Annotated in this window: 103 protein-coding genes and 4 pseudogenes (2 of these 107 only partly in view); 57 read left to right on the top strand and 50 right to left on the bottom strand. The window is 69.5% G+C overall.

Going from position 1 to position 113,533, the window contains the following annotated elements; translation table 11 throughout:
- From G6N56_RS19310 to G6N56_RS19280, 7 genes are all read right to left on the bottom strand, one after another.
- Positions 1-835 carry the 5' portion of a PPE family protein gene (locus tag G6N56_RS19310; protein ID WP_085254622.1) on the bottom strand. 686 nt of this gene lie to the left of the window's left edge, so the window shows 835 of its 1,521 coding nt (coding positions 1-835); the start codon lies at positions 833-835; its stop codon lies beyond the left edge, outside the window.
- A 2-nt stretch (positions 836-837) separates the two neighbouring features.
- Complete coding sequence (locus G6N56_RS19305) at positions 838-1,146, bottom strand: PE family protein (protein ID WP_085254623.1); 309 nt, start codon at positions 1,144-1,146, stop codon at positions 838-840.
- A complete protein-coding gene (gene eccCa / locus G6N56_RS19300) occupies positions 1,143-5,120 on the bottom strand; it encodes a type VII secretion protein EccCa (RefSeq protein ID WP_085254624.1) in 3,978 nt (1,325 codons plus the stop codon). The genes G6N56_RS19305 and eccCa overlap by 4 nt, the downstream gene beginning before the upstream one ends.
- Entirely contained in the window at positions 5,117-6,742 is a 1,626-nt protein-coding gene (gene eccB, locus G6N56_RS19295; RefSeq protein WP_085254625.1) for a type VII secretion protein EccB, read from the bottom strand. Before eccB ends, eccCa begins: the two co-directional genes overlap by 4 nt.
- Positions 6,739-8,592, bottom strand: coding sequence for a type VII secretion AAA-ATPase EccA (gene eccA / locus G6N56_RS19290; protein ID WP_085254626.1), 1,854 nt, complete (start codon positions 8,590-8,592; stop codon positions 6,739-6,741). Before eccA ends, eccB begins: the two co-directional genes overlap by 4 nt.
- A 188-nt stretch (positions 8,593-8,780) precedes the next feature.
- On the bottom strand, positions 8,781-10,286 hold the full coding sequence (locus G6N56_RS19285) for a PPE domain-containing protein (RefSeq protein WP_085254627.1): 1,506 nt from the start codon (positions 10,284-10,286) through the stop codon (positions 8,781-8,783).
- Positions 10,287-10,420: 134 nt separating this feature from the next.
- Complete coding sequence (locus G6N56_RS19280) at positions 10,421-11,329, bottom strand: class I SAM-dependent methyltransferase (RefSeq protein WP_085254628.1); 909 nt, start codon at positions 11,327-11,329, stop codon at positions 10,421-10,423.
- A gap of 308 nt (positions 11,330-11,637) precedes the next feature.
- On the opposite strand from G6N56_RS19280, the gene G6N56_RS19275 reads away from it, so the two are divergent.
- The 4 genes from G6N56_RS19275 to G6N56_RS19260 all read left to right on the top strand — a co-directional run bounded on the left by G6N56_RS19275 (position 11,638) and on the right by G6N56_RS19260 (position 14,585).
- Positions 11,638-12,426 carry a metal ABC transporter solute-binding protein, Zn/Mn family gene (locus G6N56_RS19275; protein WP_324616552.1) on the top strand — a complete coding sequence of 263 codons (789 nt, stop codon included), beginning with the start codon at positions 11,638-11,640 and terminating at the stop codon, positions 12,424-12,426.
- A complete protein-coding gene (locus tag G6N56_RS19270; protein WP_085254629.1) occupies positions 12,413-13,204 on the top strand; it encodes a metal ABC transporter ATP-binding protein in 792 nt (263 codons plus the stop codon). The genes G6N56_RS19275 and G6N56_RS19270 overlap by 14 nt, the downstream gene beginning before the upstream one ends.
- Before the next feature lie 62 nt (positions 13,205-13,266).
- Positions 13,267-14,130, top strand: a complete 864-nt coding sequence (locus G6N56_RS19265) for a metal ABC transporter permease (RefSeq protein WP_180150581.1) — start codon at positions 13,267-13,269, stop codon at positions 14,128-14,130.
- Between the two features lie 92 nt (positions 14,131-14,222).
- Positions 14,223-14,585 (top strand): Fur family transcriptional regulator, encoded by a 363-nt coding sequence (locus G6N56_RS19260; protein WP_324616553.1) that lies wholly within the window; start codon positions 14,223-14,225, stop codon positions 14,583-14,585.
- Positions 14,586-14,840: 255 nt separating this feature from the next.
- Here G6N56_RS19260 and G6N56_RS19255 read toward each other — a convergent pair whose 3' ends face one another.
- Both G6N56_RS19255 and mrf read right to left on the bottom strand, forming a co-directional pair.
- Positions 14,841-15,095 (bottom strand): type B 50S ribosomal protein L31, encoded by a 255-nt coding sequence (locus G6N56_RS19255; protein ID WP_085254631.1) that lies wholly within the window; start codon positions 15,093-15,095, stop codon positions 14,841-14,843.
- Positions 15,095-16,294, bottom strand: coding sequence for a ribosome hibernation factor-recruiting GTPase MRF (gene mrf, locus G6N56_RS19250; protein ID WP_085254632.1), 1,200 nt, complete (start codon positions 16,292-16,294; stop codon positions 15,095-15,097). Before mrf ends, G6N56_RS19255 begins: the two co-directional genes overlap by 1 nt.
- Positions 16,295-16,401: 107 nt before the next feature.
- On the opposite strand from mrf, the gene rpmB reads away from it, so the two are divergent.
- The 5 genes and pseudogenes from rpmB (at position 16,402) to G6N56_RS19225 (ending at position 17,797) form a co-directional block, all read left to right on the top strand.
- Positions 16,402-16,638 carry a 50S ribosomal protein L28 gene (gene rpmB / locus G6N56_RS19245; protein ID WP_085254633.1) on the top strand — a complete coding sequence of 79 codons (237 nt, stop codon included), beginning with the start codon at positions 16,402-16,404 and terminating at the stop codon, positions 16,636-16,638.
- Positions 16,638-16,802 (top strand): 50S ribosomal protein L33, encoded by a 165-nt coding sequence (rpmG, locus tag G6N56_RS19240; protein ID WP_085254634.1) that lies wholly within the window; start codon positions 16,638-16,640, stop codon positions 16,800-16,802. Before rpmB ends, rpmG begins: the two co-directional genes overlap by 1 nt.
- Before the next feature lie 2 nt (positions 16,803-16,804).
- Entirely contained in the window at positions 16,805-17,110 is a 306-nt protein-coding gene (gene rpsN, locus G6N56_RS19235) for a 30S ribosomal protein S14 (RefSeq protein ID WP_085254635.1), read from the top strand.
- 12 nt (positions 17,111-17,122) lie between these two features.
- Positions 17,123-17,367 (top strand): annotated as a pseudogene (gene rpsR, locus G6N56_RS19230) (30S ribosomal protein S18); the annotation flags it as partial.
- A 40-nt stretch (positions 17,368-17,407) separates the two neighbouring features.
- Positions 17,408-17,797: a hypothetical protein gene (locus G6N56_RS19225; RefSeq protein WP_085254637.1), complete on the top strand. Its 390-nt coding sequence runs from the start codon at positions 17,408-17,410 to the stop codon at positions 17,795-17,797.
- Between the two features lie 8 nt (positions 17,798-17,805).
- Here the strand turns inward: G6N56_RS19225 and G6N56_RS19220 are convergent, their stop codons facing one another.
- The 3 genes from G6N56_RS19220 to G6N56_RS19210 form a co-directional block, all read right to left on the bottom strand.
- Positions 17,806-18,531, bottom strand: coding sequence for a TIGR03943 family putative permease subunit (locus tag G6N56_RS19220; RefSeq protein WP_085254638.1), 726 nt, complete (start codon positions 18,529-18,531; stop codon positions 17,806-17,808).
- Positions 18,531-19,514 (bottom strand): permease, encoded by a 984-nt coding sequence (locus G6N56_RS19215; protein WP_085254639.1) that lies wholly within the window; start codon positions 19,512-19,514, stop codon positions 18,531-18,533. Before G6N56_RS19215 ends, G6N56_RS19220 begins: the two co-directional genes overlap by 1 nt.
- Before the next feature lie 133 nt (positions 19,515-19,647).
- Positions 19,648-21,402 (bottom strand): PPE family protein, encoded by a 1,755-nt coding sequence (locus G6N56_RS19210; RefSeq protein ID WP_085254640.1) that lies wholly within the window; start codon positions 21,400-21,402, stop codon positions 19,648-19,650.
- A gap of 113 nt (positions 21,403-21,515) precedes the next feature.
- Between G6N56_RS19210 and cmtR the strand changes: the two genes are divergently transcribed.
- Both cmtR and G6N56_RS19200 read left to right on the top strand, forming a co-directional pair.
- The gene (gene cmtR / locus G6N56_RS19205; protein ID WP_085254641.1) at positions 21,516-21,827 is read left to right on the top strand and encodes a Cd(II)/Pb(II)-sensing metalloregulatory transcriptional regulator CmtR; all 312 of its coding nucleotides are present in this window, start codon (positions 21,516-21,518) and stop codon (positions 21,825-21,827) included.
- Positions 21,828-21,915: 88 nt separating this feature from the next.
- A complete protein-coding gene (locus G6N56_RS19200; RefSeq protein ID WP_232069362.1) occupies positions 21,916-22,473 on the top strand; it encodes a cation efflux transmembrane domain-containing protein in 558 nt (185 codons plus the stop codon).
- Positions 22,474-22,482: 9 nt separating this feature from the next.
- Here G6N56_RS19200 and G6N56_RS19195 read toward each other — a convergent pair whose 3' ends face one another.
- Positions 22,483-23,388 carry an oxygenase MpaB family protein gene (locus tag G6N56_RS19195; protein WP_408632632.1) on the bottom strand — a complete coding sequence of 302 codons (906 nt, stop codon included), beginning with the start codon at positions 23,386-23,388 and terminating at the stop codon, positions 22,483-22,485.
- 77 nt (positions 23,389-23,465) lie between these two features.
- Here G6N56_RS19195 and G6N56_RS19190 point away from each other — a divergent pair, with 77 nt between their 5' ends.
- Complete coding sequence (locus G6N56_RS19190) at positions 23,466-24,167, top strand: TetR/AcrR family transcriptional regulator (RefSeq protein WP_085254644.1); 702 nt, start codon at positions 23,466-23,468, stop codon at positions 24,165-24,167.
- Here G6N56_RS19190 and G6N56_RS19185 read toward each other — a convergent pair.
- Genes G6N56_RS19185 through G6N56_RS19175 form a run of 3 tightly spaced genes read right to left on the bottom strand, consistent with a single transcriptional unit; the run spans position 24,103 to position 25,813 of the window.
- Positions 24,103-24,648 carry a hypothetical protein gene (locus G6N56_RS19185; RefSeq protein WP_085254683.1) on the bottom strand — a complete coding sequence of 182 codons (546 nt, stop codon included), beginning with the start codon at positions 24,646-24,648 and terminating at the stop codon, positions 24,103-24,105. The genes G6N56_RS19190 and G6N56_RS19185 overlap by 65 nt on opposite strands.
- A 35-nt stretch (positions 24,649-24,683) precedes the next feature.
- Positions 24,684-25,232 (bottom strand): hypothetical protein, encoded by a 549-nt coding sequence (locus G6N56_RS19180; RefSeq protein ID WP_085254645.1) that lies wholly within the window; start codon positions 25,230-25,232, stop codon positions 24,684-24,686.
- Positions 25,229-25,813, bottom strand: coding sequence for a VOC family protein (locus G6N56_RS19175; protein WP_085254646.1), 585 nt, complete (start codon positions 25,811-25,813; stop codon positions 25,229-25,231). Before G6N56_RS19175 ends, G6N56_RS19180 begins: the two co-directional genes overlap by 4 nt.
- A 92-nt stretch (positions 25,814-25,905) precedes the next feature.
- Between G6N56_RS19175 and G6N56_RS19170 the strand changes: the two are divergent.
- The 4 genes and pseudogenes from G6N56_RS19170 (at position 25,906) to G6N56_RS19155 (ending at position 31,022) form a co-directional block, all read left to right on the top strand.
- Positions 25,906-26,506 (top strand): annotated as a pseudogene (locus G6N56_RS19170) (TetR/AcrR family transcriptional regulator).
- A 35-nt stretch (positions 26,507-26,541) separates the two neighbouring features.
- Positions 26,542-27,675, top strand: a complete 1,134-nt coding sequence (locus G6N56_RS19165; protein WP_085254647.1) for an alpha/beta hydrolase — start codon at positions 26,542-26,544, stop codon at positions 27,673-27,675.
- A gap of 102 nt (positions 27,676-27,777) precedes the next feature.
- The gene (locus G6N56_RS19160; protein WP_085254648.1) at positions 27,778-28,761 is read left to right on the top strand and encodes a 2-hydroxyacid dehydrogenase; all 984 of its coding nucleotides are present in this window, start codon (positions 27,778-27,780) and stop codon (positions 28,759-28,761) included.
- A 50-nt stretch (positions 28,762-28,811) separates the two neighbouring features.
- Positions 28,812-31,022 carry an acyl-CoA dehydrogenase family protein gene (locus G6N56_RS19155; protein WP_085254649.1) on the top strand — a complete coding sequence of 737 codons (2,211 nt, stop codon included), beginning with the start codon at positions 28,812-28,814 and terminating at the stop codon, positions 31,020-31,022.
- A gap of 74 nt (positions 31,023-31,096) precedes the next feature.
- Here the strand turns inward: G6N56_RS19155 and G6N56_RS28570 are convergent, their stop codons facing one another.
- Complete coding sequence (locus G6N56_RS28570; RefSeq protein ID WP_180150365.1) at positions 31,097-31,438, bottom strand: hypothetical protein; 342 nt, start codon at positions 31,436-31,438, stop codon at positions 31,097-31,099.
- A 500-nt stretch (positions 31,439-31,938) separates the two neighbouring features.
- On the opposite strand from G6N56_RS28570, the gene G6N56_RS19145 reads away from it, so the two are divergent.
- Entirely contained in the window at positions 31,939-32,301 is a 363-nt protein-coding gene (locus tag G6N56_RS19145) for an ATPase (protein WP_085254685.1), read from the top strand.
- A 13-nt stretch (positions 32,302-32,314) separates the two neighbouring features.
- Here the strand turns inward: G6N56_RS19145 and fadD2 are convergent, their stop codons facing one another.
- Complete coding sequence (gene fadD2, locus G6N56_RS19140; RefSeq protein WP_085254650.1) at positions 32,315-33,994, bottom strand: long-chain-fatty-acid--CoA ligase FadD2; 1,680 nt, start codon at positions 33,992-33,994, stop codon at positions 32,315-32,317.
- A gap of 59 nt (positions 33,995-34,053) precedes the next feature.
- On the opposite strand from fadD2, the gene G6N56_RS19135 reads away from it, so the two are divergent.
- Positions 34,054-35,292, top strand: a complete 1,239-nt coding sequence (locus tag G6N56_RS19135; protein WP_085254651.1) for a DNA polymerase domain-containing protein — start codon at positions 34,054-34,056, stop codon at positions 35,290-35,292.
- 110 nt (positions 35,293-35,402) lie between these two features.
- On the opposite strand, the gene G6N56_RS19130 is transcribed toward G6N56_RS19135, so the two are convergent.
- Positions 35,403-36,794, bottom strand: a complete 1,392-nt coding sequence (locus G6N56_RS19130; protein WP_085254652.1) for a NarK family nitrate/nitrite MFS transporter — start codon at positions 36,792-36,794, stop codon at positions 35,403-35,405.
- Positions 36,795-36,959: 165 nt separating this feature from the next.
- Between G6N56_RS19130 and G6N56_RS19125 the strand changes: the two genes are divergently transcribed.
- The 9 genes from G6N56_RS19125 (at position 36,960) to G6N56_RS19085 (ending at position 45,192) form a co-directional block, all read left to right on the top strand.
- Positions 36,960-37,544 (top strand): acyl-CoA-like ligand-binding transcription factor, encoded by a 585-nt coding sequence (locus G6N56_RS19125; RefSeq protein ID WP_085254686.1) that lies wholly within the window; start codon positions 36,960-36,962, stop codon positions 37,542-37,544.
- Positions 37,545-37,600: 56 nt separating this feature from the next.
- Entirely contained in the window at positions 37,601-38,605 is a 1,005-nt protein-coding gene (locus G6N56_RS19120; RefSeq protein ID WP_085254653.1) for an ABC transporter substrate-binding protein, read from the top strand.
- A gap of 101 nt (positions 38,606-38,706) precedes the next feature.
- Entirely contained in the window at positions 38,707-39,369 is a 663-nt protein-coding gene (locus G6N56_RS19115; protein ID WP_085254654.1) for a 5-oxoprolinase subunit B family protein, read from the top strand.
- 29 nt (positions 39,370-39,398) lie between these two features.
- A complete protein-coding gene (locus tag G6N56_RS19110) occupies positions 39,399-40,316 on the top strand; it encodes a 5-oxoprolinase/urea amidolyase family protein (RefSeq protein ID WP_142280496.1) in 918 nt (305 codons plus the stop codon).
- 10 nt (positions 40,317-40,326) lie between these two features.
- On the top strand, positions 40,327-40,872 hold the full coding sequence (locus G6N56_RS19105; protein ID WP_169717517.1) for a GNAT family N-acetyltransferase: 546 nt from the start codon (positions 40,327-40,329) through the stop codon (positions 40,870-40,872).
- 415 nt (positions 40,873-41,287) lie between these two features.
- The gene (locus G6N56_RS19100; protein WP_142280493.1) at positions 41,288-42,685 is read left to right on the top strand and encodes a nitrate/nitrite transporter; all 1,398 of its coding nucleotides are present in this window, start codon (positions 41,288-41,290) and stop codon (positions 42,683-42,685) included.
- 77 nt (positions 42,686-42,762) lie between these two features.
- On the top strand, positions 42,763-43,920 hold the full coding sequence (locus G6N56_RS19095; protein ID WP_085254657.1) for a uroporphyrinogen-III synthase: 1,158 nt from the start codon (positions 42,763-42,765) through the stop codon (positions 43,918-43,920).
- A complete protein-coding gene (locus tag G6N56_RS19090) occupies positions 43,911-44,711 on the top strand; it encodes a sirohydrochlorin chelatase (protein ID WP_085254658.1) in 801 nt (266 codons plus the stop codon). The genes G6N56_RS19095 and G6N56_RS19090 overlap by 10 nt, the downstream gene beginning before the upstream one ends.
- 31 nt (positions 44,712-44,742) lie before the next feature.
- A complete protein-coding gene (locus G6N56_RS19085) occupies positions 44,743-45,192 on the top strand; it encodes a TetR/AcrR family transcriptional regulator (RefSeq protein WP_085254659.1) in 450 nt (149 codons plus the stop codon).
- Here the strand turns inward: G6N56_RS19085 and nirD are convergent.
- Positions 45,189-45,545 carry a nitrite reductase small subunit NirD gene (nirD, locus tag G6N56_RS19080; RefSeq protein ID WP_085254660.1) on the bottom strand — a complete coding sequence of 119 codons (357 nt, stop codon included), beginning with the start codon at positions 45,543-45,545 and terminating at the stop codon, positions 45,189-45,191. The two genes, G6N56_RS19085 and nirD, sit on opposite strands and share 4 nt — an antisense overlap.
- On the bottom strand, positions 45,542-48,124 hold the full coding sequence (gene nirB, locus G6N56_RS19075) for a nitrite reductase large subunit NirB (protein ID WP_085254661.1): 2,583 nt from the start codon (positions 48,122-48,124) through the stop codon (positions 45,542-45,544). Before nirB (G6N56_RS19075) ends, nirD begins: the two co-directional genes overlap by 4 nt.
- Positions 48,125-48,339: 215 nt before the next feature.
- On the opposite strand from nirB (G6N56_RS19075), the gene G6N56_RS19070 reads away from it, so the two are divergent.
- A complete protein-coding gene (locus tag G6N56_RS19070) occupies positions 48,340-48,801 on the top strand; it encodes an Hsp20/alpha crystallin family protein (RefSeq protein ID WP_085254662.1) in 462 nt (153 codons plus the stop codon).
- Between the two features lie 165 nt (positions 48,802-48,966).
- On the opposite strand, the pseudogene G6N56_RS19065 reads toward G6N56_RS19070, so the two are convergent.
- Positions 48,967-49,220: pseudogene (locus G6N56_RS19065) on the bottom strand (isocitrate lyase/phosphoenolpyruvate mutase family protein); the annotation flags it as partial.
- Positions 49,221-49,331: 111 nt separating this feature from the next.
- Between G6N56_RS19065 and G6N56_RS19060 the strand changes: the two are divergent.
- From G6N56_RS19060 to G6N56_RS28470, 5 genes are all read left to right on the top strand, one after another.
- Positions 49,332-49,628, top strand: a complete 297-nt coding sequence (locus tag G6N56_RS19060) for an Rv0250c family protein (RefSeq protein ID WP_085254663.1) — start codon at positions 49,332-49,334, stop codon at positions 49,626-49,628.
- Between the two features lie 88 nt (positions 49,629-49,716).
- The gene (locus G6N56_RS19055; RefSeq protein ID WP_085254664.1) at positions 49,717-50,544 is read left to right on the top strand and encodes a succinate dehydrogenase subunit SdhC; all 828 of its coding nucleotides are present in this window, start codon (positions 49,717-49,719) and stop codon (positions 50,542-50,544) included.
- 45 nt (positions 50,545-50,589) lie between these two features.
- Positions 50,590-52,506 carry a fumarate reductase/succinate dehydrogenase flavoprotein subunit gene (locus G6N56_RS19050; protein WP_085254665.1) on the top strand — a complete coding sequence of 639 codons (1,917 nt, stop codon included), beginning with the start codon at positions 50,590-50,592 and terminating at the stop codon, positions 52,504-52,506.
- Positions 52,506-53,252, top strand: coding sequence for a succinate dehydrogenase/fumarate reductase iron-sulfur subunit (locus G6N56_RS19045; protein WP_085254666.1), 747 nt, complete (start codon positions 52,506-52,508; stop codon positions 53,250-53,252). Before G6N56_RS19050 ends, G6N56_RS19045 begins: the two co-directional genes overlap by 1 nt.
- 69 nt (positions 53,253-53,321) lie before the next feature.
- A complete protein-coding gene (locus G6N56_RS28470; RefSeq protein ID WP_169717518.1) occupies positions 53,322-53,477 on the top strand; it encodes a hypothetical protein in 156 nt (51 codons plus the stop codon).
- A gap of 16 nt (positions 53,478-53,493) precedes the next feature.
- Here G6N56_RS28470 and G6N56_RS19040 read toward each other — a convergent pair whose 3' ends face one another.
- Positions 53,494-53,982 carry a flavin reductase family protein gene (locus tag G6N56_RS19040; protein ID WP_085254667.1) on the bottom strand — a complete coding sequence of 163 codons (489 nt, stop codon included), beginning with the start codon at positions 53,980-53,982 and terminating at the stop codon, positions 53,494-53,496.
- A gap of 6 nt (positions 53,983-53,988) precedes the next feature.
- Complete coding sequence (locus G6N56_RS19035; RefSeq protein ID WP_085254668.1) at positions 53,989-55,020, bottom strand: isopenicillin N synthase family dioxygenase; 1,032 nt, start codon at positions 55,018-55,020, stop codon at positions 53,989-53,991.
- Between the two features lie 190 nt (positions 55,021-55,210).
- Between G6N56_RS19035 and G6N56_RS19030 the strand changes: the two genes are divergently transcribed.
- Positions 55,211-57,046 (top strand): acyl-CoA dehydrogenase, encoded by a 1,836-nt coding sequence (locus G6N56_RS19030; RefSeq protein ID WP_085254669.1) that lies wholly within the window; start codon positions 55,211-55,213, stop codon positions 57,044-57,046.
- A 351-nt stretch (positions 57,047-57,397) separates the two neighbouring features.
- On the opposite strand, the gene G6N56_RS19025 is transcribed toward G6N56_RS19030, so the two are convergent.
- On the bottom strand, positions 57,398-58,717 hold the full coding sequence (locus tag G6N56_RS19025; RefSeq protein ID WP_085254670.1) for an acetyl-CoA C-acetyltransferase: 1,320 nt from the start codon (positions 58,715-58,717) through the stop codon (positions 57,398-57,400).
- A 162-nt stretch (positions 58,718-58,879) separates the two neighbouring features.
- On the opposite strand from G6N56_RS19025, the gene G6N56_RS19020 reads away from it, so the two are divergent.
- Together G6N56_RS19020 and G6N56_RS19015 are read left to right on the top strand one after the other, a co-directional pair.
- Entirely contained in the window at positions 58,880-60,256 is a 1,377-nt protein-coding gene (locus tag G6N56_RS19020) for a 3-oxoacyl-ACP reductase (protein WP_085254671.1), read from the top strand.
- Between the two features lie 16 nt (positions 60,257-60,272).
- Positions 60,273-61,118 (top strand): MaoC/PaaZ C-terminal domain-containing protein, encoded by an 846-nt coding sequence (locus G6N56_RS19015; protein ID WP_085254672.1) that lies wholly within the window; start codon positions 60,273-60,275, stop codon positions 61,116-61,118.
- A 6-nt stretch (positions 61,119-61,124) separates the two neighbouring features.
- Here the strand turns inward: G6N56_RS19015 and G6N56_RS19010 are convergent, their stop codons facing one another.
- From G6N56_RS19010 to G6N56_RS19000, 3 genes are all read right to left on the bottom strand, one after another.
- Positions 61,125-62,378 (bottom strand): chloride channel protein, encoded by a 1,254-nt coding sequence (locus G6N56_RS19010; protein WP_408632631.1) that lies wholly within the window; start codon positions 62,376-62,378, stop codon positions 61,125-61,127.
- 16 nt (positions 62,379-62,394) lie between these two features.
- Positions 62,395-63,045, bottom strand: a complete 651-nt coding sequence (locus G6N56_RS19005) for a TetR/AcrR family transcriptional regulator (RefSeq protein WP_085254674.1) — start codon at positions 63,043-63,045, stop codon at positions 62,395-62,397.
- A 97-nt stretch (positions 63,046-63,142) separates the two neighbouring features.
- Entirely contained in the window at positions 63,143-64,294 is a 1,152-nt protein-coding gene (locus G6N56_RS19000; protein WP_085254675.1) for a glycoside hydrolase family 3 N-terminal domain-containing protein, read from the bottom strand.
- Positions 64,295-64,425: 131 nt separating this feature from the next.
- On the opposite strand from G6N56_RS19000, the gene G6N56_RS18995 reads away from it, so the two are divergent.
- The 4 genes from G6N56_RS18995 (at position 64,426) to G6N56_RS18980 (ending at position 70,765) form a co-directional block, all read left to right on the top strand.
- The gene (locus tag G6N56_RS18995) at positions 64,426-64,677 is read left to right on the top strand and encodes a DUF2613 domain-containing protein (protein ID WP_085254676.1); all 252 of its coding nucleotides are present in this window, start codon (positions 64,426-64,428) and stop codon (positions 64,675-64,677) included.
- A 108-nt stretch (positions 64,678-64,785) separates the two neighbouring features.
- A complete protein-coding gene (locus G6N56_RS18990; RefSeq protein WP_003874046.1) occupies positions 64,786-64,959 on the top strand; it encodes a DUF2613 domain-containing protein in 174 nt (57 codons plus the stop codon).
- Positions 64,960-65,071: 112 nt separating this feature from the next.
- Entirely contained in the window at positions 65,072-69,256 is a 4,185-nt protein-coding gene (locus tag G6N56_RS18985; protein WP_142280494.1) for an alpha-(1->3)-arabinofuranosyltransferase, read from the top strand.
- A 69-nt stretch (positions 69,257-69,325) separates the two neighbouring features.
- On the top strand, positions 69,326-70,765 hold the full coding sequence (locus G6N56_RS18980) for a lipase maturation factor family protein (protein ID WP_085254678.1): 1,440 nt from the start codon (positions 69,326-69,328) through the stop codon (positions 70,763-70,765).
- Here G6N56_RS18980 and G6N56_RS18975 read toward each other — a convergent pair.
- The 3 genes from G6N56_RS18975 to G6N56_RS18965 all read right to left on the bottom strand — a co-directional run bounded on the left by G6N56_RS18975 (position 70,762) and on the right by G6N56_RS18965 (position 74,355).
- The gene (locus tag G6N56_RS18975) at positions 70,762-71,322 is read right to left on the bottom strand and encodes a hypothetical protein (protein ID WP_085254679.1); all 561 of its coding nucleotides are present in this window, start codon (positions 71,320-71,322) and stop codon (positions 70,762-70,764) included. The two genes, G6N56_RS18980 and G6N56_RS18975, sit on opposite strands and share 4 nt — an antisense overlap.
- Before the next feature lie 30 nt (positions 71,323-71,352).
- Positions 71,353-72,546 (bottom strand): 13E12 repeat family protein, encoded by a 1,194-nt coding sequence (locus G6N56_RS18970; RefSeq protein WP_163645142.1) that lies wholly within the window; start codon positions 72,544-72,546, stop codon positions 71,353-71,355.
- Between the two features lie 162 nt (positions 72,547-72,708).
- Entirely contained in the window at positions 72,709-74,355 is a 1,647-nt protein-coding gene (locus G6N56_RS18965) for an acetolactate synthase large subunit (RefSeq protein ID WP_085257814.1), read from the bottom strand.
- 190 nt (positions 74,356-74,545) lie between these two features.
- Here G6N56_RS18965 and G6N56_RS18960 point away from each other — a divergent pair, with 190 nt between their 5' ends.
- On the top strand, positions 74,546-75,964 hold the full coding sequence (locus tag G6N56_RS18960) for an NADP-dependent succinic semialdehyde dehydrogenase (protein WP_085257813.1): 1,419 nt from the start codon (positions 74,546-74,548) through the stop codon (positions 75,962-75,964).
- 12 nt (positions 75,965-75,976) lie between these two features.
- Here G6N56_RS18960 and G6N56_RS18955 read toward each other — a convergent pair whose 3' ends face one another.
- The gene (locus G6N56_RS18955; RefSeq protein ID WP_085257812.1) at positions 75,977-76,618 is read right to left on the bottom strand and encodes a TetR/AcrR family transcriptional regulator; all 642 of its coding nucleotides are present in this window, start codon (positions 76,616-76,618) and stop codon (positions 75,977-75,979) included.
- 86 nt (positions 76,619-76,704) lie between these two features.
- Between G6N56_RS18955 and G6N56_RS18950 the strand changes: the two genes are divergently transcribed.
- Positions 76,705-77,859 carry an alpha/beta hydrolase family protein gene (locus tag G6N56_RS18950; protein ID WP_085257811.1) on the top strand — a complete coding sequence of 385 codons (1,155 nt, stop codon included), beginning with the start codon at positions 76,705-76,707 and terminating at the stop codon, positions 77,857-77,859.
- Positions 77,860-77,880: 21 nt separating this feature from the next.
- On the opposite strand, the gene G6N56_RS18945 is transcribed toward G6N56_RS18950, so the two are convergent.
- The 3 genes from G6N56_RS18945 to G6N56_RS18935 form a co-directional block, all read right to left on the bottom strand.
- Positions 77,881-78,822 (bottom strand): R2-like ligand-binding oxidase, encoded by a 942-nt coding sequence (locus tag G6N56_RS18945; protein ID WP_085257810.1) that lies wholly within the window; start codon positions 78,820-78,822, stop codon positions 77,881-77,883.
- On the bottom strand, positions 78,819-79,502 hold the full coding sequence (locus tag G6N56_RS18940; RefSeq protein ID WP_085257809.1) for a TetR/AcrR family transcriptional regulator: 684 nt from the start codon (positions 79,500-79,502) through the stop codon (positions 78,819-78,821). Before G6N56_RS18940 ends, G6N56_RS18945 begins: the two co-directional genes overlap by 4 nt.
- 88 nt (positions 79,503-79,590) lie before the next feature.
- Positions 79,591-81,288: an acyl-CoA dehydrogenase family protein gene (locus tag G6N56_RS18935; protein ID WP_085257808.1), complete on the bottom strand. Its 1,698-nt coding sequence runs from the start codon at positions 81,286-81,288 to the stop codon at positions 79,591-79,593.
- A 117-nt stretch (positions 81,289-81,405) separates the two neighbouring features.
- Between G6N56_RS18935 and G6N56_RS18930 the strand changes: the two genes are divergently transcribed.
- The 8 genes from G6N56_RS18930 (at position 81,406) to G6N56_RS29520 (ending at position 89,249) form a co-directional block, all read left to right on the top strand.
- A complete protein-coding gene (locus tag G6N56_RS18930; RefSeq protein ID WP_085257807.1) occupies positions 81,406-82,383 on the top strand; it encodes a phosphotriesterase family protein in 978 nt (325 codons plus the stop codon).
- Positions 82,384-82,552: 169 nt separating this feature from the next.
- A complete protein-coding gene (locus tag G6N56_RS18925; protein WP_085257806.1) occupies positions 82,553-83,746 on the top strand; it encodes a DUF4878 domain-containing protein in 1,194 nt (397 codons plus the stop codon).
- Positions 83,747-83,772: 26 nt separating this feature from the next.
- Positions 83,773-84,777: an AAA family ATPase gene (locus tag G6N56_RS18920; protein WP_085257805.1), complete on the top strand. Its 1,005-nt coding sequence runs from the start codon at positions 83,773-83,775 to the stop codon at positions 84,775-84,777.
- Between the two features lie 6 nt (positions 84,778-84,783).
- Entirely contained in the window at positions 84,784-85,656 is an 873-nt protein-coding gene (locus G6N56_RS18915; RefSeq protein WP_085257804.1) for a DUF58 domain-containing protein, read from the top strand.
- Positions 85,646-86,119, top strand: coding sequence for a hypothetical protein (locus tag G6N56_RS18910; protein ID WP_085257803.1), 474 nt, complete (start codon positions 85,646-85,648; stop codon positions 86,117-86,119). The genes G6N56_RS18915 and G6N56_RS18910 overlap by 11 nt, the downstream gene beginning before the upstream one ends.
- A complete protein-coding gene (locus G6N56_RS18905; protein ID WP_085257802.1) occupies positions 86,110-87,198 on the top strand; it encodes a hypothetical protein in 1,089 nt (362 codons plus the stop codon). Before G6N56_RS18910 ends, G6N56_RS18905 begins: the two co-directional genes overlap by 10 nt.
- The gene (locus tag G6N56_RS18900; protein WP_085257801.1) at positions 87,195-88,256 is read left to right on the top strand and encodes a vWA domain-containing protein; all 1,062 of its coding nucleotides are present in this window, start codon (positions 87,195-87,197) and stop codon (positions 88,254-88,256) included. The genes G6N56_RS18905 and G6N56_RS18900 overlap by 4 nt, the downstream gene beginning before the upstream one ends.
- Entirely contained in the window at positions 88,257-89,249 is a 993-nt protein-coding gene (locus G6N56_RS29520) for a hypothetical protein (protein WP_163645141.1), read from the top strand.
- Positions 89,250-89,261: 12 nt separating this feature from the next.
- On the opposite strand, the gene G6N56_RS18890 is transcribed toward G6N56_RS29520, so the two are convergent.
- The gene (locus G6N56_RS18890) at positions 89,262-90,410 is read right to left on the bottom strand and encodes an acyltransferase family protein (protein ID WP_085258067.1); all 1,149 of its coding nucleotides are present in this window, start codon (positions 90,408-90,410) and stop codon (positions 89,262-89,264) included.
- Positions 90,411-90,632: 222 nt separating this feature from the next.
- Between G6N56_RS18890 and G6N56_RS18885 the strand changes: the two genes are divergently transcribed.
- Together G6N56_RS18885 and G6N56_RS18880 are read left to right on the top strand one after the other, a co-directional pair.
- Positions 90,633-91,913 carry a cell envelope lipid trafficking protein PgfA gene (locus G6N56_RS18885; protein ID WP_142280811.1) on the top strand — a complete coding sequence of 427 codons (1,281 nt, stop codon included), beginning with the start codon at positions 90,633-90,635 and terminating at the stop codon, positions 91,911-91,913.
- 16 nt (positions 91,914-91,929) lie between these two features.
- Positions 91,930-93,643: pseudogene (locus G6N56_RS18880) on the top strand (hypothetical protein); the annotation flags it as partial.
- Here G6N56_RS18880 and G6N56_RS18875 read toward each other — a convergent pair.
- Positions 93,617-94,771 carry a glycosyltransferase family 4 protein gene (locus tag G6N56_RS18875; RefSeq protein WP_085258058.1) on the bottom strand — a complete coding sequence of 385 codons (1,155 nt, stop codon included), beginning with the start codon at positions 94,769-94,771 and terminating at the stop codon, positions 93,617-93,619. The pseudogene G6N56_RS18880 and the gene G6N56_RS18875 sit on opposite strands and share 27 nt — an antisense overlap.
- A 44-nt stretch (positions 94,772-94,815) precedes the next feature.
- Between G6N56_RS18875 and G6N56_RS18870 the strand changes: the two genes are divergently transcribed.
- The 4 genes from G6N56_RS18870 (at position 94,816) to G6N56_RS18860 (ending at position 98,302) form a co-directional block, all read left to right on the top strand.
- Positions 94,816-95,601: a class I SAM-dependent methyltransferase gene (locus tag G6N56_RS18870; RefSeq protein WP_085258066.1), complete on the top strand. Its 786-nt coding sequence runs from the start codon at positions 94,816-94,818 to the stop codon at positions 95,599-95,601.
- 92 nt (positions 95,602-95,693) lie between these two features.
- Entirely contained in the window at positions 95,694-97,166 is a 1,473-nt protein-coding gene (locus tag G6N56_RS18865) for an aldehyde dehydrogenase (protein WP_085258057.1), read from the top strand.
- Between the two features lie 348 nt (positions 97,167-97,514).
- Positions 97,515-97,646, top strand: a complete 132-nt coding sequence (locus tag G6N56_RS29515) for a hypothetical protein (protein WP_264020237.1) — start codon at positions 97,515-97,517, stop codon at positions 97,644-97,646.
- Between the two features lie 89 nt (positions 97,647-97,735).
- Positions 97,736-98,302, top strand: coding sequence for a TetR/AcrR family transcriptional regulator (locus G6N56_RS18860; protein WP_085258056.1), 567 nt, complete (start codon positions 97,736-97,738; stop codon positions 98,300-98,302).
- A 12-nt stretch (positions 98,303-98,314) separates the two neighbouring features.
- On the opposite strand, the gene G6N56_RS18855 is transcribed toward G6N56_RS18860, so the two are convergent.
- From G6N56_RS18855 to G6N56_RS18800, 13 genes are all read right to left on the bottom strand, one after another.
- Complete coding sequence (locus G6N56_RS18855; RefSeq protein ID WP_085258055.1) at positions 98,315-98,611, bottom strand: hypothetical protein; 297 nt, start codon at positions 98,609-98,611, stop codon at positions 98,315-98,317.
- The gene (locus G6N56_RS18850; RefSeq protein WP_085258054.1) at positions 98,608-100,122 is read right to left on the bottom strand and encodes a class I adenylate-forming enzyme family protein; all 1,515 of its coding nucleotides are present in this window, start codon (positions 100,120-100,122) and stop codon (positions 98,608-98,610) included. The genes G6N56_RS18855 and G6N56_RS18850 overlap by 4 nt, the downstream gene beginning before the upstream one ends.
- Positions 100,123-100,189: 67 nt before the next feature.
- Positions 100,190-100,975 (bottom strand): crotonase/enoyl-CoA hydratase family protein, encoded by a 786-nt coding sequence (locus G6N56_RS18845; RefSeq protein ID WP_408632630.1) that lies wholly within the window; start codon positions 100,973-100,975, stop codon positions 100,190-100,192.
- A gap of 102 nt (positions 100,976-101,077) precedes the next feature.
- Positions 101,078-102,487: a WS/DGAT/MGAT family O-acyltransferase gene (locus tag G6N56_RS18840; protein ID WP_085258052.1), complete on the bottom strand. Its 1,410-nt coding sequence runs from the start codon at positions 102,485-102,487 to the stop codon at positions 101,078-101,080.
- A 44-nt stretch (positions 102,488-102,531) separates the two neighbouring features.
- The gene (locus G6N56_RS18835) at positions 102,532-103,713 is read right to left on the bottom strand and encodes an alpha/beta hydrolase (protein WP_085258051.1); all 1,182 of its coding nucleotides are present in this window, start codon (positions 103,711-103,713) and stop codon (positions 102,532-102,534) included.
- A gap of 19 nt (positions 103,714-103,732) precedes the next feature.
- The gene (locus G6N56_RS18830; protein WP_085258050.1) at positions 103,733-104,299 is read right to left on the bottom strand and encodes a hypothetical protein; all 567 of its coding nucleotides are present in this window, start codon (positions 104,297-104,299) and stop codon (positions 103,733-103,735) included.
- Between the two features lies 1 nt (position 104,300).
- Positions 104,301-105,614, bottom strand: coding sequence for a molybdopterin-dependent oxidoreductase (locus tag G6N56_RS18825; RefSeq protein ID WP_085258049.1), 1,314 nt, complete (start codon positions 105,612-105,614; stop codon positions 104,301-104,303).
- Positions 105,614-106,273 (bottom strand): class I SAM-dependent methyltransferase, encoded by a 660-nt coding sequence (locus tag G6N56_RS18820; RefSeq protein WP_085258048.1) that lies wholly within the window; start codon positions 106,271-106,273, stop codon positions 105,614-105,616. The genes G6N56_RS18825 and G6N56_RS18820 overlap by 1 nt, the downstream gene beginning before the upstream one ends.
- A 157-nt stretch (positions 106,274-106,430) precedes the next feature.
- Positions 106,431-106,757, bottom strand: coding sequence for a Rieske (2Fe-2S) protein (locus tag G6N56_RS18815; protein WP_085258047.1), 327 nt, complete (start codon positions 106,755-106,757; stop codon positions 106,431-106,433).
- Positions 106,754-109,279: a nitrite reductase large subunit NirB gene (nirB, locus tag G6N56_RS18810; protein ID WP_264020236.1), complete on the bottom strand. Its 2,526-nt coding sequence runs from the start codon at positions 109,277-109,279 to the stop codon at positions 106,754-106,756. Before nirB (G6N56_RS18810) ends, G6N56_RS18815 begins: the two co-directional genes overlap by 4 nt.
- Positions 109,280-109,281: 2 nt before the next feature.
- Positions 109,282-109,635 (bottom strand): molybdopterin oxidoreductase, encoded by a 354-nt coding sequence (locus tag G6N56_RS28465; protein WP_169717551.1) that lies wholly within the window; start codon positions 109,633-109,635, stop codon positions 109,282-109,284.
- Complete coding sequence (locus G6N56_RS18805; RefSeq protein WP_169717550.1) at positions 109,628-111,745, bottom strand: molybdopterin oxidoreductase family protein; 2,118 nt, start codon at positions 111,743-111,745, stop codon at positions 109,628-109,630. Before G6N56_RS18805 ends, G6N56_RS28465 begins: the two co-directional genes overlap by 8 nt.
- Positions 111,746-111,899: 154 nt before the next feature.
- A complete protein-coding gene (locus G6N56_RS18800; protein ID WP_085258064.1) occupies positions 111,900-112,667 on the bottom strand; it encodes an alpha/beta fold hydrolase in 768 nt (255 codons plus the stop codon).
- Positions 112,668-112,880: 213 nt separating this feature from the next.
- On the opposite strand from G6N56_RS18800, the gene G6N56_RS18795 reads away from it, so the two are divergent.
- Positions 112,881-113,533, top strand: the 5' portion of a protein-coding gene (locus G6N56_RS18795) for an alpha/beta hydrolase (RefSeq protein WP_085258046.1). The gene runs 253 nt beyond the window's last position; 653 of the gene's 906 nt are visible here — the first part of the coding sequence; its start codon is at positions 112,881-112,883; its stop codon lies off the right edge, out of view.

Below are 113,533 nucleotides of genomic sequence, written 5' to 3'. Positions count from 1 at the left end.
ACAACGGCGAACTGAGCAAGGTTCCCCACGTGCCGAAGCCGACCGGAATGAAGAAGGCCTGATAGGCCAGCGCGAACAGCAGCGGTCCCCAGGTGACCATGGCCGCGGCGGGGTTGGTCGCGAAGTCGATCAGGATCTGCTGCGTCTCGGCCACCGGATTGGTGAGGAAGTTCATGATGAGGTCCCCGCCGGGCACCGACTGCAGGTACGACTCCAGCAGCTGGAGGATCACGTTCGAGCCGTCCAGCGCCGAGCCAGAATCGGCGGCCGGCGCGGCGGCGCCGGTCTGAGTGCCGGAGGTGACGACGAGCGGGGCCGCCGCGGTCCGTGGCGCGGACGCCAGCGCCGCGCCCGACGCGGCCTGATAGGCGGCCATCGCGGTGGCTGCCTGCACCCACATCCGCACGTAGTCGGCCTCGTTGAACGCGATCGGAATCGTGTTGATGCCAAAGAAATTCGTCGCCAGCAGGACCCCGTGGACGATGTGGTTGGCGGCCAGCTCGACCAGGGTCGGCATGGCCGCCAGGGCGCCGCCGTACGCCGCCGCGGCGGCCTCGTGCTGCGCGGCGACGCCGGCGCTGTCGGCGCTGGCCTGCTGCAGCCAGGCAAGGTAGGGCAGATGCGCTCCCACGTATCGCTCGGCGGACAGCCCCTGCCAGGCCCCCGACTGTACCGCCCCTATGAGCCCACCGAGTTCGGCTGCCGCCGAAGCGTATTCGGCGCTGAGCGAGGTCCACGCGCCCGCGGCCGCCAACAGCGGACCCGGGCCCGGACCGGCGCTCAGCAACGCCGAATGCACTTCCGGCGGCGAAGCCATCCAGATGGGCGCGCTCATACTCAGCCGCCCATGACCCCGTAGGTCGCGGCGGCCGCGGCGTCCCCCGCGAGGTAGCTCACGCCCGACTCGCCCACGCCGACGCCGGCGCGCCCCAGTTCCTCCACGCCCTGGGCGGCGACGGCTGCGTGCTCCTGGCCCTGGGCGCTGAACCCGGCGGCCGTCTGCAGCGACACGGGGTCCGCCGCCGGCGGAACCACGGCGGTGATCGCCGGCGCGGCCGCCGCGTGGGCAGCCGCCAGCCGCGCGGTCAGCGCCTCGACCGCCGCACTGGTCGCGGCCAGACCCTCGGGCACCACTCGCAACGTCATGACATTCCCTCCTGTTGCGTTCCACCACTTACAGATTCGCCAACCAGCGGGTTGACCAACTGGACGTATGTCGGGGACTCGCTGTCGCCCAGCAGGATCGCGCGCCCCGCGGGGAGCCGGCCGAATCGTTGACCCCGGATCTTCCCGCTGTCCTGCGGGTTGCCCGACAGCATCAGCGTCGTCGCCTGCAGGTCGTTGAACCGGCGCAGCAACGGGTTGGTCATCAGCGCGTGTCCCGATCCGGTCGCGCGCCCCGTGACGATCACCCGCAGCCCCAGATCGCCCGCCTGCGAAAGCAATCCGAGCAGCGGGGTCCACGGACGCTGTCCGATGTAAGGGCCGCTCATCGCCGGCGCATCGGGCACCTGGTCGACGTCGTCGATGATCAGGTAGTGGGTGTGCCCCTGGTAGGACCAGCGGGACAGCTCGGCCGCGGACAGGCCGGCCGGCGGCCGGCGCGACTCGATCAGGTTGGCCAGCCCGAGCATCGCCGGGATGATCCGGTCCACGTTGGCGGTGTACTCGTTGTCGGGGAACAGCGGCTCGTCCACCAGGTGCAGTCGCCGGTCCAGGACGGTAAAGGCCACCTCGTCGGCCGTCGAGTGCTCGCGGATGGTGCGGATGATGTGGCGCAGCAGCGTGGTCTTGCCGGACTTGCTGTCTCCGAACACCATCAGCAACGGGTTGTCCGCGAAGTCGAGAACCACCGGTGCGAGGTCCTCTTCCCGCTGGCCGATGACCACCCGGTCGCGGCCCCGATACACGTCGCCGACCTCCAAGGGCGTGAGATTGGTCGGCAGCAGTCGCACCGGCGGCGCCGTGACGCCGGGGTAGCGGGCGTTGATCGCGGGGATCTGGTCGAGGTCGGGCCGCGCGAACAGGAAGTGCTCGGCGGCCATCGTCAGACCGCGGCCCGGCTGGTCGTGCGGGACGGCGTCGGCGGGGCGGCGCAACGCACCGGCCACCCGCACGTTGCTGTCCCGCGCGTCGTGCAGCTTGAGCTCGAGCCGCAGGCCCAGGCCGTCGCGCATCGACAGCGGAACCTCCAGCCAGCTCGGCGTGGTGATCACGACGTGGATGCCGTACGCCAGACCGACATTGACCAGTTCGGTCACCTTGGCCAGCAACGGATTACGGGTGTTGAACTGGTCGGTGTTGTCGCGGCCGAAGGCGTACAGGTTGTCGATGACCAGGAAGACCTCGCCGTAGCCGTCCCCGTAGGCATGATCGGGCTCCGCGCCCCGGCGGTCGCGGAACGCTTCGCGCCGCTGCCGGGCCAGCAGCAGCTGCTCGAGCTCGCCGAAGGTGCGGCGGATCCGCTCGGGCTCCAGCGCCGACGCGACGCTGCCGACGTGCGCCAGGTCCTCGAGCGCCCGCAGTTGTCCGCCGCCGTAGTCCAGGCAGTAGAACGTGACCTCGCGCGGCGAGTGCAGGCTGGCCGCCGACAGCATGAACGTCTGCAGGGCGGTCGACTTGCCGGACTTGGGGCCGCCGTGGATGACCATGTTCCCCGCCGACGACGCGGCGTCGAAGACCAGCGGGTCGCGCCGCATCTCGAAGGGCTTGTCGATCTCGCCAAGCGGCCACCGCCACTGCCGCTGCGGCACGCCGGCGCGGGCCAGCACCGCGGTCAGCGGAATCGGCTCGTCCAGTGGCGGCAGCCACAGCTGCGGCGCGCGCGGCCCGTAGCGCGCCAGCTGCTCGCCGATGGTGGCGATCAGTTTGCGTGGCGGCCCGGTGAATTCCTCGTCCTCGCCGGAGATCACGGTCGGCTGATCGGGCTCGACCCGGCCGGCTGGGAACAGCTTGGGTTCGGGAATGGAGTTCACCACAAGCGATTTGGACTTACGCGGCGGCTCGTAGATGCCGTCGACGTAGGTGCTGCGGAACTTGACCGGGGCGGCGCCGGGGGCGGGCACCAGGAAGCCCACGCCCTTGTGCTCCTTGCCCGCCTCGATGTGATAAGCGTCCTCGACGCCGATGATCTGGCGGGAAACGCTGGGGCTGGCCACCTTCAGCCCGATCCGGTACGACGTGTTCTTGTCGATGTCCTTGATCTTGCCGACGTCCAGCGTCTGGGATGCGAACAGGATGTGGATGCGGAAGGAGCGGCCCTTGCGCGCCACGTAGTCGAACAGCTCGGCGTACTCCGGGTGGTCGGCCAGCATGAGCGTGAATTCGTCGGCGACCACGAACAGCGTTGGGATGGGAGGCAATTCGTGGCCCGCCGCGATCGCGTTCTCGTATTCGACCACCGAGTTGAACGCGCTGCCCTGCACCCGGCGGCCGGCCTCGCGCAGCAGCGTCTCGCGGCGCGCCACCTCCCCGCGCAGCGTGTCGGCGAACCGGTCGGCCAGCGACTTCTTCTCGGCCATGTTGGAGATCACCGCGACGACCTGCGGGAAATCGCGGAAGCTGTCGGCGCCGGCCTCACCCTTGAAGTCCGCGTAGATGACGATCAGCCGCTCCGCCGAGTGGGTGGTCAACAGCGACAACAGGATCGACATCAGGGTCTGCGACTTGCCCGAGCCGGTCATGCCGATCATCAGGCCGTGCGGGCCCATGCCCCCCTCCGCCTCGTCCTTGAGGTCGAACATCAGCGGCTCGCCGGTCGCGGTGACCCCGATCGGCACGCGCAGCTCGTCGTCGCGGCGGCGTGGCGCCCACAGGCTGGGCACGTCGAGCTCCGATGCGTCCGGGATACCCAGCAGCGTGGTGAAGGTGGCGCCGCGGGTAGCCGCCGAGCGCAACCCGGTGTGGGTCGGATCGGAGTCCCAGCGCGACAGTTGGCGGGCCAGGTGGGCGGCCTCGTCGGCACCGAAGTCGTCGGCGCTGTCGATGTAGGGCTGCCAGCCGCCGGTCTGCCAGCGCCGGATGGCGCCGCCCTCGACGCGCAGGATCGGTCGCTCCGGGTCCGAGTACTGCTCGCGGTGCGGCGCGGCGACGGCGCGATGCACGACGGTGACGCCGGCCCGGCCCGCCGCCAGCGCCGACGCGGCCAGGTCGTAGTCGGGGTCATCGATGACGACGAGCAAGTGCCGCAACGCATCGGCGGGCTCGCCGGTGAAAGCCGGGCGGTCGACGAGCGCGGGGCCCAGTTGCGCCACCAACTCGTCGGGGTCGCTGGTCAGCAGGCGGGCGGGGCCCACGCCGTCGACCTCGCCGGGGGCGTCGACGTGCGGCAACCACTTCAGCCAGGACCAGTCCGGGCTCTCCACATCGCGCGTCGCCAGCGCCACGCCGAGCACCGTCGGGTCGTGCCAGGTCACGGCCTGGGCGATCCAGGCGCGTAAGGCGCCGCGCACCTCGTCGGCCTCACCGAGGACGGTGATCCGGGAAACCTTGGTCAGGTCGATCCCGGTCGGCACGTCGCGCACGGTGCGGTGGGTGTCGAGAAGGCTGCGTAAAGCGCTGTGCGACACCGGTTCCAGGTCGACCTCGTCCGCGGTGTCCTTGACGCGCAGCGCGGTGTCCAGCGGCACCTGGTGACGGCCGGCCCGCAACACCAGGAAGTCGGCGTCGTGCGGGTCCCGTTCCCACTGCCGGCGGGAGCCGGGCACGGCGGCCAGCGCCGCCGGCTCGGGGTGCGACCACTGCGCCGCGGCGCGCTGCTGGGCGGCCTGGGTGCGGACGTTGTCCCGGACCACCGACAGGTAGCGCAGGTAGTCGGCGCGTTCCGCGTCGACCTCCTCGGTGCGCATCTTGTTGTCGTTGCCGCGGTACATCGCGGTCGCCGCCAGCAGCAGCACGAACGGGAAGAACAGCGTCTGCGGCGAGATCAGCCGCATGCCGGTGGCGAACAGCGCGACGACCATGCCGACGATGAGTATCACCAGCACGTAGGGCATCGCCCGGCGCAGGAACGACGGGGGGATCACCCGCGGCAGCTCGGGCGGCGCCTCGATCACGATGCTGCCCTGGCGGGTGACGGGCGGCGCCAGCCGCCGGCGGGCTTCGAAAATGAGGCGGCTCATCGGGGCGCTCCTTCGGCACCTTGGGCGGCTCCGAGGGCGGTGGAAGCCACGCGGCCGGGGTTGGTGTCGGGCGCCAGGCCGTCGTGCGCGAGCAGCGCGTCGGCCCGCGAGAGCGTCGGGCCGTTCGCGAACAGCGACAGGATCGACCACGGGGCGGGCGTCGGTGTCCCGCTCAGCCCCAGGGCCTCAACGGTTTTGCCGTGTTGACCGTTGTCTCGGCCGTCGGTCTCGTTGTCGATGCCGTAGCGCACCCCGGTGTCGGAGACCCAGAACAGCGAGCCCGTCGCCGGTGCGGCCGTGCCACCGCTCACGGTCTGGGCGAAGTAGCCGGTGCCCGGCGGGAGGGCGACCCGGGCGGCCGTCCCCTGCGCGCCGCCTGCGACGAGTTCGACGGTGTGCAGCGAATCGGGAACCGGCAGCGCCGAGCCGGACAGTAGCGTCAGGGAGCTGGTCGCCGCCCCGGCCGGCTTGCCCCAGTGCGCGCAGGTGACGGGATCCTTGGCCGCGTCGACCAGCGTGACCGGCCGGTCCGGGTACCGCGCAGTGTCCAGCATCCGAGACACCGGCAGCTTGGCGACCCCGTCGGCGCCCAGGCGCGGGGGCTGGTCCAGGCCATAGGAATTGGCGTTGCGCAGCACCGCGGCAAGCACCGGCGAGATGGGCTGCAGGCCGTCCGGCAGCACCGCGTAGTAACGCGCGACACCCGAAGAACTCTGGTCCAGGGCGTACGAGACCACCACCGCACCGATGGGCGCGGGGACGGGGTAGGACGCCGGGGCCCCGGCATTGGGGATGACCGGCGCCGCCAGCGGAGGCGACTCGGGGATCGCGTTGAACAACCCCAGCGCGATGGGCCGCGGGGCCGGCAGGTCGGTGCCCAGGCCCAGCGCGTTGGTGACCGCGCGGTCGGCGAGGTTGAGCTGGCTGCGCCGGCCGTCCCACAGCAGCCAGGCGCCGTTACCCCCCGGGGAGTCGACCAGGACCGCCCGGTTAGCGGCGAGCGCCGCGGCGCGCGCGCCGTCGCTGTCGGGCGGCCCGGCGATCACCGTGACGCCGGTGCTGTGGGCGCCACGCCCGGTGCCGCTGACCGCGTCGCACGCCGTCCAGTTGGCGTCGCGCGAGGTGTTCTGCACCATGCGTTCGGGCGCGCCGGGGATGCCGATCAGGTTCCCGCGCGGAAAACGATCCAGCTCGGTGCTTTTCACCGTCGTGGGATTGACGGGCCGGCCGACGATGAGCCGGGCCGAGGTCAGGTTGAGCACGGGGTGCAGGTCGTCGCCGACCCGCACGTAGAGCGCGGCGGTCGACCGATCCGCCAGCACCGGGTTGTTGCCCGCCGATCCGGCGGGCCGGATCAGTGAGAACACGAAGCAGCCCACCAGCCCGGTGGCCAGCAGCACGACTCCCATCAGCACCGCCCGCGACTGGGTGCGCAGCGGGTCGACCAGCATCCTCGTGTCGTGCAGCGCGATGCCGGAGGCGATCCGGCGCATCACGAAGCGCCAGCCGCTGACCTGATGCCGGGTGACGAATCCGCGGCGGTACACCACGTGGTCGGGGTTGTCATTGGCGGGCGTGCGCGACGTGAACGAACGCCGTTCCTCGGATTCGGGGTTCGTCATGCCGGCACCGACAGCCCGAGACCGCGCAGCAACGGCTCAACCGACCGCTCGACGTCCTGATCGGTGATGGTCATCAGCTCCTCGTCGCTGAACTCGCCGGTCCCCGCGTGTTCGGAGTGGTCCAGCCGGAACTCCCGCTCCTCCTCGGAGCGTTCGACGATATTTCGGACGAACCGGCCGTTGCCCGCGATGTCGAGGCTGCGCCGCTCGATCCCGTTGGCGTCGGCGGTCGATTCGGAAGCGAGCTTGGTGAACAGCTCCTCCATATGTTGCAGCGCGGCCGGCTCGAATACGCTGTCGCGCTGCTCGGCCATCTTGTGCGCGATTTCGACCAGCTCAGCCGGCGCGTACGACGGGAAGTCGATGTTGCGGGTGAACCGGGACCGGAGGCCCTCGTTGGTGTCGAGGAACTTGTCCAGGTCTGCGCGGTAGCCGGCGATGATGACCACCAGCCGATCGCGGTCGTTTTCCATGCGCGCCAGCAGGGTGTCGATGGCGACCAGGCCGAAGTCGTTCTTGGCGCCGGTCGCCACCAGGGCGTAGGCCTCGTCCAGGAACAGCACCCCGTCCAGGGCGCTGTCGATGATGGCGTTGGTCTTGGCCTCGGTCTCGCCGATGTGCTGACCGATGAGGTCGGCCCGATGCACCTCTCTGATGTTCTCTCGTTTCAAAAGGCCCAGGCCGCAATAGATCTTGGCGACAACGCGGGCGATCGTGGTCTTACCGGTACCGGGCGGTCCGGCGAACACCAGGTGGTGAGCGCGCTGGGCGACCGCGAGACCGCGCTGCTTGCGCACCAGTTCCATGGCGACCGAGCTCTTGAGGCGCGACACCTGGTTCTTGACCTCGTCGAGCCCGATGAATTCGGCGAGCTGAAGTTCGGCCTCGTGCAGCAATACCGTCTTGCGTTCGTGGGCCGCGGGGTCCACGAAGTCATCCGCGCTGGGCTCGGTGCCGGGATCCCAGGGATCGGTGCGGGCTTCGATGCGGGCCGCCGTGGTCGTCACGATCCCGAAGCTGGTGTCGGACAGGGCTTGTTGGATCTGCTCGTTCTCGGGGTGGGCGGCGTAGAGATCCTGCAGCACCTCGTTCGCCGATTCCTCGTCGACGTGCGCGCGCAGCACCAGCGCCTTGACGAGCGCGCCGTCCATCGCGGCGACGGCGACGGGACCATCGGGCTCATCGAGGTAGGACAGCGCGGGGGCGAACATGCCCAGCCGCGCCAAGGCGGTGCCCAGCGTGATCTTGGCCGCGTGGGCGAACGCCTCGTCCAGCCCGGAGTCGTTGACGACGGGGGTCAGCAGCTTGACGACGTCCGACCAGCGCTCGGCGCGGTACTGGATGACGACGGTGACCCACCGGGCCTCCCGCCAGCCCGGGCGCCGCTCGGTGAGACCGGCGACGATCTGGTCGGCCTCGGCGAACCGCCCGGCGCCCGCCAGCGCCGCCGCGTAGGCGAGCTGGAAGTCGTCCGGGGTGGCGGCGCGGAACTTCAGGTAGAGACCGGTGTCGTAGCGGAAGCCGAGCGCGCCGGGCGCCAGTTCGACCTGCCGCTGCAGCGCGCCGGCCGTGTCGACCGTGCGCGCGACGGCCTCGAGGACGTCGAGGGACACCTCACCGGCCGCGGCCAGCCCGGTCCAGGCGTCGCACTGGTTGTGGGCGACGCGCGTCAGCGCAGCGAAGCCAGAGCGGGCGGCGGCCAGGTCGGCCGGTCGCCGCCGCTGATAGACCTCGATACCCAGCGCTCGGCAGCACGTCGCGAACCGGCTGACGATGTCGTCGTCGACCCTGGCGTCCCCCCGAGCAGCGGCGGGCGCGGATGCAAGCATGCCAATGTCACCGCGTTGCACGGCTGCTTCTTCTCCCGTACATAGGATTACCTAACCTAACTCGCTGAAGCTAGCATTACACAAGCTGACTGTCGAGGCGCGGCCGCCCGCACAACCCACGCGTTGGCTCCCCTTCTTGCGCCGCTGATGAGGACGCCGCAAGCATCCCAATGCCGCATCTACGGCGATCTTCTCCCGGCGGCATCAGCTTAGTGAAAATCATTTTCATTATCAAGGCGGTCGGATTCCCAGGTGGCCGGGACCAGCGGCATCGCTGGCCCAGCGCCGAATTCGTCGCCCCTGAGCGTGGCCAGGCCTGCCGCCCCGGCCGCGCCCGCGCGCTCGGCCCCGGCGAAGCCCAGGGCCCCGGCGCCCCGCGCCGAGGCGACCGATTGCCCCGGGACCGGACCTGGGTCCAACACCCCACCGTCGGAGTCCGGAAATTCGTAGCGGTACCCGCGGTGCTGGTCGTTCATCCCGGCCCAGCGGCGGCGCCGAGCGCGCGCCCTCTCCGCGGCAGGCAGCCCGGCGGCGGCCGCGGCCGCGGCGGCGTCGGGCGCCGACGCCTTGCGCCGCACACTGGAGGCCATCGCCGTGCCGGCCCCCAGCGTCGGGCCCCCGACCAGGTAGGGATAGGCCGTGCCCTCCACCCCGGCGGGCGGGGGCGGGGGCGGCCCCTGCGCAGCCGCGGACACCGGCGCCGAGGCGGGGACCGAAGCCGGTGCGGGTGCGGACGCCGGGACGGCAGGGGCGGAGGGGATGGGACCGGCCCCAACCGCAGCGAAATGCGGCCCGGGCGCCGGGGGCGCCGGCACGACCGGCGCCGGGAGGGCGGCCGGCTGGATGCCCGACAGCCCGCTCAGCCCTGCGAGGCCGCCGAGGAACCCCACGCCGGCGGCCGGCAGCGCCAGCGCGAGCGCCTGGATCTCCGGCCCGAACGTCTGGTAGACCTCGGCCACGTGACCCACCTCGTCCGCGACTAGCAGCGGGACGTCGTTCTCGATCTCGGCGATCGTCGCCGACGGGTCTTCGGGAAATTCCTCGAGGTCTCGCCCCAGCGTCTCTGTGACCTCGGTGATCCGGTTGACCCACCAGTTCAGCTGGGTCGGGTCCCCGCCGTCGTTGTCGATGATGTCGCTGGAGTCATCGCTCTCGTCACCGCCACTGTCGCCGGCCGCGTGCAAGATCTGCGGCGCCGCCGCGGTCCGGGGCGCGGACGCGACAGCGGTGCCGGAAACCGCCTGGTAAGTGCCCATAATGGTGGCCGCCTGGATCCACATCCGCACATAATCAGCCTCGTTGAGGGCGATCGGAATGGTATTGATCCCGAAGAAGTTAGTTGCCAGCAACACCGCGTGAATCGCATGATTCGCGGCCAGCTCCGCCAGGGTGGGCATGGCGACCGATGCCGCGGTGTAGGCGGCCGCGGCGGTCTCATGCTGGGACCCGACCGCCGCGCTGTTGGCGCTGGCGTGCGCCAGCCAGGCGAGGTACGGCCCGTGGGCGGCCACGTACCGAGCGGCGGTCGGCCCCTCCCACGCCCCGGCTTGAGTCGCCGCCAAGACGGCGCTGAGTTCGTCGGCGACCGACGCGTAGGTGGCGCTCAGCGAACTCCAGCTCGCCGCGGCGGCCAGCAGGCCACCCGCGCCGGGACCGTCGCTGAGCTGCGCCGAATGAACCTCCGGCGGCATTGCCATCCACACCGGCGCGGTCATGGCGCTGACTCCTTACCCCCAAGGCCCGACGGACCACCGCCGCTGGCTGGTGGGCGGTGAACGAGCTCGCAGGTAAGTAGTCGCGCCGCGGGACGGGAAAGTTCCGGCCCCGCGCCGATGCGTTCCGGCGGCGATCAGCCCTTGACGGCGCTCACCAGCGTGTTGCGCGCGATCATCGGCCCGGCTTCGGTATCCGGGCCGGGAACGGGCCGGCCGTTTTCGCGGAGGTACTCGGCGAGCGGGATGCCGGTCGCCGACCAGCCGCGGGTGCCGAACCATTCGGTGGCCGGCGCGATGCGCTCGTTGTACACCAACTGATAGAAGGGCCGCTCCTCCTCGCCCGAGGCGATGGCGGCGAGCTCCTCCTCCAGCTTGGCCTGGAATTCGTCCTGGTCGAGCGGGGCCCCGTCTTCGACCGCGACGTGGCTGCCCGGAGCGGCCAGGCCGTCGATGCCGGTGAAGAGCTGCTCCTGCGCCGCCGCGGGCAGGTAGATCAACAGCCCCTCCGCGATCCACGCCGAGGGTTTGGCCGGGTCAAAGCCGCTGTCGCGCAGCGCACGTTGCCAGTCCTCGCGCAGGTCGACCGCGATCTCGCGGCGCTCGGCCCTGGGCTGCGCGCCGTGGGCGGTGAGCACCTCCCGCTTGAAGTCGAGGATCTCCGGGCGGTCGAGTTCGAAGATCGTCGTCCCGGACGGCCAGTCCAGGCGGTAGGCGCGGGAGTCCAGCCCCGCCGCCAGGATGACCACCTGCCGCACGCCGGCCCCCGCGGCGCGGCGGAAGTACTCGTCGAAGAACTTGGTGCGAGCGCCCTGGAAGTCGACGAAATGCTCGCCGAAGCCGGGCGATTTGAGGTGGTGGTCGGGGGCCTTGCCGTCCAGCACGTCGGCGGCCGGGCCGCCGACAGCGCGGCAGAACAGCTCCGCGTAGGGGTCGACGGCCAGCGGATCGGGCTTCTGCGCCTCGAGCGCTCGCGCCGTCGCCACGAACAGGGCCGTCGAGCCGACACTCGTTGTGATGTCCCAGGTATCGCCTTCTGTACGCACGTAATCGACAGTACGCGAACGCGTTACGGTGACCCCAGGTCGCTGCCCGCGCATCCCGTCCGGACCGGAGCCGACCGGTTGACGTGTTGACAAGCACCCAGGTGATCGCATATTCGCGCAATCATCATGAAAACGGTTATCGTTTTCGTGTGAGTGGGTCGCCCTCCCGCCTGTGCCGCCTCTCCGCCGTGGCGGTGCTCACCGTGGTGCTCGCCGGAACCGCCTGTTCGACAGGGCCGGACGCATCCGATCGCCCTTCGGGCAACGGTGCCGCCCCGCCCTGCCCGACCCCATCGTTCGCCGTCGTCGTGAGCGTGAACCAGTGGGGCGACATCGTGTCCGAACTCGGCGGCGCGTGCGCGAACGTCAAAACCGTACTGGCCAGCTCGTCGGTCGATCCGCACGATTACGAGCCGTCACCTGCCGATGCCGCAGATTTCACCCGCGCCAAACTCGTCGTGGTCAACGGCGCGGGTTACGACTCGTGGGCGTCCAAGCTGGCCGCCAGCACCGCCGCCGGTGCCCGGTTGGTCAGCGCCGCGGCCGTCACGCAGACACCGGACGGGGCCAACCCCCATCTGTGGTACCTGCCCACGGCCGTGACCGCGGTTGCCGATGCGGTAACCAGGGAATTGAACACAATGGACCCCCCTGTCGCCGACTACTTCAACCAGCGGCGAGCAGCGTTCACCGCCGCGTCAGCTCCCTACCTCAACCTGATCGGCAAAATCAGAGCCGAGGCGGCGGGTAAGTCCTACGCCGCCACCGAGACAATCTTCGACTACCAGGCGAAAGCGCTGAATCTGGTGAACAAGACTCCCGCCGGCTATCAACGGGCGTCGGCCAACGAGTCAGACCCGGCGCCGGGAGACATCGACGCGTTCCTGACCGCGCTAGCCGGCCGGCAGATCGATGTCTTGATCTACAACCCGCAGACCGAGGGCTCGATCCCCGACGAGATCCGGTCGGCAGCCGAGCGGTCCGGCGTGCCCGTCGTGAAGATCACCGAGACCGTGCCGCCCGGACAGACCTCCTTCGAGGACTGGCAGTACGCGCAGCTCGTCGAATTGGCCAAGGCCCTGCATGTCCCCGCCTAATCTCGACGCCGCTGCGCCCGCGCTGGCGTTCACCGACGCCAGCGCGGCGCGCGGCGGACGGCTGATCTGGTCACACGCCGACTTCTGCGTGCCCGTAGGCGGCATCGTCGCCGTCATCGGGCCCAACGGGTCAGGCAAGACCACGCTGTTGAACATGGTCCTCGGCCTCATCCCGCCGGCCGGTGGCCGGCTCGAGGTCTTCGGGCGTCGCCCCGGGGATGCCAACGACGGCATCGGTTATGTCCCGCAGCACTATGCCGACAGCTCAGGCGAGGCGATCCGCGCAGCCGACGTGGTGCTACTCGGACTCACCGGCCGGCGCTGGGCGTTCGGTCGCAGCACCGCGCGGCAGCAGGCGCAAGTCGCCTGGGCTCTGGCCGCGGTCGAGGCTACCGAGCTGGGGTGCCGGCGGCTCTCGACACTTTCCGGTGGGCAACGCCAACGCATCGCGATCGCGACGGCGCTGGTGGCGCGACCGCAATTGCTGATCCTCGATGAACCGCTGGCGTCCCTGGACCTGCACAGCCAGCGTGACATCGTGACACTGCTGACGCGGCTGCACGCTGAGCTTGCCGTGACCGTCCTGGTGGTCGCTCACGACCTCAACCCGCTGCTGCCCATCCTTGACAGCGCCATCTACCTGCTCGATGGGCGCCCCCACTACGCGCCGATCGGCGACATCATGGATGACGCGCTGCTGACCCGGCTTTATGGCACGCCGATCCAAGTCGACAGCACCCGGGACGGAAAGCCCTACATGAGGAGCCGCACGCCGTGACCGTCCGCCTATTGAGCGTCGCCTATCAGCCGGATTGGTGGCCGGTTCTGACGTCGGGCTTTATGACCAACGCCCTGATCGGCGGCGCTATCGTCGCCCTGGCCGCCGGGTTGGTCGGCTACTTCGTCGTGATACGGCAAAGCGCCTTCGCCACCCACGCCCTGGCCCACATCGGACTGCCCGGTGCCACCGGCGCGGTCCTGTTGGGCGTTCCCGTCGCCCTGGGGCTGGGCGTGTTTTGCGTCGGCGGGGCACTGGTGATTGGCGCGCTGGGCAAGCGCGCGGGAGACCGCGAAGTGGTCACCGGCACGGTGTTGGCCCTGGCGATCGGCCTCGGGCTGTTCTTCAACTCACAGGCCACTCAGAGCTCCGGCACGATGACCAACGTGCTGTTCGGCGACCTGCTGGCGATTTCCTACGACCAGCTGGTGACCTTCGCGATCCTGCTGGTGGTCCTGGCGGTGATTGTCGGTGTCGTCTACCGGCCGCTGTTGTTCGCATCGGTCAACGCGGTGGTCGCCGAGGCAAAAGGTGTACCGGTGCGAGCGCTTTCGATGATTTTCATGACGTTGCTGGGACTCGCCGTCACCATGGCCGTCCAAGCCGTCGGGACGCTGCTCTTGTTCGCTTTGATTGTCACCCCGGCCGCCACCGCGATCATGCTCACGGCCCGTCCACCCATGGCCATGATCGTCTCCACCGCGATCAGCTTGGGCGCCGTGCTGCTCGGCCTCGGTGCATCGGCCATGTTCAACCTGCCGCCGAGCTTCCCCATCGTGGTGATCGCCTGCGCCGTTTGGTCGGTCGTCTGGGGCGGCGACCGCCACCGGCGCAGGACCGCGGTGAACGGAGTGGACGAACCGCAGATCGCTTCACCCCCGCGCGCGCCGGCGGCCGGCCCGCCCTCCGCGCCGTCGCGGAGGTGACAACCATCAAGGCGCCCCGGGAAGGAGTGTTAACGGTGTCATCGCCCGCTCGACCTCGGCGCCGCCGTTCCACGGCCAAGCAGCGGACCGTCTTGGACGTACTCAAATCGCAGGAGAATTTCCGCAGCGCCCAGCAGCTCTACCAGGAGATTCGCCAACACGAGCAGTTGAGGATCGGTCTGACCAGCGTCTATCGCATCCTGCGCACGCTGGCCGCCGAACGGGTTGCGGAGACTCAGCGCGCGGAAGGCGGCGAGATCCTCTACCGGATCCGGACCGAGGTCGGCCATCGCCACTACCTGTTGTGCCGGGAGTGCGGCAGGGCCGAGGCCTTCGTGCCCGCCGACATCGAAGAACACGCCCTCCGGCTCAGCCGCCAGCACCACTACACCGACGTCACCCACTACGTCGACATCTACGGCGTCTGCCCGCTGTGCCGAACCCGCCCCTCGTAACTCCCCGGCCGGCCGAGGCGGACATTGCCGCTGCGAAAGATGATCATCAGTGACCTTCAGGGCCCGCCCCGAGATCACCGCTGTGGGTCGGGCCAGCGGGATCGGCGGCGGAGGGGCGTCGCGCTTCTCGGGCGGTCACCGGCGACGTCACCGCCACCCCGGCCGGGGCGACCGCCCCATGGGAGGGCGTATGCGAACAGGACCGCTCCGTGGCGAGTAGCCGCCAACTCGCTTTTCCGAGCCCCGCCCGGTCTGTCAGCGACCGCCGTAGCGGCGGCGGAACTTCTCCACCTGGCCCGCGCTGTCGACGATCCGGCGGCTACCGGTCCAGAAGGGGTGTGAATCCGACGTGACTTCGACGACGACGAGGGGGTAGGTGCGCACTCCGGCCGCCGTCTCCCAGTCGATGGTGCGCGAGCTGGTGAGGGTGGAACGGGTCAGGAACGTCGCTCCGGTCGTGGCGTCCTGGAAGACGATCGGGTGGTAGTCGGGGTGGATGCCGGGCTTCATCAGCGATCTCCTTCGGGTCTGTGGTTAGCAGGGGCGGCATTTTCCTGGGCAGGCTGCGCCGGCTCGGCACGGGGGTCGTCGTGCCAGTCGCCGAATGGATCGTCGTAGGGAGTCCGGGCCGGGCCGTCCAACTCGTCGTCGGTGAGAAGTGCGCCGCGCAGGGCGTCGACGATCTCGGTAACGTCGGCGCCGCACACCAGGATGGTCATCGACGTGTGCCGGTCGCCGTGGATGGCGTCCCATTCCAGCTCGGCAAACGCGCGTCGCTCCGGGTCGACGCCGGCCAGCTCGGGCGGCGAGAGGGCGGCGAGCCACCTGCCGGCCGAACTGACCCGCAGGCCAGCACCGGCCGACTCCAGCCACATCGCGTGGTCGGGCCGGCCGGCCAGCCATAGCCGGCCACGGGTACGCAGTACGCCGTCGAGCAGCACATCGAGGCACTCGTGCAGACGCTGCGGATGAAAGGGGCGCCGGGCGTTGAATTCGACCAGCTTGATCGCTCCGCGGGCGTTGAGCGGTGGCTGCCCGGCCAGCAGCGGACCGAACGGATCGTCGCTACGGCCTCGCCGCGCGTCGCGGTACAGATTGTTCACCGCAGCCCCGATGCCGTTGGCGCCCACCTGAATCCGCGCGCGCGGCGAGAGGCGGCGCAATGCGGCGGCCGTGACGGGCTCGGCCTGGTTGAGCACGATCACGTCGGCGAATTCGGCTTGTCCGACCACCACCTGCGCCACGGTGCGCCCGTCGTCGAGCTCGGCGTCTCCGAGCGCCTGGGTCAACCACACCGACGAATCGACACAGGTGACCACCGCGGCGACCGCGACGTCCAGGGCCGCCGGCCCGTCGACGTACTCCGGCGCCACGCGCAACCGGACGTGGTCGATTGCCACGCAGAGCGGTTCGGGTTCGAGCCACGGCGCCAGGTGCACCACGATCCGGTCGACATCGGGCCGGCGATGAAGTTGGCGCAACAGCAGGAGCAGGTCGTTGCGGATGGTGCAGGACACGCAGCCGTGTGCCAGTTCGAGCCCGGCCTCGGCGGTGGTCAAGACGCCGTGTTGCAGCATCGCCGTGGTGCGGCGCACCACGTGACCGTCGAAACGATGCTCGACGACCAAGGTTCCCGGTGCGCCCAGCAGCGCGCCCACGACGGCATCCGTGTCGTGTTGGCCGGCGACCAGGATCACAGGCGTCCGCATCAGCGCTCCTTACTGAAAATCATTTTCATCTCGACCCTTGTACGGTACCGTCTTCCTCAGGCCTTGTCGAAAATGATTTTCAATAAGCTTTGTCATGGAGGTGCGTAATGTCCGCCCACTGCCAGGTGACCGGCCGGACTCCGGGATTCGGTCACACCGTGTCGCATTCCCATCGCCGCTCCCGGCGGCGCTGGTCACCCAACATTCAGCTGAAGACCTATTACCTGCCATCGGAAGACCGACGCATCCGGCTGCGGGTCAGCACCAAAGGGATCAAGGTCATCGATCGCGACGGCATCGAGGCCGTCGTGGCCCGGTTGCGCCAGCAAGGACAGCGAATCTGATGGCGCGCAACGACATCCGCCCGTTGGTGAAACTGCGCTCCACGGCGGGCACCGGCTACACCTACGTGACCCGAAAGAACCGGCGAAATGACCCCGACCGGCTGGTGCTGCGCAAATACGACCCGGTGATCCGCGGGCACGTCGACTTCCGAGAGGAGCGCTGAACGTGGCCAAGAAATCCAAGATCGTCAAGAACGACCGGCGTCGCGCGGTCGTGGCGCGCTACGCCACCCGCCGCGCCGAACTCAAAGAGATCATCCGCTCGCCGTCCAGCACTGCCGGGCAACGGGAGGCGGCGCAACGCGAGTTGTCGCGCCAACCCCGCGACGCCAGCGCGGTCCGGCTGCGCAACCGCGATGCCGTCGACGGACGTCCGCGCGGGCACCTACGCAAGTTCGGCTTGTCGAGGGTCCGCGTGCGCGAAATGGCCCATGCCGGCCAGCTCCCCGGTGTCCGGAAGGCCAGCTGGTGATGGCGAAGAAGCCTCCGCGCCCGCGACGCACGCCGAACACCAAGTCCCCCAAGAAGAACCTGCTCGCCGGCCTCGGGCTCAGCGCGGTCGACTACAAGGACACCGCCACGCTGCGCGTGTTCCTCTCCGACCGCGGCAAGATCCGCTCCCGCCACGTCACCGGTCTGAGTGTCCAGCAGCAACGACAGGTGGCAATGGCCATCAAGAATGCCCGCGAGATGGCACTTCTGCCGTATCCGGGACGAGCCACCGGTTAATGAAAAAATCCGTGTCGCATACTGATACGAGGAAACGGAGATGACCGACCGACACCGAGGCACCGACCGGCCGTTCACCGTCATCGTGTGTACCGCGTGCAGTGCGGAAGGCGATCTCTCGATCATCGACGAACTGCGCCCAACCATCCGGCGTTGCCCGCACGGCATGCTCGTGGCGGCCGCATGCCTTCTGGGACCACTCACCTGTGCGTCTCGCCCCACTGGGCGCGGCGTGATGGCCCTGGTTCAGCCCTGCACGGGCGACCGAGCCGCCCGCGGGCAACCGCACTGGATCGGTCCCATCGCCGACTACGGCCAGGCAGCGGCCCTTCGCGATTGGCTGGAGCTCGGGCAATGGGAAAACTCCCCCATCCCAACGCGTCTCACCAGGCATCGGATTTGGACTGACGAGAACCGTCAAAGCAACTGACAGGCCCTCTAATGTGGGTAGGCGTAGGGATTGGCGGGGGTGTCGATGCGGGTGACCGCGGTCGCCTGCAGCGTCGGCGTTCGGGCGGAATTCGGTTGGCGCGGTGGGACTCTGCCTTCCACGCGCAACCAGGTGTCGTCCGGGAGTCCGGCCGCCTCGCCGGCGGCAGGCCCACCCAGATGGATGCGCGCCAACTGCGCGTCCGCCGAGCAACAAATGATGACGATGCGGCCAAGGTCTACCCCTCGCGCCTCGTTGAGGACAAACCCGGTCACGGTGATCGGCCGATTCGTGAGCGAACCTGTGGTGTCCTGCGCTTCGCGCATGAGCACCTCCGGCAGAGATACATCGGGGGCCCTTCCGGAGGGCAGCGGCGGGAATGCATGCCCCCTAGCCGGTATTGATGTCACGACCGGGGCGGCGGCGGAGGGCCGCAGCACCGGAGGGGGCACGAAACACAGGAGCACGATCGGCACGACAAGCAGCCACACGATGCCGGCCGTGTGTGAATGCGCTTGCCCGTGCTGGTCGGCCGCAGCACTGGCCCTCGGCCCACCTCTGCGGATGTCGTCGACGACCACGCATAGCGCCAGGGCGATGAGCAGCACCGCGGACGCGATCAACCACGGCAGCAATCCGGGATTGACGTACCGGGTGAACTCGCCCGACCACCCGATCATCACGAGGCCGACGCCGACCAACAGCAGGACGGTGTTCTCGGTTTCGCGGCTCATCACGCACCGCCGAGAACGAGAAATCCGACCGCGCACGCACACGCGACCGCAACGACGAAGGTGCAGGGGGCGAACCGGGTTGCGAAGGCGCGCCCGAACATCCCCGCTTGCATGGCGAACAGTTTCACGTCGACCGCCGGACCGACGACGAGAAACACGAGCCGCGGTAGGAGCGGCACCATCGTCATGCTCGCCGCCACGAAGGCATCGGCCTCCGAACACAACGCCAGTACCACCGCCAACGCGGCCATTGTCAGCACACCGAGGGCGACGTCCCCCGCCAGATACGCGAACACCCGCTGCGGCACCAGGACATGCAGCGCTGCGGCCGCGGCGGCACCCACCACCAAATACGGAGCTGCCTGCAGAAAGTCGTGCCGCGCCGCCTCGGCGAACAACACCCAGCGCGATTCGGGCCGATGCGCGGATGCGGGCAACCGCCGGGTGATCCACTCCGGACGGCCCCACCGTGACCACGCCCAGCCGATGATCGACGCGGTCAGCAACGAGGCACCCATTCGCGCAAGAACCATCGCGGGTGCGTCCGGGAACGCGACGGCGGTGGCCACCATAACCACCGGGTTGATCGCCGGGGCGGCCAGCATAAACGTCAACGCGGCCGCGCCCGTGGCCCCGCCCTCGCCGAACAACCGCCGGGCCACCGGGACGGAACCGCATTCACAGCCGGGCAATGCCGCCCCGGCCACACCGGCGACCATCACCGCCAGCGTCTGACGACGGGGCAGTAGGCACGCCAACCGCACCGGTGACACGAACACCGCGATCAAGCCGCTGACCAGGACACCGAGCACCAGGAACGGAACCGCCTGGACGAACACGCCACAGAACACCGTTCCCGCCGTGGACAACGCCGCACTGCCGAAGACCGCGTCGCGCAGCATCGGCGCCGCGAAAGCGCATGCAAGCAGCGCAGTTACCAGCAACCCCATCGACCCGACGCGCAGTCGGGGCAGGGACCTCATGGGCGCGGCCGTTGCCGAACGTCGTCGCCTGGACGCTCCGCCGGCGGCGCGAGGTGTGCCCGTCGGTGTCCGGCTTCCGGCGGCCTGGCCAACCGCACCGGCCGGGGCGCTGCCGACCTGACTTCTGCGGCCGTCACGCTTCGTTGTCGGGTTTGGCCGCGTGTGGATCCCAGGTGCCCGGCACCATCGGCATCCGCGGTCCGTCGCCGAGATCGTCGGCGGCCAGTGTGGTCAATCCGGCCGCTTCGGCCGCGCCGTGCTCGCGCGCAGTACCGGCGAAGCCCAGGTTCCCCGCACCACTATCCGACGCCCGGGTCCCAGCGTCCGGCGCCGCCCAGTCCGGATCGACCTCGACGTTCATATCCGCGAATTCATTGCCATAGTCGCGTTGCCGCTGCCGCTGGCGCCGCCGCGCTCGCGCCGCCTCCCGCGCGCTCGCCGCGGCCGCCACCGCGGCGATGTCCGGTTCGGGCGCTTTCTTTTTCGCGCTGGCGCTGGCACCCGTGCTCATGCCCGAACCGAACCCGATACTCGGAGGCCCCACCGCATAGGGCGGGAAAAAGGCCGCCGGCCCGGCGCCCGCGGGCGGCGGTGTCGGCGCGGGGCCCGCCGGGGCGGGCGGCCCCGAAGGCGTGGGCGCGGGCGGCGGCGCCGACGGGGCAACCCCGGCCACGCTCGTGAGCGTCGGGGCTAACGCGACGGCGGGCAACACGGGGGGCACGGTGAGCGGAACCGCCGACGCCACAACCGGTTGCGGTATGGCGGCCAGCCCGGCCAGGCCCGCCAGGCCGCCGACCGACGCAAGCGGCGCGGCGGCCACGGGGAGCGCCGCCGCCAGTGCCGCCGGCTGACTGGTCAGGGTGAAGATCTCCGCGAGGTGGGTCGGCCAGTCGAACAGCTCGAGGCTGACCAGGTATTGGATCGCGGCCACCGGGTTCGTCTGCAGTAACACGAAGAACTGCTGGAAGTCCTCGCTGAGTTCGAGGGATCGCGCGACCCAGAAGGCCGCCATGGTCGGATCGGTGTAGTCGTCGTAGTCGAGCCCGTTGAGGGTGCCCTCGGCGGGGTTCCAGTTGTAGCCGAAGTTGCGCAGGATGTTCGCGATGAAGTCGTCGAGGGCGTTGTCGACCACCGGGTCGTGGGCAACCGCGTCGTTTCCGATCCCGAATTGCTGGAGGAACGCGTCGAGCTGCGGGTTGTTCACCGCATTCTCGAACTCCGTGAACGGGTTGAAGTTCTGGATCTGCTGGCCCAGGTTTTGGATCTGCTGCACGAAGTTTTGCAGGAACTGCTCGACCGCCTGCAGCGGGTTGCCCGCCGCCGACGGCTGAGCTGGGGTCTGAGCGCCGGACTTCACGATCTGCGGCGCGGGAGCGGCCTGCGGCGCCGACGCCGCCGTCGCGCTGGAAGCCGCTTGGTAGGCCGCCATTGTCGTGGCGGCCTGAACCCACATCCGCACGTAGTCGGCCTCGTTGACCGCGATCGGAACGGTATTGATCCCAAAGAAGTTGGTGGCGAGCAACACTGAATGGACGACGTGATTGGTTGCCAGTTCGGGCAACGTCGGCATGGCCGCCAGCGCCGTCGTATAAGCCACGGCCATGGTCTGGTGACCTGCCGCCATTTCCGCGCTGGCCGCGCCGGCCTGCGTCAGCCACGCCAGGAACGGGCCGTGCGCGGCCACGTACGACTCCGCGCTCGGCCCCTCCCATGCGCCGGCCTGTGCGGCCGCCAGGGTGGAGCTGAGTTCCGCTGCGACTGAGTCGTATTCGGCGCTCAACGCATCCCACGCCCCCGCGGCGGCGAGTAGGGGGCCGGGCCCGGGACCGCTGCTGAGCAGCGCTGAGTGCACCTCGGGCGGCGAGGCCATCCAGATCGGTGACGTCATCGACAAACACTCCTCGACGGGCTGGGCGTGTTGTCGATCAGCTTACTGAAAATGATTATCGTTAACAACTCCCCCGCTGTCCAAAGGTCATCCGTAGCTGTATTGTTCATTGGATGCTGACGTGTGAGGATCACGAAGTGGCGCTGGCCCGGGTAGGGCGGGCGCTGGCCGATCCGACGCGATGCCGAATCCTGGTGGCGCTGCTCGGCGGCGCGGGCTATCCAGGCCAACTCGCGTCCCGGCTGGGGCTGACCAGGTCCAACGTGTCCAACCACCTGTCGTGCCTGCGCGGCTGCGGACTGGTGGCGGCCCGCTATGAAGGACGGCAGGTGCGCTACGAGTTGGCCGACCCGCACCTGGCCCGCGCGCTCGGCGAGTTGGTTCAGGTCGTGCTCGCCGTCGACTGCGAGGCCCCGAATGTCTGAGGGGGAATGCAAGGACGAGTGCTGCGGGGATTTCGCCCCGAAAGCCGTTGCAACGCAGCGTCGGATAGCGTTGTCGCGGCGCGTGCGCATGCTTGTCGCGGCGACGATCTCCTACAACGTGGTAGAGGCGGCGGTGGCGATCGGAGCCGGGTCGGCGGCGTCGTCGACCGCGCTGATCGGCTTCGGCCTCGACTCGGTGATCGAGGTGTCGTCGGCCACCGCTGTGGCGTGGCAATTCTCCGGCGCCGACCCCGAGGCGCGCGAACGCACCGCCCTCAAGCTGATCGCGGTGTCGTTCTTCGCGCTCGCCGGCTACGTGACGGTGGAATCAGTCCGATCGCTCTGGGGCGCTGAGGCGGCCGCACACTCGGTGGTCGGGATCTGGCTGGCCGCGCTGTCGTTGGTGGTCATGCCGGTGCTGTCGCGCGCACAGCGGCGCGCCGGTCGGGAACTCGGCTCGGCGAGCGCGGTCGCCGACTCGAAGCAAACCCTTTTGTGCACATACCTTTCCGGGGTGCTGCTGGTCGGGCTGCTGCTGAACTCGCTACTCGGCTGGTCGTGGGCCGATCCCGCGGTCGCCCTGATCATCGCCGCGGTGGCGTTGCGCGAAGGACGCGAGGCGTGGCGGGGCAGGCACTGCTGCTGACGATCCCGCTCAGACCAGCGGACGCCCGGTCCTGATCCGGCGGTCGACGTCGGCCAGCAGGACGTTGAACGGGAATTGCCGGACGGACCGTGGCATCATGCGGTTGCCTGCCCGCAACAGCGTGACCAGGCGGTCAAAGCGACGCTGCCTCGCGGCGTCCCACGGCAACCGCATCTCGTCGCGAAACCTCTGCGGCAGGAAACCTGTGGTGATCAGCAGCGGGAGGCTGTCGGCGGCGCGCTGCAGCCGGGGCGGCAGGGCGAGCCCGGGTATGCGGGACGCGGCGATGGGATAGAGGTAGTCGCGAACGGCGTCGTCGATGCGCACCTTGGCCAGCGACTCCTGCCAGTAGCGGTCGAAGGCGGCGCGGTCCGCCGGCCACCGCTCCGGGGGCACCTGCAGCGTGGTGGCCAGCGCCATGCCCTCCCGGTAATGGCGGTCGGCGTCCTCGTCGCTGAGTTCACCGAGAAACGTGCGGTAGATGTCGACGCCGCCCTTATACAGGCACGCCCCCACCCACAGCTGCAGGTCGACATCGAATGCGTGGTAGGGCACCGGGCTTTCGGGCAGCGAATACACCTGTGCGTGCGCCCGGTTCACGGCGCGCCGGAAGGCGGCCTTCTGCGAATCGCTGCCGCGCAGGGCCACCGCCAGATAAGTGAACGTGGTGCGCGCCCGCTTGACGGGATGCAGGTCCACCCGGCCGCTCTCGACCCGGCTCTCCATCACGCCGTATCCGACCCCGGGCCGCGCCAACTGCATGATCACGTTCGCCGGGCCGGCCAGCAGGCTGATGCCCATCAGGGCCTCGTCGATAGGCACCGCCCGCCGCCGCCGCCCCCGCCGCGGCGGGTCGGAGACGCCGCGCTCGACGTGCGGAATCGGTTCGCCGACCGTCTGATGCAGCACCGGCAATGACCTCCCCCGCGCATCCGGGAAATGTGGCAACGCTTGTTTCCAGATTCTGTCGGGGTTTGCCATAACGTGTCAAGATGGCTGGCATGAGCGCGACCTCGCGCGATCGGCCCTACCGCGGAATCGAGGCCGCGCAGCGGCTGGCCACCCGCCGCAATCGGTTGTTGGCCGCCGGCCTGGACCTGCTCGGCGCCGAGCGACAAGACTTCTCCGCGGTCACCGTGCGCAGCGTGTGCCGTCACGCTGGGCTGGCCGCGCGCTACTTCTACGAAAGCTTCCCCGACAAGGACGAATTCGTCGCCGCGGTCTTCGACTGGGTGATCGCCGACCTGGCCGCCACCACGCAGGCCGCCGTTGCCGCGGTCGGGCGGCACGAGCAGAACCGCGCGGGGATGGACAACATCGTCCGCACCATCGCCGGTGACGGCCGCGTCGGGCGCTTGCTGTTCAGCACGCAGCTGGCCGACCCGGTCGTCGTCCGAAAACGCGCGGAATCGAGCGCGCTATTCGCGATGCTGTCCGGCCGGCACGTCGGCGACGCGCTGCGGCTACCGGCCAACGACCGCATCAAGGCCGCGGCCCACTTCGTGGTCGGCGGGGTTGGCCAGACCATCAGCGCCTGGCTGGCCGGCGACGTTCGGCTGGAGCCGGAGCAGCTCGTCGACCAGCTGGCGGCCCTGCTCGACGAGCTCGCCGAGCCGCACCTGTACCGCCTTACGGAAACAGCGGAAAATGCCACAGCCGGAGCCCCGGATCGACCAACACGCGCGTCAGGCTGACCCGCAGGAGGCGCAGGGCGCCGCCGATCAGCAGGAATGCCATCGGGACCTCGACCAGCATGCCCGTGATCACCGACAGCCAGGCGTCCTCGGGCTTCGCGGTCATGAGGTCGAACCACACATCGCAGACCATCAGCACCCCGGTGGTGAACCCGGTGAGGAGCAGCAGGTAGCGGCGCAGATAACCGAAGATGGCGGTCGCCGCCATGAACGACACCAGCAGGATGTCGAAGCCGATCCACGTCACCGGCCAGTTGTGGGCGACGTACTTCTGGGGCAGCGACGTCGCCAGGTACCCGATCCACGGGATCATCACCACGCAACCGCCGGCGATGAGGCCCAGCCTGATCCGCCGCATCCGGACCAGGACCTCCGGGTCCTCCACCTCGCTCACGGGGAGCTCCAGGCGGATGATCAGGTCCCTTCGCTCCTCCGCAGTGAGGGCGGCGATCTGCAGGTCGGTCAGGATGCCTTGGGTCATGTATTCCAGTTTGCCCACCGGACGGATTTCTACGCTCACGGCAAGAGCGGCAGCTCCCACAGCCGCATTCCGGGATCCAACAGCCAGAACCGTTCCATGGTCAGTCGCATGAGCCGCAGCGCGCTGACGATCATGAACGCCGCCAGGGGCAGCTCAACCAGCAGAGCGGTGGCCACCGACAACCAGACATCCCTGGGGCCGGCTGTCATGAGGTCGAACCACGCGTCGCAGATCAGTAGGACCCCGGTGGTGAACGCGGCCGGAATCAATACCTGACGGCGCAGGTAGCCCAAAAGGGCCGTCGCCACCATGAAGACCACCAACAGCACGTCGTAACCCATCCAGGTCAGCGGCCAATTGTGCGCGACGTAATTCTCCGGCAGCGTCGTGGAGAGGTAGCCCAGCCAGGGGATCATCACGGCCGAGCCGCCGCCCATCAGCCCCAACCGGACGCGCCGGACCCGCGCCAGAAATACCGGGTCGACGACGTCGTGCACGGGCTGTTCCAGGCGCGCGATCAGATCGCGCCGCTCCCCGGGCGTCAGCGCCGCGATCTGGGCGTCGGAAAGAATGCCGTCGGTCATGGTCCGCTGACCGGCACGGCGGGCCGCCGGTCGGCCGCGGTCTTCGGCACCGTACCGGTGTCAGTCCTGTCGAATTCCTTTACCCAACAAGCGAATTCGAGGGTTACGCCGTCGGGGTCCTGGAAGTAGAACGAGCGCACGTAGACCCCGGGGTGCACCGTCGCCGACACCTGCATGGGGCTCTCGTCGTGGTTGAGGATCGGCCCCACCCGCACGCCCTTGTCCTTGAGTCGCTGCCGGTAGGCGTCGAATTTCTCCGCCGGCACGTGGAAGGCCAGGTGGTTCATGGTGCTCACCGCACTCGTGATATCCCCGATTCCGGGAATCGCGCCCGGCGACGAGACGCCCGGCACCCGGTCGGGGGCGCCGGCGAACCAGAAGAACGCGACGCAGTCGCCGTTGCCGGCGTCAAAGAAGAAGTGTTGCCCCCGACCGCCGGGCAGATCGAGAGATTTCACCAGCGGCATGCCGAGGACGTTCGTGTAGAAGTCCACCGTGCGGGCCATGTCCGAGCACACCAGCGCGACGTGATTGATCCCGCCGAGCTCGAATTCGGTGTTGGTGTTGTGCGGCTTGATCATTGCGCGGCTCTCCCGTGAGTGCAGGTCCTGGCCAAGATCTGAATCTGAATCTAACATCAGATTCAGTTTTGGCCCAGGGAGGTGCGCGCCAGGTGTCGACCCCCGAGTTGCCCACACATCGGGGTCGGAAGACCCGGGCGGCTATCGATGCGGCCGCGCGAACGGTCGTCGCACGCAAGGGAATACTGGCCACGACCATCGCCGACATCGCCGCGGAGGCTGGCCGCTCGGCGGCCTCCCTCTACAACTACTACGACCTACAACTACTACGACTCGAAGGAGGCGATGGTCCGCCAGTGGGCGGTCCGGTTTCGCGACGAGGCAGACGAGCGCGCGCAGTCGGTGACCGGACACGGCCTCTCCCACCGCGATCGGGCGCACCAGGCCGCAGCCGCGCACTGGCATGCGTACCGCAACCGGCTCGCCGAGGTGATCAGCGTCTCGCAGCTGGCGATGGTCAACGATGACTTCGCGCGGTATTGGGCCGAGATATGCGCCATCCCAACGTCATTCATCGCCGAGACGGTCAGGCGCGCGCAGGCGGAGGGTTACTGCCCGGGCGACGACCCCCGGCTGATCGCCGAGGCGATCGTGGCGATGTTCAACCAGTTCTGCTACCTGCAGCTGAGCGGGCCCCAAGACGCTGAGGCGCCCGATGACCGCGCGTGCATCCGGACGCTCGCCAACATCTAATATCGCGCCATCTACTGGCAGGAGGCACATTCACCGTGACACGGCATGCCGGTGCTACAGGGGTCGTCCGCGAGTTCGTCGGGCTCGAGTCACCCACAGCCGGGCGGGCCGGCGCGGGCGGGCACCCGTGCCAGGGGCTGTATCACCGCGGCATGGGGCGCAAGCCGAAGGTCGCGATGATCGCCGCGCATTACCAGATCGACTTCTCCGAGCATTACCTCGCCGACTACATGGCGACCCGCGGGATCGGCTTTTTGGGCTGGAACACCAGGTTCCGCGGCTTCGAGAGCAGCTTCCTACTCGACCACGCGCTCGTCGACATCGGGGTCGGCGTCCGCTGGCTTCGAGAGGTACAAGGAGTGGAAACCGTTGTTCTGCTTGGAAATTCGGGGGGAGGATCCCTGATGGCTGCCTACCAGTCCCAGGCGGTAGAGCCCAACGTCACGCCCTTGGAAGGCATGCGCCCCGCGGCCGGCGTGACCGAGCTTCCGCCCGCCGACGGCTACGTGGCCACCGCCGCCCATCCGGGGCGTCCCGAGGTCCTCACAGCCTGGATGGACGCCGCCGTCGTCGACGAGAACGACCCCGTGGCCACCGACCCCGCCCTGGATCTCTTCGACGAGCGCAATGGCCCGCCGTATTCAGCGGAGTTCGTCGCCCGCTACCGGCGCGCGCAGGTCGCGCGCAACGACGCCGTCACCGACTGGGCGGAAAATGAACTCAAACGCGTTCGCACGGCGGGCTTTTCCGATCGGCCGTTCACCGTGATGCGCACCTGGGCCGACCCCCGGATGGTCGATCCGGCGATCGAGCCGACCGGGCGACAGCCCAACATGTGTTACGCGGGCGTCCCGGTGAAGGCCAACCGGTCCGCGCGCGGCATCGCCGCCGCCTCGACGCTCCGCAACTGGCTGGGCATGTGGAGCCTGCGGGTGGCCCAAACCCGGGCCGAGCCGCACCTGGCCCGCATCACCTGCCCCGCGCTGGTGCTCAACGCCGAGGCCGACACCGGGGTCTTTCCGTCTGACGCCCAGCGCATCTTCGACGCGCTCGCCGCCACGGACAAGGCACAGGCTTCGATCGACTCCGACCACTACTTCACCACCCCCGGAGCCCGCGGCGAGCAGGCCGACCTCATCGCCAAGTGGATCGCCAAGCGGTGGCGCTGAGCGGTCGCCAGAGGCCACTCAGCAACCAGGTAGCGCGCGCTGAGCGGTCGCACGGACTGAAGCCGGCGGCGGGCACCGCGAGCAAGCCGATATCATCGCCAGGTGGTCGCGTTAAAAGTTCTGGCGCACTTCGTTCCCGGTGACAAAGTCCTCGACTTCGTTGCGCCCGAATCGGATTGGTTGGACATCCGATGGTGCGCGGAGGACGATTCCCCCGAGGCGCAGGCCGCGTTCTACCGCGAGCTGCCCGAAGCGGACGTGATATGGCACGTGCTGCGGCCGCTGTCGGGCGACGACTTGCGGCTCGGCAAGCGGCTGCGGCTCGTGCACAAGCTCGGGGCCGGGGTGAACACCATCGACGTCCAGACCGCGATCGAACGGGGCATCGCGGTCGCCAACATGCCCGGCGCCAACGCCCCGTCGGTCGCCGAGGGCACGGTGCTGCTGATGCTCGCCGCGATGCGCCGGCTGCCGGCGCAGGACCGCGCCATCCGGCAGGGGGCCGGCTGGCCGACGGACCCCGAACTGAGCGAGACGGTGCGCGACATCGGTTCCTGCACGGTCGGGCTCATCGGATACGGCAACATCGCCCAGCGGGTGGGCCGGATCGTCGCGGCGATGGGCGCCACCGTCCTGCACACCAGCACCCGCGACGACGGCCGGCCGGACTGGCGGTCACTGCCGGAGCTGCTCTCCGAGAGCGACATCGTGTCGCTGCACCTGCCGTTGACGGCGCAGACACACCACCTGCTCGGCCGCGAGGCGCTGGGCCGGATGAAACCGTCCGCCGTCCTGGTCAATACGTCACGAGGCGCGGTTGTCGACGAATCCGCGCTCGTCGACGCGTTGCGCGGTGGCCGGTTGGCCGCGGCGGGGCTCGACGTCTTCGACGCCGAGCCGGTCGCGGCCGACAACCCGCTGCTGGGGTTGGAGAACGTCGTGCTGACGCCGCACGTCACCTGGTGCACCGTCGACACCATGCGGCGCTACCTGACCGAGGCCGTCGCCAACTGCCGCCGGCTCCGGGACGGCGAGCCGCTGGCACACCTGGTGACCCCTGTGGTCAACCAACCGACCGGTTGTTAGTTTGGAGACGCCTGGCTGAGACCAAACCCGAAAGCATGGGAAGGCGACCAATGCCGATCGCTATCACTCCTGAGCATCAAGACCTGGCCGACTCGGTGCGGTCTTTCGTCGCGCGGGTGGCACCGTCCGAGGCGTTGCACGCGGCGATGGAAACCCCGATCGACAATCCCCCGCCGTACTGGCGCGCGGCCGCCGACCAGGGCCTGCAGGGCGTGCATCTGGCCGAGTCCGTGGGCGGACAAGGGTTCGGCATCCTCGAGCTGGCCATCGTGCTGGCCGAATTCGGTTACGGCGCGGTGCCCGGGCCCTTCGTGCCGTCGGCGATCGCCAGCGCGCTGATCGCGGCGCACGACCCCGAGTCGAAGGTGCTCTCGGAGTTGGCATCCGGCGCGGCCATCGCCGCATACGCGCTGGACTGTTGCGCGCTGACCGCCACCCGGCACGGCCCCGACGAGGGGACGCTGGTGATCCGCGGCGAAGTGCGGTCGGTTCCCGCCGCCGCGCAGGCGTCATTGCTGGTGCTGCCCGTCGCCATCGACAGCGGCGAGGAGTGGGTGGTGCTGCGCGCCGAGGAGCTCGAGATCGAGCCGGTGAAGAGCCTTGACCCGCTACGCCCCGTGGCGCACGTGCGCGCCAACGCCGTCGAGGTCGGCGACGACGCCGTGTTGAGCAACCTCAGCATGTCGACCGCGCACGCGCTGATGACGACGTTGCTCTCCGCCGAAGCCGTCGGCGTGGCGCGCTGGGCGACCGACACCGCGTCGCACTACGCCAAGATCCGCGAGCAATTCGGTCGGCCGATCGGCCAGTTCCAGGCGATCAAGCACAAGTGCGCCGAGATGATCGCCGACACCGAGCGGGCGACCGCGGCGGTGTGGGACGCCGCCCGCGCGATCGACGAGGCCAGCCGACACGACTGGGACACCGCCGCGGCCAAGGTCGAGTTCGCCGCGGCCGTCGCCGCCACGCTGGCCCCGGCAGCCGCGCAGCGGTGCACCCAGGACTGCATCCAGGTACACGGCGGAATCGGCTTCACCTGGGAGCACGACACCAACATTTACTACCGCCGCGCGCTGATGCTGGCAGCCAGCGTCGGACGCGGCTCCGAGTACCCGCAGAAGGTCGTGCACACCGCGACCACCACGGGCATGCGCCCGGTCGACATCGACCTCGACCCCGACACGGAGAAGCTGCGCGACGAGATCCGAAGCGAGGTCGCGGCGTTCAAGGCGATGGATCGCGAGGAACGCAAGGTGGCGCTCGCCGAGGGCGGTTGGGTGCTGCCGCATCTGCCGAAGCCGTGGGGCAGGGCGTCCAGCCCCGTCGAGCAGGTCATCATCGCCCAGGAGTTCACCGCCGGGCGGGTGAAGCGGCCCCAGATGGGCATCGCGACGTGGGTCGTCCCGTCGATCGTGGCGTTCGGCACCGAGGAGCAGAAGCAACGTTTCCTGCCGCCGACCCTCCGCGGGGACATGATCTGGTGCCAGCTGTTCTCCGAACCGGGCGCCGGGTCCGACCTGGCGGGGCTGAGCACCAAGGCGACGCGGACCGACGGCGGCTGGCGCATCACTGGCCAGAAGATCTGGACCACCGGGGCGCAGTTCTCGCAGTGGGGTGCGCTGCTGGCGAGGACCGACCCGTCGGCGCCAAAGCACAATGGCATCACGTACTTCCTGCTGGACATGAAAAGCGAAGGCGTGCAAGTCACTCCGCTGCGAGAGCTAACCGGCAACGCGATGTTCAACACCGTCTACATCGACGACGTCTTCGTGCCCGACGAGTGCGTGCTGGGCGAGGTCAACCGGGGCTGGGAGGTCAGCCGCAACACCCTGACCGCCGAGCGGGTGTCGATCGGCAGCAGCGAGGCGAACTTCCTTGCGACCCTGGCGCAGTTCGTCGATTTCGTCCGCGACGGCCAGCTCGACCAGGTCGCTCGGCACAGGGCCGGGCATTTGATCGCCGAAGGCCACGCCGCCAAGGTGCTGAATCTGCGCTCCACGCTGCTGACGCTGGCCGGCGGTGACGCCATGCCGTCGGCGGCGATCTCCAAGCTGCTGTCCATGCGCACCGGGCAGGGGTACGCCGAGTTCGCGGTGTCCTCCTTCGGCACCGACGCCGCGATCGGCGACAGCGATCAGCTATCGGGTAAGTGGGGCGAGTACCTGCTGGCCAGCCGCGCCACCACCATCTACGGCGGCACGTCCGAGGTGCAGCTCAACATCATCGCCGAGCGGCTGCTCGGCCTGCCGCGGGACCCGTAAAAAACCCGTGCCGGCCTGACCGGAATCAGGTCGGCACGGGCGCGTGGGCCGGCCAAGCTATGCGACCGGGCGGCTCACCACCACCAGTTCCACCAGTGCCCCGCCGGGCCCCAGATTCCGCGGTGCCCCCAGCCGGGACCACCCCAACCGTGGCCGATCCCGCGGCCCCAGCCGTGGCCACCACCCCAGCCGTGGCCACCACCCCAGCCGTGGCCGCCGCCCCAGCCGTGGCCGCCGGGGCGGTCAGGAATGATGCCGGGGCCACCGTGGGGCCCGGAGACCGCGAAGCTCGTACCCGGTCCGGGCGCGGGGGCCGCCTGTGCGACGGGGGCACCGCCGAACAGCAGGGCACCGGCCACCGCTCCGGCACCTACCGCGCCTGCCGTCGCGCCACGTAACGATCGCAGTGAAACCATCTTGGGCTCCTTCCCTACCTTTTACCGCTCACTTCAAAGTTTCTAAATACATTCCTAGCCTAACAATAGATTTGTCGGCAACATTTCTGTCGGGCGAGTCACATATTTTTCTCCGGCGCGCTCAGACCTAATCTGCACATTCTCCACATTGCGCATTGTATTTCTCAGCAGGTACTGATTCGCGCAGATATAGCCGCAGCTCAGATGCCATCTACTGAGATGCTGAGCGCTTCTCAGTAAGTCCGCAATTGCGCATTCCAGCATTCGAGTAATTCAGTCGAATTCAGCCGCGCGGCGCATTTCGGACCCCGCACGACGACAATCCAACACGGCCGACCGGAATTCGTCGACCCGCCCGGCCGAGCCGAACCGGTCCGTGCCCGCGACGGACGAACCGCGGGCCGGAGACGCGACTCGGGCCCGCATCGGTGAGAGAATCGGTGTCGACGCTGATAACGCTGATTCACTGGTTGGCCACGCAACGGAGGACGATCGCGGCGATGAACCTCAATCCCAGCCACATCGGGCCAAGCGCCGGAACGTTCCGCGCGCACCCGTCGGGTCCCGGTTCGTCCGCCGACGCCACGCCGACCGAACGCCTCACGGGCATCCAGCAACGCGCCCGCGGGCTGGTCGCCCCGCCCGCCGGCGACCAGCAATCACGGGGCCGGCGGACGCGCCGCACCGTCGACCTGCCGGCGGCCACGCACCGGGCTCTCGACATCTGGCAGCGCGAAGCGGCCGACCGCCTGGGAGTCGCGAGGGTGACCGGGCAGGAGGTCCTCTCCGCGCTGGTGGACCAGCTGTTGACCGACCCCAAGCTGGCGGCCCAGATCACCCGGGCCATCCAGGAACGCCGGTGATCCGGCGCCGGAGCTAGTCGACCTCCATCTCGCGCAGCTCGCGCTTGAGGATCTTGCCGGTCGGGTTGCGCGGCAGTTCGTCAAGGAAGACCACTTCCCGCGGCACCTTGTACCGGGCCAAGTGGTCGCGCACGTAGTGCTTGATGGTGTCCTCGTCGACGTCGGAGCCGTCCTTCTTGACCACGAACGCCCGCAGCCGGTGACCCCACTCCTTGTCCTCGACGCCGATGGCCGTCGCCTCGACCACCTCGGGATGCCCGCTGATGAGGTCCTCGACCTCGGCCGGGAAGACGTTCTCGCCGCCCGACACGATCATTTCGTCGTCGCGGCCGCTGACGTAGAGCAGGCCGTGCTCGTCGAAGTAGCCGACATCCCCCGACGACATCAGGCCGTCGATGATCTGCTTGTGGCCGCCGCCGGTGTAGCCCTCGAACGGGAACGCGTTGCCGACGAAGATCCGGCCGACCTCGCCCTGCGGCTTCTCCTTGCCGTTGTCGTCGAGGATCTTGACTTTGACGCCCTTGACGACCGGTCCGACGGTCGCCGCGTTGCGCTCCAGGTCCTGCGGCCCGGCGATGGTGGCGAACGCGATCTCGGTGGAGCCGTACATGTTGTAGATGACCGGGCCCAGGTCCTTCAGGGCACGGCTGGCCAGCTCGGCGCCCAGTTGCGACCCCGAGACGAACACGATCTTCAGGCTGGACAGGTCGGGCCGCTTGTCCATCTTCTCGACCGCGTCCAGGATCCGCGACAGCATGACCGGCACCACCACCATGGCGGTCACCTTGTACTTCTCGATGTCTTCGAGCACGTGCGGCGGCTTGAATTTCCGGCGCAGCACCAGGGTGGAGCCCAGGAACATCGCGATGGTGCCGTGCAGGTAGCCCAGCGCGTGGAACATGGGCGCCGGCAACGAGGTCACCTCGTTGGCCTTGAACGGCACGTGCGAGAGGATGCCGCCGACGGGCGCCAGGGTGGGCGGCGTGCTGCGGTTCGCCCCCTTCGGCGTCCCGGTGGTACCGCTGGTCAAGATGATGATCGACGCGTGCTTGGAAGCTTTCGGGGCCGGCTCCTTGCTACTGCGCTCGATCAGGTCCGCCAGCGTGTCGTCCTTGCTCCCCGAGGGCTCGTCCGAGTCCGGGTTGGTGCCCAGGGCGCGCAGGAAACCCAGCTCCGGCTCGGCTTTGCTGACGGCCTTGGTGTACTCGTCGTCGTAGATGATCAGCCTGGCGCCCTCGCGCTCCGAGACCTCCTTGATCTGCGGTCCCGAGAATTCGCTGTTGAGCAGGATGATGCGGGCGCCCACCCGCGCGGCGCCATAGTTGGCGATGAGGAACCAGCGGGTGTTGCGCGCCAGGATCGCGATCCCGTCGCCGCCCTTGACGCCCATCTCGATCAGGCCGTTGGCCACCGCGTGGGCGGCCTCGTCGAGCTCCCGATAGGTGAACTCGCCCTCTTCGTCGATGCATGCGGCGCGGTCGGGGTGACGCCTTGCGTTGAGCGACGGCAGCATGCCGAACTCGCCCCACTTGTAGATGTCGTTGGCCATCGCGGCGTAGTTCTGCGGCGGCTCCAGCCGGAAGGCGCCCGCCTCGAAGATCTTGCGCACGTAGTGCAATTCGGCTGAGCCGCGCTCGAGGTACTGCTGAACTTTCGCGACAGCCTGCCCCGGCAGGCCGATCAGGTTTGGCATGGGTCCCACCATATGTGACGTCGGTCGCATTACAACTGGTAAGTACCCCCCGACTTACGATGGTGAACATGGCCGGCGCGGATTCGCTGGAGGTGGCCGGACACCGGGTCACCGTCACCCATCCGGACAGAGTGGTGTTCGAGGCCCACGGCGGCGCGCCCCCACGCACCAAGCTCGACTTGGTTCGCTACTACCTCGCCGTCGCCGACGGGGCGCTGCGCGGCGTGGTCGGCCGGCCGATGATCCTCAAGCGCTACGTCAAAGGGATCGCCGAAGAGGCCGTCTTCCAGAAGCGGGCGCCCGCGAACCGGCCGGACTACGTCGGCGTTGCCGAATTACATTACGCGCGAGGGACTTCCGCCGCCGAGGCCGTCGTCCACGACGCCGCGGGGCTGGTGTGGGCGATCAACCTGGGCTGTGTCGACCTCAACCCCCATCCGGTGCTGGCCACCGACCTCGACCACCCCGACGAGCTTCGCGTCGACCTCGACCCCATGCCGGGCGTCACCTGGCGCGACATCGTGGACGTGGCGCTGGTCGCTCGCGAGGTGCTGGAGGACTACGGCCTGGTCGCGTGGCCGAAGACGTCCGGCTCGCGCGGCTTTCACATCTATGCACGCATCGCCCCGCGCTGGACGTTCCGGCAGGTGCGGTTGGCCGCCCAGACCGTCGCGCGGGAGGTCGAGCGCCGCGCGCCCGACGCGGCCACCAGCCGCTGGTGGAAGGAGGAGCGCGAAGGCGTGTTCGTCGACTTCAACCAGAACGCCAAGGACCGCACCGTCGCGTCGGCGTACTCGGTACGCGCCACCCCGGACGCCCGGGTCTCGACCCCGCTGCGCTGGGAGGAGGTGACCGACCGCCGGCCCGAGGAGTTCACCATGGACACGGTGCCGGGCCGCTTCGCCCAGATCGGCGACCCGTGGGCGGGGATGGACGCCGCGGTCGGCGACCTCGACCGGTTGCTGGTGCTGGCCGAGGAAATGGGGCCCCCGGAACGGGCGCCGAGGGGATCCGGCGAACGCACCGACGGCCGGCGCCAGTCTGTGATGCCGCTGATCGAGATTGCCCGCACCAAGACCCGGGGCGAGGCGATGGCGGCGCTCGACACTTGGCGCGGCCGCTACCCCGCGGCCGCCGACCGGCTGCACCCGGCCGACGTCCTGGTCGACGGCATGCGCGGGCCCAGCTCGATCTGGTACCGGATCCGGATCAACCTGCAGCACGTGCCGGCCGACGAGCGACCGCCGCAGGAAGAGCTGATCGCCGACTACAGCCCGTGGGAGGGGTACCGGCGCTAACCTGCTTCTTTGGCGTGACCTGCCTCTTTCGCGTCCGTATTGCCGTGGTGGTCGCGATCTGCGTCAAACCACGACCCTCAGCTCGATCTCGGCGGAGGACCACCACCGCACTAGACGGTGATCCTGCCTTTGCGCAGGTAGCACGCCCAGGTCACGACGAGCAGGGCGACGAAGAACCCGACATAGAACCGCAGCGCGGGCTCGATGCTGCCGAACTGCGACTTCGACCAGGCATAGGCCAGGGGCACGATGAAGCCGCCGAAGGCGCCGACCGACGAGATGACGCCCAGCGCGCCGGCGGCCTGGCGGCGCATGTGCACCATCGTGTCCGGGTCGCCGCCGGCGAGCTCGCCCTTGATCGCGAAGATCCGCGAGATCATCCGGTACGTCGACCCGTTGCCGATGCCGGTGGCGACGAACAAGAACATGAAGCTGGCGAAGAAGACCGGCAGGTTCTTGGCGTTGACCGACCACAGCGCGGCCGCCGCGCCCATGGCGAGCATGACGAAACTGACGGCGGTGATGCGCGCGCCGCCGATCCGGTCGGCGAGCTTGCCGCCCACGGGCCGGATGACCGAACCGATGCCGGCACCCAGGAACGCCCAGGTCAGGGCGATATCACCGCGGCCGAAGACGGTCTTGAGCAGCGTCGGGAAGGCGGCCGAGTACCCGATGAACGACCCGAAGGTGCCGATGTACAGCAGCGACATGATCCAGGTGTCGGCATGCCGCAGCGACTGCCACACCGGCTTCACGTCCGCCTTCGCCTCGGTGAGGTTGTTCATGAACAGGAAGGCGCACACCGCGGCGACGACTGCCAGCGGCACGTAGAAGAGCCCGGCGCGTGACAGCGCGATCCCTCCCCCGGCGACCACGATCGTCGGGATGACCTTCTGCACGACCGCCACGCCGATGTTGCCGCCGGCCGCATTGAGTCCGAGCGCCCAGCCCTTGTCCTTCTCCGGGTAGAAGAACGAGATGTTGGCCATCGACGAGGCGAAGTTGCCACCTCCGAAGCCGGCGGTCGCCGCGATCACCAGCAGCACCCCGAACGGGATGCCGGGATGGCTCACCGCCCAGGCCAGCAGCAGGCACGGGACGAGCAGCAACACCGCCGAGATCGTGGTCCAGTTGCGGCCGCCGAACACGGGGACCGCGAAGGTGTACGGCAGCCGCAGGAGGGCCCCGACACCGCTGGGGACGGCGACCAGGCACAGGGCCTGGCTGGCCGACAGCGCCCACCCGGACGCCGACGGGTGAGCGGGATGCCCCGGGGCAACGACGGCCGTCATGTGGACCACCACGATGCTCCACAACATCCACACGCTGAACCCGACGTGCTCGGCGAAGATGGAGAAGATCAGGTTGCGCCGCGCGATCGGCTTGCCGGTCGTCTCCCAGAACGCGGGATCCTCGGGGCGCCAGTCGTCGATCCAGTGCCCTCCCCTGGGCCGCTCGCGCGGCGGCGCCGGCTGGGTAACCGGGCTGGTCGTGGTCGTCATTCTGGCTGCCCCCTATGGTGCGTGCGCTGACCACTCGACACTAAGGACACCCTGTTACCGGGCTGGGTGTGCGCAGTTACACCGCGAATACCAAGAGATCGCAACCGTCCGCGGACCACTGTCAGAAAGATTTCCGTGTGGGACGGGGGCTGGGAGAATGGCCGCATGCAGGCGACCGAGGCGCCCCTGGGTCTGCGGGAGCGCAAGAAGATCCGAACCCGCCAGGCGATCCGGCGCGAGGCGTTCCGCCTCTTCGATGCCAACGGCTACGCGGCGACCACCGTCGAACAGATCGCCGACGCCGCCGAGGTGTCGCCCAGCACATTCTTCCGGTACTTCCCCACCAAGGAGTCGCTGCTGCTGGCCGACGACCTGGACCCGCTGATCCTGGAAGCGTTCCGGTCGCAGCCCGCCCACCTGACCCCGAGCCAGGCCATCCGCCGCGCCTACGAGACGACGATGGCCGGCTTGTCGCCGGAGCAGCAAGAGTTCGAGAACACCCGGCAGCGGCTGATCTTCTCCATCCCGGAACTCAAGGCCGCCCTCTACGACGAGTACTACCGCACCGTCACCGTCATGGCTGAGGCGATCGGGGCCCGAATCGGCCGAGCCGCAGACGATTTCGAGGTCCGGGTGTTTGTCGGGGCGATGGTCGGCGCCATGATGGCGGCCTACGACAGCGCGCCAAAGACGGCCGGCACCATTTTCCGCGCCCTGGACTTCCTCGACGCCGGCATGCCGCTGGGATGAGCGGGAAAACCGCGCGGCGGCGCAGGTCGGGTCCCGGGACGCGATAATCTCACGCGATGCAGGGATGGAATCGACGGAGATTCTTGCAGCTGGCAGGGGCCGCCGGGGTCGCGGGCATCACCGGGTTGTCCGGTTCGGCCGCAGCGTGTTCGTCGCGCAAGCCCGACGCGAGCGCCGCGGGCTCAGGGTCCGTGACGATCACGCACCTCTTCGGCGAAACCGTCGTCAAACAGGCGCCCAAACGCGTGGTCAGCGCCGGCTACACCGAGCAGGACGACCTGCTCGCGGTGGGCGTGGTGCCGATCGCCGTCACCAACTGGTTCGGCGACCAGCCGTTCGCGGTGTGGCCGTGGGCCCAGCCCAAGCTCGGCGGGGCACAGCCGGTGGTGCTGAGCCTCGACAACGGGATTCCCGTCGACCAGATCGCCGGGCTCAAGCCCGATTTGATCGTGGCGGTGAACGCCGGCCTGGATGCCGACACCTACCAGAAGCTGTCCGCGATCGCCCCGACCATCGCGCAGTCAGACGGCGACGCGTTCTTCGAGCCGTGGAAGGAGCAGGCCACCGCCGTCGGCCAGGCCGTGTTCCAGGCCGACCAGATGAAGTCGCTGATCGCGGCCGTCGACCAGAGGTTCGCCGATGTCTCGGCGAAGAATCCGCAGTGGAAGGGCAAGAAGGCGCTGCTGATGCAGGGCACGCTGTTTCAGGGCACCGTGGTGGCGACGCTGGCGGGCTGGCGGACGGACTTCCTCAACCAGATGGGCCTGGTGATCGCCGACAGCATCAAGCAGTTCGGCACCGATCACCGCGCCGTCATCCCGCGGGACCAGGTGAAGACGGTGCTCGATTCGGCCGACGTGCTCATCTGGACCACCGAGAACCCCGACGACCAGAAGGCGTTGCTGGCCGACCCCGACGTGGCGGCGTCGCAGGCCACCGCCCAGAACCGCCACATCTTCACCAGCAAGGACCAGGCCGGCGCGATCGCATTCGCGTCCCCGCTGAGCTACCCCGTGGTCGCCGATCAACTGCCCCCGCTGATCGGCAAGATCCTGGGGTAGGCCGGGCTGGTTTGAGCGTTCGGTAAGGCACCTCTGGCAGTGCTCGAAAATCTGTCGGGAATCCCTCCCGCCTGCCCCGACCCCGAGGTTACCGTCGAGTAATGAGCGTGACCGGTGCTCCCGTCGAACTGCCGACCGACCTGGTCGGAAACACCGTCCTGGATTACGGCGACCGAGCACTGATGCTGCAGTGCGGCAGCACCGCCGAGGTGCTGGGCTGGGTGGCGGCGCTGCGGGACGCCGCCCTGCCGGGGGTCGTCGACATCGTCCCGGCCGCCCGCACGGTGCTGGTCAAGCTCGACACCCCCCGTTCTCAGGGCGTCATCCGTCGGAGGCTCCGCACCATGCGGGTGGGCGCCGACGAGACCGCCCCCGCCGGACGGGGCGCCGACGTGGTGATCGGCGTGGTCTACGACGGCCCGGACCTCGTCGAGGTCGCGGACCACACCGGCCTGACGACCGACCAGGTGATCGACGCCCACACCGCGACACTGTGGCGCGTCGGGTTCAGCGGTTTTGCACCGGGCTTCGCGTACCTGGTCGACGGCGACGCGCGGCTGCGGGTGCCGCGCCGCGCCGAGCCGCGCACCTCCGTACCGGCCGGATCGGTGGGCCTCGCCGGTGAATTCAGCGCCGTCTACCCACGCCGGTCGCCCGGCGGCTGGCAGCTGATCGGCCGCACCGACGCGGCACTGTGGGACCTGGGCCGATCGGATCCCGCGCTGCTGACGCAGGGCATGTGGGTACGGTTCCGGGCCGTCTGAGAGAGGAGATCGCCGTGAGCCACCCGGACATCAGCCTGGAGATCCTGCGCACCGGACCGTTCGCGGTGGTCGAGGACCTCGGCCGGCCGGGCCTGGCGCACCTCGGCGTCGGTGAGTCCGGGGCCGCCGACCGCCGCGCGCACCGGCTGGCCAACCGGCTGGTCGCAAACCCCGACGACTGGGCCACCGTCGAGGTGACGTTCGGTGGATTCGCGGCGCGGGTCCGCGGCGGCGACGTCGACATCGCGGTCACCGGCGCCGACACGGACCCCACCGTCAACGGAGTCAAGTTCGGCACCAACAGCATTCACCGAGTGCGCGACGGCCAGCTGATCGCGCTGGGGACCCCGCGTGCGGGACTGCGCTCCTACCTGGCGGTGCGCGGCGGCATCTGCGTGCCACCCGTGCTGGGCTCGCGCAGCTACGACGTGATGTCGGCGATCGGCCCGGCGCCGCTGCGGCCGGGCGACCGGCTGCCGGTGGGCGAACACACCGACGCCTATCCCGAGCTGGACCAGGCGCCGGTGGCCGCCATTCCCGGCGACGTCGTCGAGCTGTCGGCGGTGCCCGGGCCACGGGACGACTGGTTCGTCGACCCCGACGCGCTGGTGCACACGGACTGGGTGGCGTCCGACCGCAGCGACCGGGTGGGGATGCGGCTGGTGGGCCGCGCGCTGCAGTACCGCTACCCGGACCGGCAGCTCCCCAGCGAGGGCGCCACCCGGGGAGCAATTCAGGTGCCGCCCAACGGTTTACCGGTAATCCTCGGGCCCGACCACCCCCTCACCGGCGGTTATCCCGTCGTCGGGGTGGTGGTCGACGATGACGTGGACCGGATGGCCCAGGTGCGGCCCGGCCAGCGGGTGCGGCTGCACTGGGCACGACCCCGCACACCCGTGGTCGCCGGCGCCCGTGCGGGGGCCGGTCCCGGCGCGCCCGCCTGGTAGAAAGACGAGGGTGAGCTCACCAGTGCACACCGCCCGCCTGGTGCACACCGCCGACCTCGATGCCGAGACCCGGCAACGCGCGCACGAGATGGTCACCACGGCGTTCGCCGGCGAGTTCACCGACGACGACTGGGAGCATGCACTGGGCGGCATGCACGCCCTCATCTGGCAGCACGGAGCGATCATCGCCCACGCCGCGGTGGTGCAGCGGCGCTTGATCCACTGCGGGCGCGCGCTGCGCTGCGGCTACGTCGAGGCGGTCGCCGTCCGGGAGGACGCCCGCGGCCAGGGCCTGGCGCATGCCCTGCTCGACGCCATCGAACAAGTCATTCGTGGCGCCTATGAGATCGGCGCCGCCAGTGCGTCGACCGCCGGCCGCCGCGTATACGCGGCCCGCGGGTGGCCGCCCTGGACGGGTCCCACCTGGGTGCTGGCGCCCGGCGGGGCGGCCCGCACACCCGACGACGACGGCTCGGTTTTCGTCCTGCCGGTCGGGATCACCCCCGACACCTCCGGCGAGTTGATGTGCGACTGGCGCGGCGGTGACGTGTGGTGAGTCGGGAGCGCAATCGCATTGATGCCGAATCACAATTCGGTGGCGCCATTTTGCCAAACACGATGTTGTGCAGGTCACACCGAATAATGGTTCGGCCCGAAATCATCTGCGCCCAGCGCGTTTTCTTCTCGGAGAACCGATCCCGGCCGGCCGTATCGGCCAAACCGATTGCCCTTCAGGGATTTGCCAGATAACTCAGATTCAACTGACAGGCGATCCGGGCCGAATCCAGTTGACGGGGTTCCATTTCAAATGTGAGCATCGAAATGTACGGCGGGGCACGCCTCTTGCTGCGGGGCACCGCATCGCGCCCACGCTCTCAACCACTTTCGCTGGTTTCGTTGCGGATGGCGGCGGGGAGCATCCGCGAAGCCCCGGTGACATGGTCAACCCGTCGACGAAAGGTGAGGATCCCATGGGCCGCAACCACCGCATCACGGACTGGAATCCGGACGACGCGGCGGCCTGGGAGGCCGGCAACAAGGACATCGCCCGTCGCAACCTGCTCTGCACGGTGGCCGCCGACCACGTCGCCTTCTCGATCTGGACGCTGTGGCCCGTGATGGCGCTGTTCATGCCGGAGAACGTCTACGGCTTCTCGGCCGGCGACAAGCTGCTGCTGGGCGCGGTGGCCACCCTGGTCGGCGGCTGCGCGCGCATTCCTTACACGCTGGGCATCGCCGCGTTCGGCGGCCGCAACTGGACCACTGTCTCGGCCTTCGTGCTGTTGATCCCCACCGCCGGCACCATCGTCCTGCTGGCCAATCCCGGGCTGCCCCTGTGGCTTTACCTGCTGTGTGCGGCGCTCACCGGGCTGGGCGGCGGGAATTACGCCGCCTCGCTGGCCAACGTCAACGCGTTCTACCCCGAGCGACTCAAGGGGGCGGCGCTGGCGGTCAACGCCGGCGTCGGCAACCTCGGCGTCGCGGTGATCCAGCTGGTCGGACTGCTGGTGCTCGCCACCGCCGGCCACGAGGCGCCGTACTGGGTGTGCGCGGTCTACCTGGTCCTGCTGGCCGTCGTCGGTGTCGCGGCGGCCCTGTTCATGGACGACGTCCATCACGGCACCGAGCTCACCACCATGCGGTCCATCCTGTTCGAGCGCGACACCTACGTCATCTCGCTGCTGTACATCTGCACCTTCGGCTCGTGGATCGGCTTCTCGTTCGCCTTCGGGCAGGTGATGCAGGTCAACTTCCTGGCCAACGGCGAAAGCGCCAAGCACGCGGCGCTGCACGCCGCGCAGATCGCCTTCATCGGGCCGCTGCTGGGTTCACTCGCCCGGATCTACGGCGGCAGGCTGGCCGACCGCAAGGGCGGCAGCCGCGTGACGCTGGGGGTGCTGGCCGGCATGATCCTGGCCGCCGGGCTCCTGGTCACCATCAGCACCTTCGACGGACATGACGCCGGTGCCCGCTCGACCAGCATGATCGGCTACGTCACCGGCTTCATGGTGCTTTTCGTGCTGTCCGGCATGGGCAACGGATCGGTGTTCAAGATGATCCCGTCGGTGTATCAGGCGCGCAGCCGCGCGCTGGACGGCAGCGAGTCCGAACGCCGCCAGTGGTCCCGCGCGAAGTCGGGATCGCTCATCGGCATCTGCTCCGCCGTCGGCGCGCTCGGCGGCGTGGGAATCAACCTGGCACTGCGCCAGTCCTACCTCAGCACCGGCACCGAGACGTCGGCGTATTGGATGTTCTTGGCGTCGTACGTAGTCGCCGCCGCCTTGACCTGGACGCTCTACGCGCGGCGCCCCACCCCCGCGCCGGGCCTGTCGGGACGCATTATCGACACCGAGCCCGTGCGGGTGTGATGGTGTTGGAAACAGGGGCAATACGGCGGCAATTGCCGGGTAACGCATCCGAAACGTGCCAGGCATACACAGGTCATATGGGGGCCGAGCAGCCGAAACCGGCGCCGTTGACCGGTTACCGCATCGCGGTGACCTCGGCTCGGCGGGCTGAGGAGTTGTGCGCGCTCCTGAGCCGCCACGGGGCCGAGGTCTGCAGCGCACCCGCGATCAACATGATCGCGCTACCCGACGACGACGAATTGCACAGCCACACCGAGGCTTTGATCGCCGAGCCGCCCGACATCCTGGTAGCCCACACGGGGATCGGCTTCCGCGGCTGGCTGGCCGCCGCCGAGGGGTGGGGGCTGGCGAATCCCCTCCTCGCATCGCTGTCGTCGGCCCGGATCGTGTCGCGCGGGCCGAAGGCGACCGGCGCGCTGCGCGCCGCCGGCCTGCACGAGGAGTGGTCCCCCGACTCCGAATCCTCTCACGAAGTGCTGGAATACCTGCTGGACTCTGGTGTGTCGGGAATGCGGATCGCCATCCAGCTGCACGGGGCCGCGGACGCATGGGACCCCTTCCCGGAGTTCCTCGGGGGGCTGCGCGCCGCCGGGGCAAAAGTGGTACCCCTCCGGGTCTACCGTTGGAAGCCAACGCCTTTGGGTGGCGACTTTGACCAGCTGGTCTCGGGGATCGCACGGCGGCAATTCGACGCCGTCACCTTCACGTCGGCGCCCGCCGCGGCGGCCGTGCTCGAACGCAGCCGGCAGCTCGACATCGAGAACCCGCTCCTGCAGGCGCTGCGCACCGACGTACACGCGATGTGCGTCGGCCCGGTGACCTCCAAACCGCTGATCCGCAAAGGCGTTCCCACCTCGTCGCCCGAGCGCATGCGGCTGGGGGCGCTGGCCCGGCACATCGCCGAGGAGCTGCCGCTGCTGGGATCGTGCACGGTCGAGGCTGCCGGCCACACCGTCGACATCCGCGGGACGTGCGTGCTGGTCGACGGGTCGATCAAGCTGCTGTCCCCGTCCGGCATGGCGGTGTTGCGCGCGCTGGCGCAGCGGCCCGGATCCGTCGTCGCCCGCAACGACCTGTTACGGGTGCTGCCCGGCAACAGCAACGACCCACACGCGGTCGACACGGCCGTGCTCCGGCTGCGAACAGCGTTGGGCGACAAGAACATTGTCGCGACGGTGGTCAAGCGCGGCTACCGGCTCGCGATCGACGACCCGACTGGTTACCCATGGCACTGATCCTGGCCGCGCACGGCACCCGCAGGCCGGGCGGCGTCGCGATGATCGGAGACCTCGCGGCGCGCGTCGGCGCCACGCTCGGCCGCTCCGTCCACGTAGCGTTCGTCGACGTGCTCGGGCCCACGCCCAGCGACGTCCTGGCTCAGGCCGATCCCGGCCAGCCGGCGATCCTGGTGCCGGCGTTCCTGTCCCGCGGCTACCACGTGCGGGCCGACTTGCCCGCGCACGTCGCGGCGAGCGGACACCCGAACGTCGTGATGACCCCCGCGCTGGGCCCCGACGGGCAGATCGCCCGGATCGTCGGCGACCAACTGATCCAATGCGGTTGGCGCCCGGGCGATTCCGTGATCCTCGGGGCGGCCGGCACGACGGACCCGCTTGCGCGCGCGGACCTGCACGTCACCGCCACGACGCTGTCCGCGCTGGTGGGATCGCGGGTGCGGCTGGGGTTCGCGGCGACGGGCGATCCGCACATCGGCGAGGCGGTCGCCGCCGCGCGGCGCGAGGGCGCGCGGCGCGTCGTCGTGGCCTCATACCTGCTGGCGGACGGGCTGTTTCAGGAACGATTGCGCGCCTGCGGCGCCGACCTGGTCAGCGAGCCACTGGGCATCCACCCCGGCCTGCCGCGGCTGCTCGCCAATCGGTTCCGGCGGGCCGCGCCCGGGCCGGTGGCGGCGCGGCATGCGACCCGCCGGCCCAGCCGGCGGCGCGCTCAGGGCCCACACGCGCTACCGAGTTCCGCGTCGCATGCGGTCGCCGTGTCGGGGCGCGCCGACGTCCGTGACGCTTGATCTTTGATCCCATCCGGGCAATCCTGGCACCATGGCCCGCCGCGAAGAGCCGTCGCACGGCATCTTTGATCCGGTCGCGAAGATGCTGCGGTTGCCGTTCGGCACACCGGAGTTCATCGACCGCATCGTCACCGGAGGGGTCAACCAGGCGGGACGCCGTACCCTGCACATGCTGATCACCACGTGGGACGCCGCCGGAGGCGGACCTTTCGCCGCCAGCGCCGTCGCGTCCACGGGAATGGCCAAGACCGCCGAAGTGGTGCAAAGCATGTTCATCGGACCGGTTTTCGGGCCGCTGCTCAAGATGCTGGGCGCCGACAAGGTTGCCGTGCGGGCGTCGCTATGCGCTTCCCAGCTCGTGGGTCTGGGCATCATGCGCTACGGCGTTCGCTCCGAACCCCTGCATTCGATGTCGGTGGACGCGCTCGTCGATGCCATCGGTCCGACGATGCAGCGCTACCTCGTGGGCGATATCGGCTAGCCGGCGATCCGGCCGACCTGGACCAACCCGTCGGCGGTGACGCGCGCCGGGTACACCGGTACCGAGAAGCTCGGATCGTCGAGGCACTCACCGTCTTCGAGCGAGAACGCCTGCTTGAGGATCGGCGATTGCACCGTCATCCGGCCACCGCGGTCACCCACGATCCCGCGCGAGAGCACCGCCGCGCCGGAGAACGGGTCGATGTTGCCGACCGCGTGCACCGAGCCGTCGTCCAGCCGGAACAAGGCCGCCTGAGAACCGTCGTCGAGGAGCACGCCGACCCCCCGGCCCGGGATCAGGCGGTCGTACTCGCAGGCCGTCGTCCACACCTGAATGTCGTTGAGAAGCGTCATGATTCCTCCCCAATTCGGGCCGCCCGCATGCGCGGCATGCCAATGGACACCGGGATCTTGCGACCGGCGTGCTCGGTGAACGCCACCGTCGAATCGACCTCGCCCGGGGCGTTGACGAAGGACACGAACCGCGACAACTTGTCCGGGTCGTCGAGCACGCCCTTCCACTCGCACTTGTAGTTCCGCACGTGCCGCTCCATGGCGGCCTCGAATTCCTCGGCCAGGCCCAGCGAGTCCTCGCACACCACCTCGCGCACGTGATCCAGCCCGCCCTCGAGCGAATCGACCCAGGGCGCCGTGCGCTGCAGCCGGTCCGCGGTCCGGATGTAGTACATGACGAACCGGTCGACATAGCGCACCAGCGTTTCGGTGTCCAAGTCGCTGGCCAGCAGCTGCGCATGCTTGGGCGTCATGCCGCCGTTGCCGCCGACGTAGAGGTTCCACCCCTTTTCGGTCGCGATGACGCCGACGTCCTTGCCGCGCGCCTCGGCGCACTCGCGCGCGCAGCCCGAGACGCCCATCTTGATCTTGTGCGGCGCCCGCAGGCCGCGGTACCGCAGCTCCAGGTCGATGGCGAGCTGCACCGAATCCTGCTGGCCGTAGCGGCACCAGTCGGTGCCGACGCAGCTCTTCACGGTGCGCAGCGCCTTGCCGTAGGCGTGGCCGGATTCCATGCCGCCGTCGACCAGCCGCCGCCAGATCTCCGGCAGCTGGTCCACCCGTGCGCCGAACATGTCGATCCGCTGGCCGCCGGTGATCTTGGTGTACAAGCCGAAGTCCTGGGCGATCTGGCCGATCAGGATCAGGTGCTCGGGTTTGATGTCACCGCCGGGCACCCGCGGCACCACCGAATAGCTGCCGTTCTTCTGGATGTTCGCCAGGAAGTGGTCGTTGGAATCCTGCAGCGAGGCCTGCTCGCCCTCGAGAATGTGGTCCGAACCGGTGGAGGCCAGGATGGACGCGACGACGGGTTTGCAGATGTCGCAACCCTTTCCGCGGCCGAAGCGCTCCAGCAGGCCGGAGAAGGTGCGGATCTCGGTGGCTGAGATGATCTCGAAGAGCTCCGCACGCGACTGAGCGAAGTGCTCGCACAGCGCCTTCGACTGCTCGACGCCTTCGGCTTCCAGCAGCTGCTTGAGCAGCGGCACACACGATCCGCAGGACGTGCCGGCCGCCGTGCACGACTTGAGCGAGGGCACGTCGGCGCAGCCGTCGGCGATCGCACACTTCAGGTCGCCCTTGGTGACGTTGTTGCACGAGCAGATCTGCGCCGAATCCGGCAGCGCGCCGACGCCCAGTGCCGGAGCCTCGCCGGAGATCGGAGCGATCAGCGCGAGCGGATCCCCCGGCAGCTCGCTGCCGACCATGGGCCGCAGCACCCCGTACGACGAGGCGTCGCCCACCAGGACGCCGCCCAGCAGCGTCTTGGCGTCGTCGGAGAGCACCAACTTGGCGTAGGTCCGCTTCACCGCGTCATTGATGGCGACCTCGAGGCAGTTGTCCGTCGTCCCCATCGCGTCGCCGAAGCTCGCCACGTCGACGCCCAGCAGCTTGAGCTTCGTCGACATGTCGGCCTCGCCGAATTCGGCGGCGCCGCCCAGCAGGCGGTCGGCCACCACCTCGGCCGAGGTGTAACCGGGGCCGACCAGGCCGTAGCAGCGACCCCCGATCGCGGCCACCTCACCGACCGCGTAGATGTCGGGATCGCTTGTGCGGCAGGTCAGGTCGGTGAGCACGCCACCCCTCGGGGCGAGCTCCAGTCCCGCGGCCTTCGCCAGCTCGTCGCGCGGCCGGATGCCGGCCGCGAAGATCACCAGGCCAGCATCGATGACCTCGCCGCCGGTCAGGCGGACCTGCACCGACGTCGTGTCGTCGGAGTCCCCGACTGTTTCGATCGATTCGGTGCCCGCCCCCACGTGCACCGCGATCCCCAGCTCGGACACCATCCGAGCCAACAGCGCGCCGCCGGCCTCGTCGATCTGCTGGGCCATCAATCGGGGCATCATCTCGACCACGTGCGTCTGTAAGCCGAACTGGCGCAAGGCGTTAGCGGCCTCCAGCCCGAGCAGCCCGCCGCCGATGACGACACCGGCGGGGGTCCGACCGGCCTGCACCGTGCGCAGGGCGTCGGCGCGGATGGCGTCGAGGTCGTCCAGCGTGCGGTAGACGTGGCACGCCGGCAGGTCGTGGCCGGGCACCGGCGGCACGAACGCGTAGGACCCGGTGGCCAGCACCAGGGCGTCGTATTCGTGCCGCTGGCCGTCGGCGGTGACCACCGACTTCGCCTCGCGATCTATTTCCGTGACGCGCATGTTCAAGACCAACCGGACGCGTTCGTCACCCTCGTAGTCGTTGCCCGGCAGCGCCAGCAGGCTGCGATCCCAGCTCTCGGTGTAGGAGGTCAGCCCCACGCGGTCGTAGGCCGCGTCGGCCTCCTCGGCAAAAACCGTGATGCGCCATGACCCCCCGTTGTCGCGGGCGCGCAGCGCCTCGACCAACCGGTGACCCACCATGCCGTGGCCGACTACGATGATGTGACGGACCGCACAGTGGGCGCGCGAAATCCCGTCTGTCGCCATGGAATTGAGGGTAGGCGCCAGAAATTAACGCGGTTTCGCCCAATGTGACGCTCGCATGACGGGCGGCTCACACCTCACACGCACCCGTGTGAAGTTGTTCGCCGCGGGCGAACGCCCGAGTGGAACTTAAGCGCGGTCGACTCATGTTTGAAGAAATAGCCGACCGGTAAGGCGCCGGTCACAGCCAACTCACAAGGAAGCATAAGGAGACATCCATGAGCAACCTCGCATTGTGGTCGCGGCCGGCATGGGACACCGACCGGTGGCTGCGCGACTTCTTCGGCCCCGCCGCATCGGCGGACTGGTTCAAGCCGGCCACCGGTGGCTTCACCCCCGCCGCGGAAATCGTCAAGGACGGCGACGACGCGGTGGTACGCCTGGAGCTGCCGGGCGTCGACGTCGAGAAGGACGTCAACGTGGAGGTGGACCGGAAAGACGGGGTGAGTCGCCTGGTTATCCACGGCGAGCACCGCGACGAGCGCGCCGACGAGCAGGACGGCCGCACGCTGCGCGAGATCCGCTACGGCACGTTCCGCCGGTCGTTCAAGTTGCCGGCGCACGTCACCGGCGAGGCTGTCACGGCCTCGTACGACGCGGGCGTGCTGACCGTCCGGGTCGCCGGCGCGTACCAGGAGCCGGCGGGCCACCAGGCGCAACGCATCGCCATCACCAAGTAGCAAGTGGACACAATCCGGCGGGGCGGCGAGCCCCGCCGGATTCGTTTACGGCGCAGGCGTTTGCGCCCGGCCGCGTCAGCTCCAGCGGGCCAGCGACGCCCGGGCGTCCCGGTCGGGCAGGGCGATCGCGTTGATCGGTAGCGGCAGCTCGGCGGCCAAGCGCCGCAACGGCACGTCGACCGCAGCGGTGATCTGCCGACCCGCGCCAGGACATCGTCGAACGCCATGCCCTCGCCGTCCGGTTTGCCGACGGAATCGGCCATCGGGTGGCTGCCGACGGTGAGCGCGGCGAAGCCGGCGCCGGTGGCAAGGCGCGCCGACCGGGCGTCCCACACGGTGGGCAGCACTACCGGGTCGCCGGGTCGGTGCGGGTTCAACAGCGCCGTAGCGCGCTGGGCCGGTGCGGCGTGACCTGTCATCGGTGTTTGCTCCAGGCGTCGCGCGTGCGGACTCGCCTGCGTCGGGGCTGTGCCGCGGATAGTATCGGGGGCGTACTGTGATCCGAGACACCATCTGCATGAGGAGATCCCTTGTCCACCACGACTGAACTCGCCGAGCTGCACCACCTGATCGGCGGCCTGCGGCGGTGCGTCGGCTCCTTGCGGGCGCGCTACGGCGACAGCCCGGCGATGCGGCGCATCGTGATCGACGCGGACCGGATCCTCTCCGACGTCGACCTGCTCGACACCGACGTGTCCGAGTTGGACCTTTCCCGCGCCACCGTGCAGCAGTCCGGCGACAAGATCGTCATTCCCGACACCCAGTACGACAGCGCATTCTGGCGCGATGTCGACGACGAGGGTGTCGGGGGTCACAGCAGGTCCTGACAAGGTCCTGACAACCAAACCCCCCGAAAGCGGGGGTGCGCTGTCTGTGTACCCTTCGACCAACAGCCCGTTCGAAGAGGAACACTAGATGAGCGCACCCACGGCGAACCGTCCTGCGTCCGGTGTCTTTTCACCCACGCGCGCCCACATCCCGCAGCGAACCCTGCGCACCGACCGGTGGTGGATGTCGCCGTTGCGGATCGACCTGGGTTTCGCGGCGTTCATTATCTACGCGACGGTGCGCGCGTTCCAGCAGAATTACTTCTTCGTCCCCAAGTACCACTACCTGACACCGTTCTATTCGCCGTGCCTCAGCAAGGGCTGCGGTGAGGCCGGTGACATCTGGCCGCAGTTCCTGCCGAACGTGTGGTGGCTGCCGTACGCGGCGCTGTCGCTGCCGTTCCTGCTGCTGTTCCGGCTGACCTGCTACTACTACCGCGGCGCCTACTACCGCACGGTGTGGCAGTCCCCCAGCGCCTGCGCGGTGGCCGAGCCCCGCGTCCACTACACCGGCGAGACCAGGTTGCCGCTGATCATCCAGAACAGCCACCGGTACTTCTTCTACGTCGCCGGCATCATCTCGGTGATCAACACCTACGACGCGATCGTCGCGTTCCACTCCGACTCCGGCCCGGGCGGCTTCGGTTTCGGGCTCGGCAACCTGATCCTGGTCGGCAACGTCATCATGCTGTGGATCTACACGCTGTCCTGCCACTCGTGCCGGCACGTGACCGGCGGGCGGCTCAAGCACTTCTCCAAGCACCCTGTGCGGTACTGGATCTGGACCCAGGTCAGCCGCATCAACACCCGTCACAAGATGTACGCCTGGATCACGCTGGGCACGCTGATGCTCACCGATTTCTACATCGCGCTGGTCGCCAGCGGCACCATCGGTGACCTGAGATTTGTTGGCTGAAAAGCCATTTGAAAATCACCCCAGAACTTAGCTAGCGAGGATTTCATGGTTGAGGTCGAACGGCACTCCTACGACGTCGTCGTCATCGGTGCCGGCGGCGCGGGCCTCCGAGCGGTCATCGAGGCGCGGGAACGCGGCCTCAGGGTCGCGGTGGTGTGCAAGTCGCTCTTCGGCAAGGCCCACACGGTCATGGCCGAGGGCGGTTGCGCGGCGTCGATGGGCAACACCAACCCGAAGGACAACTGGAAGACCCACTTCGGCGACACCATGCGCGGCGGGAAATTCCTCAACAACTGGCGGATGGCCGAGCTGCACGCCAAGGAGGCCCCCGACCGGGTCTGGGAGCTGGAGACCTACGGCGCGCTGTTCGACCGCCTCAAGGACGGCAAGATCAGCCAGCGCAACTTCGGTGGCCACACCTATCCGCGGCTGGCGCACGTCGGAGACCGCACTGGCCTGGAACTGATCCGCACGATGCAACAGAAGATCGTTTCGCTCCAGCAGGAGGACTACGCCGAGCTGGGCGACTACGAGGCGCGGATCAAGGTCTTCGCCGAGTGCACGATCACCGAACTACTCAAGGACGGTGACGCGATCGCCGGGGCGTTCGGCTACTGGCGGGTGAGTGGCAAGTTCATCGTGTTCGACGCTCCGGCTGTGGTGCTGGCGACCGGCGGGATCGGCAAGTCGTTCAAGGTGACGTCGAACTCCTGGGAGTACACCGGCGACGGGCACGCCCTGGCACTGCGTGCCGGCGCGACCCTGATCAACATGGAGTTCGTCCAGTTCCACCCCACCGGCATGGTGTGGCCCCCCAGCGTGAAGGGCATCCTGGTCACCGAGGGCGTGCGCGGCGACGGCGGGGTGCTGAAGAACTCCGACAACAAGCGGTTCATGTTCGACTACATCCCGCCGGTGTTCAAGGGTCAGTACGCCGAGACCGAGCAGGAGGCGGACCAGTGGCTGAAGGACAACGACTCGGCCCGCCGCACCCCGGACCTGTTGCCGCGCGATGAGGTCGCGCGTGCCATCAACTCGGAGGTCAAGGCCGGGCGCGGCAGCCCGCACGGTGGCGTCTTCCTCGACATCGCGTCCCGGCTGACGCCGGCGGAGATCAACCGGCGCCTGCCGTCGATGTACCACCAGTTCAAGGAGCTGGCGGGCGTCGACATCACCAAGGAGCCGATGGAGGTCGGGCCGACCTGTCACTACGTGATGGGCGGTGTCGAGGTCGACGCCGACACCGGCGCCGCGAAGGTGCCCGGCCTTTTCGCCGCCGGCGAGTGCTCGGGCGGCATGCACGGGTCCAACCGGCTGGGCGGCAACTCCCTGTCGGACCTGTTGGTGTTCGGTCGACGCGCCGGCCTGGGTGCCGCGGACTACGTGCGCGCGCTGAGCAGCCGCCCGGGCGTTGCCCAGGAGTCCGTCGACGCGGCGGCGAAGCGGGCCCTGGCCCCCTTCGAGGCGCCGACCAACGGGGCCCAGGCCGAGAACCCGTACACCCTGCAGCTGGAGCTGCAGCAGTCGATGAACGACCTGGTGGGCATCATCCGCAAGTCGGAGGAGATCACCGAGGCGCTCACCCGGCTCGACAAGCTGCGAGAGCGCTTCAAGCACCTGCACGTCGACGGGCATCGCGAGTACAACCCGGCCTGGAACCTGGCCATCGACCTGCGCAACATGCTGCTGGTCAGCGAGTGTGTCGCCAAGGCCGCGCTCGAGCGCACCGAAAGCCGCGGTGGGCACACCCGCGACGACCACCCGGCGATGGATTCGTCGTGGCGCAAGGTGCTGTTGGTCTGCCGCGCGGCCGGCGGCGACGAGGTGATTCCCAACATCTCCATCACCCGCGAGGACCAGGTCCCGATGCGGCCGGACCTGCTCGAGCTCTTCGAGATCGCCGAACTGGAGAAGTACTACACCGACGGCGAGCTGGCCGACCACCCAGGACGGAGAGGCTGATGACCTACAACGCGAACCTGCGGGTTTGGCGCGGCGACGACAACACCGGCGCCCTGCAGGACTTGACGGTCGAGGTCAACGAGGGCGAGGTGGTACTCGACATCATCCACCGCCTGCAGCAGACGCAGACGCCGGACCTCGCGGTGCGGTGGAACTGCAAGGCCGGCAAGTGCGGTTCCTGCTCGGCCGAGATCAACGGCTATCCCCGGCTGATGTGTATGACCCGGATGTCCACGTTCGCCGAGGACGAAGTCGTGACGGTGACCCCGCTGCGGACGTTCCCGGTCATCCGCGACCTGGTCACCGACGTCTCCTTCAATTACGAGAAGGCACGGGAGATCCCGTCGTTCGCACCGCCCAAGGATTTGCAGCCCGGCGAGTACCGGATGGCGCAGGAAGACGTCCAGCGCTCGCAGGAGTTCCGCAAGTGCATCGAGTGCTTCATGTGCCAGAACGTCTGCCACGTGATCCGCGACCACGAGGAGAACAAGCAGGCGTTCGCCGGCCCCCGCTACCTCATGCGCATCGCCGAGCTGGAGATGCACCCCCTGGACACCATGGACCGGCGCAAGCAGGCGCAGGAATCCCACGGCCTGGGCTTCTGCAACATCACCAAGTGCTGCACCGAGGTGTGCCCGGAAAACATCAAGATCACGGACAACGCGCTGATCCCGATGAAAGAGCGGGTTGTCGACCGCAAGTACGACCCGGTGGTGTGGCTCGGGAACAAGCTGTTCCGCCGCTGAGCTCGGCTCCCGTGCGTTAGGTCCGAGCTGCCATCGGGTAACCGATGGGGGTCAGTGAGGAATGGGCCAATGCGAGAAACCACCAGCATCAACGAAATCCGGACCGCGATCCGCGAGTTGTCCCTACGGGCCGAGCTCGCCCGAAAGGAAGGGCGGCCCGACGACGCCGCCGAGATCGAGCGCCGCATCGGGGGCTACCGGGAAGAACTCAGCCACCGGCCTTGAGCCTGCGCCGCTGATCTCAGGCGCCGAGCCGGCGGAAGCCGCTGCGGTGGAAGACGATCGGCGCCACCTCGGCGTCGACCGTCACCTCATTGACTCGCAGCACCACGATGGTGTGGTCGCCCGCCGGGATCAGCTGCTCGATCGCGCTCTCCAACCACAGGGCCGTGCCCTTGATGAACACCGCGCCGCTGTCGCGGGACACCGTCTCCAGACCGGCGAACCGGTCCCCCGTCTTGGCCGCCAGGGTGCGCGCCGCTGCGTCGTGGGCCTCCCCGAGGACGCTGATTCCGAGCATGGGAACGCGTTTCAGCTTGGGCCATGTCGTCGAGGTGTTCTGCACGCAGAACGACACCAGCGGCGGGTCCAGCGACACGGGGACGAACGTGCTGGCGGCCAGGCCTTCCCGGATTCCCTCGACCTCGGCGGCGATGGCGACCACCCCGGACGGGAAGTGGCCGAAGGCGTCACGAAGCGTCGATGGGGTCAGCTTCTTAGTTGAATTCACCGGAGTTCACTCGCCCCTTGCAACCGAGGACGGATTCTCGTGCCCGACCTTACCCGCCGAATACCCGTGCGCGGCGGCCACGTCCGGGTGGGCGCGCAGCCTGCTCTTCCAGGCGTTGCGACCGTAGACCGAGAATATCGGATCGGACGGATCGTCGACGGTGGCGGTGCGTGCCGCGAGCTGCGCGGGCAACGAAAGCACCGGTATCTGCGCGTCCAGCCGCGGGTTGAAGAAGTACGCGACCGAGATGCGCTCGGCGGCCGACTCGCCGAGGACCACCCGGTGTTCGGTCGCCCGCAGGTAGCCGCCCGTCGCCACCTCGAGCAATTCGCCGATGTTGACGATGAACGCGCCCTCAACCGGCGGCACCTCGACCCAGTCGCCGCCGGGCGGGCGCACCTGCAACCCACGGCTGCCCGGCTCGGCCAGCAGCAGGGTGAGGACGCCGGCGTCTCGGTGGGCGCCCACGCCCTGCGAACTCGCCGCGCCCGCGGGATACCGGATGACCTTGATCAACGTGGCGGGCGTTTCGGCGAAGGCCTCGTCGAAGACGTCGGCCGGGCTGCCCAGCGCGGCAGCCCAGTGCCGTAACAGGCCGCACGCCACCCGGGCGAGCGCGGCATCCCACTCGGCGACGATGCCGGGCAGCTCGGGCAGCGCGGCCGGCCACTGGTTGGGGCCCTGCAGCCACAGGTAGTCGGGCCTGCCCGGCCCGCCGATCGAGGGACGCTCCGGACCGATGTCGATCTGCTCGCGCCAGTCGACCTCGCCCCGGGTCAGTTCACCGCCCAGCCGGGTGTAGCCGCGGAAGTGGGGGCTGCGCACCATCGCCACGGCGTCCTTGTCGGCGTCCGGCAGGGCGAACAGCCGGCGAGCCGCCCGCAGCAGCCGGTCCCGAAGGTCGTCGGGCACTCCGTGACCGGTCAGGTAGAAGAAACCGACATCGTGTGCGGCTTGGCGCAGGCCCGACCGTAAGCGGCCAGGATCGGCTCGCAGGTCCACCAGCGGGAGGGCAGTGATGCTGCTCACGTTCGTCATATGCTCTTCATCTCTGCTGGTCAGGACGGGATTCTCGGCCTGCCCAACCGGTTGGTTAATTAGACGATGAAATTTGGGTCACTTCGACTTGCGTTGGACTGTCCGACAGCGATATTTTAGCTGAGTTACTGGTGGGTAACTTAGACCTAGTACCCAACCACAAGTGGCATTCTCAACGAGGAGGAACGTAGTGAGCCACTACAAGAGCAACGTCCGTGACCAGGTATTCAACCTGTTTGAGGTGCTGGGCGTTGAAAAGGCTTTGGGCGCCGGTGAGTACACCGAGATGGACGCCGACACCGCCAAGGAGATGCTGACCGAGATCAGCCGTCTCGCCGAGGGGCCCGTCGCGGAATCGTTCGTCGAGGGCGACCGCAACCCGCCGGTCTTCGACCCGGAGACCCACTCCGTCACCCTGCCCGAGGCTTTCAAGAAGTCGGTCCGGGCCGTCACGGACGCCGGCTGGGACAAGGTCGGCATCGACGAGGCACTGGGCGGCGTGGCGATGCCGAAGGCGCTGGTGTGGGCTCTGCACGAGCACATCCTCGGCGCCAACCCCGCCGTGTGGATGTACGGCGGCGGCGCGGGATTCGCCAACATCCTCTACCACCTCGGCACCGAGGAGCAGAAGAAGTGGGCCGTCATCGCCGCCGAGCGCGGCTGGGGCTCCACCATGGTGCTGACCGAGCCGGACGCCGGCTCGGACGTCGGCGCGGGGCGCACCAAGGCCGTTCAGCAGGAGGACGGCTCATGGCACATCGACGGCGTCAAGCGGTTCATCACCTCCGCTGACTCCGGAGACCTGTTCGAGAACATCTTCCACCTGGTGCTGGCCCGTCCCGAGGGCGCGGGGCCGGGCACCAAGGGTCTGTCGCTGTTCTTCGTACCGAAGTTCCTGTTCGACTTCTCCACCGGCGAGCTGGGCGAGCGTAACGGCGTCTTCGTCACCAACGTCGAGCACAAGATGGGCCTCAAGGTCTCGGCGACCTGTGAGCTGTCCTTCGGCCAGCACGGCGTGCCCGCCAAGGGCTGGCTGGTCGGCGAGGTCCACAACGGCATCGCGCAGATGTTCGAGGTCATCGAGCAGGCCCGCATGATGGTCGGCACCAAGGCCATCGCGACGCTGTCGACCGGCTACCTGAACGCGCTGGAGTACGCGAAGTCGCGCGTGCAGGGTGCCGACATGACCCAGATGACCGACAAAACCGCGCCGCGGGTGACCATCACGCACCACCCGGACGTGCGCCGGTCGCTGATGACCCAGAAGGCCTACGCCGAGGGTCTGCGCGCGCTGTACCTGTTCACGTCGACCTACCAGGACGCGGCGGTGGCCGAGGCCCTGCACGGGGTGGACGCCGAGCTGGCGGTCAAGGTCAACGACCTGTTGCTGCCGGTCGTCAAGGGCGTCGGCTCGGAGCAGGCGTACGCCAAGCTCACCGAGAGCCTGCAGACGTTCGGTGGGTCCGGCTTCCTGCAGGACTACCCGGTCGAGCAGTACATCCGGGACGCCAAGATCGACTCCCTGTACGAGGGCACCACGGCCATCCAGGCGCAGGACTTCTTCTTCCGCAAGATCGTCCGCGACAAGGGTGTGGCGCTGGCCCACGTGTCGGAGCAGATCCAGGCGTTCGTGGACAGCGAAACCGGCAACGGCCGGCTGAAGACGGAGCGCGAGCTGCTCGGCAAGGCACTGGCCGACGTCCAGTCGATGGCGGCGACGCTGACCGGCTACCTGATGGCGGCGCAGGAGGACGTGACCAGCCTGTACAAGGTGGGCCTCGGCTCGGTGCGCTTCCTGATTAGCGTCGGTGACCTGGTCATCGGTTGGTTGCTGCAGCGTCACGCCGCGGTCGCCGTGCAGGCGCTCGACGCGGGCGCCAGCGGTGCCGAGCGCTCGTTCTACGAGGGCAAGGTCGCGGTGGCGTCGTTCTTCGCGAAGAACTTCCTGCCGCTGCTTGCCAGCACCCGCGAGGTGATCGAGACGCTGGACAACGACATCATGGAGCTCGACGAGGCCGCCTTCTAGGCCGCATCCCGCATCCACGAAACGTGAAATCCCCCGCCTTCGGGCGGGGGATTTTGCGTTTGGCCGAGCGCCGCGACACATAACCTGCGTACGCGACACGCGTGGCTTATATGTGTCCGCCAAAGACACCGGCATACGAAAGGGGCCGCCGCTGGATCCCCTCACTCCAGCGGCGGCCCTTTTCGCACGCCCGTCCGAGCACGCATGCCGACGAGCGGTCGTATTAAGGGAGGCCCCGTATTGCCGTCGGGGTCGGGGGGTCGGACCACAACACGGAGCCATCCAGTCAGGCGGATACCCGCCCTCCCCGCGCCAGTAACCCGCTGTGACGAAAAACATCCGCGCGGCGGGTCAGGCCTCCAGGATGGCGGCGACGCCTTGGCCGCCGGCGGCGCAGATCGAGATCAGGCCGCGAACCGGCGCGCCGCCGTTGGCGGCCTTCTTCTCCGCGAGCTGCTTGGCCAGTTGGGCGAGGATGCGCCCGCCCGTGGCGGCGAACGGGTGCCCGGCGGCCAACGACGAGCCGTTGACGTTGAGCTTGGACCGGTCGATCGACCCGAGCGCGGCATCCAGGCCGAGCCGCTCCTTGCAGTAGTCCTCGGATTCCCACGCCTGTAGGTGCGCCAGCACCACCGACGCGAAGGCCTCGTGGATCTCGTAGAAGTCGAAGTCCTGCAGGCTGAGCCCGTTGCGGGCCAGCAGGCGCGGCACCGCGTACGTGGGCGCCATCAGCAGGCCGTCGCGGCCGTTCACGTAGTCGACGGCCGCGGTCTCCGCGTCCACCAGGTAGGCCAGCGGGGTCAGCGAGTGGCTAGCCGCCCAGTCCTCGCCGGCCAGCAGCGCCACCGAGGCGCCGTCGGTCAGCGGGGTGGAGTTACCGGCCGTCATGGTCGCGTCTCCGGCCTTCACGCCGAACACCGGGCGCAGCGTGGCCAGCTTCTCCACGCTCGCGTTCGGCCGCAGGTTGTCGTCCCGATACACGCCGAGGAACGGCGTGACGAGGTCGTCGAAGAAGCCGCGGTCGTAGGCGGCCGCCATGTTGCGGTGGCTCGCGACGGCCAGCTCGTCCTGGTCGACGCGTTTGATCCCCATCTCCTTGGCTGTGAGGGCGGCGTGCTCCCCCATCGACAGGCCGGTGCGCGGCTCGCTGTTGGCCGGGATCTCGATGCCCAGCGTGGCGGGCAGCGTGCCCACCAACCTCAGCCGCTGCAGGTTGGATTTGGACCGGCGCAGCTTCAGCAGCGTGCGGCGCAGGTTGTCACCCAGGCCGATCGGCGGGTCGGAGGTGGTGTCCACGCCACCCGCGGCGGCCACCTCGTAGCGGCCGGCGGCGATGCCGTCCGCGGCGGCGATGGCGGCCTGCAGGCCGGTCCCGCAGGCCTGCTGGATGTCGAACGCCGGGGTGTACGACGACAGCTCGGATCCCAGCACGCATTCCCTGATCAGGTTGAAATCGCGGCTGTGCTTGAGCACCGCGCCGCCGACCACGACGCCCAGTCGCTGGCCGGCCAACCCGAACCGGTCCACCAGGCCCCCCAGGGCCGCGGTGAACATGTCCTGGTTGGACGCCTCGGCGTAGGCGCCGTCCGATCGCGCGAACGGGATGCGGTTGCCGCCGAGCACGGCGACTCTCCGTCGGGATGCGGTGGTCTCAGTACTGGCAGGGGCCACTGTATTTCTCCGTGATTCTCTGGGTACCTCAGTTTTGAACCGGCCGTCGGGGGCCATAATACCTACTGTTCTTACTCTGCAGTAAGTTCGTCCCCGATACGGTTGCCATGTAACGGCACGCCCACGCCCAGAACGACCTGGAAAGAAAGGGAAGGCAGCTCAGTGGCTCCCAAGGTCTCCTCCGATCTGTTCTCGCAAGTGGTCAACTCCGGCCCCGGATCATTTCTGGCCAAGCAACTCGGCATACCCCAGCCGGAGACGCTGCGCCGGTACAAGCCCGGCGAGCCGCCACTGTCCGGGCCGTTGCTGATCGGCGCCCCCCGAGATCAGCCGGGCCGGGTCGTCGAGCCCCTGCGCGCCGCGCTGGCCGCGGACTACGACCTGGTGGGCAACAACCTGGGCGGCCGCTGGGCCGACAAGTTCGGCGGCCTCGTCTTCGACGCCACCGGCATCACGACGCCCGCGGGACTCAAGGGGCTGTACGAGTTCTTCACGCCCGTGCTGCGCAACCTGGGGCACTCCGCGCGCGTCGCCGTAGTGGGAACCACCCCCGACGCCGCCGCCGACACCGACGAGCGGATCGCGCAGCGGGCGCTGGAGGGCTTCACCCGCTCGCTGGGCAAGGAGCTGCGCAACGGGTCGACGGTGCAGCTGGTGTACCTGTCGCCGCACGCCAAGCCCGCCGCGACGGGCCTCGAGTCCACCATGCGGTTCATCCTGTCCGGCAAGTCGGCGTACGTCGACGGCCAGGTCTTCTACGTCGGGGAGGCCGATTCCACCCCGCCGGCCGACTGGGACCGGCCGCTGGACGGCAAGGTCGCCATCGTGACGGGCGCCGCGCGGGGCATCGGCGCCTGCATCGCCGAGGTGTTCGCCCGCGACGGCGCCCGCGTCGTCGCGATCGACGTGGAGTCCGCCGCTGAGACACTCGCCGAGACCGCGAGCCGGGTGGGTGGCACGGCGCTGTGGCTCGACGTCACCGCCGACGACGCGGTCGACAAGATCACCGAGCACCTGCGTGACCACTATGCGGGGCACGCCGACATCCTGGTCAACAACGCCGGCATCACCCGCGACAAGCTGCTGGCGAACATGGACGATGCCCGCTGGGACGCCGTCCTGGCCGTCAATCTCCTTGCGCCACTTCGCCTCACCGAAGGGCTGGTCGGCAACGGCAGCATCGGGGAGGGCGGCCGGGTGGTCGGGCTGTCGTCGATGGCCGGCATCGCGGGCAACCGCGGCCAGACCAACTACGCCACCACCAAGGCCGGGATGATCGGGATCACCCAGGCGTTGGCGCCCGCTTTGTTCGACAAGGGCATCACGATCAACGCCGTCGCTCCGGGCTTCATCGAGACCCAGATGACGGCCGCGATTCCGCTGGCCACCCGCGAGGTCGGTCGCCGGCTGAACTCGCTATTCCAGGGCGGCCAGCCGGTCGATGTCGCGGAGACCATCGCCTACTTCGCCAGCCCCGCCTCGAATGCCGTGACCGGCAACGTGATCCGGGTCTGCGGCCAGGCCATGCTGGGCGCGTGAGCTGCGGGGGGATGCGATGAACCAGCCAAGCGGCCTGAAGAACATGCTGCGCGCGGTCGCCGGCGCGCTGCCGGTCGTCTCGCGTGCGGGCAACGTGCCCAGCCGTACGGTCACAATCGAGGAATTGCCGATCGACCAGGCCCACGTGGCCGAGTACGCGGCGGTCACCGGCCTGCGCTACGGCAACCGCGTGCCCCTGACCTACCCCTTCGCGTTGACGTTCCCCGCGCTGATGTCGCTGGTCACCGGGTTCGACTTCCCTTTCGCCGCAATGGGTTCGGTGCATACCGAAAATCACATCACCCAGTACCGCCCCATCGCGGTCACCGACACGGTCAGCGTGCGCGTGCACGCCGAAAACCTGCGCGAGCACCGCAAGGGGCTGCTGGTCGACCTGGTGACGGACGTCGGCGTCGGCAACGAGACGGCGTGGCACCAGGTGACGACGTTCCTGCACCAGCAGCGCACCAGCCTGTCCGACGAGCCGAAGCCGCCTCCGGAGAAGCAGCCGAAGCTGCCACCGCCCGGCGCCGTCCTGCGCGTCACCCCCGGACAGATCCGGCGCTACGCCGCCGTCGGCGGCGACCACAACCCGATCCACACCAACCCGATCGCCGCCAAGCTGTTCGGGTTCCCGACGGTCATCGCGCACGGGATGTTCAGCGCGGCGGCGGTGTTGCCGAACATCGAGGCCCGGTTCCCGGACGCGGTGCGGTACTCGGTGCGGTTCGGCAAGCCGCTGGTGCTGCCCGCGACCGCGGGGCTGTATGTCGATCAGAGCGATGATGGTGGCTGGGACATTTCCTTGCGCAACGTCGCCAAGAACTACCCGTACCTGACGGGTGCCGTGCGAGCCCTTTAGGCGTTGCTACGCGGGCCTGCGGCCCAAGAGCTGGACCTTCAATCCGTAGGCGCCGCAAGCGGTCAGCAGGAACACCAGGAACAGCCACAACGGCGGATGGGCCAGCTCCCACACGAAGATGGCGGCCCAAATCGGTGAGCCCTGGGTGACCGCGAGCACGCCGGCGGCTCCGGCCAGCGACACCGCCGGCGTGTGCAGGTGCGTGCCCGCCGCCGCATTGATCGCCAGCACCAGCGCCGATCCCGCCGCGGCGCCGGTGGCCAGCGACGGCGTCAGCATTCCGCCCGCACCGCCGGCCCGCAGGAACAGCGCCGTCAGCAGCGGCTTCAGCACCAGGATGGAGGCGGCCGCGGACAGCGTCATGCCGCTGGCGAGGCTGACGGTCAGGATGCTGCGGCCGTTACCGGGCAGTTCCGGCCACCAGTGCGAACAGGCGCCCATCACCAGGCCCGCCGCGGCGAGCGCGGGGACGAGCACCCAGGACCGCATCAGGGCGGCCGGTCGCGCCGCCGCCATGAGCCGATTGAACGCCAACCCCACGACGAGGGTCACCGGCGCCAGAATCAGCGCGTGGGCCGTCAGAACGTACGACGATTCCGCGCTTGGCCAGCTCAGGGTGGGCTGGTCGTGCGTGGCGGCCGAGCAGATGGCGACGGCCAGGCTGGAGGTGAGCAGCGCGGCCCCCACCGCCCGCGGGTGCCAGGTGTTGAGCATGATCCGCACGGCGAACAGCGCGCCGGCCAGCGGAACCGCGTACACCGCGCCCAGTCCGGCTCCGGCCGCGCACGCGAGCAGGACCTGCCGGTCGTGGACGGACAGCCGCTTGAGCCATCCGGTGCCGAAATCGCCGAGGGCGGCCGCAAATTGGCGCGGGGCACCCTCCCGCCCCAGGGACGCGCCGGAGCCGACCAACAGCACCTGCAACAGCGCGTCGACGCTCCACGCCAGCCGCGGGACCCGGGCGCGGCGGGCGATCGTCTCCGCGAGTGGCGGCACGTCGCTCCGGCGCCGCAGCGCCCACCACCCGAGTCCGGCGAGCGCGCCGCCGACCACCGGCCCCGCAACGCGGCGGACCGGGCTGCTGCCGGCGATGCCGCTCAGCAACGTGCCGAAGCTGTAGTTGTAGGCGGCGTGCTCGACGAAGCGCAGTACCGCCGTCGCCGCCAACCCGGCGACCCCGGCGAGCAATCCGACGATGATCACGGCGCAGAAGAATTCGATGTTGCAGCGGCGGGCGGGCAATCGAGCCGAAGCGGCCACCCCTCGAATGTAGGGTCTAGCGCGCGCCGGCACCGGAGCCACCCGGCTCGGGCTGCGTCCCGGCGGCCTCCAGGTCCTCGGGGCCGCCCCGCAGGCCGTGCCAGAACAGGTTGATCATCAGCTCGGCCGCCTCGTCGACGTCGATGTCGCCGGCGCTGAGCCGGCTGGCCATCGCCTCGCCCGCGCCGACCAGCGCGACCGCCATCAGCTCGTACTCGCGCTCCGGCCGCCGGGTGCGGCTGCCCGCCCGCATCAGCCCGGCGACCAGCTCGATGATCTGCTCGCGGCCCTCGCGCACCATGTGGGCGAACGCCTGCGAGCTGATCGCCTGGGTGTACATCACGATCCACGACGCCCGGTGGGTGTCGATGTAACGCAGGAAGGACCTGATCGCGTTGCGCAGCAAGTCCTTCGGGCCCTGGGTGAAGTCGATGTCGGCGCGCACAACATCGATGAACCGGCTCATCTCGCGGTTCAGGCAGGCGCCGAACAGGTCTTCCTTGGAGCCGTAATACAGGTACAGCATCGGCTTGGAGATCTGCGCCTCGGCGGCGATGGCGTCCATCGAGGTCTCGTGATAGCCGTTGACCGAGAACATCTGCACGGCGGCGTCGAGCATCTGCTGCTCGCGGACGGCACGCGGTAGCCGCTTGGTACCACCCGCCATTCACGCGCCTTTCTCACCCCGGACATCTGACTCAAGGGTAAGCAATGCCGCGCCGCGGCACCCGCTGTCAGGCGTTGTCAGGGCTTGTCAGGGCTTGTCAGGGCCCGCACTTGGGGCTGTGCCCCTTGACCGCGGCGACGCGTGCCAGCGAGGCGTCGACGTCGGTCATCTTCAGCTCGCCACCGGCCAGCGCCTTGTCCAGCCGGTCCAGCACCGCCGGTACCTCGTCGGTGGTCACCCACAGCGCGATGTCGGTTCCGGCCTGCAAGGTGCGCAGGACCGCCTCCGACACGCCGAACCGGTCCGAGATGGCGGCCATGCTGGACAGGTCGTCGCTGAAGATCGGGCCGTCGAAGGGATCGGCGCCGTATCCGGTGCCGGTGCGCAGCAGCTGCACCGCCGCCCGGTTCAGGCTGGCCGGGTCGCTGCCGGTCAGGTCGGGGACCTCGAGGTGACCCACCATCACGGCGACCGGCTTGGCCTTGGTCAGGGTGCGGTACGGCACCAGGTCATTGCCCTGCAGGTCGGCCAGCGGCGGCGTGCTCACGCCGCCGGTGTGGGAATCCCCTGAGCCGTGCCCGTGGCCCGGGAAGTGCTTGAGCACGGGCAGCAGGCCCGCCTCGCGCAGGCCGTCGGCGTACGCCCCGGCGTAGGCCGTCACCGTCGCCGGGTCGGAGCTGAACGACCGGTCGCCGATCACGGAGTCGTCGGGGGCGTCCGAGACGTCGGCCACCGGCGCGAAGTCGACCGTGATGCCCAATTTCTTCATCGCCTGGCCCCGGGTCAGCGCCAGGTCGTGAACCTGCTCAGGCGTCCGGGTCTGCCCCAGTTCCCGCGCCGACGGGGAGGGCCCGATCAGCTTCTTCAGCCGCGACACCCGGCCGCCCTCCTCATCGACGCTCACCGCGAGCGGGAGCGGCCCGGGATTGGCCGTGATGCCGGCCAGCGGGCCGTCGAAGATCGAGAGGTCGGTCCAGCTGCCGATGAAGATGCCGCCGACGTGGTAGTTGGCGACGACGGCGCGGGCGTCGTCGGCGTTCTTCACCCCGACCATCAACAGCTGGGCGAGCTTGTCGCGCGGCGGCAGCGCGGTGACGTCACCGCAGATCGGCGGCGGCGGAGCGGCCGTCGGCGTGGCGGCTTTGGTCGACGACGCGGCCGGCGGCCGGGCGGCGTGGCCGCAGCCCGACACCAGCGCCGCCGCGGCAGCGAGCACGGCGAGCACGGCGAGGGTGCGCGGGAAGGGCATCGGGCCATGCTTTCAGGCGGCATCGCGGGCGCCCAACCGGGGGCGCGCCGACCGCCGCTTCCTGCGCGAATCCCCCCAACCCCCCTGTTACGTTGGCCAGCGAACCCTTTGACTGGCAGGGAGGAGCCAGGATGAGCGGGGTGACGCTGGCCGCTGCGGCGAGCATTGCGGTGGGGCTGTCGCTCGGGGCCGCGGCGACCGTCGGGGTGACGCTCGCCTCCGATTCGCGCGAGGACCACGGCCCGGCGCCGGCGCGGCAGCCGCCCGCCCCCGCCGGGCCGAACATGGTGGACTACGGCGACCGCTGCTTCCACGGGCACTGCCTGCCCTGTGACAGCAAGGAAAGTTGCCTGAGCAAGCTCCCCCCGGAACTGCGCCCCTAGCGCTGACCTGCGACGCGGTCGCGCGCCGCTCTTCTGCTAGGTTGGCGCTTGGGCCTTTCAAGGTCGCGAAATGACCTTCAAGGTCGCGAAAACCCCAAGGAGCCATCGATGAACCGGATCGTTGCGCCCGCCGCCGCGAGCGTGGTGGTCGGCCTGTTGCTCGGCGCGGCCGCGATCTTCGGGGTCACCCTGATGGTCCAGCAAGACACGAAGCCGCCACTCCCCGGGGGCGATCCGCAGTCCTCAGTGCTCAACCGGGTCGAGTACGGCAACCGTAGCTAGCGGCGAGGCCGGGCACCGGGCGCCGCCGACGGACTCCCCGGCGAGGACCGGGGCAACCGAAAACTCGGCGTCGGTCCCCGACCCGTCGGTCGCGCCCCTATCACGTCGGTGGCTGGTCGTGGTCGGCGCGATCGCGCTGGTGTGCACGTTCGCGCAGGCTCCGGGGCAAATCTCCCCCGACACCAAGCTCGACCTCACCGCCAACCCGCTGCGGTTCCTGGCGCGCGCCACCAGCCTGTGGAACAGCGAGCTCCCCTTCGGCCAGGCCCAGAACCAGGCCTACGGCTACCTGTTCCCGCACGGCACCTTCTTCCTCGTCGGCCACGCGCTGGGTCTGCCCGGTTGGGTGACGCAGCGGCTGTGGTGGGCGCTGCTGCTGACCGTCGGCTTCTGGGGGCTGCTGCGCGTCGCCGAGGCGCTGGGTATCGGGAGCGCATCCTCCCGCGTGGTCGGGGCCGTGGCGTTCGCGCTGTCGCCGCGGGTGCTCACCACCCTGGGGTCGATCTCGTCGGAAACCCTGCCGATGATGTTGGCGCCCTGGGTGTTGCTGCCGACGATCCTGGCGTTGCGTGGCGCGGGTTCCGACCGGTCGGTGCGGGCGCTGGCCGCGCGGGCGGGCGTGGCCGTCGCGCTGATGGGCGCGGTCAACGCCATCGCGACCTTGGCCGGGTGCCTGCCCGCGGTGATCTGGTGGGCTTGCCACCGGCCCAACCGGCGGTGGTGGCGCTACACGGGTTGGTGGCTCGTCGCGCTGTGCCTGGCGACGCTCTGGTGGGTGGTGGCGCTGGCGCTGCTGCGGGCGATCAGCCCGCCCTTCTTGGACTTCATCGAATCCTCCGGCGTGACGACGCAGTGGTCGTCGCTCACCGAGATCCTGCGCGGTACCGACAGCTGGACGCCGTTCGTGGCGCCGACGGCGACGGCGGGCGCGCCCCTGGTGACCGGCTCGGCTGCCGTCCTGGCCACCTGCCTGGTCGCGGCGGCCGGACTGGCCGGGCTGGCCACGCCCGGAATGCCCGCCCGGGGTCGGCTGGTGGCGATGCTGCTGGTCGGGGTGGCGCTGATGGCGGCCGGCTACAGCGGCGGGCTGGGTTCGCCCCTGGCCCACCAGGTGCAGGCGTTCCTCGACGCCGCCGGGGCGCCCCTGCGCAACGTGCACAAGCTGGGATCCGTCATCCGGATCCCCGTGGCGCTGGGTATCGCCCAGCTTCTCGGCCGCGTGGTCCTCCCGGGATCGGTGCCGCGCTCGGAATGGCTGCGCGCCTTCGCCCACCCGGAACGCGACAAGCGCGTGGCGGTGACCGTCGTGGTGCTGACCGCGCTCGCGGTGGGCACCTCGCTGGCGTGGACGGGTCGGCTCGCCCCGCCGGGCACGTTTGCCGCGATCCCCCGGTACTGGCACGACGCCGCCGACTGGCTCAGCGCCCATGACGCCGGGACCCCGGCCCCGGGCCGGGTGCTGGTGGTCCCCGGCGCGCCGTTCGCCACCCAGGTGTGGGGCACCAGCCACGACGAGCCGCTGCAGGTGCTGGGCAGCAGCCCCTGGGGCGTGCGTGACTCGATCCCGCTCACGCCGCCGCAGACCATCCGCGCGCTTGATTCCGTGCAACGCCTGTTCGCCGCCGGGCGCGCCTCGGCGGGGCTCGCGGACACCCTTGCCCGGCAAGGCATTTCGTATGTGGTGCTGCGCAACGACCTGGACCCGGAGGCATCGCGCTCGGCGCGACCGATCTTGGTGCACCGCGCCGTCGAGGGGTCGCCGGGGCTGCGAAAGGTGGCACAGTTCGGCGAGCCGGTGGGGCCCGGCACGCTGGCGGGGTTCGTCGCCGACAGCGGCCTGCGGCCGCGTTACCCGGCGGTGGAGATCTACCGGGTCGCCACCGAAAGTGACCCCGGCGCACCATATTTCGCCGACACCGACCACCTCCCCCGCGTTGACGGCGGGCCCGAGGTGCTGCTGCGCTTGGACGAGCGGCGGCGCCTGCTGGGCCGGCCGCCGCTGGGTCCCGTCCTCATGACGACCGACGCCCGCGCCGCGGGCCTGACGGCGCCCGCCGTGACCGTGACGGACACCCCGCTGGTCCGCGAGACCGACTACGGCCGCGTCGACCAGCATTCCTCGGCGATTCGCGCGCCCGGCGACGCGCGGCACACCTACAACCGGGTTCCCGACTATCCGGTCCCCGGCGCCGAGCCCGTGTTCGGTGCGTGGTCGGGTGGCCGGATCACGGTATCGAGCTCGTCGGCCGACTCCACCGCGATGCCCGATGTCGCTCCGGCGACCTCGGCCGTCGCCGCGACCGACGGCGACCCGGCCACCGCGTGGGTGTCCAACTCGCTGCAGTCCGCCGTCGGGCAGTGGCTGCAGGTCGATTTCGACCACCCGCTGACCAACGCCGCGATCACGCTGACGCCCAGCGCCACCGCCGTCGGCGCCCAGGTCCGCCGCATCCTGATCGAGACCGCCAACGGCAGCACCACGCTGCGGTTCGACGAGCCCGGCAAGCCGCTCGCCGCCGCGCTGCCCTACGGCGAGACGCCGTGGGTGCGGATCACCGCCGCCGGCACCGACGACGGCTCACCCGGGGTGCAGTTCGGCATCACCGACCTGTCCATCACGCAGTACGACGCGTCCGGCTTCGCCCATCCCGTGGACCTGCGCCACACCGTGCGGGTACCCGGCCCGCCGCCGGGCTCCGCGGTCGCCGGCTGGGACCTGGGCTCGGACCTGCTCGGCCGGCCCGGCTGCGCCCAGGGGCCCGACAGCGTGCGCTGCGCGTCGTCGATGGCCCTGGCACCGGAAGAGCCGGTCAACTTCAGCCGGACGCTGACCGTTCCCGCGCCGGTCTCCGTGACGCCCACCGTTTGGGTGCGACCGCGGCAGGGCCCGAAGCTGGCCGACCTGATCGCCGAGCCGAACACCACCCGCGCCGGGGGCGAATCCGACCTGGTGGACGTCCTGGGCTCCGCCTATGCGGCCACCGACGGCGACCCGGCCACGGCGTGGACGGCGCCGCAGCGGGTGGTGCAGCACAAGACCCCGCCGACGCTGACCCTGACGCTGCCGCAGCCCACCGAGGTCACCGGCCTGCGCCTGGTGCCCAGCCGGTCGACGCTGCCGGCCCACCCGACCACGGTGGCCGTCAACCTCGGCGACGGCCCCCAGGTGCGGCAGCTCGAGCCCGACCAGCCACAGACGCTTACGTTGCGCCCCCGCGTCACCGACACGGTCAGCGTCAGCCTGCTGGACTGGGAAGACATCATCGACCGCAACGCGCTGGGTTTCGACCAGCTCAAGCCACCGGGGCTGGCCGAGGTCGCGGTGCTCGGAGCCGACGGCAACCCCATCGCACCCGCCGACGCCGGACGCAACCGCGGCCGGGCGGTCACCGTCGACTGCGACCAGGGGCCGGTCATCGCGGTGGCGGGCCGGTTCGTGCATACCGCTATCCACACCACGGTGGGCGCGCTGCTCGACGGCGCGCCCGTCCAGGCGCAACCGTGCCAGCCCGACCCCATCGCGCTCCCGGCCGGCGGGCAGGAACTGCTCATCAGCCCCGGCGCCGCGTTCGTCGTCGACGGCGCCGAGCTGTCGACTACCGCCGCGCAATCGCTCAGTGCCGTAACCCATTCCGCGCCCGTCGGGGCGTGGGGCGAGACTCGGCGCGAGATACGGACACCCGCGTCGGACAGGTCCCGGCTGCTGGTCATCCCCGAGAGCGTCAACCCCGGTTGGGTCGCGCGCACTCACACCGGGGCGCGGTTGACGCCGGTCGCTGTGAACGGTTGGCAGCAGGGCTGGGTGGTGCCCGCGGGGGATCCCGGCACCATCACGCTGACGTTCGCGTCCGACACGCTCTATCGTGCCGGCCTGGCGGTCGGACTGGCGCTGCTGCCGCTGCTCGCGGTGCTGGCGTTCTGGCGCACCCGCCGACACCGAGACGATGACGACCCACCTGCCGTGCCATGGACGCCAGGGGCGTGGGCGGCGGTCGCGGCGCTGGCGGCCGGTGCCGTCGTCGCCGGCGCGGCAGGCGTGGCCGTGATGGGCGCCGCGCTCGGCCTGTCGTACGCGCTGCGCGGCAACGAGCGGCTGCTGTCCCGCGTGACCGTCGCGTTGGGCGCGGGCGGGCTGATCCTGGCCGGGGCGGTGCTGTCCCGCCATCCCTGGCGATCGGTCGACGGTTATGCCGGACATTCGGCGAATGTCCAACTGCTGGCGCTGGTCTCGCTTGCGGCGCTCGCCGCCTCGGTGGTCGCCCTGCCGGCGCGGAAGCCCCGCCTCGGCGGGCAATAGCTTGGCTCGGCGTTTATCGCCTGCTTGACTGGGCATGCGGGTTGGGCAACCGGTCCAAGGAGTTACGCCATGGGATGGTTCTCGGCGCCCGGTTACTGGCTGGGCAGGCTGGTCCTCGAGCGCGGCGTCGCGGCGATCTACCTGATCGCGTTCGTCGGCGCCGCTGCCCAATTCCGGGCGCTCATCGGCGAACGGGGCATGCTGCCGGTGCCGCGTTTCCTGGCGGAGCAGTCGTTTTGGCGCTCGCCGAGCATCTTCCACCTGCGATATTCCGATGGGCTGTTCGCCGGCGCCTCGTGGTTCGGCGCGGCGCTGGCGGCGGGCGTCGTCGCCGGGGCGGCCGACCTGGTGCCGCTATGGGCCGCGATGGTGATGTGGCTGACGCTGTGGGTCCTCTACCTGTCGATCGTCAACGTGGGGCAAGCGTGGTACTCGTTCGGCTGGGAGTCGCTGCTGCTGGAGGCCGGCTTCTTGATGATCTTCCTCGGCAACGACCGGGTGGCGCCCCCACTGCTGACCCTGTGGATGGCGCGGCTGTTGTTGTTTCGGGTCGAGTTCGGCGCGGGGCTGATCAAGATGCGCGGCGACGAATGCTGGCGCGACTTGACCTGCCTGTACTACCACCACGAGACGCAGCCCATGCCCGGGCCGCTGAGCTGGTTCTTCCATCATCTGCCCAAGCCGCTGCATCGAATCGAGGTGGCGGGCAACCACTTCTCGCAGCTGATCGTGCCGTTCGGGCTATTCGCACCGCAGCCGGTGGCCAGTGTGGCCGCGGCGGTCGTCGTGGTCACCCAGATGTGGCTGGTTGCGTCGGGCAACTTCGCCTGGCTCAACTGGGTGACGATCCTGCTGGCCTGCAGCGCCATCGATGACGCGTCGGTGCGGGCGGTGCTCCCGGTGCCGGGGCATCATTGGTCGGCGCCACCTCACTGGTTCGCCGGCGTGGTCGTCGTGTTCACCGGCGCGGTGCTGTTTCTGAGCTACTGGCCCGTGCGCAACATGTTGTCCACCCGGCAGCGAATGAACATGTCCTTCAACCCCTTTCACCTGGTCAACACGTACGGGGCGTTCGGGAGTATCGGCCGCGTCCGCCGCGAGGTGGTGGTCGAGGGCACCGACGAGCCGGTGATCACCGGCCAGACGGTATGGAAGGAGTACGAATTCAAGGGCAAGCCCGGCGGCGTGCGCCGGCTCCCGCGCCAATGGGCGCCTTACCACCTGCGCCTGGACTGGCTGATGTGGTTCGCCGCCATCTCGCCCGGCTACGCCCGGCCGTGGCTGAGGCCGTTCCTGGAGCGGCTGCTGCGCAACGATCCGGCCACGCTGCGGCTCCTGCGGCACAACCCGTTTCCCGAGTCGCCGCCGCGCCACGTGCGCGCGCGACTCTATGAGTACCGGTTCACGACGTGGCGGGAGTTGCGCGCCGAGCGAGCCTGGTGGCATCGCACGTTGATCGGCGCGTACGTTCCGCCGATGGCGCTGGAAGCGGATTCCGGGCGGCGCTAACCCGCCGCCGGCCGGTCCAGCAGCTGGAGACGCGCGTCGAGCAGCCGCGGGTAGTACCAGTAGTAGCCGCCGAGATATGCGAAGGCCACTGTTAGCACCAGGCTCCGCAGCGTGAAATGCTGTGCGTCACTGATGAAGCCGACAACTTGCACCGCCACGAGGATCCAACAGGCGGCGATCATCAGCTTGGCCGAACCCGCGATGGAGTCGCGGGCGCGCTTGATCAGTTGCCGCGCCGCCTGACGTCTTGCCGGATCGTCGGGAACGGGTCCCGAACGCATCGCCTTCGAAACTTGACGACAGTCTGCGAATGAGAGCGCTTCCAACGAGGGGCGCAGCCCCGTCATGCGGCGGGACGAGCCGAGCGCCGTGGCCAGGCCGATCACCAGCGCGACGACCGCGACGGTGATCCACCACGGTGCGCTGGTCCAGTGCGATGGGGCCGGCCCGGTCGGATAGTCGCCGATCATCACCAGAGGGGTCAGGCCCAGCACGACCACCAGCGCGTACAGCGGCCATTGCAGCCACCACGGTCTCAACGACAGCCACAGCGACACAGGGGAAACCTTATCGAAGGGCCGGCTCAGCTAGGCCGCGCCGTCGTCGCCTTCGTCTTCGTTCTCGTTGTGGAGGAGTTTTTCGGGGTGCCAGCAGGGGTTGGTGCGGGGTTGGCCGCGTTCTTGGTGGGGTGGGGGATCCATTGGGGCGTAGAGCACGATTCGTTGGCCGGGTGAGGCCAGCCGTTTGGTGTGGTAGAGCGCCAGGGCTTTGGCGTGGTCGAAGACGGCCAGGTAGTGGTGGGCGTGGCGGGCCAGCCGGATCACGTCGCTGATCGGTAGCCGGGTGCCGCCGCCGGTGCGGCCGGTGCCGGCGGCGGCTTCGAGCTCCCGCAGGGTGGTGGTGACGATGATGGCCGCGGGCAGCCCGTTGTGTTGGCCGAGGTTGCCTGAGGCCAGCAGCGCACGCAGGCCCGCGAGCAGTCCGTCGTGGTGGCGTTGGGCGGCGGTGCGGGCGTCGCGGTCGATCGCCTCCCGGGTGGGGGCGCCGTCCACACACGGGGTCTGCTCGAGGGGGTTGCACATGCCGGGGGCGGCCAGTTTGGCCAGCACCGCCTCCACGGTGGCGCGGGCTTGGGGGGTCAGGTGCCCGCGCAGCTGCGACATGCCGTCGGCGCCCTGGGGGCCCAGGGTCAGCCCGCGCCGCCGGGCGCGGTCGGTGTCGGTGTAGCTGCCGTCGGGGTTGAGCCGGTCGGCCACCGCGGCGGCGAACTGCGCCAGGTGTCCAGGGCCGCACTGCGCGCCCAGGGCGGCCAGCTGGGTTTCCACCAGTTCGCGGGTCTCGACGCCCACCGAGGCGGGCAGGGTGTGAAACAACCGGCGGACCACCGCGACCTGCTCGACCCCCAACGTGCCGGCGCGCTGGGCGGCGGCGGTCGCCGACAGCGCCGGCGCGATCGGCTCCCCGGTAAGGCCGTACCGCGCACCCAACTCGGCGGCGCCCTTGATGCGCCGGCCGGCTTCGGCGCGGCTGATCAACACCGTCTCGGCGATCGCATGAGACAGCTTGCCGCCCAACTCTTCAGCGGTGGCCTGCCGGGCCAGGTCATTGATCAGCGGATGCTCGATCGCCGGGATCCGCCGACGCACCCGCTCACACCGGCGCAACACCCGCAACCGCGCACCGGTGTCCAACACATCAAACGACAACCCCAAAGCACGGTCCAAGTCGGCATCGAGCGCGTCGAACACCGCATCGATCTCTGCACAACCACCCGCACTCACACCGCCAAACTAACCCCCACCCCCGACAAAACCCGCCGGTCAAATCGCCCCAGATACACACTCGAAAAATTACTTTCAGCCAACCCATTTCGGATCACACCGAGGCCGCAACGCCGACGATTCGAGGCGCAATCACCGGCCCCGAGCCGGGGCGCCGAGCCGCTACAGCGTCTCGTCCAGTTCGCCCAGCCGGTCGGTCAGCCGGAGGTTGTCGGAATAGTCGACCGGGCAGCAGATCAGCGAAACCCCGTCATCGTTGAGCGCCGCCCGCAACGTCGGCAGCAGCTCGTCGGCGCTGTTGATCCGATAACCCTTGGCGCCAAAGCTTTCCGCGTATTTCACGATGTCGGGGTTGCCGAAGTTGACGTAGTAATGCTCGCCGAGCTCCAGGTCCATTTTCCACTCGATGAGGCCGTAAGCCCCGTCCTCCCAGATCAACACCACCAGCGGGATCTTCTCGCGGACGGCGGTCTCGATCTCCTGCGAGTTCATCAGGAACGCGCCGTCGCCGACGACCGCGAGCACCTTCGAGTCCGGCCGGGCCAGCTTGACGCCGAGCGCGCCGGGCAGCGCAAAACCCATGGTGGACAAGCCGTTTGATACCAAGCAGGTGTTGCATTCGTAGGTCGGGTAGAGCCGGGCCATCCACATCTTGGTGGCACCGGTGTCGACCAGGACGACGTCGCTGCGGCCCAGCGCCGCACGAGTGTCGGCGACCAGCCGCGCGGGCGCCAGCGGGTAACGCGAATCCTCCTGCGCCTGAGCGAATTCCTCGGCGAGCAGCCCGGAGCCGGGCACCTCGGGATCCGCCTCGTAGGCGTGGCCGGCGAGCCCTTCCGTCAGCGCGTCGAGCGAGGCGCTGATGTCGCCGATGATCCCGACGTCCACTGAGTAGTGCGCGTCGACCTCGGCCGGGAACCGGTGAATGTGGATGATCTTCTTGTCGGCCTGCGGATTGATCCGGACCGGGTCGAACTCCTGCAGCTCGTAGCCGACCGCGATCACCACGTCGGCGTTGTCGAACCCGAAGTTGACGTAGTCGTGCCGCATGAACCCGAGCGTCCCGATGCTGTTGGGATGGTCGTCGGGCATCACGCCCTTGCCGTGGAACGTGTTGGCGACCGGGATGCCGAGTTGCTCGGAGAATCGCACCAGGGCCGCCGTCGCGCCGCCGCGGGCGGCGCCGTGACCCGCCAGCACCACCGGCCGCTTGGCCTGCCGCAGGATGTCCACCGCGCGGGCGACCTGGCCGGGCGCCGGCGCGTCGGCGCGAACCACATTGCGCGGCAACGGCGCCAGGTCGTAGTCGGCCTCGTCGGCATCGATGTGTTCGGGCACCGCCAGGTACACCGCGGCGGGCCGCTCCGTCTCGGCGACCTTGAACGCCTTGCGGAACATCTCCGGTATGGCGCGCGCGGTCGGCACACCGGCGGACCACCGGGTGATGGGGGCGAACATTCGCACCAGGTCGACGTACTGGTGCGACTCCTTGAACTCCCGGTCCTGGCCGACCTGCGCGGAGATCGCGACCAGCGGGGTGCTGTTGGTGGTGGCGTCGGCGACGCCGAGTTGCATGTTGATCGCGCCCGGGCCCAGGGTGGCGGACACCACCGCCGCCCGCCCGGTGACGCGGCCGTACATCTCCGCCATGAACGCCGCGCCCTGCTCGTGCCGCGTCAGCACGTAGCGGATGTCCGAGGACGCCAGTGCCTGCACGAAGCGAATGTTCTCCTCCCCCGGCAACCCGAAGACGACGGACACCCCCTCGTTCTCCAGGCACTTGACCATCAGCTCCGCGGCTTTGCTCATCCCGGCACCTCCACTTCGCGACCCTTCGCGACACTTCGCGACGATAGTCCCGAAGGTAGCGCGGTAGTCCGGCGGCGTCGCGCGGCACGGGGGTATCTCTCGGACCGCGGTTCCTGCGCGGGTTCGGAAATGGCAGGCTGGGTATGGACGTTTACATACGCAGCTACCCAACTCAACGAAGGATGTCAGCGTGCCTATAGCCACCATCAACCCGGCCACCGGCGAGACAGTCAAAACCTTCACCCCGGCGACCGACGCCGAAGTCGACGCGGCGATCGAGCGCGCCTACGAGCGATTCCTCGACTACCGCCACAACACCACCTTCGCCCAGCGTGCGCAGTGGGCGAACGCCACCGCCGACCTGCTGGAAGCCGAGGCCGACGAGGTCGGCGCGATGATGACCCTGGAAATGGGCAAGACCCTCAAATCGGCCAAGGCCGAGGTCATCAAGTGCGCCAAGGGGTTTCGCTACTACGCGGAGAACGCTGAGAAGCTGCTCGCCGACGAGCCCGCCGACGCCGCGGCGGTCGGCGCGAAGCAGGCCTACACCCGCTACCAGCCGCTCGGCGTGGTGCTGGCCGTGATGCCGTGGAACTTCCCGCTGTGGCAGGCCGTCCGGTTCGCCGCGCCGGCGCTGATGGCCGGCAACGTGGGCCTCCTCAAGCACGCCTCCAATGTCCCGCAGTCCGCGCTGTATCTCGCCGACGTCATCTCCCGGGGCGGCTTCCCGGACGGCTGCTTCCAGACGCTGCTGGTCTCCTCGAGCGCCGTCGAGCGCATCCTGCGCGACCCGCGCGTCGCGGCCGCCACCCTTACCGGAAGTGAACCGGCCGGGCAGTCGGTGGCCGCCATCGCCGGCGACGAGATCAAGCCCACCGTGCTCGAGCTCGGCGGCAGCGACCCGTTCATCGTGATGCCGTCCGCGGACCTCGACGAGGCCGCCAAGACCGCGGTCACCGCCCGCACCCAGAACAACGGCCAGTCGTGCATCGCCGCCAAACGGTTCATCATCCACACCGACATCTACGACGCATTCGTGGACAAGTTCACCGAGCGGATGGCCGCGCTCAAGGTGGGCGACCCGACCGACCCGGACACCGACGTGGGCCCGCTGGCCACCGAGTCCGGGCGCGACGAGATCGCCAAGCAGGTCGACGACGCCGCCGCGGCGGGCGCCACCATCCGGCTCGGCGGCAAGCCCATCGGGGGGCCGGGGTGGTACTACCCGCCGACGGTAGTCACCGACATCACCAAGGACATGGCGCTCTACACCGAAGAGGTGTTCGGCCCGGTCGCCTCGATGTACCGGGCCGAGAGCATCGACGAGGCCATCGAGATCGCCAATGCCACCACCTTCGGGCTGGGCTCCAACGCCTGGACCAACGACGAGGCCGAACAGCAGCGGTTCATCGACGACATCGAGGCCGGCCAGGTCTTCATCAACGGAATGACCGTGTCCTATCCCGAATTGGGCTTCGGTGGCGTCAAGCGATCCGGGTATGGGCGCGAACTCGCGGGTCTGGGCATCAGGGCGTTCGTCAACGCCAAGACCGTGTGGGTCGGCGAGTCGGAGAGCGGCTCGGCGGCGGGTGGCAGCAAGGTCGAGTGACCTTCGCCGCCGTCAACGAGGCTGGCGGCGACACAGCCCGGTCCGGACCGCGGCCAGCGCGGTGGCGGCCGCGCGGTCGGCAACCGCATGGTCGAGCGGTTCCTCGGTGACCAACTTCCGGTAGTAGATGGGCGCGGCAACGAGGCCCACGAATTCGCGGACGTCGACATCGGCGGGCAGCTCGCCCCGCGCGATCGCCGCCTCGACCATGCCCGCCGCGCCCTCGTAGCGGCTGGCGAAGAAGTCGCGCTTGAGGCCGGCGATCAGCGGTTCCTGGGCGGCGTCGGAGAACATCGCGCGCACGATGCCGGCAAGCGCCGGCGAATCGCTGGTCAGGAAGTCGACGAGGCCACGGCCGAACGCGCGCAGATCCCCGTCGATGGAACCGGTGGCGGGGATCGGGAATTCGTCCGAGGCCACCTCGTCGATGGCGGCGGCCAGGACGGCCTCCTTCGTCTGCCAGCGCCGATAGATGGTTGTCTTGTTCACCCCCGACCGCTCGGCGATGCGCTCGATGGTCAGTCCCGTGTAGCCGGCTTCGGCCAGCACCAGCAGCGCGGCGTCCAGCACCGCGGCGCGCACCCGCGACGTCCGGCCGCCGGGCCGCGTGGTGCCCGGCCCCGGCGGTGTGGCTCCGTCGACTACGCCGCCCATAACGCAACCTCCTGTTGTGTTAGTGCCACTAAGCATGCCATACTCGCGCTAATGCATCGACCAGTTGCATTACCGGAGGAGGCGGCATGCGGTTCATGTTTCAAACGGACGAGTCCTTCTCGTTCGAGACATTGCGGGCGGTCGGATACACCGTTTACGGCGGAGCGGATATCGGCGAGGTGATGGCGACGGCGGCCCGGATCACCCCCGGCGATTGGGAGTCATGGCACCGGGAATGGCGGGCCCTGGCCGACCGGATCGCCGGCATCGCCGATGCGTGCGCGGCCAAGGGACACACCGTCAGCGCCAACAGCGCCTACCTTCGGGCCTCGAACTATTACCGGACCGCCGAATTCTTTCTGCGCGAGGACCCGGCCAGTGACCCGCGGGTGGCCGAGACGTCGGCTCGGGCCGTGCAGACCTTCACCGCCGCTCCGGAGATCCAAGAACACTGGATCCCAGTGCAAATCCCTTACCAGGGAATCGAACTCAAGGGCTATTACCTCAACGTCCGCGGGAAGAACCGCGGGCCGACGTTGGTCGCGCACGGCGGTTACGACTCGACGGTCGAGGAAATGTTCTTCGGCGTCGGCGAGGCGGCCCACCGGCATGGCTGGAACTGCCTGATCTTCGAGGGTCCGGGCCAGGGCGCGGCGTTGCGGATCGACAAACTCCCGTTCCGCCACGACTGGGAGGCCGTCGTCTCCCCGGTGCTCGACGTCGCCGTGACCCTGCCCGGGGTCGACACCGAACGGATTGCGCTGCTGGGCATGAGCATGGGTGGCTACCTCGCGCCCCGGGCGGCGGCCTTCGACACGAGGATCGCGGCGTGCATCGCCTACGACGGCGTGTTCAATTTCGCCGCCGCCCTGCCGCCGGTCAGCGCGATCGATGAGGTGATCGCCTCTCCCGAGAAGGCGCCGACGCAACTGCGGTGGGCGGTCCTCAACGGGCTGTGGGCGCTCGGGGCCGCGACGGGCCGGGAACTGGCCGACGCGTTTGCGAAGTACGACCTCAGCCCCGTGGTCGACGGGATCACCTGCCCCACGCTGGTGTGCGAGGCCGAGGAGGACCAATTCTTCAAGGGCCAGCCACAACTGCTGTACGACGCGCTGCGCTGCCCGAAGACGCTGGTGAAATTCACCGCCGCCGAGGGCGCCGAACAGCATTGCCACGAGGGCGCCCTGACGCTGTTTCACCAGCGGATGTTCGACTGGCTCGACGAAACCCTGGCGTCATGACCGGCCTCGCCCGGCAATCGATCAGGCCGACGCGCCCGCCAGGGCCTTCTCGTCCTCGTCGGCGAAGGTGTCCTCGAGCTGCACCGGCGAATAGTCGAGGTCGATCTCGGCGACCGGGCGCCCACGGGCGCTGCTGATCGTGCCGAAGCGCCGCATGCCCTTGTCGGCGGCGTACTGCATGAACTCGTCCACCGAAAGCCCGAAGGGCATCGGGTCGTACAGGGCGAAACCCTCTTCGATGAGGCGCAGGCCGAGCGGCATGAGCTCGTTCATGCGCGCCTCGAAGACCTCCCAGTTGCGGTCGTCGGCGGCGACGTGGCGCCGGCAGGTGAAGGTGCCCCACGCCATGTGGCGCCGCTCGTCGTCACCGATGCGCCGCACCAGTTCCTGCATGCCGGGCAGGATGCCGCGCTCCACGCAGATCTTGTGCCAGCCGAAGTAGCCGGTGAGCGCCAGCATGCCCTCGACCATGTGGTTGTAGGTGACCGACGCCCGCACCTGGGCGGCCGGTGACGGGTCCACCGACAAGGCGTTGAGACACTCGGGCAATTCCTCGTAGAAGATCGTCCGGTAGGTGGGTATGTCGTCGAGGTAGCGGTGCAGGTCCTCGGTGACGCCCACGGCGTCGAGCCACATGCGGAACACCTGCACGTGCTTGGCTTCCTCGAACGCGAATTGGGTCAGGTACATCTCGTCGCCCAGCCGCCCCTCGGCGCGCATCGCGGCCATGAACGGCTGGATGTCCTCGGTCACCGCCTCCTCGCCAGCAATGAACTCGGCGCACAGCCGGATGGCGTAGTCGCGTTCGTCGCCGGAGAGCAGTTCCCAGTCGGCGCGATCGCGGGAGAAGTCGATGTCGGCCGGATTCCAGAACTTCGCGTTGCCGCCGGCAAACAGCTTGAGCGGCAAGCTGTCCCAGTTCAGGCCGCCCTTGACCATGGAACCCGTGCTGCTGCGTGTCATGAGACCTCCTCAGATCGTTTGACGGCTGACGTGACTGGCCGGTCGGAGAACGCGGCGGCCAGGACAGCCACGAGCCTGCGCACGGCGAGCGCGGGCTGCTCCGGGGTGGGCTCGTCGAGCCCGAGGATGGGGTCCAGCCCACGCATGTACGGGGCCAGCGCCAGGTGCGGGAAGATCAGCAGCAGCAGCGACAACAACGCCTCGGTGTCGGAATCGGCGCGCAGGTCGCCGCGCGCCCGGGCGTCGCGCACCAAGGGCCGCAACACCTCCAGGTAGTGCCGGTGGATGACGCTGCGCACGCTGACCCGGGCGTCGGCGTCGACCTCGAGGGTCGCCGCGGCGTGCAGGGACCGTTCGTGGGGATGTTCGGCGTAATAGGCGACCCAGCCGTCGAGCAGGTCGGTGAGGAACTCGAAGAACGGCCGGCTCGGGTCGAGCCGGCGGATCAGGTCCTCCACGTAGGAGCGCACCCGCTGGCTGGCGATGTCGGCGATGAACGCGTAAAGGTCCCGCTTGTCCGCGAAATACTGGAACAGGCTGCCCTTGGCGACCCCGGCACGCCGGGCGATGACGTTGAGGCTGCCGCCGGAGAATCCACGGGCGCCGAACTCGGCTTCGGCGGCCTCGATGATCGCCGCGCGGCGCGCGGGGTCGACGCGCGCCCATGTGACCGTCGGCAACGCTGCCTCCTAGCCTCGATGACCACGGGTCATCTTACTGTGAGGCACCTCACAGTCAAGGGGCTGGGCGGGGCGCTCCGCCCGGACGTCAGGGCCGCATCTGGTAGACACCGTTGAGCGGCTGGACGTGTTCCTTCCAGACCTGGTCGTAGCGCGCCGGGTCGTGCACCGGGCGCCGGATCATCCGCATCGCGAACCGGGCCTGATCCTGCGTGGTGGCCGGCTTGTCGCTCAGTTCGACGGCGTAGCCGTTGAAGTCGCGGACCAGCACGGCGAAGATCTGGTCGACGAGCGCCGCGTCAACCCCGGACAGCCCGGCCTCCTCGAGGATCAGCTGGGCATACGGCACCGTCGCGAACAGCTGCCCGACGGCGAACGCGAAATCGATGTCCTTCTGCTGCGCGGCGTCGGGGGTGGCGCTGGCGAGCATGTCGGCGAGCACGTCGATCTGCTGGCGCAGCAGCGCGACGTTCGGCAGGTGCCCGAAGCTCTCGAAGGCGGCGCGCCAATCGTGGAAGCGCACCTTGCCCAGCCCCCCGGTCGGCCCCTGCGCGAACAGGAAGGTGTCGTCTGCGGCGTCGTCGCGGCGGCCGATCGTCGGCAGCGCGGAGTCGGGGGCGAACAGGAAGTTGGGCATGAACTTGGCGAGCAGCCCGATGTTGATGTGGACGGTGCCCTCCAGCCTGGGCAGCAGCCCGATCTCGCGGGTGACGGCCTCGAAGAAGGTGTCCTTCTCCACCCCCTTGGCGGCGATCACGTCCCACAGCGCGATGATCACGCGCTCCCCTTCGCTGGTGATCTTGGCCTTGGTCAGCGGACTGTAGAGCAGGTAGCGGCGGTCCCGGGCGGACGCGCTGCGCATGTAGTCGCAGGCCCTGGCGGCGACCAGCCGCATGGCGGCCAGCCGGACGTAGGCGTCGGTGAGCAGCCGCCGGACGTGGCTGAAGTCGGTGACGACCGTCCCGTAGAGGATGCGATTGGAGGCGTGGGTGACCGCCTCGTACATGGCGTGGGTGCACATGCCGACCGCGCCCCACCCGAGGTTGTACTTGCAGACGTTGACGGTGTTGAGCGCGGCGTGGAAGGCCTCGGGGCCGCGGTGCAGGATGTCGGATTCGGCGACCGGGTAGTCGCGCAGCGCGTAGTTGGCGACGAAGTTCTGCGAGTTCACCACGTTCTTGATCAGCTCGTACCGGTCGTGCTGCGAGTCGGCGACGAAGAACACGTACTCGTCCGATCCGGCGATCTTGCCGAACGTGGAGACCATCCGGGCGACGTTGGCGTTGCCGATGTAGTACTTCTCGCCGTTGGCCACCCAGCCGTGCTCGCTGGGCGTCAGGATCATGTCGGTCTGATAGACGTCGGCGCCGTGGGTCTGCTCGGACAGGCCGAAGCCGAACACCTCGCCGGCCTCGAGCTGGGCGGCCGCCTTGCGTTTGGCGTCCTCGTTGTCGCTCATCCAGATCGGACCCAGCCCCAGGGCGGTGACCTGGAACGGGTACCAGTAGCTGAGCCCGTAGAAGCCCACGATCTCGGCGAACTCGCTGATCCGGTAGGTATCCCAGCGGGTATCGCCGGAGCCGTACTCCGACGGCGTGAGCAGCGACGCGAAGATCCGCTCGCGGCCGATGTGGTCAAGGAAATCGGAGTACCACACCCGGTTGTGGTCGTCCGACTTCAGCCGCGCCTTGCCCCGGGACTCGAAGAAGTCCACCGTCGCGGCCATGATCTCCCCCGAGCGACGGTCGCGGTGCTTGCGCTGCAGGTGGTGGGGATCGAGCAACATGACGCGCCTCCCGACGGCCGGAACCAAGACGAGGGTGACGGTACTGCTCGCACCGGGCAAACCGCCACTGTCGGCGGCCCCTGTCGGCCCGGCGGCGACGGACCTAGCATCAGACGGGTGTCAGAACTCAATACCGCCCGCGGACCCGTCGATACCGCCGATCTTGGCGTGACCCTCATGCACGAGCACGTGTTCATCATGACCACCGAGATCGCCCAGAATTACCCCGACGCCTGGGGCGACGAGGAGCAGCGGGTGGGCGACGCCATCACTCGGCTGAACGAGCTCAAGGCCCGCGGCGTGGACACGATCGTCGACCTGACCGTGATCGGGCTGGGCCGCTACATTCCGCGCATCGCGCGCGTGGCGGCGGCCACCGAGCTGAATATCGTTGTGGCGACTGGTCTTTACACCTACAGCGACGTGCCGTTCCGGTTCCACTACGAAGGCCCCGGCGGGCTGCTCGGCGGCCCGGAGATCATGACCGAGATGTTCGTCCGCGACATCGAGCAGGGCATCGCCGACACCGGCGTGAAGGCCGGAATCCTCAAGTGCGCCACCGACGAGCCCGGCCTCACGCCGGGAGTCGAGCGGGTGCTGCGGGCCGTGGCCCAGGCGCACAAACGCACCGGCGTGCCGATCTCCACGCACACCCACGCCGGGCTCCGCCGCGGTCTCGAGCAGCAGCGAATCTTCGAGGAGGAGGGGGTCGATCTGACCCGCGTGGTCATCGGTCACTCCGGCGACAGCACCGACGTCGGCTACCTCGAGGAACTCATCGCCGCGGGGTCTTACCTCGGCATGGATCGCTTCGGCCTCGACCTCATCTCACCGTTCGAGGAGCGGGTCAGGATCGTGGCGGAGATGTGCGAGCGCGGGCACGCCGACAAGATGGTGCTCTCCCACGACGCCAACTGCTACTTTGACGCGCTCCCCGAGGCGCTGGTGCCGCAGATGGCGCCGAACTGGCACTACCTGCACATCCACAACGACGTGATCCCCGCGCTCAAGCAGCGCGGCGTCACCGACGAGCAGCTTCACACCATGCTGGTCGACAACCCGCGCCGCATCTTCGAGCGCCAGGGCGCCTACTAAGCGCGGATCGAACGGCGTCGGCGCGGCCGCAGGGTCGATAGAGTGATTCGCAGTGGTCCTGGCCTGATCGGGGCGGGTCCGGTCCCGGGTGACTGGCGATATCCGCACCTTGCTGAATACTGCCCAAGGTGGGATTCCCGGGACGGGGAGCTGACATGGGGAGGTTGCGGTGACCGATTGGTCTGGTGGGGTCGACCCCAACGCGCCCACTTTCGCCGGGCCGTACCCCCCACCGGGCGGTTGGGCGCCGCCCCCGGCGCCGCCGGCCGATCGTTGGCAACCACAACCGGCGGGGTGGCAGCCGCAGCAACCGCCGCATTCGGGCGGGTGGCCAGCACAGCAGCCGCCCCCGGGCGGGCCCTGGCAGCCACCGCCCGGCCCGCCGTTTCAGCCGCCGAAGAACCGCAAGCCGTTGTTCGTCACGCTCGCGGCCGGTGGGGCGGTGGTCCTGGTGGTGGCCATCGTCCTGGCGATCACCCTGACCGGCCGGGCCGGCCACGGCGGCGGCTCGGCCGGCGACGTGGTCAAGGACTACCTGCAGGCGCTCGCCAACGGCGACGCCGAGACGGCCCTGTCGTACAGCGCCGACCAGCCCGCGAGCAAGGAGTTCCTGACTGACGAGGTCCTGAAAAAGCAAGTGGCGCAATGGCCCATCACCAACGTGCGGATCCTCAACGACGACTCGACCGGCGCGGGCGGGCCCCTCGGCATGGCCCAGGTCCACGTCGTCGCCACGTTCGGTGACAAGGTCTCCGACTCCACTCTGGAGGTCAAGAAGGACCACGGCAGCTGGAAGCTGAACACGGCCGCGATCAAGGTCTCCCCCGACCCCGCCTCCACGGCGGGCAATGCCGCGGCCAAGACGCTGACCTTCTTCGGAAAGCCCGTCGGCGATTCCACCGTGTACGTGTTCCCGGGCTGGATGGACGTCGGCACCACCAACCCGTACATGACGGTGACCACCAAACCGCTACTGCTGGACCAACTCACGATGATGGGGTTGCCCTGGTTGCAGACCACGTTCGCGTTGTCCGACAAGGGCCGCGACGCGGCGCGGGACCAGCTGAGCGCCGCGATGGCCAACTGCCAGAAGTCGAACCTTTTGGCGCCACCGGGCTGCCCAATGAGCGTGGACCCTTACGGCCTGGCCGACGGCACGGCCGCGTGGGGTCCCGCCGACATCAGCGCGGTCAAGTTCGACAACTTCGACCCCTACCGGCTGGAGTTGACGTTCTTCGGTCAGGTCAAGGCGTCGATCTCCGTCAAGACCACCGGCGGCGCCACCAAGCAGGGCGACGCCACCCAGTTCCTGTCCGGATCCGCCGACGTGGCCAAAACGCCACCGGCGCTGAGCTTTCGGTAAACCAACCGTTGACGTGAAAGGCCGCGATGACGACCGCAGCAGCACGGGTGCAACCCAACCACCAGGAGATCGACGCCGCACAGCGCCGCCTCGCCGCGTTGTCGCAGGCGTTCACGGCCAAGGTGGTTGGGCAGGACAACCTGCGTGAGTCGCTGCTGATCGGGTTGCTCGCCGGCGGGCACGTGCTGATCGAGAGCGTCCCGGGCCTGGCGAAGACGACGGCGGCCCGGGTGGTGGCCGAGTCCATCAACGGGCGGTTCCAGCGCATCCAGTGCACCCCGGACCTGCTGCCCAGCGACATTCTCGGCACCCAGGTTTACGAGGCCGCCACCAATTCCTTTGCCACCCAACTGGGTCCGGTGCACGCCAATATCGTGCTGCTCGACGAGATCAACCGTTCCAGCGCGAAGACGCAGAGCGCGATGCTCGAGGCCATGGAGGAACGCCAGACCACCATCGCCGGAACGGTGTATCCGATTCCCGAGCCATTCCTGGTGATCGCCACCCAGAACCCGGTGGACCAGGAGGGCACCTATCCGCTGTCGGAGGCCCAGACCGACCGGTTCATGCTCAAAGACATCCTGCGCTACCCGACCGCGCAGGAGGAGGTCGAAGTTATGGTGCGCCGCGACGCCGGCGTCTACGACAAAGAGCGGCAAGCAAATCCGGTGCTGGGCCTGGACGACGTGCGCCGGCTGCGGGCGGTGGTCCGCAACATCCACATGGACCCCGCGCTGATGCACTACGCCAGCCAACTGGTCGCGGCGACCCGCAACCCCCAGGCGCTGCCGCCGCAGGTGGGCCGGTTCGTCGAGTACGGGGCATCCCCGCGGGCGACCATCGCGTTCTGCGAGAGCGCTCGCGCGCTGGCGCTGCTACGCGGCCGGAATCACGTTCGGCCCGAAGACATTCAGCAGTTGGCCCATCGGGTGCTGGCGCACCGGCTGATCCTGAGCTTCGAAGCCACCGGCGCCAAGGTCACCCCGCGAGCCGTCGTCGACGCGGTGCTGCAAGCGGTGCGGGTGCCCTAGGCGCAGATGGGAACGCATCTCAACCGCGCCAAGCAATATTTCGGCACCGACACCCGCGGCCTCCTGGAGGGCGGCCGCTACGCGCTGCTGCACACCCGCAGCCTGGAGTTCGACGACCTGCGTCCCTACGTGGCCGGCGACGACATCCGCGACATCGACTGGAAGGCGTCGGCGCGTTCGGGTTCGGTGCTCATCAAGCGCTACGTCTCCGAGAAGCACCACAAGATCCTGTTGATCGCCGACGCCGGACGCAACATGACGGCCCTGGCGCCCAGCGGGGAACTCAAGCGCGACGTCGCGCTGCACGCGATGGGCGCGATCGGGCTGATCACGCTGGGCCGCTCGGACGAGGTCGCGCTGGTATTCGGGGACTCCCGCGGCAGCGCCAACATTCGCCCGCGCCGCGGCGAGACCCACGTCGAAAGCCTGCTGCACCGGTTCTACGCCCACACCTCCGGCCAGCCGGCCGGCAGCGATCTCGTCGCTCAATTGGATTACGCCGCAGCGGGATATCGCCGCCGGATGCTGATCGTCATCGTCTCGGACGAACCCGACGTCGACGCGCGGCTGGACGCTGCCCTACAGCAGCTGTCCGGGCGCCACGACCTGATGTGGGTGATGGTTTCGGACATGCCCGCCGTCGGCTCCGCCGAGGGCGAGCGCGATGGCTACGACGTCGCGACCGGTGCCTACGTCCTCAACGGCGCCACGCTGGGGCCGCGCATCATCGCCGCCTACCGCCGCCGGGAAGCGGCCCGTGTCGCCCACCTCGAGGATTTCCTGACCACCCGCGGGATCGGCTTCGCCCGCATCGCCGGCAGCAGCGAGATCCGCTCGGAGCTCGTCGCTTTGACCGAGGCGTTCCAGCATGCCGGGTGAGCTGCTGCGCTATCTCGGCGGGCCCACCGGGTTTTCGGGATGGTGGTGGCTGGTAGCGGCCCTCTGCGCGGCGGCGCTCGTCGGCTACTACGGCGGGGTGTACGTGTGGACGCTGCCGGCGGCCCAGTTGCGCCGCGTCCCGGTGCTCCGAGTGTTACACGCGCGGCTGCTGCGGCGGCGCTTCGCCCGCACCATCGCTACCATCGCCGGCCGGTACCGGGCCGGTCAGCTCTCGGGCGGGCAGGCCGCCGCCGCGATGAGCCGCACACTGCGCAGCTTCCTGCACTTGTCCACGGGCGCGCGCGTGCAGTACATGCACATCGGCGACATCACCGACAACCCGCAATTGGCTGCGGCTGCACCGGTTTTCGCCGCCCTGAACGACGCCCGATTCTCGACCGAACGCGCCGACATCGACCGCGTCGCCCTCGCGACGACGGAGGTGATCCGGACATGGACCTGAAGTGGCCGGCCGTCCTGATCGTCGGTCTCGTCGCGTTGGTGGCGGCGCTCGCGGTGGGGATGCTCGCGCCGATGCCGAAGATCACCAAGGTGCTGCGCCCGCTCGCCCACGTCGAGCGGCTCACCGGGATGCCGGAATACGCGCGGGTGGCCCGCGTCCAGTACTGGTCCATGCTGATCACGCTGGTGCTGCTGGTGGCGGTGTTCGTGACGTCGCTGCTCACCACCTCGCGCCCCACCGGATTCACCTCCGCCAGCCGCAATTTCGAGGCCGTCCATCCCGAGGACATCATGGTCTGCGTGGGGCAGCCGGTCACCGACCCGACCACCGCCGGGTTTCTCAACTATTTCGACGACCAGCTCAAGAGCTACCACACCCAGCGCATCGGGCTGACCTCGCCGACACTACGGGTGGTGCCGTTGACCCGCGACTACACCTACGCCGGGTCCCAGTTCGGCCGCTACGCCGACATGGCCGCCCTGCAGCACCAGCTGGACACCGCCAAAGAACTGCCCGGGCCACAGGCCGACGAGCTGCGCGCCGGCATCAACGACTTCTCGCGTCAGGTCGCCTACGTCGACTACGCCCGCAGCGTGGAAGACATCCTGGCGCTGTGCATGACCGGCTTCCCCTCTTTCGAGGACAAGAGCACCCACCGCCGCTCCCTGATTTACCTGGGCTACAGCGACTTTCGGGGAACCGACGAGACGCGCCCGTCGCTCTACTCCGACCAGCAGATCAAGGACATGGCGACCAGGGCCGGCGTCCAGATCAACGTGATCAACCGCGCGGACGTCGTCAAGTCCCCCGAGCAGTCCAACCAGGCGCTCGCCGCCATCGCGGGCGTCACCAACGGCCGCTACAGCGTCTACAACCCGGCCGGCACCGCCGGTGCGTCGGGGACCGACCCCACGCTGGCCGCGCTGCTGGACAAGATCCGCGCCAACCCGCCCAACGTGGTGCTGCCCAGCGGCACCGTCGTCACCAGCCGCTCCTGGGACTACCCGAACGTGCCGCTGCTGGGCGCGCTGTTGATGGCCAGCCTGTTGTTCGTTTCGCTGGCGGTGCTGCGCCGATGACCTTCGAACCGATCGTGCCCGCGGCCCTGCTGGCGGCGATCGCCGCCGTCTTGACCGTGATCCGGATGGCCGCCCTCTACCGCGTCCTCGTCCGCACCGGCACCGGCCGGTACCTGCGGGTGGTGCTGCGCTGGGGCGCGCTCACCGTCGCGGGCCTGCTGCTGGTGCTGGCCGCCGCCCGCCCCGGGCTGCCGCACGGCGACTCCCGCGGCCACACCGGCAACCGGGCGTCCACCGCGTCGACCGAGGCCAACGTGTTCTTCGTGATCGACCGATCGGTGGACGGGCGGGTGAAGGACTTCGGCCAGGAGGCGGGGCAAGGCAAGTCGCGCATGTCGGGGATCCGCAGCGACATCGCCGCGCTCATCGACCAATACCCGCGGGCCCGCTTCTCCGTCATCAGCTTCGCGGCCAAAGCCAGCCTGGACTGGCCGTTGTCCGACGACGTCTGGAGCCTCAAGCCGCTGATCAAGGGCCTGTCGACCTACACGGAAGTGCCGCCCGACGCCATGTTCGCCGTCGACTCCGGGGCCGCGAACGGGCTGCTGCGCGCCAAGCTCGCCGAGGCGACCGAGCAGCACCGGAACTCGAAGAACCTGGTCTTCTATTTTGGGGAGGGCGCCGGCGGCTCCCGGGCCACGCAGGGCAGCTTCGACATCCCCCGCAAGTCGATCGCCGGGGGCGCGGTGCTGGGCTACGGCACGGCGGCCGGCGGGCCGATCCCGGAGGCGTTCGCCAACGGCGACCTCGTCTACGAGTGGGACGAGCGGTCCGACCGGGCGGCCAACTCGACACTGAACGAGGACGCGCTCAAGGGCGTCGCCGGGCAACTCGGGGTGCCGTACTTCCACCGCGACAACAGCCCCATCACCCCGGTGGTCCCGGCCGTCGACGTGACCGGCACGAGCGACGCCCCGGCGATTTCCTCGTCCACCGTGGAGCGCACCGAGCTGTACTGGTTGTTCACCGGGCTGGCCGCGATCCTCGCTCTCGTCGAGGCCTACCTGACGCTGCGGGAATTCCGCCGCAACCGCCCGCCCCGACGAGTGAGTGTGTAGATGTTGCAACGTGATCCCCGCCCGGCCGCGCGCCGCGCCCGCCTGCGCTTGACGGCCTGGTGGCGGCGCGGGCCGTCCCGGTTGCGGCTGCGTCGCCGTCTTGTCGTGTATTCGCTGCCGGTCGCGCTGGTGCTGCTGATCGGCATCGGCAAGATCGTGTCGACCATGCTGATCGGCAACGCCGCGGTGTCGGACTTCGCCCAGCACGACATCGACGCGCTGCGCTCCGACGTGTCCGCCCTGAGCGGATTGAACATCATCGAGCCGGGCAAGGTCTCGTTCATCGCCGGTGACCTGGCGGTGCTGGAGGGCGACCTCGACACCGCCGAACGGCAGTTCGCCGCCGCCCTGGACCGCTCCGCCGGCGCGGACGCCTGTGCGGTGCGCGTCAACCTGGAAGTGGTCCGTGAAACGCAGGGCGACATCGCCGCCGGTAACGGCGACAAATCCCGCGCCGAGGAGCGCTACAACGGCGCCCTGCAGGTCATCTCGGGCGCGCCGCCCCACTGTTTCCAGGACAACGCCGACCCCAACCCGGACCGGCGCCGCATCCGCAACGACGCCGCGGCGCGGCTGGCCGACAAGATCAAAGCGCTGCACCTGCCGCCGAAGCCGCCGCCCCCCTCGCAGACGATGAACCCACAGCCCCCGCCGACCTCGCTGACGAAGACGAACCTGCCGCCCCCGCCGGCGCCCGGGGCGACCTCCACGCCCGAACCGCCGCCCCCGCCGCCCGGAACGGGCGGCTCGGGCCCCGGCGGCCCCGTCTTCGGCCCCAACGGCGGCGGCGGAAACGGTGAGCCCGGGGGACCCAGCGGGTTCAACGACGTCAGCCCCGACCGCATCCCGGTGACGGGCAACGGATCGGTGCCGGGCCACCGGCTCGGCACCGGGGACGGCGGCAGCCCGCTGGACCAGCTACAGCAAGCCCTGGGTGACGCCGACTCCACCGGCGCCAGCGGCCACGGCGCGGTCGAGGGCGCGCACGGCTAGGCGGGTGCGACGTCACGGCGCGACGGCATCGGCTTCGGCGTCTACCTCGGCGTCTGCGGTCTCCATGGCCCGGGGTGTCCGGCCCGGCCGGGTGCGCTTCTCCCAGCGCCGCAGCGCTTCCCTACACGGCGACTCCACCAGCCCATAGCTGACGGCCGCGATCGCGAAGCCGAACAGCAGGGTCAGCGCCAGCACCTCCGGCATGCGGCCGGTGAACGGGAACGTGCCCAGGACCGGAAAGACCATCGCCAGGGCGGCCAGGTGCCACACGAACAACCCGTAGGACCAGCGCCCGAGGGTCACCATGAACGTGGTGCCCAGCAGCCGGTGCGGGGTGTCCGGCCGGTCCAACACCAGCGGGGCCACCAGCGCGAACGCCACCAACGAGCCCATCGCCGTCTTGACGGCGAACTGGCTGGCGGTGCCCGGAACCAGGCCCTCCGGACCGGCCAGCGGCGAGGCCGCCACCAGATAGGCCGACACCGCGGCGACGGCGAGCACCAGGCGGCCCACTCCGTTCTGCGCCAGCCGGTGCACCGGCCCGGGCGGGTGATAGGCCAGCTCGGCCAGCAGCATGCCGGCGGCGAACCACGAGAAGAAGGCGGGCGGCCAGTTGAGCGGGTTCATGCCCGGCCCGGAGTGCGCCACCACCGGGGCCACCCAGCCCCAGGCCCAGCTCAGCGCGGCCAGCGCGGCAATCGCCGGCAGCCGGGCGGCGGCCGGAAGGCGGCGCGCCACGAACGCGAGGAGCGGCAGCGCCAGGTAGAAGCTGACCTCCACCGACAGGCTCCACATCTGAGTCAGCCCGCCGGTCAGGGTCAGCGGCACATAGATCTGGGTCAGCGTCAGGTTCGCCAGCCACACGGTCGGGCTGGCGTGATCGGCGTCGGGCAACAGCGACAGGATCACGACGACCGCCACCAAGTACGCCGGCATGATGCGGACCACCCGGGACCGCAGGTAGTGGGCCGTGCGGGGCCGCAACCCGATGCCCCGCGCGGCGGCGGCATGGCCGCGCCACAGCAGGAACCCGGATAGCGCGAAGAACACCGCGACGGCGAGGTCGAAGCGGCCGAACAGCCGACCGCCGACACCGGTGGAGTGCCCCGTCTGGAAGGCGACGTGCGTGACGACCACCCCCATGGCGGCGCAGGCGCGCATCCCCTCCACGGCGGGCAGGAAGCTGCGCGCGCCGCCCAGTTGCGGGCCGTCGGTCACCTTTCACAGTCTGCCTGGAGTGCTGCCGAGCGAACGGGGTACACCCGTGGAACGCGCGGCGCGGCGGGATCGGGTTCGTGAGCGGATGCCTTATGTCCTGCTGTTAGGGTCGAACGGGTTTGCTTCAGGCACCAGTTCGGGGATTACTAGGGAGGGCACGGCAACGTGAACCGAGCAGTCATGTTGCGGTTTGCCGCATGCGCGATCATCGGACTCGGAGCCGCCCTGCTGATCGCTGCGCTGTTGTTGTCGACGTACACCAGCCACCGGATCACCAAGATCCCGCTGGACATCGACACCACGCTGATCGGCGACGGAACCGGGACCGCGCTCGATGCGGCCTCCCTGTCCACGGAGCACCTGACGGTCAATCAGAACGTGCCGCTCGTGTCCCAGCAGCAGATCAGCGTCGAGTCGCCGGCCAACGCCGACGTCGTCACGCTGCAGGTAGGTTCCTCGGTGCGGCGCACCGACAAGCAGAAGGACAGCGGGCTGCTGCTGGCGATCGTGGACACGGTCACCCTGAACCGCAAGACGGCCATGGCCGTCTCCGACGACACGCACGCCGGCGGGTCGGTCCAGAAGCCGCGCGCCTTCGGCGACGAGAACCCGCCGACGGCGATCCCGCTGCGGCACGACGGCCTGGCCTACCGCTTCCCCTTCCACACCGAAAAGAAGACGTACCCCTATTTCGACGCGATCGCGCAGAAGCCGTTCGACGTCAACTACGACAGCCAGGAAGACATCAACGGGCTGACCACCTACCGCTTCACGCAGAACATCGGCTACAACGCCGACGGCAGGCTGGCCAGCCCCATCCCCTACCCGTCGCTGTACGCCGGCGCCGAGGACGCCAAGGTCACCGCCTCCGCGGCGATGTGGGGGGTGCCCGGCGAGCCCGGCGAGCAGGTCACCATGACGCGCTACTACGCGGCGCAGCGGACCTTCTGGGTGGACCCGGTGACGGGCACCATCGTCAAGGAGACCGAGCACGCCAACCACTACTTCGCCCGGGATCCGCTCAAGCCCGAGATGACGCTGGTCGACTACAAGATCACCTCCAACGAGGAGACCGTCGAATCCCAGGTCAACGCCGCGCGCGACGAGCGGGACCGGCTGGCGCTGTGGTCGCGGGTGCTGCCCATCACCTTCACCGCCGTCGGCCTGATCGCGTTGATCGGCGGCGGAGTGCTCGCCGCGTTCAGCCTGCGCACGGAGAGCGCGCTGACCGACCCCGGCCTGGACCGCGGCGACCAGGAATTCTTCGGCCGCAGCGGGCTGGAGGAACCGGTGCCCGGCGCCGAGGCCGAGACCGAGAAGCTACCCACCCAACGGCCCACGCCGCGCGACGACGTCGGACCGCCCGGCGCCGATTCCCCGGATCCTGCCGGTGACGAACCGACCGAGGCCGGCCCGGCCGACCCCAAACCGCCCGAACGGGAGTAGCCGGGTCGAGCTCACCGTGCGCTGGACCCTGCCCGGGTACGCCCTGGCCCTGGCGCTGCTGGTGCTGGGGCCGCTTCTGGGTCCCGGCTACCTGCTCCTGCGCGACGGGGTGTCGACCCCGCGCTCGTACCTGTCCGATGCCGCGCTCGGGCTGACGTCGGCGCCGCGCGCCACCCCGCAGGACTTCGCGGTGGCGCTGGCCTCCCAGGTGGTCGACGGCGGGATCGTGGTCAAGGCGCTGCTCGTCGTCGGCTTGTGGCTCGCGGGCTGGGGCGCGGCGCGGCTGGTCGCGGCGGCCCTCCCCGCTGCGGGCGCGGCCGGCCAGTTCGTCGCCTGCACGCTGGCGGTCTGGAATCCCTATGTCGCCGAACGGCTTTTGCAGGGGCACTGGAGCCTGCTGCTGGGCTACGGCTGTCTGCCCTGGGTGGCGACGGCCATGCTGGGGCTGCGAGCCGGTCGGCCCGGGGTCCTTCGGCTGGTCTTCTGGATCGCGCTGGCCGGGCTCACCCCGACGGGATTGTTGCTGGCCGTGACCGTGGCGCTGGCGTGCGTGGCTGCGCCCGGCGCGGACCCCAGCCAGGCCGCGCCGCGCTGGCGTTGTGCGGCAACGACTTTGGGCGCCGCGCTGATAGGGGCGCTGCCCTGGCTGACCGCGGCGGCGACGGGTTCGTCGCTGGCCTCGCACACCGCCGCGAACGCGCTGGGCGTCGGCGCCTTCGCGCCCCGAGCGGAACCCGACCTGGGCACCCTCGCCAGCCTGGCCAGCCTCGGCGGCATCTGGAACGGCCAAGCCGTGCCGGCCTCGCGCGCAACGCTTTTCGCGGTCGTGTCCGCCGCGGTGCTGCTGGGGGTGGTGGCAGCCGGGTCGCCGGTGGCGGTGCGCCGTCGCGAGGCGGCGCCGCTGCTGGTACTGGCGGCGGCGGCCGTGCTGGTACCGGCCGCCCTCGCGACCGGCCCGGGTCTGCACCTGCTGGCCGCGGTGGTCGACGCCGCGCCCGGCTTCGGGGTGTTGCGCGACGGGCAGAAGTGGGTGGCCCTGGCCGTGCCGGGCTACGCGCTGGCCGCCGCCGGCGCAGTGGTGACGCTGCGGCGCCTGGGGCCGGCGGTCGCGGCGTCGGTGTGCTGCGCCGCGCTGATCCTGGCGCTACCCGACCTGGCCTGGGGCGTGTGGGGCAGGGTGACGCCGGTCCACTATCCACCCGGTTGGGCCGCGGTGTCCACGGCCGTGAACGCCGACCCCCGCACCGTCGCGGTGCTGCCCGCCGGCACCATGCGGCGGTTCTCGTGGTCCGGGCCGGCCCCGGTGCTGGACCCGTTGCCGCGCTGGCTGCGCGCCGACGTGCTGACCACCGGCGACCTGGCGATCTCGGGGGTCGTCGTCCCGGGCGAGGGCAAGCGCGCCCGTCAGGTGCAGGACCTGCTGCTGCGCGGCCCCGACCCGTCCGCCCTGGCACCGGCCGGGATCGGGTGGCTGGTCGTCGAATCGGACAGCGCCGGTGACCTGGGCGCCGCGGCCCGCACCCTCGACGCGCTGACGCCGGTGTTTCGGGACCACGATTTCGCGCTCTACCGGATCGGCGGCGACACCCCGGGCGCGGCGGGCCGCCGGCGTGCGGCGACGGTCGTCGCCCACCTGGCGTGGCTGGCGATGCTGGCCGGCAGCGGGGCCGGCGCGGCGGCCGCCGCCTGGCGGCGGCGCTCGGCTACACCACGCCGCTGACGAACCCGCCGGCGCACACCGCTTCCAGCACCACCCGCATCGCGTCGGCGCTCTGCGCCCAGGAGAACTCGCCGCTTCGCGCCTGCGCCTTGGCGCCGAGCTCGTCGCGCAGCACCGCATCGGCAAGCAGTTCCTCGAGGCGGTCGACCAGCTCCGGGTGGCTGTCCACCAGGATCCCGGTCACCCCGTCGACGACGGAGTCGGTCAGCCCGCCCGAGGACCGGTAGCCGATCGTCGGCACCCGGTGCTGGGCCGCCTCGACGACCGCCAGGCCCCAGCCCTCCTTGCGCGAGGGCAGCAGGTGCACCCAGGAGCTCTGCAGCACATGGTGTTTGGTGACGTCGTCCACGTGGCCGTGAAAGGTGACCGCCTGGGAGATTCCGAGCTGCTGCGCGTGCTCGACCAGCCGCTGCCGCCACCAGCCGTCGCCGATGATGTCGAGGTGCACGCCGGGCGTCCGGCGCCGCAGCTCGGCGACCGCGTCCAGGGCGTCCTCGATCTGCTTGTGCGGCACCAGCCGCGACAGCACCACCACGCGCGGGGCGGCCGCGCGCGGCCCGCACAGCGACTGCGCGGGGGCTTCATCGAGGCCGTTGCGCACCACCGCGATTCGCTCGCTGTCCACGCCCAGCGCGACCAGGTCGCGGGCCGACGGGAGCGACACCGTCACGTACTGGTTACGCCGGTTCAGCCGCGGCGACACCGTCGACTCGACGTACCAGCCCAGCCGGCCGAGCACCCGCCCGGCGACCGGCCACTGCTCGCGGTGGCAATGGTGCGTGAGGACCACGACGCGGCGCCCGTAGACCAGGCGCGCAAGGAAGGGCAGGCCGTTCTGGGTGTCGACGACCACGTCGGGCCGGGCGCGCCGCAGCGGCCCGACTCCGAACCGCGCCCCCGCCATCGCCAGCAACGCCCACACGTAAACCGAGTACCGACCCCCGGCGCGGTCGATCCGCACCCCGTCGACCACCTCCCGGCGGACCGCACCGGGATAGCGGGCCGTGCGCAGCGTGACCGCGATGCCCGCCGCCGCCAGCTGCGCGCCGATGCGCTGCAAATAGGCCTCGCTGCCCCCACCCTGTGGGTGGCCGGTGTCGCGCCAGCACAGCAGCAACACGGAGCGCGGACCAGACATCAGTCGTCAGCCTAGCCTGGTCACGTCTGCGTAGGGTGTGGCCCGTGGCCACCCCCGCCCGAGTCGCCGACGCCTTCGCCCGCCGGGCGACGCTGGCCCGCTCGCTGCGACTGCTGTCGGAATTCCGCTACGAACAGCCGGACCCCGCGCGCTTCTACGGCGCGCTCGCGGCCGACACCGCGGCGATGGTGGGCGATCTGTGGACGGCCGCGCACGGCGGGCCGCCGGTCGGGCGCACGTTGCTCGACGTCGGCGGCGGCCCCGGATATTTCTCGGCGGCCTTCGCCGCCGCCGGGGTCAACTACATCGGGGTCGAACCTGACCCGCGGGAGATGCACGCGGCCGCGCCGGCGGGCACCTCGGGGAACGAGGCCCCGTTCGTCCGGGCGTCCGGCATGGCGCTGCCCTTCGCGGACGCCTCCGTGGACATCTGCCTGTCCTCGAATGTCGCCGAGCACGTGCCGCGCCCGTGGCGGCTCGGCGCCGAGATGCTGCGGGTAACCCGGCCGGGCGGGCTGGCCGTGCTGTCCTACACCGTCTGGCTCGGCCCCTTCGGCGGCCACGAGATGGGCCTGACGCACTACCTCGGCGGGGCCAGGGCCGCCGCGCGCTATGCGCGCAAACACGGCCATCCGGCGAAAAACAACTACGGGTCGTCGTTGTTCGCGGTGTCCGCCGCCGACGGCCTGGCCTGGGCCGCCGGCACGGGCGCGCTGATAGCTGCATTTCCCCGCTACCACCCGCGATGGGCCTGGTGGCTGACGTCGGTGCCGGTGCTCCGGGAGTTCCTGGTCAGCAATCTCGTGTTGGTGCTCCAGCCCCGAGAATGAAACATGTTCTCGTTTGGCGCCGGCTTGGGTAGGGTGGCGCCCATACGCGCCGGCGACGATGCGGCGCGGAGTCACGAGGAGGAGCGGCGCAGGTGACAGAGAACGCTACAAGGGAGTACGACAAGCTTTTCATCGGCGGCAAATGGGCGGAGCCGTCGTCCGACGAGGTCATCGAGGTGCGTTGCCCGGCCACCGGCGAGTACGTCGGCAAGGTCCCGATGGCGGCGGCGGCCGACGTGGACGCGGCGGTCGCCGCGGCCCGTGCCGCCTTCGACAACGGCCCCTGGCCGACGACGCCGCCGAAGGAGCGCGCGGCCGTCATCGCCAACGCGCTCAAGTTGATGGAGGAGCGCAAGGACCACTTCATCACGCTCCTCGGGGGCGAGACGGGCCAGCCCCCGATGGGCATCGAGACCATGCACTGGATGAGTTCGATCGGGGCCCTGAACTTCTTTGCCGGGCCGGCGGCCGAACAGGTCAAGTGGCGCGAGATCCGCAACGGCGGTTACGGGCAGAGCATCGTGCACCGCGAGCCGATCGGCGTGGCGGGCGCGATCGTCGCGTGGAACGTGCCCCTGTTCCTGGCTGTCAACAAGCTGGGCCCGGCGCTGCTCGCCGGCTGCACGGTGGTGCTCAAGCCGGCGGCCGAAACCCCGCTGAGTGCCAACGCGCTGGCCGAGGTGTTCGCCGAGGCCGGCTTGCCCGAGGGCGTGCTGTCGGTGGTGCCCGGCGGGATCGAGACCGGCCAGGCGCTGACATCCAACCCGGACGTCGACATCTTCTCCTTCACCGGAAGCTCCGCCGTCGGCAAGGAGATCGGCCGGCGCGCCGCGGACATGCTCAAGCCGTGCACCCTGGAGCTGGGCGGAAAGTCGGCGGCCATCGTCCTGGACGACGTCGACCTGGCCGCCGCGGTCCCGATGCTGGTGTTCTCCGGGATCATGAACACCGGGCAGGCCTGCGTGGCCCAGACCCGCATCCTGGCCCCGCGCTCGCGTTACGACGAAATCGTGGACGCGGTGGGCGGTTTCGTGCAGGCGCTGCCGGTCGGCCTGCCGTCCGACCCGGGCGCCCAGATCGGCTCGCTGATCTCGGAGAAGCAGCGCGCCCGGGTCGAGGGCTACATCGCCAAGGGCATCGAGGAGGGCGCGCGGCTGGTGTGCGGCGGCGGCCGGCCCGAGGGCCTGGACAGCGGCTACTTCGTGCAGCCCACGGTGTTCGCCGACGTTCACAACAAGATGACGATCGCGCAGGAGGAGATCTTCGGGCCGGTGCTGAGCATCATTCCGTACGACACCGAGGACGACGCGATCAAGATCGCCAACGACTCGGCCTACGGCCTGGCGGGCAGCGTGTGGACCACGAACGTTCCGCGCGGCATCGAGATCTCGGAGAAGATCCGCACCGGGACGTACGCGGTCAACTGGTACGCGTTCGACCCCTGTTGCCCCTTCGGCGGTTACAAGAACTCCGGCATCGGCCGCGAGAACGGGCCCGAGGGCGTGGAGCACTTCACGCAGCAGAAGAGCGTGTTGATGCCGATGGGCTACACCCTGGAGGGCTGACGCCGACCAGCTCACACCTAGCCGGCGTTACCTAAGCGCCGAGCGTGAACTCAGGGCGAGATTTCGGCCTCTGCCGGCCGATTTCTCGCCGTGGGTACACGCTCGGCGCTTGTCGTTGGGCCCGGCCGGTCGGCGCGAGCGGGTGTTATGCATCACACCATATTGCGGGTGCTTTCCGATCGCCCTGATCAGGACGCTTGGCAACGCTCAGTGAACCGTTTCCCGAGCACTCGCGTTTACTTAGGGAATAAAAGTTGCTTACTTTACTGATGTCTTATATGGTTCTCAGCATAATCATGGGTCGCCGGTCCCGGCGCATGATTGCAAAACATCGGCCGGGAGAGAGACATGTGGATCATCGAGCTCAACGTCGCCGGCTATCAGTTCACCCGCGAGCTGCCCGACCTGAAGCGCCACAACTTCCGCTTCAGCCCGCGTAATATGCACTGGCCGGTAGCCCGGCATTCACACGCTGCATGAGGTTCGCCCCGGGAGGTACGCCAGTGCCTGCGACCACGGACACCAAGCGGGACCCCGCTCCGACAAAGCGCTGCGACACCCGCACGAAGATGTTGGTGAGCGCCGCGCAGGTGATGCGCGAGCGGGGCGCGGCCGGGGTGACGATCGACGAGGTGCTCGCCCGCAGCGGCGCTCCGCGCGGCTCGGTGTACTACCACTTCCCCGAGGGACGCAATCAGATCCTGATCGAGGCGCTGCGCTTCTCGGGCGACTCGATCACCGCGATGATCGATGACGCGGCCGGTTGGGGCGCCAAGGCGCTGCTTCGCGAGTTCATCGATTTCTGGGAACGGACCCTGGTCGAGTGCGACTTCGCCGCCGGCTGCCCCGTGGTGGCGGCCGCCATCGGCTCGGACTGTAGCGGCCTCAACCTTTCCGACGAGGCCGGTGCCATCCTGGGCCGCTGGCGCTCGGCGCTCACGCGGGCCTTCGTCAACGACGGTTTCGATGACAATGATGCCGCCGCGCTGGCGGTGACGTCGATCGCGGCCTTGGAAGGCGCCGTCGTGTTGTCGCGGTCGACCCGCAGCGTGGACCCGCTGCGTCAGGTCGGCGAACAACTCGAATTCCTGGTCAAGGCAAAGGAATTCGTGATCCGTAACAAGATCGGGGAGTGACCCGGCCCGTCCTCAGTCGCTGGCGGGCAGCGGCTTGACCTCTTTGAGATGCAGCGGGGTCTGACCGACGCTGAGGCTGCCGGCGCCGGGCTTGGTGACCAGCACCTCGGCGCCCCCGTCGTCGACGTAGCGCTTACCCATCACCGTGCCCTCGGCGAACGCCGGGTCGAGCTCGCCGGCCCGCTCGCCCCCGATCGGCACCATCGGCACGCCCCCGCAGCGCAGGTCGTCGAGGCTGTCCGCGCTCCTGACGACGATCACCTGGGTGTCACAGACCTGGCTGGCGAGGCGGGTTCCGTTCTTGATCATGCGTGCAGTCCTTCTAGCTCCTGGATGATCTCCCTGCGCAGCACCTTGCCGGTAGGGGTGGTGGGCAGTTCGTCGCGAAACACTACGCGGTCCGGGGTGCGGGACCCACGCAAACTCTTGCGCACGTGCTCGCGCAGTTCTTCCGGGTCGGGCGCCGCGCCCGGGGCCGGCACGACGACCGCGACGATCGCCTGGCCCCACTGCGGGTCCTCGACGCCGACCACGGCGACGTCGCGCACGTGCGGGTGCTCGACCAGCACCTCTTCCAGCTCGGCGGGCGCGATGTTCTCGCCCCCGCGGATGATGGTGTCGTCACTGCGGCCGCCGATGAACAGGTAGCCCTCCTCGTCCAGCAGGGCGATGTCCCTGGTGGGGAACCAGCCCTCGTCGTCGAGCACCGAACCGATCCCCGTGTAGCGGCCGGACACCTGCTCCCCGCGCACGAACAGCTCACCGGTCTGGCCGGGTCCGAGCACCGCGCCGGTCTCGTCTCGGATCTGCAACTCGATGCCGGGCACTGGCCTTCCGACGGACCCTAGTCGCCTGGCGACGTGCGGCTCCTTCGCCGGATGGGCCGCCTGCGCCGCCCGGTGGTCGTCCGGGGTCAACACGGCGATCGTCGAGCTCGTCTCGGTGAGGCCATAGGCGTTGACGAAGCCGACGCCCGGCAACAGCTCCAGCGCCCGGCGGACCAGCGGCAGACCCACCTTCGACCCCCCATAGGCGAGGTTGCGCAGCGACGGCAGCTCGTGACCGCCGCCCTCCAGCACGTCGACGATCCGGTCCAGCATGGTGGGGACGACGGTCGCGGTGGTCACCCGCTCGGCGTTGACCAGCCGCACCCACTCCCGCGCGTCGAACGTGGGCAGGTAGACCATCTTGCGGCCGGCGTACAGGTTCGACAGCGCCGCGCCCACCCCGGCGATGTGATACGGCGGAACGCAGATCAGCGCGGCGTCCGCGGGGTCGGCCGACTCGAACTCCACGGTGCCGGTCACGTAGCTCGTCAGGTTGTTGTGCGTGAGCTCGACGGCCTTCGGTTGCGATGTGGTGCCCGAGGTGAACAGCACGATCGCGACGGACTCCGGGTCGGCAAATTCGCCGGCGGCCTGGGCGCGGCCCGCGGCGGCCAGGAACTCCTCGGTGGTCATCCGGCGCCGCGACACGTCGCCGAGCGCGTCGCGGTACCGGGAGTCGACGATCACCAGCGGATCAGGCAGCCGCTCGATCAGTGTGCGGATCCCCTCGGCCGACAGCCGGTAGTTGATCGGCGTGAAGGGCACCCCGGCGCGCGCCGCGGCGAAGATGAGTGCCGGCAGCGTCGCTCCGCCGGTGCCGACGTAGGCCACATGCTTGGCACCCGACGCCGCGATCACCCCCGAGCCGCCGTCGGCCAGGTCGCTGAGCTGCTGCGTCGTCAGCCGCAGCTCGTCGGACGCCCCGCCGGAGACGATGGCCGTGCGGTCAGGGTTGCTCGACGCAGCCATCTCGAGAAGCAGGGAAATGCTCATCCGCGATCTTTCCGGGGTTCCGACGCTTTACAAATCTAAGCCACAGTGTAACCCGGTCGGCGTCGGCTCAGGTTCCGGTCCAGCGCGGCGGCCGCTTCTCGGCGAACGCGATCGCGCCTTCCTTGGCGTCGTTGGACGCGAACACCGGCATCAGGATCTTGTTCTGGTCGGCGAACCTGGTCTCCCGGTTCCAACCGCGCGACTCGACGATGATCCGCTTGGTGGCGGCCACGGCGAGCGGCCCGTTCGCGGCGATCTTCTCGGCCAGCGCGATGGCCGCCTCCAGCGCGCCACCCGGCTCGGCCAGCACGTTGACCAGTCCCAGCTCGTGGGCTCGCTCGGCGGTCAGGTTGTCGCCGGTGAGCGCCAGCTCCATCGCGATCGCGTACGGGATGCGCTCGGGCAACCGCAGCAGCCCGCCGCCGCCGGCCACCAGGCCACGCTTGACCTCGGGAATGCCGAACGCGGACTCGCGGGACGCCACGATCAGGTCGGTGGCCAGCGCCAGCTCGGTGCCGCCGGCCAGCGCGAAGCCCTCCACGGCGGCGATGAGGGGCTTGTCCGGCGGGCGTTCGGTGAAGCCCATGCCCCGCCCCTCGACGATCGGCAGTTCCCCCCGCGCAAACGCCTTGAGGTCCATCCCGGCGCAGAAGGAGCCGCCCGCACCGGTCAGGACTCCGACCGACAGGCCGGCGTCGCCGTCGAGCCGGTCCATGGCGTCCGCGAGGCCCCGGCTGACCGCGGCGTTGACCGCGTTCTTGGCCTTCGGCCGGTTGATCGTGATGATCAGGATCCGGTCCCGTTGTTCGACCAGGACCTCGGGCTCGGTATGGCCGGCGTCTTCGTTACCCACGGTGCTGCGCAGCTCCTCGACTAGTGGCGGGTGTCGAAACGATCGTAGCGGCCGGGCGGAAATGCCATTGGCCTCACCCGAGATCCGGATTACCGGGCTGGCTCATGCGGGTGCCATCGCGGTCTCGACGACCGTGAGTTTTTCAGAAAGCCCTGCGGCCCTTCGTATTTCGATGAAGTCGGCGACCATGGCCTCGGTCACCTCGTGCGGGTCGTCGAGGGTGGCCCCATCGCTGAGCACCGAGATGTTGAGCTGGTCGACGTAACTCCACACGGTGATGTTCAGACCGCTGCCGGCGGTCAGTGGCCCCACCGAATAGATCTCGGTGACCAGCGCCCCGCCCACCCGGCCACGCTCGCGCGGCCCGGGGACGTTCGAGATGTTCAGGTTCAGGAGCTTGTTGTTCCCGTCCCGGCCCGACGCCCACCGGAAGAAGGCCTGGGTGGGCACGGGCGGCATATAGGCCGCCCACCGGCTGACCAGCTCCGGACCCATCAGCTGGTTGCTTTCCTTGGCCAGGATGGCGTTCTCGTGGCTGCACCGCACTCGCTCCAGCGGGTCGTCGGAGTCGGTCGGGAGACCCACCAGCACGCCCGTGAAGCGATTCCCCGAGATGCGCTCGGGTGAGAAGTCGAAGCTCATCGGCACCGAGGCCAGGAGCGGTTCGGCCTTGCCGTCGTAGCGCAGCAGCAGGGTTCGCAGCGCGCCGCTCGACATGGCCAGGACCATGTCGTTGATGGTCGCCCCGAGCCGCTTGCCGGTCTCCTTGACGTCGGCCAACGCCAGGGTGGCGGTGGCGAACCTGCGCTCCGGGGTGATCTTGTGATTCATGAAGGTGGTCGGCGGCTCGAACGGCCGGGTCAGCTCCGGGGACAGCTTTCGCGAGCTGCGGCGCACCCGGCCCAGGCCCTCGGCGGTGTAGCGGACGGTCCGCGGTATCCGCCCGACGTGCCGCAGGTGGTCGGCGAACGCCGAACTCATGAGCTGCCGTTTGGTGGGCGCGGGATCGGGGATGTACGGGCCGCCCTCGGGCCCGGGCTGCAGGTCCATGCCCCGGGCCATGAGGTTGGCGGAGGCGACGCCGTCGGCGAGCGCGTGGTGGATCTTGCCGACCACCGCGATCCGGCCGTTGGCCAGGCCCTCGATGAAGTACATCTCCCACAGGGGATGGCTGCGGTCCAGCGGGGTGCTGGCGATCTGCCCGATCGCCTCGTCGAGCTCGCGGCGGCCGCCCGGAGCCGGTAGGCGCCAGGGCCGGATGTGGTAGTTCAGGTCGACGTCGCAATGTTCGCGCCACATCGGATGGTGGAATTTGAATGGGATTTCCACGAGCTGATAGCAGAACGGGTCGAGCTTGCCCAGCCGGCCGCGGATCACCTCCCGAAACCCGTCGATGTCGAAGTCGAGCCGGTCGGTGTCCAGCTCGATGACCGCCGCCTTGATGGTGTGCATGTGCACGTTGGGTGTCTCGCTGTACAGCAGTACCGCGTCCCATCCGCTCAGCCGCTTCACCGCTGCCCCTTACCCATAAAGGGACCATACTCAGCGGTGCGAGCTCAGATAACCTCTTTGGCCGCGTTTGCTTTGGCGCGATAGACCTGGTTGAGGAACAGCGATGTCGCGTGCGCGGCGACGCCCGCCCGCTCGCCGTCGATGAGGTCGAATCCGTGGCCCGCCCCGGGCAGCTCCAGGTAGCCGACGATCGAGTGCGACACCGCCCGCATCCGCTCCACGAAGCTGTGGGCCTGCGCGACGGGGATGACACGGTCCCGGCTGCCGTGAATGATCAGGAACGGCGGGGCATTCCGGTGTGCGCGCGCCATCGGCGACGCGTCGCGAAACACCTCGGGGTGGCGGTCGATTCGGCGTCTCACCACCACCCGTTCCAGGAAGTCGACGAATCGTTCCCGCTCCGGAGTGGACCGGTCCTCCCAGTCGTACCTGCCGTAGATGCCCACCACGGCGTCCACCGAGCTGTCGGCGCCCTCGGGCAGGTGTTCGGCGAACGCGGGATCGTGCGGCGTCAACCCGGCGAGGGCGGACAGGTGGCCGCCGGCCGAACATCCTGCCACCGCAACGAAATTGCGATCGCCCCCGAACCGGTCCACGTTGGCCCGGGCCCATGCGATGGCCGTCTTGACGTCGGTGATGTGCCGGGGCCAGCGGTGGTGCGGCGCGACGCGATAGTCGATCGCCAGGCACACCCAGCCCTGCTCGGCCAGCCGCGACATCAGCGCCGAGCCCTGCCCCGTGGATTTACCGTGCACCCAGGCGCCGCCCGGGACGAAGACCAGCACCGGGGCCGGGTGTGCGGGTAAGTCCTTGCGGCGCCAGACGTCGAGCACCTGCGCGGGGTGGTTTCCGTAGTGGACCCCGCGCCGGTACAGGTAGCGGCGCCGCCGCAGCGCGTCCCAGATCGGGGGCGTCCGGTCGACGATGGGCCACTCGGCCTCGAGATCGGCGGCCGACACGACGCCGCGCAGCGACGCGAGCGAGATTTCCTGGTCGCTCTCCCGATCGCGGGGTTCCGCCGCCTTGGCGCCGGGCCGCAGCCAGCCCTTGGCCGCAGCCGAGAGGAATTCCGGCGCGTGCTTGGCGCCCCAGGTGCCCATCGCGGTCATGGTGCCGAGCGGTTCGAGGTGCTTACCGACCACCGGCAGCGAAGCGCCCGCCACGCTCAAGGCCAGCGCATAGTCGGCAGGCCGGGCCCGCAGCAACCACTTCACACAGGGTGTCATGCTCGTCCCCTCGCCGTCATTAGGGGAGCTTACCCCCGCGCGGTTCGGCAAAACCGACGTTTGCGTCGGAAGGCGTTCCGGGGCCGGACCGGCGCCTGCCGGCGCGCAGGCGCGCTACGAGCAGCCGCGCACCGTAAGCGGCCGCGCTGGTCGCGAACATCGCTGCGGTGAGCAGCAGCCACCGCCCCAGGAATGGGTCCTGGGTCTGCCCGGTGGCCGCCCGGTAGGTCGGTGCGCCCTGCTCGATGATGCCGGGCAGGAACACCAGCAGCGTCAGCCCGGCACCAAGGGCGGGTACCCGAACGTGGTTGCGGGCGCTAATGTTTGGCTGGCGGTCGGCACGCCGGCCCGCGGACAACACCCGGTCGGCCAGGGCATAGAGGGGGAACAGCAGCAGGTCGTGGGCGATGACCGCGGCGGCGAGCCAGACCGCGATCGACTGCCACCAGGTGTCGGGGTTCCACAGGGTTCCGGGTTTGAACGTCACCAGCAGATAGCCCAGCAGCGTGAAACCGCTCAGCATGGTCAGCAGATGCGCGGGATGGGACCCGTAGAACGCGGTGAAACGCTTTGCCGCCCCAGGCATTTCAGCTCGACTCGAAGCTCATGGCCGACACCCATTTGGTGTTGTGCACGCCGGGCAGCGCCGGGACGATGATCCGCGCCGGATACCCATGGTCCAGGGACAGGTCGGCGCCGTTGACCCGCACGGCCAGCAGCGCGTCGGGGTCACCAATCTGGTTGGCCTGCAATGTCGCTGCGCCGAACGCACCCCCGGGTTGCAGGGACGTCACGCGCACCGCGTTCGGCTCCGGCACCCCGGCGATCCGGGCCAGGGCGGCCAGCGGCACGCCGCTCCAGGTCTGCACGGTCGACCAGCCTTCGACACAGGCGATCGGCAGCCGCGCGGTGCGTTGCGGCAGGGCGGCCAGCGCCGCCCGGTCGAGCACCACGTCCTTGGGACCGCCGCGCAGGACCAGCCGCCAGCCGTCGCCGACCATTGCGGGGGTGATGCCCGCCGCCACCGCGGTCTTGTTGACGGGGAAGTCGCCGCCGGGGTCGTTTCTGCCGCGACCGCGGGGCAGCAGGAGCGCCGCCCCGCGCGCGGCGCCGCCGAGCGTCTGGCCCACCGACAGCACGCCGATGAGCAGCACCCCGGAGCCCACCAGCGCCAGCGCGCCGCGCCTGCTCATTGTCGGTTCCGCCGGGTCGGCGGCCACCAGCCCGTCGGGGTCGCGCGGCTGCGGGCGGGTGCCGTCGCGGCCGGTGCGCAGCACCTCCCGCAGCGACAGCGACCGCAACCCGGTGACCATGCGCGGGATCTTGAGGGCGATGTGCATGAGGAACCCGGCAATCAAGACCCAGGCGCCGAAGTAGTGCGCGGTGTAGAAGCTGAACCCGAAGATGTAGTCGTACTGGATGTTGAGCACGCCGGTGATGATTTCGAACAACACCCCGCCGACGAGCATCAGCAGCGACAGCCGCTCCAGCACCTGGGCGATCGAGCGGGCCGGCGGCCACTCGAAGAGCCGCGGTATCACCGACCACAGCTTGGCGAGCACCACCGGGATGATGATCAGTCCCAGCCCCACGTGCAGGCCCTGGGTCAGCCGGTACAGCCAGGCGGGCCGGGTGGGCCAGGTGAAGGCCGGCAGTCGCAGCCAGCCGACGTCGGCGGGGATGGCCTGCCCGAACTGCGGTGCGTAGGCGATGTACGACAGCAACCCGGTGACGATGACGATCGGCAGCGCGATCAACAGCACGAGGCCGAACACGGACGTCAGCCAGGGACCCCGCAGCGGACTCCGAAAACGCCCCAGCAGCCGCACGCCGCGCGGTGGATGCCCCTCGACGGCGCGCCACACCCCGGCGGGAAAACCGTATTCGGTCGCGTCCCTCATCAGGGCTGCAACGCTGCCAGACTCGCGATCACCCGGCTACCGATCAGCCTGACTTCGGTCAGTGTCAGCCCGACTTGGGCCGCCAACACGCCGGCGCTGTCCACCCCCACGGAGGCCCAGCGGAACCACGGCCCCACATCCCGGCTCGTTTCCAGGCGCACCCAGCGCTCCCGGATGCCGATGGCCTCGGCGTCGAACTCGGCGACGCACCGCCCGCCTCGGGCCAGCAACTCGACGGCTCGGCCCAGGATCCGCCGCGGATCCCCGCCGAGGCCGACGTTGCCGTCGACCAGCAGGACCGTTTGCCAGGATCCGGTCCAGGGCAGCGGTTCGAACACGTCGCCCAGCAGGGCGGGCGCTCCACCGCGGCCCGCCAGGCGGATCGCCGTCGCGGACCGGTCGATGCCGAGCGCGGGTACCCCTCGTGCAATGAGCCGCGCCACCAATCGCCCGGGTCCGCACCCCAACTCGATCGTCGGCCCGTCACACATCTGAGTGACGGCTTCGTCGAACACCTCGTCGGAGGCGTCAGCGGCCGAGCCATCGGGGCGCGGCACGCCGAGCCACCGGTGGGCTGGCAGCGTTTTCAGCTCGCCGTCCTGGCGGCGGATCCAACATCGTTCGCCGACGAGCGCCCGGTCGTAGAGTTGGCCCAGCATTGCCCGCCTCTCGCGCGTCCCCGACCAAGCGGCCCCGACGTGCTGATGTCCACCAGCGCCAGCGTTTCGATCACCCTGATCGATACCCGGAAGTTCGCCAAAGTAATCCCTTGCCCGGAAGGACACGTGGCAACCGCGGGAACGGTTCACCGGGTATTCAGGCGTGCACGCGACCGTCGATGCGCAACCGGATGATGCCGTCCTCGTCGGCGCGCGCCGGGTAGGCGCTCACCGGCGCACCGTCGTTAGTGACCTCGCGGCCAGTGTCCAGCTCGTAGGTGTAGCCGTGCAGCGGGCAGATCACGACGCGGTTGTCGGCGATCCCGTCGGCCAGCGGTCCGCCGCGGTGCGGGCAGACCGCGTCCAGCGCGCGCAGCGACCCGTCCCGCAATCGGAACACCGCGATCTGCCGGTCGTCGACGACAAAGGTGCGGCCTTCCCCGACCGGGATCTGGTCCACCGGGCCCAGCGAGACGTCGGTCATCGGACCGGCACCTGCGGCAGCGGGATCAGCGGTAGCGAGGACCGGAACTGGTTAGGCGTGACGGGCTCTTCGCTTTCGCCCCAGGGATCACGGTAGGAGTCGATCGACTTCTGCATGCGCGCGTCGAGGTCGGCGGCGATGCCGTCGCTGTCGGAGACCACGATCTCGCGGATCCGGTCGATGCCCACCCGCGGGACGAAATCGTAGGTGCGCTCGAGCCACTTGGCGTTCTCCCGGTAGTACTGCAGGAACCGGCCCGTCAGCGTGATGACCTCCTCGGGGGAGCCGACGGTGGTGAGCAGGTCGCCCTTGCGCACGTGTGCGCCGGCCGCGCCGCCGACGTAGATCTGCCATTGCCCGCCCTCGATAGCCACGACTCCGAGGTCCTTGCACAGCGCCTCGGCGCAGTTGCGGGGGCAGCCGGTCACCGCCAGCTTCATCTTGCCGGGGCTAGGTATGCCCTGGAAGCGCTCCTCGATCGCGATGCCCAGCGCCGTGGAGTCGCCCAGCCCGAAGCGGCAAAAGTCGCTCCCCACACAGGTTTTCACGGTCCGGAAACTCTTGCCGTAGGCGTAGCCGGAGGGCATGCCGAGGTCCGCCCACACCGCGGGCAGGTCTTCCTTGCGCACGCCGAGCAGGTCGATGCGCTGCCCGCCGGTGAGCTTGATCATGGGGATCTCGTACTTGTCGGCGACGTCGGCGATCGTGCGCAGCTGATGCGAGCTGGTCACCCCGCCCTTGAGCTGCGGGACCACCGAGAACGTGCCGTCGCGCTGGATGTTGCCGTGCACGCGGTCGTTGATGAACCGGCTGTCGCGTTCGTCGACGAACTCGTCGCCCCACATCATGTGCAGCAGCGACGCCAGCGCCATCTTCGAGCCGGCGTCCTCCCGGCCCTCGGGGGCCAGCGCCGCGAACACCGATGACACGGAATGCAGTTCGAGCTCGCGGATCTTCTGCATCAGCTCGGGCTTTTCGTACGGGATCGCGGGCACGTACCAGTTGGCCGCGGCGTCCTGGGACACCGCGCCGTCAGCGGCCCACTCGACGATCTGGGCGACCAACCCCTTGCACGACCCGCAGCCCTTGCCCGCCCGGGTGGCCGCCATCACGCCGTCGATCGAGGTCTGGCCGTCCTTGACGCAGCGCACGATCGTGGCCTTGTCGACGCCGTTGCAGTTGCACACCTGCGCGTCGTCGGACAGTTCGGCGGCGCCGCCGGCCTCGTCGGGCGCCCCGCCGATGTCGAACATCAGCGACACCCGTTCGGGGGGCAGGGGCAGGCCGCGGTCGAAGGCCTGCATCAGGAACGCCACCTTGCTGACGTCGCCGACCAGCGTGGCCCCGATCAGCTTGTCGTCGCGCACCACCACCGTCTTGTACACCCCGCGCTTGGGCTCGGAGTACTGCACGAACTCGTCGTCGTCACGCTCCGGCCCCTTCACCCCCATCGCCGCCACGTCGACACCCGCCACCTTGAGCTTGGTGGCCGTGCGCGAACCGTGATATGCCGCACGGGGGTTGGCGCCGGTGATGTGCTCGGCCAGGACGGTGGCCTGTTCCCAGAGCGGCGCGACGAGCCCGTAGACCTGCCCGCGGTGCTCCGCGCACTCGCCCACCACGTAGATGTCGTCGTCGTCGATCGAGCGCATCTGGTCGTCGACCACGATGGCGCGTTCGACCGTGAGGCCCGCGCGGGCGGCCAGGCCGACGTTGGGCCGGATGCCGGCCGCCATCACCACCATGTCGCACGGCAGGCGGCTGCCGTCGGCGAATTCGACAGCCGACGGCAGCCCGTTCTCGCTCAGCATGCGGGTGGTCCGCTTGCCGGTGTGCACCTCGATGCCCAGGGCCTCCACCAGGCGCCGCAGGATCGCGGCGCCCTGGTCGTCGAGCTGGGCGTTCATCAGCGCCGAACCGCCCTGCACGACGCCCGCCTGCAGGCCCCGGTTCTGCAGGCCGCGCGCCGCCTCCAGGCCCAGCAACCCGCCGCCGACGACGAGGACCCTTGCGCCGGGCTGGCTTTGCCGCTCGGCGAAGTCGATCATCGCCTGGGTGTCGTCGAGCGTGCGGAAGCCGAAAACCCCGGGCGCCAGGGTCTTGTCGTCCAGCCAGATGCCGTCGACCGGCGGGAAGAACGACCGGCTGCCGGTGGCCAGGACCAGCTTGTCGTAGCGGACGGTGGTCCCGTCGTCGGCGTGCACCACGTGGGCGAAGGGGTCGATGCGCACCACCCGGACCCCCGCGCGGAGGTCGATGCCGTTGTCGGCGTACCAGTCTCGCGGATTGAGGTAGATCTCGGCGGCGTCGTCCGACCCGGCCAGCACGTTGGACAGCAGTATCCGGTTGTAGTTTCCGTACGGCTCGTCGCCGAACACGGTGATGTCAAACCGCTCGGTGCCGCCGCGGGCGATGATCTCCTCGAGCGCCCGCGCGCCGGCCATGCCGTTGCCGACGACCACCAGGGTCGCCAGACCGGCGGCCCGGTGGCCGTTGGTTTCGGATCTGGTCAGTGTGGTCACGGCTAGACCTCGACGAGGCCGATGTCCACGAACACGGTGCCGCTCAACCCGTCGGGCGCGGCGACGAACACCTCGACGACGGTGTCGGCGATCAGGTCTTCGACGACCCGAAGCGGCACGTGCACGGCGTCTTTCGCCCCGATCGGGAAGTAGCGCATCGGGGCGCCATCGCGCATGACCACGACGGTCACCAGCTCGTCGGTGCTGTTGCCGCCGCGGAAGTACACCGGCTGGGCAATCGACCCCGCCGGCACGACATAACGCAGCGACGCATCGAGCAGCGACGGCGCGTCGTACCCCTTGCCGTCGAACGCGAACGCTCCCTGCAGGAACCGTGGCGTGCTTTCGTCACCCATTCGAATCTCCCTCCCTCGGTTGTGCGGTATCGGCTCTGGACACCGACACCGCGCAGACTTTGAACGACGGCATCCGTGAATACGGGTCGAGCTCCGGGTTGGTCAGCCGGTTGATGTTGCCCGCCCCACCCCAGTGGAACGGCGCGAAGACGGTGTCCGGGCGGATACCGCTGTCCGTGCGCGCCGTCATCACGGTCTCGCCGCGGCGAGTCCTGAGGCGGACCTTGTCGCCGCTGGCGACCCCGACGCTTTGCGCCAGTGTCGGGTGCAGTTCGGCCACCGGCTCGGGCTCGCCCTCGGCGAGCTGCGGCACCCGGCGCGTCTGGGTCCCGGATTGGTATTGGCGCATCACCCGGCCGGTCGTGAGGTAGTAGGGGAACTCGTCGTCGGGCAGCTCGGGGGTGCCGCGGTGCTCGACGGGATGGAAATGCGCCCGCCGGTCGGGCGTCGGGAAGTCCTCTGTGAACAGCCGCGGCGTGTCCGGGTAGAGGGGGGACGGGCAGGGCCAGAACACGCCCTGGTTGTCCTCGATCCGCTGGTAGCTGATGCCCCGGTAGTCGGCCTTGCCGCCCTGGCTGGCGCGGGTCAGCTCCTCGAAGACCTCCTGCGGCTCGGCCGAAAAGCCTTGCACTCCCAGGCGCTTCGCCAGGTCGGCCATCACGTCGAGGTCGCTGCGCACCTCGCGGGGCGCCGCGAGCGCCGCCCGCCGCAGGATCACCCGGCCTTCGAGGTTCGTCATGGTTCCCGACTCTTCGGCCCACTGGGTGGTCGGCAGCACCACGTCGGCCAGTTCCGCCGTCTCGGACAGGAAGATGTCGGACACCACCAGGAAGTCGAGCGCCCCGAGCCGCTCGGCTACGTGCAGCGCGTTCGGCGCCGAGACCACGATGTTGGAGGCCACCACCCACAGCGCGCGGACGCCGCCGGAAGTCCCCATGGCGCTGAGCATTTCGTACGCCGACCGCCCGGGCTGCGGCAGATCGGCGGGGTTGACGCCCCAGACCCGCGCGACGTGGGCGCGGGCTTCCGTGTCGTCGAGCTTGCGGTAGCCGGGCAGCTGGTCGCTCTTCTGCCCGTGCTCGCGGCCCCCCTGGCCGTTGCCCTGACCGGTGATCGTGGCGAACCCGCTGTAGGGGCGGCCCGGCAGGCCGAGCGCGAGGGCCAGGTTGATGAAGGCCTGCGCGGTGTCGGTACCGGCGCTGTGCTGTTCGGCGCCGCGCGCGGTCAGGATCATCGCGCGGTCGGCCTGAGCCAGCAGGCGCGCCGCGGCCACGATGTCGCGCTCGGGCACACCGGTGATCCGCTCCACCCGGTCCGGCCAGTACAGCCGCACCGCGCGCCGCACCGCCTCGAAACCCGCGGTGCGATCCGCGACATACTTCTCGTCGATAAGCCCTTCGCGGGCAATGATGTTCAGCATGCCGTTGGCCAGCGCCAGGTCGGTGCCGGGCACCGGTTGCAGGTGCAGGTCGGCGCGGGCGGCGGTCGGCGTGCGCCGCGGGTCGACGACGATGTGCCGGGCCCCGCGGGCGCGGCCCTCGTCGAAGTACTGCATCGCCGGGGGCAGCGTTTCGGCGGGGTTGCTGCCGACGAGCAGGATGACATCGGCCCGCGCGATGTCGGACAGCGGGAACGGCAGCCCGCGGTCGATGCCGAACGAGCGGTTCGTCGCCGCGGCGGCCGACGACATGCAGAACCGGCCGTTGTAGTCGATCGCGGAGGTGCGCAGCGCGACGCGGGCGAATTTGCCGAACTGGTACGCCTTCTCGTTGGTCAGCCCGCCGCCGCCGAAGCAGCCCACCGCATCGCGGCCGTGGTCCGCCTGCGCCCGCTGAAACGCCGCCACGACCCGCTCCAGCGCCTCGTTCCAGGTCGCCGGCCGCAGCGGCGAACCGCGCTCGTCGCGCACCAGCGGGCCGGTCAACCGTTCCGGATGCCCCAGCAGTTCGGCCGCCGTCCAGCCCTTGGCACACAGTCCGCCGCGATTGGTCGGAAAGTCGCGCTGCGGCTCGAGGATCGGCTTTTCGGAGCTACCCCCCGATGCGTCCAGGGTGATGCCGCACTGCAGCGAGCAGTACGGGCAGTGTGTTTTCGTCGGCGCCGGCGCCATCGGCGATCACCGCTTAGCAGACGAGCGGGGCAGGCGCCCCGCCGTGCTCAGTTGACCTCCCATGTCGCCCTCCCGAATCGGCCCTCATTCCCGAAGTTACGGGGGCCGTGTTGCGGTGGCATTTCAGCGAATTGTCCGCGGGACTACCGCGGCCTCACCGCTCCGCGTCGCCGTCGATGAGGCGGGGCGGCGCGGCGCCGAACAGGAACGCGTCGAGCAGCTGGTTCACCCGATCGGGGTCTTCCAGGGCGGCGAGGTGCGCCACCCGGTCCAGCACGGTGAACGACGCGTGCGGGATCGAGTCCGCCATGGCCCGCGTCTCGGCGACCGGGAAGGTGGCGTCTTCCGCACCGGCGACCACGAGGACCGGCGCCTCGATGCGGCCGAGCAAAGCGTGTTGGTCCGGTCGGGCCGGGACGACACTGCGGATCGCCCACCGGGTCGAGTCGGCGTCGACCGCCCGCAGGTTGCGGCGGACGGTTTCGACCACCGTCGGGCGCGTGCGCAACGACGTCGGGCCGAGGAAGCCGCGAACGGCCGAGCGGGTCAGGGGCGGCCGGATGCCGCCGAGCGCCACGGCCGCCCACAGCATGGCCGCGTACTTCATCTTCTGGGGCGCCCCGGCTTTCGACGCCGTGCAGTTCATCAGCACGGCGCGGCCGACGCGCCCCGGGTAGCGGGCGGCGAACGTGGCGCCGATCATTCCGCCCCACGAATTGCCCACGAAGTGGGCGTTGTCGATGCCCAGCCCGTCCATCAGGTCGACGACGCAGCGCGCGCATTCGTCGAACGTGAACATTGCGCGCAGCGGCTCGCTGCCGCCGTGGCCGGGCGGGTCGATCAGCACCAGGCGGTTGCGGTTGCCGAAGCGGGTGGCCTGACCCGCCCACAAGTCGCCGGTCATCAGGAGGCTGGGCCACATCAGGACCGCCGGCCCGGTTCCCCGGCTGACCTGGACGCGGATCGTCCCGAGCACCGTGTCGAGGAACCTCACACCCAGCTGAACATCCCCGTCCTCCGGGATATCGGTCTTGTCGGTCACTCTGGCTCCATGCCCTCCTAACGCGCCCACCGCCGCCGCGGTTCATCCGCAACTTATCCCGTCGGCAAACAACCCGTGGGCAATACTTGACCGATGCCGAACAACGACGTTCACCCCGACCTGCGGCGCATCGCCCGCATCGCCCCCCGCCGCATGGTCGGCGCCCGGACCCTGCCGGTGATGCGCGCCGTCAGCGGGCTGACCGAGCGGCTGCGCGGAAGGGGGCCCGCGGAGGACGTCGAGGCGATCACGCTGAGCTCGGGCGTCGGGATCCGGTTGTTTCGCCCCGTTGGCGCGGCCGAGCCGGCGCCCGCGCTGCTGTGGATCCACGGCGGCGGGTACGTGATCGGAACGGCCGCGCAGGACGACCGGCTGTGCCGCCGCTTCAGCCGCCGGCTGGGCATCGCCGTCGCGTCGGTCGACTACCGGCTGGCGCCCGACCATCCCTATCCGGCGCCGCTGGAGGACTGCTACGCGGCGCTGACGTGGCTCGCGGGGCTGCCCTGGGTGGACGCCGGACGGGTGGCGATCGCGGGTGCCAGCGCGGGCGGGGGCCTCGCCGCGGCCCTCGCCTTGCTGGCCCGCGACCGGGGTGAAACCGACCCGGCGTTCCAGCTGCTGGCGTACCCCATGCTCGACGACCGGAGCTCGGCCAGACCGGAGAACCCCCGCTACCGGTTGTGGGACACCCGCAGCAATCACTTCGGCTGGACGGCGTACCTCGGCGGCGCGGACCCCCGCGTCGC

It is taken from the genome of Mycobacterium saskatchewanense (assembly GCF_010729105.1).
Lineage (GTDB): Bacteria > Actinomycetota > Actinomycetes > Mycobacteriales > Mycobacteriaceae > Mycobacterium > Mycobacterium saskatchewanense.
This window is presented reverse-complemented; position numbering and strand designations above follow the sequence as displayed.

Excerpts from the sequence above, each read along its gene's own strand:
- G6N56_RS19125 (WP_085254686.1), top strand. The coding sequence starts at position 36,960 with ATGCAGGCGACCGAGGCGCCCCTGGGTCTGCGGGAGCGCAAGAAGATC.
- G6N56_RS28570 (WP_180150365.1), bottom strand. The coding sequence starts at position 31,438 with ATGGTTTCACTGCGATCGTTACGTGGCGCGACGGCAGGCGCGGTAGGT.
- G6N56_RS18910 (WP_085257803.1), top strand. The coding sequence starts at position 85,646 with ATGCCGGGTGAGCTGCTGCGCTATCTCGGCGGGCCCACCGGGTTTTCG.
- G6N56_RS18835 (WP_085258051.1), bottom strand. The coding sequence starts at position 103,713 with ATGACACCCTGTGTGAAGTGGTTGCTGCGGGCCCGGCCTGCCGACTAT.
- G6N56_RS18990 (WP_003874046.1), top strand. The coding sequence starts at position 64,786 with ATGAACCGGATCGTTGCGCCCGCCGCCGCGAGCGTGGTGGTCGGCCTG.
- G6N56_RS19070 (WP_085254662.1), top strand. The coding sequence starts at position 48,340 with ATGAGCAACCTCGCATTGTGGTCGCGGCCGGCATGGGACACCGACCGG.
- G6N56_RS19090 (WP_085254658.1), top strand. The coding sequence starts at position 43,911 with ATGGCACTGATCCTGGCCGCGCACGGCACCCGCAGGCCGGGCGGCGTC.
- G6N56_RS19085 (WP_085254659.1), top strand. The coding sequence starts at position 44,743 with ATGGCCCGCCGCGAAGAGCCGTCGCACGGCATCTTTGATCCGGTCGCG.
- G6N56_RS19035 (WP_085254668.1), bottom strand. The coding sequence starts at position 55,020 with ATGACGAACGTGAGCAGCATCACTGCCCTCCCGCTGGTGGACCTGCGA.
- mrf (WP_085254632.1), bottom strand. The coding sequence starts at position 16,294 with ATGCGGACGCCTGTGATCCTGGTCGCCGGCCAACACGACACGGATGCC.
- G6N56_RS18915 (WP_085257804.1), top strand. The coding sequence starts at position 84,784 with ATGGGAACGCATCTCAACCGCGCCAAGCAATATTTCGGCACCGACACC.
- G6N56_RS19045 (WP_085254666.1), top strand. The coding sequence starts at position 52,506 with ATGACCTACAACGCGAACCTGCGGGTTTGGCGCGGCGACGACAACACC.
- eccB (WP_085254625.1), bottom strand. The coding sequence starts at position 6,742 with ATGACGAACCCCGAATCCGAGGAACGGCGTTCGTTCACGTCGCGCACG.
- G6N56_RS19210 (WP_085254640.1), bottom strand. The coding sequence starts at position 21,402 with ATGACGTCACCGATCTGGATGGCCTCGCCGCCCGAGGTGCACTCAGCG.
- G6N56_RS19055 (WP_085254664.1), top strand. The coding sequence starts at position 49,717 with ATGAGCGCACCCACGGCGAACCGTCCTGCGTCCGGTGTCTTTTCACCC.
- G6N56_RS19190 (WP_085254644.1), top strand. The coding sequence starts at position 23,466 with ATGGCTGGCATGAGCGCGACCTCGCGCGATCGGCCCTACCGCGGAATC.
- G6N56_RS18950 (WP_085257811.1), top strand. The coding sequence starts at position 76,705 with ATGCGGTTCATGTTTCAAACGGACGAGTCCTTCTCGTTCGAGACATTG.
- G6N56_RS19225 (WP_085254637.1), top strand. The coding sequence starts at position 17,408 with ATGACCGACCGACACCGAGGCACCGACCGGCCGTTCACCGTCATCGTG.
- G6N56_RS19120 (WP_085254653.1), top strand. The coding sequence starts at position 37,601 with ATGCAGGGATGGAATCGACGGAGATTCTTGCAGCTGGCAGGGGCCGCC.
- G6N56_RS18890 (WP_085258067.1), bottom strand. The coding sequence starts at position 90,410 with ATGCGCGCCTGCGCCGCCATGGGGGTGGTCGTCACGCACGTCGCCTTC.
- G6N56_RS18935 (WP_085257808.1), bottom strand. The coding sequence starts at position 81,288 with ATGTTGCTCGATCCCCACCACCTGCAGCGCAAGCACCGCGACCGTCGC.
- G6N56_RS19265 (WP_180150581.1), top strand. The coding sequence starts at position 13,267 with ATGACCAACGCCCTGATCGGCGGCGCTATCGTCGCCCTGGCCGCCGGG.
- G6N56_RS19215 (WP_085254639.1), bottom strand. The coding sequence starts at position 19,514 with ATGAGGTCCCTGCCCCGACTGCGCGTCGGGTCGATGGGGTTGCTGGTA.
- G6N56_RS19220 (WP_085254638.1), bottom strand. The coding sequence starts at position 18,531 with ATGAGCCGCGAAACCGAGAACACCGTCCTGCTGTTGGTCGGCGTCGGC.
- G6N56_RS18955 (WP_085257812.1), bottom strand. The coding sequence starts at position 76,618 with ATGGGCGGCGTAGTCGACGGAGCCACACCGCCGGGGCCGGGCACCACG.
- G6N56_RS19175 (WP_085254646.1), bottom strand. The coding sequence starts at position 25,813 with ATGATCAAGCCGCACAACACCAACACCGAATTCGAGCTCGGCGGGATC.
- G6N56_RS19095 (WP_085254657.1), top strand. The coding sequence starts at position 42,763 with ATGGGGGCCGAGCAGCCGAAACCGGCGCCGTTGACCGGTTACCGCATC.
- nirB (WP_085254661.1), bottom strand. The coding sequence starts at position 48,124 with ATGGCGACAGACGGGATTTCGCGCGCCCACTGTGCGGTCCGTCACATC.
- G6N56_RS29515 (WP_264020237.1), top strand. The coding sequence starts at position 97,515 with ATGTGGATCATCGAGCTCAACGTCGCCGGCTATCAGTTCACCCGCGAG.
- G6N56_RS18900 (WP_085257801.1), top strand. The coding sequence starts at position 87,195 with ATGACCTTCGAACCGATCGTGCCCGCGGCCCTGCTGGCGGCGATCGCC.
- G6N56_RS18830 (WP_085258050.1), bottom strand. The coding sequence starts at position 104,299 with ATGCCTGGGGCGGCAAAGCGTTTCACCGCGTTCTACGGGTCCCATCCC.
- G6N56_RS19050 (WP_085254665.1), top strand. The coding sequence starts at position 50,590 with ATGGTTGAGGTCGAACGGCACTCCTACGACGTCGTCGTCATCGGTGCC.
- G6N56_RS18980 (WP_085254678.1), top strand. The coding sequence starts at position 69,326 with ATGGGATGGTTCTCGGCGCCCGGTTACTGGCTGGGCAGGCTGGTCCTC.
- G6N56_RS19185 (WP_085254683.1), bottom strand. The coding sequence starts at position 24,648 with ATGACCCAAGGCATCCTGACCGACCTGCAGATCGCCGCCCTCACTGCG.
- G6N56_RS19155 (WP_085254649.1), top strand. The coding sequence starts at position 28,812 with ATGCCGATCGCTATCACTCCTGAGCATCAAGACCTGGCCGACTCGGTG.
- G6N56_RS18825 (WP_085258049.1), bottom strand. The coding sequence starts at position 105,614 with ATGAGGGACGCGACCGAATACGGTTTTCCCGCCGGGGTGTGGCGCGCC.
- G6N56_RS19130 (WP_085254652.1), bottom strand. The coding sequence starts at position 36,794 with ATGACGACCACGACCAGCCCGGTTACCCAGCCGGCGCCGCCGCGCGAG.
- G6N56_RS19200 (WP_232069362.1), top strand. The coding sequence starts at position 21,916 with ATGCTTGTCGCGGCGACGATCTCCTACAACGTGGTAGAGGCGGCGGTG.
- G6N56_RS18800 (WP_085258064.1), bottom strand. The coding sequence starts at position 112,667 with ATGTGGCCCAGCCTCCTGATGACCGGCGACTTGTGGGCGGGTCAGGCC.
- G6N56_RS18820 (WP_085258048.1), bottom strand. The coding sequence starts at position 106,273 with ATGCTGGGCCAACTCTACGACCGGGCGCTCGTCGGCGAACGATGTTGG.
- G6N56_RS19270 (WP_085254629.1), top strand. The coding sequence starts at position 12,413 with ATGTCCCCGCCTAATCTCGACGCCGCTGCGCCCGCGCTGGCGTTCACC.
- G6N56_RS18905 (WP_085257802.1), top strand. The coding sequence starts at position 86,110 with ATGGACCTGAAGTGGCCGGCCGTCCTGATCGTCGGTCTCGTCGCGTTG.
- G6N56_RS19000 (WP_085254675.1), bottom strand. The coding sequence starts at position 64,294 with ATGCCCTTCCCGCGCACCCTCGCCGTGCTCGCCGTGCTCGCTGCCGCG.
- rpmB (WP_085254633.1), top strand. The coding sequence starts at position 16,402 with ATGTCCGCCCACTGCCAGGTGACCGGCCGGACTCCGGGATTCGGTCAC.
- G6N56_RS18850 (WP_085258054.1), bottom strand. The coding sequence starts at position 100,122 with ATGAGCATTTCCCTGCTTCTCGAGATGGCTGCGTCGAGCAACCCTGAC.
- G6N56_RS19115 (WP_085254654.1), top strand. The coding sequence starts at position 38,707 with ATGAGCGTGACCGGTGCTCCCGTCGAACTGCCGACCGACCTGGTCGGA.
- G6N56_RS18815 (WP_085258047.1), bottom strand. The coding sequence starts at position 106,757 with ATGACCGACGTCTCGCTGGGCCCGGTGGACCAGATCCCGGTCGGGGAA.
- G6N56_RS18860 (WP_085258056.1), top strand. The coding sequence starts at position 97,736 with ATGTTGGTGAGCGCCGCGCAGGTGATGCGCGAGCGGGGCGCGGCCGGG.
- fadD2 (WP_085254650.1), bottom strand. The coding sequence starts at position 33,994 with ATGCCAAACCTGATCGGCCTGCCGGGGCAGGCTGTCGCGAAAGTTCAG.
- G6N56_RS19005 (WP_085254674.1), bottom strand. The coding sequence starts at position 63,045 with ATGGCGGGTGGTACCAAGCGGCTACCGCGTGCCGTCCGCGAGCAGCAG.
- G6N56_RS19255 (WP_085254631.1), bottom strand. The coding sequence starts at position 15,095 with ATGAAGCCCGGCATCCACCCCGACTACCACCCGATCGTCTTCCAGGAC.
- G6N56_RS18920 (WP_085257805.1), top strand. The coding sequence starts at position 83,773 with ATGACGACCGCAGCAGCACGGGTGCAACCCAACCACCAGGAGATCGAC.
- G6N56_RS28470 (WP_169717518.1), top strand. The coding sequence starts at position 53,322 with ATGCGAGAAACCACCAGCATCAACGAAATCCGGACCGCGATCCGCGAG.
- G6N56_RS19145 (WP_085254685.1), top strand. The coding sequence starts at position 31,939 with ATGAACCTCAATCCCAGCCACATCGGGCCAAGCGCCGGAACGTTCCGC.
- G6N56_RS19100 (WP_142280493.1), top strand. The coding sequence starts at position 41,288 with ATGGGCCGCAACCACCGCATCACGGACTGGAATCCGGACGACGCGGCG.
- G6N56_RS18965 (WP_085257814.1), bottom strand. The coding sequence starts at position 74,355 with ATGAGCAAAGCCGCGGAGCTGATGGTCAAGTGCCTGGAGAACGAGGGG.
- G6N56_RS18995 (WP_085254676.1), top strand. The coding sequence starts at position 64,426 with ATGAGCGGGGTGACGCTGGCCGCTGCGGCGAGCATTGCGGTGGGGCTG.
- G6N56_RS19285 (WP_085254627.1), bottom strand. The coding sequence starts at position 10,286 with ATGACCGCGCCGGTGTGGATGGCAATGCCGCCGGAGGTTCATTCGGCG.
- G6N56_RS28465 (WP_169717551.1), bottom strand. The coding sequence starts at position 109,635 with ATGGGTGACGAAAGCACGCCACGGTTCCTGCAGGGAGCGTTCGCGTTC.
- G6N56_RS18855 (WP_085258055.1), bottom strand. The coding sequence starts at position 98,611 with ATGATCAAGAACGGAACCCGCCTCGCCAGCCAGGTCTGTGACACCCAG.
- eccCa (WP_085254624.1), bottom strand. The coding sequence starts at position 5,120 with ATGAGCCGCCTCATTTTCGAAGCCCGCCGGCGGCTGGCGCCGCCCGTC.
- rpmG (WP_085254634.1), top strand. The coding sequence starts at position 16,638 with ATGGCGCGCAACGACATCCGCCCGTTGGTGAAACTGCGCTCCACGGCG.
- cmtR (WP_085254641.1), top strand. The coding sequence starts at position 21,516 with ATGCTGACGTGTGAGGATCACGAAGTGGCGCTGGCCCGGGTAGGGCGG.
- G6N56_RS18875 (WP_085258058.1), bottom strand. The coding sequence starts at position 94,771 with ATGTCTGGTCCGCGCTCCGTGTTGCTGCTGTGCTGGCGCGACACCGGC.
- G6N56_RS19305 (WP_085254623.1), bottom strand. The coding sequence starts at position 1,146 with ATGACGTTGCGAGTGGTGCCCGAGGGTCTGGCCGCGACCAGTGCGGCG.
- G6N56_RS18805 (WP_169717550.1), bottom strand. The coding sequence starts at position 111,745 with ATGGCGCCGGCGCCGACGAAAACACACTGCCCGTACTGCTCGCTGCAG.
- G6N56_RS18945 (WP_085257810.1), bottom strand. The coding sequence starts at position 78,822 with ATGACACGCAGCAGCACGGGTTCCATGGTCAAGGGCGGCCTGAACTGG.
- G6N56_RS19180 (WP_085254645.1), bottom strand. The coding sequence starts at position 25,232 with ATGACCGACGGCATTCTTTCCGACGCCCAGATCGCGGCGCTGACGCCC.
- G6N56_RS19135 (WP_085254651.1), top strand. The coding sequence starts at position 34,054 with ATGGTGAACATGGCCGGCGCGGATTCGCTGGAGGTGGCCGGACACCGG.
- G6N56_RS29520 (WP_163645141.1), top strand. The coding sequence starts at position 88,257 with ATGTTGCAACGTGATCCCCGCCCGGCCGCGCGCCGCGCCCGCCTGCGC.
- nirD (WP_085254660.1), bottom strand. The coding sequence starts at position 45,545 with ATGACGCTTCTCAACGACATTCAGGTGTGGACGACGGCCTGCGAGTAC.
- G6N56_RS19015 (WP_085254672.1), top strand. The coding sequence starts at position 60,273 with ATGAACCAGCCAAGCGGCCTGAAGAACATGCTGCGCGCGGTCGCCGGC.